Annotated in this window: 108 protein-coding genes, 1 tRNA gene and 4 pseudogenes (2 of these 113 cut by a window edge); 62 read left to right on the top strand and 51 right to left on the bottom strand. The window is 62.6% G+C overall.

Translation table 11 applies throughout. The features are described from left to right. A protein-coding gene (gene ctaD / locus G5V57_RS16440) for a cytochrome c oxidase subunit I (RefSeq protein WP_165168681.1) crosses the window boundary here: on the bottom strand, positions 1–1,255 show its 5' portion. Its footprint begins 395 nt before the window's first position; the window shows 1,255 of its 1,650 coding nt (coding positions 1–1,255); the start codon lies at positions 1,253–1,255; the stop codon falls past the left edge of the window. A gap of 41 nt (positions 1,256–1,296) precedes the next feature. Continuing rightward, positions 1,297–2,184, bottom strand: coding sequence for a cytochrome c oxidase subunit II (gene coxB, locus G5V57_RS16435; RefSeq protein ID WP_165168680.1), 888 nt, complete (start codon positions 2,182–2,184; stop codon positions 1,297–1,299). A gap of 276 nt (positions 2,185–2,460) precedes the next feature. On the opposite strand from coxB, the gene G5V57_RS16430 reads away from it, so the two are divergent. Both G5V57_RS16430 and tldD read left to right on the top strand, forming a co-directional pair. Then, positions 2,461–3,108, top strand: coding sequence for an invasion associated locus B family protein (locus tag G5V57_RS16430; RefSeq protein ID WP_165168679.1), 648 nt, complete (start codon positions 2,461–2,463; stop codon positions 3,106–3,108). Positions 3,109–3,125: 17 nt separating this feature from the next. Further along, positions 3,126–4,538 carry a metalloprotease TldD gene (gene tldD / locus G5V57_RS16425; protein WP_165168678.1) on the top strand — a complete coding sequence of 471 codons (1,413 nt, stop codon included), beginning with the start codon at positions 3,126–3,128 and terminating at the stop codon, positions 4,536–4,538. Positions 4,539–4,618: 80 nt separating this feature from the next. Here the strand turns inward: tldD and G5V57_RS16420 are convergent, their stop codons facing one another. From G5V57_RS16420 to G5V57_RS16410, 3 genes are read right to left on the bottom strand one after another with little or no spacing between them, the layout of a single operon-like run. Continuing rightward, the gene (locus tag G5V57_RS16420) at positions 4,619–4,873 is read right to left on the bottom strand and encodes a Txe/YoeB family addiction module toxin (protein WP_165168677.1); all 255 of its coding nucleotides are present in this window, start codon (positions 4,871–4,873) and stop codon (positions 4,619–4,621) included. Then, positions 4,870–5,124 (bottom strand): type II toxin-antitoxin system Phd/YefM family antitoxin, encoded by a 255-nt coding sequence (locus G5V57_RS16415; RefSeq protein ID WP_165168676.1) that lies wholly within the window; start codon positions 5,122–5,124, stop codon positions 4,870–4,872. The genes G5V57_RS16420 and G5V57_RS16415 overlap by 4 nt, the downstream gene beginning before the upstream one ends. A gap of 14 nt (positions 5,125–5,138) precedes the next feature. Continuing rightward, positions 5,139–6,329: an aminotransferase class V-fold PLP-dependent enzyme gene (locus G5V57_RS16410; protein ID WP_165168675.1), complete on the bottom strand. Its 1,191-nt coding sequence runs from the start codon at positions 6,327–6,329 to the stop codon at positions 5,139–5,141. A gap of 150 nt (positions 6,330–6,479) precedes the next feature. Between G5V57_RS16410 and G5V57_RS16405 the strand changes: the two genes are divergently transcribed. The 4 genes from G5V57_RS16405 to G5V57_RS16390 are packed head-to-tail and all read left to right on the top strand — an operon-like array spanning position 6,480 to position 10,035. After that, entirely contained in the window at positions 6,480–7,097 is a 618-nt protein-coding gene (locus G5V57_RS16405; RefSeq protein WP_165168674.1) for an HAD family phosphatase, read from the top strand. Continuing rightward, positions 7,094–8,440 carry an MATE family efflux transporter gene (locus tag G5V57_RS16400; RefSeq protein WP_165168673.1) on the top strand — a complete coding sequence of 449 codons (1,347 nt, stop codon included), beginning with the start codon at positions 7,094–7,096 and terminating at the stop codon, positions 8,438–8,440. Before G5V57_RS16405 ends, G5V57_RS16400 begins: the two co-directional genes overlap by 4 nt. A 21-nt stretch (positions 8,441–8,461) precedes the next feature. Beyond that, positions 8,462–9,115: a DUF937 domain-containing protein gene (locus tag G5V57_RS16395; protein ID WP_165168672.1), complete on the top strand. Its 654-nt coding sequence runs from the start codon at positions 8,462–8,464 to the stop codon at positions 9,113–9,115. 20 nt (positions 9,116–9,135) lie between these two features. Then, the gene (locus G5V57_RS16390; RefSeq protein ID WP_165168671.1) at positions 9,136–10,035 is read left to right on the top strand and encodes a DUF937 domain-containing protein; all 900 of its coding nucleotides are present in this window, start codon (positions 9,136–9,138) and stop codon (positions 10,033–10,035) included. 66 nt (positions 10,036–10,101) lie between these two features. On the opposite strand, the gene G5V57_RS16385 is transcribed toward G5V57_RS16390, so the two are convergent. Further along, entirely contained in the window at positions 10,102–10,380 is a 279-nt protein-coding gene (locus G5V57_RS16385; RefSeq protein ID WP_165168670.1) for a DUF1127 domain-containing protein, read from the bottom strand. 165 nt (positions 10,381–10,545) lie between these two features. Between G5V57_RS16385 and G5V57_RS16380 the strand changes: the two genes are divergently transcribed. The 3 genes and pseudogenes from G5V57_RS16380 (at position 10,546) to G5V57_RS16375 (ending at position 12,509) form a co-directional block, all read left to right on the top strand. After that, positions 10,546–11,427, top strand: coding sequence for a LysR substrate-binding domain-containing protein (locus G5V57_RS16380; RefSeq protein ID WP_165168669.1), 882 nt, complete (start codon positions 10,546–10,548; stop codon positions 11,425–11,427). A gap of 91 nt (positions 11,428–11,518) precedes the next feature. Next, a pseudogene (locus G5V57_RS35260) lies at positions 11,519–11,608 on the top strand (hypothetical protein); the annotation flags it as partial. 49 nt (positions 11,609–11,657) lie between these two features. After that, positions 11,658–12,509: an NAD(P)H-dependent flavin oxidoreductase gene (locus tag G5V57_RS16375; protein ID WP_371744802.1), complete on the top strand. Its 852-nt coding sequence runs from the start codon at positions 11,658–11,660 to the stop codon at positions 12,507–12,509. Here G5V57_RS16375 and G5V57_RS16370 read toward each other — a convergent pair whose 3' ends face one another. Both G5V57_RS16370 and G5V57_RS16365 read right to left on the bottom strand, forming a co-directional pair. After that, positions 12,510–13,895 carry a glutamate--cysteine ligase gene (locus G5V57_RS16370; RefSeq protein WP_371744826.1) on the bottom strand — a complete coding sequence of 462 codons (1,386 nt, stop codon included), beginning with the start codon at positions 13,893–13,895 and terminating at the stop codon, positions 12,510–12,512. An 87-nt stretch (positions 13,896–13,982) separates the two neighbouring features. After that, positions 13,983–14,711 (bottom strand): 16S rRNA (uracil(1498)-N(3))-methyltransferase, encoded by a 729-nt coding sequence (locus G5V57_RS16365; protein WP_165168667.1) that lies wholly within the window; start codon positions 14,709–14,711, stop codon positions 13,983–13,985. Positions 14,712–14,791: 80 nt separating this feature from the next. On the opposite strand from G5V57_RS16365, the gene ubiA reads away from it, so the two are divergent. Genes ubiA through G5V57_RS16340 form a run of 5 tightly spaced genes read left to right on the top strand, consistent with a single transcriptional unit; the run spans position 14,792 to position 18,869 of the window. Then, the gene (gene ubiA, locus G5V57_RS16360) at positions 14,792–15,712 is read left to right on the top strand and encodes a 4-hydroxybenzoate octaprenyltransferase (protein WP_165168666.1); all 921 of its coding nucleotides are present in this window, start codon (positions 14,792–14,794) and stop codon (positions 15,710–15,712) included. Continuing rightward, a complete protein-coding gene (locus G5V57_RS16355; protein ID WP_165168665.1) occupies positions 15,709–17,046 on the top strand; it encodes a TldD/PmbA family protein in 1,338 nt (445 codons plus the stop codon). The genes ubiA and G5V57_RS16355 overlap by 4 nt, the downstream gene beginning before the upstream one ends. Beyond that, complete coding sequence (locus tag G5V57_RS16350; protein WP_165168664.1) at positions 17,033–17,797, top strand: 3'(2'),5'-bisphosphate nucleotidase CysQ; 765 nt, start codon at positions 17,033–17,035, stop codon at positions 17,795–17,797. Before G5V57_RS16355 ends, G5V57_RS16350 begins: the two co-directional genes overlap by 14 nt. After that, entirely contained in the window at positions 17,794–18,057 is a 264-nt protein-coding gene (locus tag G5V57_RS16345; protein ID WP_165168663.1) for a DUF4170 domain-containing protein, read from the top strand. The genes G5V57_RS16350 and G5V57_RS16345 overlap by 4 nt, the downstream gene beginning before the upstream one ends. A 5-nt stretch (positions 18,058–18,062) precedes the next feature. Continuing rightward, positions 18,063–18,869 carry an alpha/beta fold hydrolase gene (locus G5V57_RS16340; protein ID WP_165168662.1) on the top strand — a complete coding sequence of 269 codons (807 nt, stop codon included), beginning with the start codon at positions 18,063–18,065 and terminating at the stop codon, positions 18,867–18,869. Here the strand turns inward: G5V57_RS16340 and G5V57_RS16335 are convergent. Further along, on the bottom strand, positions 18,830–20,050 hold the full coding sequence (locus tag G5V57_RS16335) for an MFS transporter (protein WP_165168661.1): 1,221 nt from the start codon (positions 20,048–20,050) through the stop codon (positions 18,830–18,832). The genes G5V57_RS16340 and G5V57_RS16335 overlap by 40 nt on opposite strands. Positions 20,051–20,157: 107 nt before the next feature. On the opposite strand from G5V57_RS16335, the gene G5V57_RS16330 reads away from it, so the two are divergent. Genes G5V57_RS16330 through G5V57_RS16320 form a run of 3 tightly spaced genes read left to right on the top strand, consistent with a single transcriptional unit; the run spans position 20,158 to position 21,905 of the window. After that, the gene (locus tag G5V57_RS16330; RefSeq protein WP_165168660.1) at positions 20,158–20,733 is read left to right on the top strand and encodes a pyridoxamine 5'-phosphate oxidase family protein; all 576 of its coding nucleotides are present in this window, start codon (positions 20,158–20,160) and stop codon (positions 20,731–20,733) included. Beyond that, positions 20,730–21,638 (top strand): LysR family transcriptional regulator, encoded by a 909-nt coding sequence (locus G5V57_RS16325; protein WP_165168659.1) that lies wholly within the window; start codon positions 20,730–20,732, stop codon positions 21,636–21,638. The genes G5V57_RS16330 and G5V57_RS16325 overlap by 4 nt, the downstream gene beginning before the upstream one ends. Positions 21,639–21,668: 30 nt before the next feature. After that, positions 21,669–21,905: a hypothetical protein gene (locus G5V57_RS16320; protein ID WP_165168658.1), complete on the top strand. Its 237-nt coding sequence runs from the start codon at positions 21,669–21,671 to the stop codon at positions 21,903–21,905. Positions 21,906–21,920: 15 nt separating this feature from the next. On the opposite strand, the gene G5V57_RS16315 is transcribed toward G5V57_RS16320, so the two are convergent. The 7 genes from G5V57_RS16315 to G5V57_RS16285 all read right to left on the bottom strand — a co-directional run bounded on the left by G5V57_RS16315 (position 21,921) and on the right by G5V57_RS16285 (position 27,980). Next, on the bottom strand, positions 21,921–22,283 hold the full coding sequence (locus G5V57_RS16315) for a hypothetical protein (protein ID WP_165168657.1): 363 nt from the start codon (positions 22,281–22,283) through the stop codon (positions 21,921–21,923). Positions 22,284–22,340: 57 nt separating this feature from the next. Next, the gene (locus tag G5V57_RS16310) at positions 22,341–23,348 is read right to left on the bottom strand and encodes a bifunctional riboflavin kinase/FAD synthetase (protein ID WP_165168656.1); all 1,008 of its coding nucleotides are present in this window, start codon (positions 23,346–23,348) and stop codon (positions 22,341–22,343) included. Positions 23,349–23,425: 77 nt separating this feature from the next. Next, positions 23,426–23,851, bottom strand: coding sequence for a MaoC family dehydratase (locus tag G5V57_RS16305; RefSeq protein WP_165168655.1), 426 nt, complete (start codon positions 23,849–23,851; stop codon positions 23,426–23,428). 111 nt (positions 23,852–23,962) lie between these two features. After that, entirely contained in the window at positions 23,963–24,787 is an 825-nt protein-coding gene (locus G5V57_RS16300) for a TIGR01459 family HAD-type hydrolase (protein ID WP_165168654.1), read from the bottom strand. Between the two features lie 41 nt (positions 24,788–24,828). After that, complete coding sequence (locus G5V57_RS16295) at positions 24,829–26,007, bottom strand: EAL domain-containing protein (RefSeq protein ID WP_165168653.1); 1,179 nt, start codon at positions 26,005–26,007, stop codon at positions 24,829–24,831. A gap of 75 nt (positions 26,008–26,082) precedes the next feature. Then, positions 26,083–27,429 (bottom strand): aspartate aminotransferase family protein, encoded by a 1,347-nt coding sequence (locus G5V57_RS16290; RefSeq protein ID WP_165168652.1) that lies wholly within the window; start codon positions 27,427–27,429, stop codon positions 26,083–26,085. Between the two features lie 296 nt (positions 27,430–27,725). After that, positions 27,726–27,980, bottom strand: a complete 255-nt coding sequence (locus tag G5V57_RS16285) for a DUF1127 domain-containing protein (RefSeq protein WP_165168651.1) — start codon at positions 27,978–27,980, stop codon at positions 27,726–27,728. Between the two features lie 205 nt (positions 27,981–28,185). Between G5V57_RS16285 and G5V57_RS16280 the strand changes: the two genes are divergently transcribed. Together G5V57_RS16280 and G5V57_RS16275 are read left to right on the top strand one after the other, a co-directional pair. Continuing rightward, entirely contained in the window at positions 28,186–29,577 is a 1,392-nt protein-coding gene (locus tag G5V57_RS16280; protein ID WP_165168650.1) for a PLP-dependent aminotransferase family protein, read from the top strand. 87 nt (positions 29,578–29,664) lie between these two features. Continuing rightward, positions 29,665–30,747 carry a hypothetical protein gene (locus G5V57_RS16275; protein ID WP_165168649.1) on the top strand — a complete coding sequence of 361 codons (1,083 nt, stop codon included), beginning with the start codon at positions 29,665–29,667 and terminating at the stop codon, positions 30,745–30,747. Between the two features lie 26 nt (positions 30,748–30,773). On the opposite strand, the gene G5V57_RS16270 is transcribed toward G5V57_RS16275, so the two are convergent. After that, positions 30,774–31,049, bottom strand: a complete 276-nt coding sequence (locus G5V57_RS16270; protein WP_165168648.1) for a metal-sensitive transcriptional regulator — start codon at positions 31,047–31,049, stop codon at positions 30,774–30,776. Positions 31,050–31,122: 73 nt separating this feature from the next. Here G5V57_RS16270 and G5V57_RS16265 point away from each other — a divergent pair, with 73 nt between their 5' ends. From G5V57_RS16265 to G5V57_RS16255, 3 genes are all read left to right on the top strand, one after another. Further along, complete coding sequence (locus G5V57_RS16265) at positions 31,123–33,504, top strand: heavy metal translocating P-type ATPase (RefSeq protein WP_165168647.1); 2,382 nt, start codon at positions 31,123–31,125, stop codon at positions 33,502–33,504. A 76-nt stretch (positions 33,505–33,580) separates the two neighbouring features. Then, on the top strand, positions 33,581–35,590 hold the full coding sequence (locus G5V57_RS16260; protein WP_165168646.1) for an AsmA family protein: 2,010 nt from the start codon (positions 33,581–33,583) through the stop codon (positions 35,588–35,590). A 153-nt stretch (positions 35,591–35,743) separates the two neighbouring features. Further along, positions 35,744–37,405 (top strand): MFS transporter, encoded by a 1,662-nt coding sequence (locus G5V57_RS16255; protein ID WP_206530275.1) that lies wholly within the window; start codon positions 35,744–35,746, stop codon positions 37,403–37,405. 53 nt (positions 37,406–37,458) lie between these two features. On the opposite strand, the gene G5V57_RS16250 is transcribed toward G5V57_RS16255, so the two are convergent. Beyond that, positions 37,459–37,641, bottom strand: coding sequence for a hypothetical protein (locus G5V57_RS16250; RefSeq protein ID WP_165168645.1), 183 nt, complete (start codon positions 37,639–37,641; stop codon positions 37,459–37,461). A 189-nt stretch (positions 37,642–37,830) separates the two neighbouring features. Between G5V57_RS16250 and G5V57_RS16245 the strand changes: the two genes are divergently transcribed. From G5V57_RS16245 to glsA, 5 genes and pseudogenes are all read left to right on the top strand, one after another. After that, positions 37,831–38,739: a MurR/RpiR family transcriptional regulator gene (locus G5V57_RS16245; RefSeq protein WP_165168644.1), complete on the top strand. Its 909-nt coding sequence runs from the start codon at positions 37,831–37,833 to the stop codon at positions 38,737–38,739. Between the two features lie 455 nt (positions 38,740–39,194). Further along, a tRNA-Phe gene (locus tag G5V57_RS16240) sits at positions 39,195–39,270 on the top strand. 259 nt (positions 39,271–39,529) lie between these two features. Then, positions 39,530–39,808, top strand: a complete 279-nt coding sequence (locus G5V57_RS16235; RefSeq protein ID WP_165168643.1) for a hypothetical protein — start codon at positions 39,530–39,532, stop codon at positions 39,806–39,808. Positions 39,809–40,067: 259 nt separating this feature from the next. Continuing rightward, positions 40,068–41,900 (top strand): SLC13 family permease, encoded by a 1,833-nt coding sequence (locus G5V57_RS16230; protein WP_165168642.1) that lies wholly within the window; start codon positions 40,068–40,070, stop codon positions 41,898–41,900. Positions 41,901–41,912: 12 nt separating this feature from the next. Beyond that, positions 41,913–42,904: pseudogene (gene glsA, locus G5V57_RS16225) on the top strand (glutaminase A). 62 nt (positions 42,905–42,966) lie between these two features. On the opposite strand, the gene G5V57_RS16220 reads toward glsA, so the two are convergent. Together G5V57_RS16220 and G5V57_RS16215 are read right to left on the bottom strand one after the other, a co-directional pair. After that, entirely contained in the window at positions 42,967–43,767 is an 801-nt protein-coding gene (locus tag G5V57_RS16220) for a GH25 family lysozyme (RefSeq protein WP_165168641.1), read from the bottom strand. Positions 43,768–43,889: 122 nt separating this feature from the next. Continuing rightward, entirely contained in the window at positions 43,890–44,903 is a 1,014-nt protein-coding gene (locus tag G5V57_RS16215; RefSeq protein WP_165168640.1) for an AraC family transcriptional regulator, read from the bottom strand. Between the two features lie 120 nt (positions 44,904–45,023). On the opposite strand from G5V57_RS16215, the gene G5V57_RS16210 reads away from it, so the two are divergent. Continuing rightward, on the top strand, positions 45,024–47,453 hold the full coding sequence (locus G5V57_RS16210; protein WP_165168639.1) for an arylsulfatase: 2,430 nt from the start codon (positions 45,024–45,026) through the stop codon (positions 47,451–47,453). A 259-nt stretch (positions 47,454–47,712) separates the two neighbouring features. Beyond that, a complete protein-coding gene (locus tag G5V57_RS16205; protein ID WP_165168638.1) occupies positions 47,713–49,386 on the top strand; it encodes a calcium-binding protein in 1,674 nt (557 codons plus the stop codon). Between the two features lie 137 nt (positions 49,387–49,523). Here the strand turns inward: G5V57_RS16205 and G5V57_RS16200 are convergent, their stop codons facing one another. From G5V57_RS16200 to G5V57_RS16185, 3 genes are all read right to left on the bottom strand, one after another. Beyond that, on the bottom strand, positions 49,524–49,907 hold the full coding sequence (locus G5V57_RS16200; RefSeq protein ID WP_165168637.1) for a hypothetical protein: 384 nt from the start codon (positions 49,905–49,907) through the stop codon (positions 49,524–49,526). Between the two features lie 573 nt (positions 49,908–50,480). After that, entirely contained in the window at positions 50,481–53,042 is a 2,562-nt protein-coding gene (locus G5V57_RS34395; RefSeq protein WP_246737649.1) for a tetratricopeptide repeat-containing protein, read from the bottom strand. Positions 53,043–53,710: 668 nt separating this feature from the next. Continuing rightward, on the bottom strand, positions 53,711–54,214 hold the full coding sequence (locus tag G5V57_RS16185; protein WP_165168636.1) for a ferritin-like domain-containing protein: 504 nt from the start codon (positions 54,212–54,214) through the stop codon (positions 53,711–53,713). A gap of 317 nt (positions 54,215–54,531) precedes the next feature. Here G5V57_RS16185 and G5V57_RS16180 point away from each other — a divergent pair, with 317 nt between their 5' ends. The 3 genes from G5V57_RS16180 (at position 54,532) to G5V57_RS16170 (ending at position 56,218) form a co-directional block, all read left to right on the top strand. Then, a complete protein-coding gene (locus G5V57_RS16180; protein ID WP_165168635.1) occupies positions 54,532–55,242 on the top strand; it encodes a Crp/Fnr family transcriptional regulator in 711 nt (236 codons plus the stop codon). A gap of 276 nt (positions 55,243–55,518) precedes the next feature. After that, complete coding sequence (locus G5V57_RS16175; protein ID WP_165168634.1) at positions 55,519–55,908, top strand: hypothetical protein; 390 nt, start codon at positions 55,519–55,521, stop codon at positions 55,906–55,908. 19 nt (positions 55,909–55,927) lie between these two features. Continuing rightward, positions 55,928–56,218: a DUF1488 domain-containing protein gene (locus tag G5V57_RS16170; RefSeq protein WP_371744801.1), complete on the top strand. Its 291-nt coding sequence runs from the start codon at positions 55,928–55,930 to the stop codon at positions 56,216–56,218. A 345-nt stretch (positions 56,219–56,563) separates the two neighbouring features. Here G5V57_RS16170 and G5V57_RS16165 read toward each other — a convergent pair whose 3' ends face one another. Then, on the bottom strand, positions 56,564–57,685 hold the full coding sequence (locus G5V57_RS16165) for a sensor histidine kinase (protein WP_165174149.1): 1,122 nt from the start codon (positions 57,683–57,685) through the stop codon (positions 56,564–56,566). Positions 57,686–57,973: 288 nt separating this feature from the next. Between G5V57_RS16165 and G5V57_RS16160 the strand changes: the two genes are divergently transcribed. The 3 genes and pseudogenes from G5V57_RS16160 to G5V57_RS16150 all read left to right on the top strand — a co-directional run. Further along, the gene (locus G5V57_RS16160) at positions 57,974–58,246 is read left to right on the top strand and encodes a hypothetical protein (protein ID WP_165168632.1); all 273 of its coding nucleotides are present in this window, start codon (positions 57,974–57,976) and stop codon (positions 58,244–58,246) included. A 73-nt stretch (positions 58,247–58,319) separates the two neighbouring features. Then, positions 58,320–58,949 (top strand): hypothetical protein, encoded by a 630-nt coding sequence (locus G5V57_RS16155; RefSeq protein ID WP_165168631.1) that lies wholly within the window; start codon positions 58,320–58,322, stop codon positions 58,947–58,949. 442 nt (positions 58,950–59,391) lie between these two features. Then, positions 59,392–59,526, top strand: a pseudogene (locus G5V57_RS16150) (formylglycine-generating enzyme family protein); the annotation flags it as partial. Between the two features lie 20 nt (positions 59,527–59,546). Here G5V57_RS16150 and G5V57_RS16145 read toward each other — a convergent pair. The 4 genes from G5V57_RS16145 to G5V57_RS16130 all read right to left on the bottom strand — a co-directional run bounded on the left by G5V57_RS16145 (position 59,547) and on the right by G5V57_RS16130 (position 62,227). Beyond that, positions 59,547–60,320, bottom strand: a complete 774-nt coding sequence (locus tag G5V57_RS16145) for a hypothetical protein (protein WP_165168630.1) — start codon at positions 60,318–60,320, stop codon at positions 59,547–59,549. 193 nt (positions 60,321–60,513) lie between these two features. After that, positions 60,514–60,798: a hypothetical protein gene (locus tag G5V57_RS16140; protein ID WP_165165506.1), complete on the bottom strand. Its 285-nt coding sequence runs from the start codon at positions 60,796–60,798 to the stop codon at positions 60,514–60,516. Beyond that, positions 60,795–61,610 carry a DUF2092 domain-containing protein gene (locus G5V57_RS16135; RefSeq protein WP_165168629.1) on the bottom strand — a complete coding sequence of 272 codons (816 nt, stop codon included), beginning with the start codon at positions 61,608–61,610 and terminating at the stop codon, positions 60,795–60,797. Before G5V57_RS16135 ends, G5V57_RS16140 begins: the two co-directional genes overlap by 4 nt. 185 nt (positions 61,611–61,795) lie before the next feature. Then, positions 61,796–62,227, bottom strand: a complete 432-nt coding sequence (locus G5V57_RS16130; protein ID WP_165168628.1) for a DUF2721 domain-containing protein — start codon at positions 62,225–62,227, stop codon at positions 61,796–61,798. Between the two features lie 317 nt (positions 62,228–62,544). On the opposite strand from G5V57_RS16130, the gene G5V57_RS16125 reads away from it, so the two are divergent. Next, a complete protein-coding gene (locus G5V57_RS16125; RefSeq protein WP_165168627.1) occupies positions 62,545–62,985 on the top strand; it encodes a helix-turn-helix transcriptional regulator in 441 nt (146 codons plus the stop codon). A 70-nt stretch (positions 62,986–63,055) separates the two neighbouring features. Here G5V57_RS16125 and G5V57_RS16120 read toward each other — a convergent pair whose 3' ends face one another. Both G5V57_RS16120 and G5V57_RS16115 read right to left on the bottom strand, forming a co-directional pair. Beyond that, positions 63,056–63,775, bottom strand: coding sequence for a hypothetical protein (locus G5V57_RS16120; protein WP_165168626.1), 720 nt, complete (start codon positions 63,773–63,775; stop codon positions 63,056–63,058). A gap of 452 nt (positions 63,776–64,227) precedes the next feature. Beyond that, a complete protein-coding gene (locus G5V57_RS16115) occupies positions 64,228–65,658 on the bottom strand; it encodes a DUF1254 domain-containing protein (RefSeq protein ID WP_165174147.1) in 1,431 nt (476 codons plus the stop codon). Positions 65,659–65,811: 153 nt separating this feature from the next. On the opposite strand from G5V57_RS16115, the gene G5V57_RS16110 reads away from it, so the two are divergent. The 3 genes from G5V57_RS16110 (at position 65,812) to G5V57_RS16100 (ending at position 68,085) form a co-directional block, all read left to right on the top strand. Further along, on the top strand, positions 65,812–66,864 hold the full coding sequence (locus G5V57_RS16110) for an AraC family transcriptional regulator (RefSeq protein ID WP_165168625.1): 1,053 nt from the start codon (positions 65,812–65,814) through the stop codon (positions 66,862–66,864). Between the two features lie 223 nt (positions 66,865–67,087). Beyond that, complete coding sequence (gene queF / locus G5V57_RS16105; RefSeq protein WP_165174146.1) at positions 67,088–67,501, top strand: preQ(1) synthase; 414 nt, start codon at positions 67,088–67,090, stop codon at positions 67,499–67,501. Positions 67,502–67,515: 14 nt separating this feature from the next. Then, positions 67,516–68,085, top strand: coding sequence for a VUT family protein (locus G5V57_RS16100; protein ID WP_246737648.1), 570 nt, complete (start codon positions 67,516–67,518; stop codon positions 68,083–68,085). A 5-nt stretch (positions 68,086–68,090) separates the two neighbouring features. Here the strand turns inward: G5V57_RS16100 and G5V57_RS16095 are convergent, their stop codons facing one another. Continuing rightward, a complete protein-coding gene (locus tag G5V57_RS16095) occupies positions 68,091–68,933 on the bottom strand; it encodes a c-type cytochrome (protein WP_165168624.1) in 843 nt (280 codons plus the stop codon). A gap of 334 nt (positions 68,934–69,267) precedes the next feature. Further along, complete coding sequence (locus tag G5V57_RS16090; RefSeq protein ID WP_165168623.1) at positions 69,268–70,515, bottom strand: Zn-dependent hydrolase; 1,248 nt, start codon at positions 70,513–70,515, stop codon at positions 69,268–69,270. Between the two features lie 109 nt (positions 70,516–70,624). On the opposite strand from G5V57_RS16090, the gene G5V57_RS16085 reads away from it, so the two are divergent. Then, positions 70,625–71,530 (top strand): LysR family transcriptional regulator, encoded by a 906-nt coding sequence (locus G5V57_RS16085; RefSeq protein ID WP_165168622.1) that lies wholly within the window; start codon positions 70,625–70,627, stop codon positions 71,528–71,530. 132 nt (positions 71,531–71,662) lie between these two features. Here G5V57_RS16085 and G5V57_RS16080 read toward each other — a convergent pair whose 3' ends face one another. From G5V57_RS16080 to G5V57_RS16040, 9 genes are read right to left on the bottom strand one after another with little or no spacing between them, the layout of a single operon-like run. Further along, entirely contained in the window at positions 71,663–71,977 is a 315-nt protein-coding gene (locus G5V57_RS16080; RefSeq protein WP_165168621.1) for a nitrile hydratase accessory protein, read from the bottom strand. 52 nt (positions 71,978–72,029) lie between these two features. Further along, positions 72,030–72,698 (bottom strand): nitrile hydratase subunit beta, encoded by a 669-nt coding sequence (gene nthB, locus G5V57_RS16075; RefSeq protein ID WP_165168620.1) that lies wholly within the window; start codon positions 72,696–72,698, stop codon positions 72,030–72,032. Between the two features lie 11 nt (positions 72,699–72,709). Next, the gene (gene nthA, locus G5V57_RS16070) at positions 72,710–73,324 is read right to left on the bottom strand and encodes a nitrile hydratase subunit alpha (RefSeq protein ID WP_165168619.1); all 615 of its coding nucleotides are present in this window, start codon (positions 73,322–73,324) and stop codon (positions 72,710–72,712) included. 11 nt (positions 73,325–73,335) lie between these two features. Next, on the bottom strand, positions 73,336–74,721 hold the full coding sequence (locus G5V57_RS16065; protein WP_165168618.1) for an amidase: 1,386 nt from the start codon (positions 74,719–74,721) through the stop codon (positions 73,336–73,338). A gap of 5 nt (positions 74,722–74,726) precedes the next feature. After that, on the bottom strand, positions 74,727–76,787 hold the full coding sequence (locus G5V57_RS16060; RefSeq protein ID WP_165168617.1) for a phenylacetaldoxime dehydratase family protein: 2,061 nt from the start codon (positions 76,785–76,787) through the stop codon (positions 74,727–74,729). Beyond that, positions 76,784–77,662 (bottom strand): branched-chain amino acid ABC transporter permease, encoded by an 879-nt coding sequence (locus G5V57_RS16055; RefSeq protein WP_165168616.1) that lies wholly within the window; start codon positions 77,660–77,662, stop codon positions 76,784–76,786. The genes G5V57_RS16060 and G5V57_RS16055 overlap by 4 nt, the downstream gene beginning before the upstream one ends. 1 nt (position 77,663) lies before the next feature. After that, complete coding sequence (locus G5V57_RS16050; RefSeq protein ID WP_165168615.1) at positions 77,664–78,377, bottom strand: ABC transporter ATP-binding protein; 714 nt, start codon at positions 78,375–78,377, stop codon at positions 77,664–77,666. Next, positions 78,374–79,141, bottom strand: a complete 768-nt coding sequence (locus G5V57_RS16045) for an ABC transporter ATP-binding protein (protein ID WP_165168614.1) — start codon at positions 79,139–79,141, stop codon at positions 78,374–78,376. The genes G5V57_RS16050 and G5V57_RS16045 overlap by 4 nt, the downstream gene beginning before the upstream one ends. Before the next feature lie 4 nt (positions 79,142–79,145). Continuing rightward, positions 79,146–80,465: an ABC transporter substrate-binding protein gene (locus G5V57_RS16040; RefSeq protein ID WP_165168613.1), complete on the bottom strand. Its 1,320-nt coding sequence runs from the start codon at positions 80,463–80,465 to the stop codon at positions 79,146–79,148. 194 nt (positions 80,466–80,659) lie between these two features. On the opposite strand from G5V57_RS16040, the gene G5V57_RS16035 reads away from it, so the two are divergent. The 3 genes from G5V57_RS16035 to G5V57_RS16025 all read left to right on the top strand — a co-directional run bounded on the left by G5V57_RS16035 (position 80,660) and on the right by G5V57_RS16025 (position 83,937). Then, positions 80,660–81,694, top strand: a complete 1,035-nt coding sequence (locus G5V57_RS16035) for a phosphatidylserine/phosphatidylglycerophosphate/cardiolipin synthase family protein (RefSeq protein ID WP_165168612.1) — start codon at positions 80,660–80,662, stop codon at positions 81,692–81,694. A 1-nt stretch (position 81,695) separates the two neighbouring features. Beyond that, the gene (locus G5V57_RS16030; RefSeq protein WP_165168611.1) at positions 81,696–82,973 is read left to right on the top strand and encodes a hypothetical protein; all 1,278 of its coding nucleotides are present in this window, start codon (positions 81,696–81,698) and stop codon (positions 82,971–82,973) included. Positions 82,974–83,118: 145 nt separating this feature from the next. Beyond that, positions 83,119–83,937: a class I SAM-dependent methyltransferase gene (locus G5V57_RS16025; RefSeq protein WP_206530274.1), complete on the top strand. Its 819-nt coding sequence runs from the start codon at positions 83,119–83,121 to the stop codon at positions 83,935–83,937. 38 nt (positions 83,938–83,975) lie between these two features. Here the strand turns inward: G5V57_RS16025 and G5V57_RS16020 are convergent, their stop codons facing one another. Both G5V57_RS16020 and G5V57_RS16015 read right to left on the bottom strand, forming a co-directional pair. Then, entirely contained in the window at positions 83,976–85,136 is a 1,161-nt protein-coding gene (locus G5V57_RS16020; RefSeq protein ID WP_165168610.1) for an ELM1/GtrOC1 family putative glycosyltransferase, read from the bottom strand. Next, the gene (locus G5V57_RS16015; protein ID WP_165168609.1) at positions 85,084–85,998 is read right to left on the bottom strand and encodes a hypothetical protein; all 915 of its coding nucleotides are present in this window, start codon (positions 85,996–85,998) and stop codon (positions 85,084–85,086) included. Before G5V57_RS16015 ends, G5V57_RS16020 begins: the two co-directional genes overlap by 53 nt. Positions 85,999–86,921: 923 nt before the next feature. On the opposite strand from G5V57_RS16015, the gene G5V57_RS16010 reads away from it, so the two are divergent. From G5V57_RS16010 to nadC, 4 genes are read left to right on the top strand one after another with little or no spacing between them, the layout of a single operon-like run. Next, on the top strand, positions 86,922–87,863 hold the full coding sequence (locus G5V57_RS16010; protein ID WP_165168608.1) for a hypothetical protein: 942 nt from the start codon (positions 86,922–86,924) through the stop codon (positions 87,861–87,863). A 58-nt stretch (positions 87,864–87,921) separates the two neighbouring features. Beyond that, on the top strand, positions 87,922–88,902 hold the full coding sequence (nadA, locus tag G5V57_RS16005) for a quinolinate synthase NadA (RefSeq protein ID WP_165168607.1): 981 nt from the start codon (positions 87,922–87,924) through the stop codon (positions 88,900–88,902). Continuing rightward, positions 88,899–90,395, top strand: a complete 1,497-nt coding sequence (locus tag G5V57_RS16000) for an L-aspartate oxidase (protein WP_165168606.1) — start codon at positions 88,899–88,901, stop codon at positions 90,393–90,395. Before nadA ends, G5V57_RS16000 begins: the two co-directional genes overlap by 4 nt. After that, positions 90,392–91,234 (top strand): carboxylating nicotinate-nucleotide diphosphorylase, encoded by an 843-nt coding sequence (nadC, locus tag G5V57_RS15995; RefSeq protein ID WP_165168605.1) that lies wholly within the window; start codon positions 90,392–90,394, stop codon positions 91,232–91,234. Before G5V57_RS16000 ends, nadC begins: the two co-directional genes overlap by 4 nt. Here the strand turns inward: nadC and G5V57_RS15990 are convergent. Both G5V57_RS15990 and G5V57_RS34855 read right to left on the bottom strand, forming a co-directional pair. Then, positions 91,231–92,055, bottom strand: coding sequence for a hypothetical protein (locus G5V57_RS15990; protein ID WP_165168604.1), 825 nt, complete (start codon positions 92,053–92,055; stop codon positions 91,231–91,233). The genes nadC and G5V57_RS15990 overlap by 4 nt on opposite strands. Positions 92,056–92,120: 65 nt before the next feature. Then, a complete protein-coding gene (locus G5V57_RS34855; RefSeq protein ID WP_256378673.1) occupies positions 92,121–92,252 on the bottom strand; it encodes a hypothetical protein in 132 nt (43 codons plus the stop codon). 169 nt (positions 92,253–92,421) lie between these two features. Between G5V57_RS34855 and G5V57_RS15985 the strand changes: the two are divergent. Continuing rightward, a pseudogene (locus tag G5V57_RS15985) lies at positions 92,422–92,562 on the top strand (nicotinate-nucleotide diphosphorylase (carboxylating)); the annotation flags it as partial. 8 nt (positions 92,563–92,570) lie between these two features. Here G5V57_RS15985 and G5V57_RS15980 read toward each other — a convergent pair. Beyond that, the gene (locus tag G5V57_RS15980; protein ID WP_165168603.1) at positions 92,571–93,035 is read right to left on the bottom strand and encodes an Lrp/AsnC family transcriptional regulator; all 465 of its coding nucleotides are present in this window, start codon (positions 93,033–93,035) and stop codon (positions 92,571–92,573) included. 113 nt (positions 93,036–93,148) lie between these two features. Between G5V57_RS15980 and G5V57_RS15975 the strand changes: the two genes are divergently transcribed. The 4 genes from G5V57_RS15975 to G5V57_RS15960 all read left to right on the top strand — a co-directional run bounded on the left by G5V57_RS15975 (position 93,149) and on the right by G5V57_RS15960 (position 96,947). Continuing rightward, on the top strand, positions 93,149–93,697 hold the full coding sequence (locus G5V57_RS15975; protein WP_165168602.1) for an alpha/beta hydrolase: 549 nt from the start codon (positions 93,149–93,151) through the stop codon (positions 93,695–93,697). Between the two features lie 18 nt (positions 93,698–93,715). Next, positions 93,716–94,873 carry a M20 aminoacylase family protein gene (locus G5V57_RS15970; RefSeq protein ID WP_165168601.1) on the top strand — a complete coding sequence of 386 codons (1,158 nt, stop codon included), beginning with the start codon at positions 93,716–93,718 and terminating at the stop codon, positions 94,871–94,873. A gap of 318 nt (positions 94,874–95,191) precedes the next feature. Further along, positions 95,192–95,998, top strand: a complete 807-nt coding sequence (locus G5V57_RS15965) for an SDR family oxidoreductase (RefSeq protein WP_206530311.1) — start codon at positions 95,192–95,194, stop codon at positions 95,996–95,998. Next, positions 95,982–96,947, top strand: coding sequence for a 3-hydroxyacyl-CoA dehydrogenase (locus G5V57_RS15960; protein ID WP_165168598.1), 966 nt, complete (start codon positions 95,982–95,984; stop codon positions 96,945–96,947). The genes G5V57_RS15965 and G5V57_RS15960 overlap by 17 nt, the downstream gene beginning before the upstream one ends. 133 nt (positions 96,948–97,080) lie before the next feature. Here the strand turns inward: G5V57_RS15960 and gcvA are convergent, their stop codons facing one another. Continuing rightward, positions 97,081–97,971: a transcriptional regulator GcvA gene (gene gcvA, locus G5V57_RS15955; protein ID WP_165168596.1), complete on the bottom strand. Its 891-nt coding sequence runs from the start codon at positions 97,969–97,971 to the stop codon at positions 97,081–97,083. 112 nt (positions 97,972–98,083) lie between these two features. Here gcvA and G5V57_RS15950 point away from each other — a divergent pair, with 112 nt between their 5' ends. Together G5V57_RS15950 and G5V57_RS15945 are read left to right on the top strand one after the other, a co-directional pair. After that, entirely contained in the window at positions 98,084–99,469 is a 1,386-nt protein-coding gene (locus tag G5V57_RS15950) for an amidase (RefSeq protein ID WP_165168594.1), read from the top strand. A 1-nt stretch (position 99,470) separates the two neighbouring features. Beyond that, a complete protein-coding gene (locus G5V57_RS15945) occupies positions 99,471–100,712 on the top strand; it encodes an MFS transporter (RefSeq protein WP_165168592.1) in 1,242 nt (413 codons plus the stop codon). On the opposite strand, the gene G5V57_RS15940 is transcribed toward G5V57_RS15945, so the two are convergent. From G5V57_RS15940 to G5V57_RS15930, 3 genes are all read right to left on the bottom strand, one after another. Further along, entirely contained in the window at positions 100,684–101,304 is a 621-nt protein-coding gene (locus tag G5V57_RS15940) for a TetR family transcriptional regulator C-terminal domain-containing protein (protein ID WP_165168590.1), read from the bottom strand. The two genes, G5V57_RS15945 and G5V57_RS15940, sit on opposite strands and share 29 nt — an antisense overlap. A 112-nt stretch (positions 101,305–101,416) precedes the next feature. Then, positions 101,417–102,811, bottom strand: a complete 1,395-nt coding sequence (locus tag G5V57_RS15935) for an aminotransferase (RefSeq protein ID WP_165168588.1) — start codon at positions 102,809–102,811, stop codon at positions 101,417–101,419. Positions 102,812–103,026: 215 nt separating this feature from the next. Beyond that, positions 103,027–103,947, bottom strand: a complete 921-nt coding sequence (locus G5V57_RS15930) for a LysR family transcriptional regulator (RefSeq protein ID WP_165168586.1) — start codon at positions 103,945–103,947, stop codon at positions 103,027–103,029. A gap of 132 nt (positions 103,948–104,079) precedes the next feature. Here G5V57_RS15930 and G5V57_RS15925 point away from each other — a divergent pair, with 132 nt between their 5' ends. The 6 genes from G5V57_RS15925 to speB all read left to right on the top strand — a co-directional run bounded on the left by G5V57_RS15925 (position 104,080) and on the right by speB (position 109,804). Beyond that, positions 104,080–105,093 carry an ABC transporter substrate-binding protein gene (locus G5V57_RS15925; protein WP_165168584.1) on the top strand — a complete coding sequence of 338 codons (1,014 nt, stop codon included), beginning with the start codon at positions 104,080–104,082 and terminating at the stop codon, positions 105,091–105,093. Between the two features lie 31 nt (positions 105,094–105,124). Beyond that, positions 105,125–105,979, top strand: coding sequence for an ABC transporter permease (locus G5V57_RS15920; protein WP_165168582.1), 855 nt, complete (start codon positions 105,125–105,127; stop codon positions 105,977–105,979). A gap of 247 nt (positions 105,980–106,226) precedes the next feature. Next, positions 106,227–107,018 carry an ABC transporter ATP-binding protein gene (locus G5V57_RS15915; protein WP_165168580.1) on the top strand — a complete coding sequence of 264 codons (792 nt, stop codon included), beginning with the start codon at positions 106,227–106,229 and terminating at the stop codon, positions 107,016–107,018. After that, positions 107,019–107,795: an SDR family NAD(P)-dependent oxidoreductase gene (locus G5V57_RS15910; protein WP_165168578.1), complete on the top strand. Its 777-nt coding sequence runs from the start codon at positions 107,019–107,021 to the stop codon at positions 107,793–107,795. Further along, positions 107,795–108,535: an SDR family NAD(P)-dependent oxidoreductase gene (locus G5V57_RS15905; RefSeq protein ID WP_165168577.1), complete on the top strand. Its 741-nt coding sequence runs from the start codon at positions 107,795–107,797 to the stop codon at positions 108,533–108,535. Before G5V57_RS15910 ends, G5V57_RS15905 begins: the two co-directional genes overlap by 1 nt. Positions 108,536–108,847: 312 nt before the next feature. Continuing rightward, on the top strand, positions 108,848–109,804 hold the full coding sequence (gene speB / locus G5V57_RS15900) for an agmatinase (RefSeq protein ID WP_165168575.1): 957 nt from the start codon (positions 108,848–108,850) through the stop codon (positions 109,802–109,804). 158 nt (positions 109,805–109,962) lie between these two features. On the opposite strand, the gene G5V57_RS15895 is transcribed toward speB, so the two are convergent. Further along, positions 109,963–110,874, bottom strand: coding sequence for a LysR family transcriptional regulator (locus G5V57_RS15895; protein ID WP_165168573.1), 912 nt, complete (start codon positions 110,872–110,874; stop codon positions 109,963–109,965). Positions 110,875–111,032: 158 nt separating this feature from the next. Between G5V57_RS15895 and G5V57_RS15890 the strand changes: the two genes are divergently transcribed. Together G5V57_RS15890 and G5V57_RS15885 are read left to right on the top strand one after the other, a co-directional pair. Continuing rightward, positions 111,033–111,986 (top strand): BMP family protein, encoded by a 954-nt coding sequence (locus G5V57_RS15890; protein ID WP_165168571.1) that lies wholly within the window; start codon positions 111,033–111,035, stop codon positions 111,984–111,986. A 74-nt stretch (positions 111,987–112,060) separates the two neighbouring features. Continuing rightward, a protein-coding gene (locus tag G5V57_RS15885; protein WP_165168569.1) for an ABC transporter ATP-binding protein crosses the window boundary here: on the top strand, positions 112,061–112,401 show its start. Its footprint extends 1,174 nt past the window's final position; only the first 341 of its 1,515 coding nucleotides appear in the window; it begins with the start codon at positions 112,061–112,063; its stop codon lies beyond the right edge, outside the window.

Genomic DNA, 112,401 nt, shown 5'->3' with positions numbered 1-112,401 from the left:
CGAGGGAGAGCACATAGTGGAAGTGCGCCACGACATAGTAAGTGTCGTGCAGCGAGCGGTCGGCACCGGCATTGGCGAGAACCACCCCGGTGACGCCGCCAACGGTAAACAGGAAGATGAAGCCGATCGCCCACAGCATGGGGGTGCGGAACTCGATCGAGCCGCCCCACATGGTGGCGATCCACGAGAAGATCTTAACGCCGGTCGGCACCGCGATGATCATCGTGGCGGCGACGAAATAGGCCTGCGTGTCGGCGTCCATGCCGACCGTGTACATATGGTGGGCCCACACGACGAAGCCGACGACGCCGATCGCGACCATGGCATAGGCCATGCCGAGATAGCCAAAGACAGGCTTGCGCGAGAAGGTCGAGACGATCTGACTGACGATGCCGAAGCCCGGAAGAATGAGGATGTACACTTCCGGATGGCCGAAGAACCAGAACAGATGCTGGAACAGCACCGGGTCGCCGCCCTTGGACGGCACGAAAAAGGAGGTGCCGAAATTACGGTCGGTGAGCAGCATGGTGATGGCGCCGGCCAGAACCGGCAGCGCCAGCAGAAGCAGGAACACCGTCACCAGGATCGACCAGACGAAGAGCGGCATCTTGTGCAGCGTCATGCCGGGCGCGCGCATGTTGAAGATCGTGGTGATGAAGTTGATGGCGCCAAGAATGGAGGACGCGCCGGCGATATGGAGCGCCAGAATGGCGAAATCCATCGCCGGTCCCGGCTGACCAGTCGTCGAGAGCGGCGGGTAGATCGTCCAGCCGCCGCCGACGCCATGGGCGCCCGCCGGGCCTTCGACGAACATCGAGATGAGCAGGAGCGCCAGTGCCGGCGGCAGGAGCCAGAAGGACACGTTGTTCATGCGCGGGAAGGCCATGTCCGGCGCGCCGATCATCAACGGCACGAACCAGTTGCCATAGCCACCGATCATCGCCGGCATGACCATGAAGAAGATCATGAGCAGGCCGTGCGCGGTGACGAACACATTGAACATGTGCTTGCCGGCGTCGATCGAGGCATCGGCCTCGCCGCCATAGACCATGGCCGCCAAGCCGTGGAAGATCTGGATCCCGGGCTGCTGGAGCTCGATGCGCATCAGGATCGAAAGGATACCGCCGATCACGCCGGCGAAGATCGCGAACCACAGATACATCGTGCCGATGTCCTTGTGGTTCGTCGAATAGACATAACGGCGCCATCCAGTGGGATGGCCGTGATCATCATGAGCGGTTGCGGCATGTGCCATGTTCGTAAACCTTCAATGTACTGGCCTCGGCGGCCGTCCCCTTATTTCTGAGCCAGCCGGCCCTTGGCCTTGAGCAGCGCGAACAGATAACTACGCGCCTCGTCAGCTCCGGCCGTCTTGATCTTCTCGGCCCAGGCGTCGAAATCGGCCTGCGACACGACATGGACCTCGATCGGCATGAAGGCATGATCCTTGCCGCACAGCTCCGAACACTGTCCGTAGTAGACGCCTTCCTTGGTCGCCTTGAACCAGTCCTCGTTGAGACGGCCCGGAATGGCGTCGATCTTCATACCGAAGGCAGGGATGGTCCAGGCATGGATGATGCCTTCCGGATCCGACGTCACATGCAGGCGGACAGTCTTGTTGACCGGCACGACGACCGGAACGTCGGTGGAGAGCAGCCAGGTATCGGTCGGCTCGAGCTTGTCCTTGGCCTTGAGATAGGCGGTGAAGGACACCTTCGCCGAGCCGTCCTCATTGGTGCCGAGGTCGGGATACTCATAGGTCCAGTTCCACGACGGGTTGCCGATGACCTTGATGGTCATGTCGCCCTGGGGCATGTCGCGCTGGAGATAAAGAAGGCGGAAGGACGGGATGGCGATGACCACGAGAATGACGATCGGAATGACCGTCCACAGGACCTCGATCGTCGTATTGTGTGTGGTCTTGGACGGGACCGGGTTGGCCTTGGCGTTGAACTTGACCATCACATAGATGAGCAGGCCAAGAACGAAGAGCGTGATGACCGTGATGATCGGCAGCAGCAGAAAATTGTGAAACCAATGAATGAATTCAGCCACCGGCGTCACGCCCGGCTGCAGGCCCATCTGCCAGGGCACGGCATGACCGCTGCCGCCCTCGGCCAGAGCTGTTCCGGCGCTCAGTGCCAACGCAACCGTCGAGCCGGCCCAAAGTCTTGATAATCTCATTCCCGCCTCTTTCCTCATACCCATGCTGCTCCGCACAACTTGGCGCGAAGCTATCCTTGCCCGTTTTCTGGAACCAATTGTGAACCACATTCGCCAAGTTGCCGCAACAATACCCGGCGCGGCAAAACGTCGTGGCAGGGGACCACTTTGCCGCATCCGGAATTCCGCCTCATTTTTTGCGAACAAACACGTCCCGGCGCCGCTTTGGCGATTGTGCAAGACCCATGAGAGCGCTAAGAGCCGCCCCGCGAATCGAGACAGAACAAGGATAGCCCCGTGCCCTTCTCAACAAAATTGCTGCGCTGGCCCGCCTTGACGGTGGCCGCCCTGCTCGCGATTGCCCCAGCGCTGGCCCAGGAAGAACAGGCCCCGCCGAAGAACAATTTCGGCCCGCGCAATCAGCAAGGGCAGCAGGCGCAAGGTCAAGGTCAAGGTCAAGGCGGCGCGCGCGCCCAGCAGGGCCCGGCGCCCCAGATCATCGCCACCCATGGCGACTGGAAGATCCAGTGCACCGACGAGCCCAAGCAGGGCGGCGCTCAGGGCGAGACGGAACGCCAGTGCGGCATGATTCAGCTGGCGCGCAGCGAGAAGAACAACAAGGTCGGCCTCACCACGGTGTTCGTCCGCGGCAAGCAGAACGGCAAGGACGTCACCATGATGCGCATCATGGCCCCGATCGGCGTCTATCTGCCGACCGGTGTGGCGATGGAGATCGATGGTGGCGCGGTCGGCCGCATCCCCTTCATGCGCTGCCTGCCGCAGATCTGCGTGGCCTTCGGCGAGGCGGGAACCCAGACGCTCGACAAGTTCCGCAAGGGCACGGCCGCCAATTTCATCATTTATGAGGCGCCCGGCATCAGTATGCCGATCAAGATCTCGCTCAACGGCTTCGCCGCCGCCTATACGGCGCTCGGCAAGCTCTAGTTGCAGCCGCCTCGGCCATGATCTCGCTTCTCGACAAGTCAGGCATCGGCCGGGGCGAGGCCACAGATATTCTCTCCACCGCCCTCAAGGGGGCCGATGACGGCGAGGTCTTCGTCGAGCAGCGCCTCTCCGAACAGGCGGTGTTCGACGACGGCAGGCTCAAATCGGCGAGCTTCAACGAGGCGCAGGGCTTCGGCCTGCGCGTGGTGAGCGGGGAAACCCAGGGCTATTCCCATTCGACCGAGCTTTCGGCCGCCGCGATGAAGCGGGCGGCGGAGATCTGCCGCACCATCGTCGGAGGCCCGTCCTCGGCCGTCGCGGCAGCGCCCTCGCGCACGAATCGTGAACTCTATCCAGCCACGAACCCTTCCGATCATTTCGCCTTTGCCGACAAGGTGGCGCTCCTGCAGCGGGTCGACGATTTCGCCCGCAAAGCCGACCCGCGCATCAGGCAGGTGAGCATCTCGCTGTCGGGCGATTGGCAGGAAATCGAGATACTGCGCGCCGAAGGCCAGGTCTATCGCGACAGCCGGCCCCTGGTACGCTTCCAGGTGAGCGTGATGGCAAGCGACGGTACCGAGCGCGCCAGCGGCTCCCATGGTTTCGGCGGGCGCGGCCTCTATGGCGACTATCTGAGCGAAGCGGCCTGGCAGGATGCGGTCAGGGAAGCGGTCCGACAGTCGCTCGTCGGGCTCGAGGCAAAACCGGCGCCGGCGGGTGAGATGGATGTCGTGCTGGGGCCGGGCTGGCCGGGCATCCTGCTGCATGAAGCCATCGGCCACGGGCTCGAAGGCGATTTCAACCGCAAGAAGACCAGCGCGTTCGCCGGCCTGATGGGCGAACGGATCGCCGCCAAGGGCATCACCGTCGTCGATGACGGCACGGTGGCGCGCGCCCGCGGCTCGATCGCCATCGACGATGAAGGGACCCCCTCCTCCTCGACCACGCTGATCGAGGACGGCATTCTGGTCGGCTTTATGCAGGACCGGCTCAATGCCAGGCTCATGGGCATGAAGCCCACCGGCAACGGGCGCCGGCAGTCCTTCGCCCACAGCCCGATGCCGCGCATGACCAACACCTACATGCTCAATGGCGACAAGCATCCCGACGAGATCCTCGCCTCAGTGAAAAACGGCCTGTTCGCCAAATCCTTCGGCGGCGGCCAGGTCGACATCACCTCGGGCAAATTCGTCTTCTCCTGCACCGAAGCCTATCTGATCGAGAATGGCCGCATAACCACGCCGGTCAAGGGCGCGACGATCATCGGCAACGGCGCCGATGCCCTGAAACGCATCTCGATGGTCGGCAACGACATGGCGCTCGATCCCGGCATCGGCACCTGCGGCAAGCAGGGCCAGGGCGTGCCGGTCTGCGTCGGCCAGCCGAGCCTCAGGCTCGATCAGATCACCGTCGGCGGCACCGCGGCCTAAATACTTTTAGAAATTCAGGCGTTCGTTGATTTTGCGCATCGGCTTTTCCGAGAACCGCAGGCACTTCTCGGGCCGATGCTCTAATAGTGATAGCGGCACTGCGCGATCAGCAATCCGTCTTCACTGGGCCGATATACAAGACGATGTTCTTGCGTGATACGGCGCGACCACCAGCCGGATAGAGAGCCTCGCAGAGGTTCAGGCTTGCCGGTTCCCTTGAAAGGAGTGCGCGAACACTCCTTGATCAGCGCGTTGATGCGTTCGAGCAGTTTGCGGTCCTGCGTTTGCCAATGAAGGTAATCCTCCCAGGCTTGTTCGCTGAAGATCAGCTTCACTCGGCAAGCTTTCGTTCGGTTCCTTTGCCCGCTTCGAGCTCAGCAACAGCCTTCAAAAGCCGATCCGCATTGCGCGGGCTTTGCAGGAGATAGCGGCTCTCTTCATAAGAAGCGAAGTCCTCAAGCGAGATCAGCACAGCCGCAGGCTTGCCCCGATCGCGCGTGATGATCACCGGCTCATGATCTTCCGTGACGCTATCGAGGGTAGCCGCAAGATTTTGGCGCAGCTCGCTATAGGACTTGGTCTTCATGCCTTTCATTGTACTCATTTGCGTACAAATTGCAAGGAGGCAATTTCCCGGCAGAGCTCGATCAGCCGATCGACCTCCTCCTCGGTATTGTAATAATGCGGCGAGGCGCGGACCGTGTCGGCGAGCTTACGGTTCTCCGAATCGATGCGGGTGCTCTCGGGTTCGGACGCGCCAATCGTGATGCCCGCATCGAGCGCCTTCTTCACCACCTCACGCGCATCCATGCCGTCGACATTGAAGCTCACGATGGCGGACGGATCGCGGCCGAGATCGAGCATCGTCACGCCATCCAGCGCGGCAAGGCCCCGGCGCAGCAGGCCCGACAGCATCCGGCAGCGGGCTTCGATCTCAGGCATGCCGATGTCCAGGGCGTAATCGACAGCGGCACCGAGCCCCAGGCGCGCGGCATAGTTGTTCTCCCAATTCTCGAAGCGGCGCGCATCGGGGCGCAGCTCGTAGCGGTCACGCTCGACCCAGGGCGCTGCATAGTGGTCGATCACCGGCGGCTCCATCCGCTCGAGAAAGCCCTGGCGCACATAGAGGAAACCGGTGCCGCGCGGACCACGCAGAAACTTGCGCCCGGTGGCGGAAAGCATGTCGCATTGGAGATCCGCAACATCGACCACCATCTGCCCCACCGCCTGGCAAGCGTCGAGGAGATAAGGAATGCCATGCGCCCTGGCGATACGGCCGACGGCGGCGGCGGGATTGGCGAGGCCGCCATTGGTCGGAACCCAGGTGATGGCGATGAGCTTCACCCTCTTATCGATCATGCGTTCCAGCGCCTCGACATCGAGCTCGCCGGTCTCGTCGCTCGGGACCACATCGATGACGGCGCCGGTGCGCTTCGCCATCTGCAGGAAGGCGACATAGTTGGCGGCGTATTCGGCCTCGGCGGTGAGGATGCGGTCGCCGGGCGCGAAACTCAGCGAGTAGAAGGCCATCTGCCAGGCCACCGTCGCATTCTCGACGAGCGCTATTTCCGGCACCTCGGCATTGAGAAGCCGCGCCACTGAGGCGTAGACCGCCTCGCAACGGTCGATTTCGCGCCGGAAGGCGGCGTAACCGCCGATCTCGGCTTCGAGGTCGATATGATCCTTCAGCGCGGAGACGACCTGGCGCGGCATCAGCGCCGCCCCGGCATTATGCAAATAAGCACGCCGCGCCGTCGCCGGCGTATCGGCCCTGATCTGGCTCACATCCATCGCGTCACATTACTTTCCGATTGTTCAGGAGACACAAGACGGTCGGCGGGGATAAAAGGCAAGGCAAGCGCCGCTGTCAATTTGCCTTCACCCCGGTGTAGCATCCGGGACTGTGTCAGAATCAGAAAAAGGCGCGAATTGGCCCCAGAAATGAGCGTTGACATTGTCATTTTCGATCTCGATGACGTGCTCTGCCGGTACGATCTGGGCGCGCGGCTCAGGGCGCTCGCACGCCTTTCCGGCAAGACGCCGCGCGACATACGCGCCGCGCTGTGGGATTCAGGCTTCGAGGATGCGGCCGACTCGGGCACGTACCAGACGCCGGAAGAGTATCTTGCCGAATTCGCCAGCCGCCTCGGCCATCCGATCAGCCGCGACGAATGGATCGCGGCGCGGCGAGCTTCCATCCAGCCGTGGCCCGACATGCTGGCGCTGGTGCGGGAGATCGCCCGGCACAAGCGCGTGGCGCTCTACACCAATAACGGGCCGTTGATGAAGGACGGCATCGGCCAGGTCTTTCCCGAGGCCGTCCAGATCTTCGGAACGGACTGTTATTTCTCCTTCGAGCTCCTGACCAAGAAGCCCGATCCCGAAAGCTATCGCCGGCTTATGCAGCGCATCGGCATAGACGCAGGCAACGCCTGGTTCACCGACGACAAGAAATCCAATGTCGAAGGGGCCCGGCTGGCCGGCCTCAGGGCGCATCATTTCATCTCCCGCCCGGCGCTCGAGCGGAAGGTCCGCGAACTCGGCCTCCTCACGGCATGAGCTCGGCTCTGACAAGCGAAGCCCGCTTCGTGACGGGCTCGACCATGCGGCATGTCGTGGTGATGACCTTCACCGGCGCGCTCGGCCTCATGTCGATGTTCCTGGTCGATCTCGCCGATCTTTTCTATCTCAGCCTTCTCGGCAAGACCGAAATCACGGCGGCGATCGGCTATGCCGGCACCGTCGTCTTCACCAATCTGTCGCTGTGCATCGGTACCGGAATCGCCGCCGCCGTGCTGGTGGCACGCAATCTCGGCGCCAAACGGCCCGAGCGGGCGCGGGAGTTCGCCACCAGCTGCTTCATGTATTCCTGCATCCTGTCGGCGGTCTTTTCCGGCGTGATCGCGCTGGCGGCCGACTGGCTGCTGCGCCTGCTCGGCGCCGAAGGCGAGGCCCTCCATCTCGCCAAGCAGTTCATCTGGATCGCCTCGCCCGGTTTCGTGGTGCTGGCCGGAGGCATCGCCTGCTCCTTCACGCTGAGGGGGCTCGGCGATGCTCGGCGCGCCATGTATGTGACGCTCGTCGTCGCCATCGTCATCGCCATCCTCGATCCGATCTTCATCTTCGGGCTAGGTTGGGGAATCCAGGGCGCCGCGCTCGCCGGCGTCATCGCCGATCTGTGCTCGCTCGCGGTGGGTTTCCACAGCGTCCACCGCGTCCATAATTTCTTCGCGCCGCCGAGCTGGGCAAGGCTTCGCGCCGATCTGCGCGAGATTTCAGAGATCGCTGTCCCCGCCATGCTGACGCAGCTCGCCACACCTTTCGCCAATGCCTATGCGACGCGCGCGGTGGCGCCCTTCGGCAATGAAGCGGTGGCGGCGGCGGCGATCATCGGGCGCATCATTCCGGTCGCCTTCGGCATCATCTTCTCACTCTCGGGCTCGGTCGGCCCGATCATCGGCCAGAATTACGGCGCGCGCGCCTATGACCGGGTGCGGCGCACGCTGACGGACGGGCTGATCTTCGCCACCATCTACACACTCGTCGCCGCGGCACTCCTCTACGTCTTCCGTCACGATGTCGCCGAGCTGTTCCGCGCCAGTGGCCGCACCATCGATCTGGTGGTGTTCTTCTGCAGTTTCATCGCCGCGAGCTGGGCCTTCACCGGTGCGCAGTTCGTCGCCAGCGCCGCCTTCAACAATCTCGGACATCCCAACACGTCGACCGTGTTCAACTGGGCCAAGGCAACGATCGGCACAATTCCCTTCGCGCTCTATGGCGCGCATGTCGCCGGGCCTGAGGGCGTGATGGTCGGCGTCGCTCTCGGCTCGATCATCTTCGGTGTTGCCTCCGTGGCCTGGGCCTATAGGATCGTGGCGAAGGTCGCACAGCAGAAGGCGTGACATAGGTTTGACATGAGTTTGATGGAGATTTTGCGCGCCGCCCAAGGCGGACGGTTCGTCGCCAATGCCGGCGTTGCGGCGGGCGTCGATGAGACTGCGGCGGCAGCGGTGCTCAGCCGGATGGGCCCCGCCATCGCCGCGCAATTGCGCAAGCGCGCCGAGGACCCGCAGGCGTTCGAGGCACTTCTCGACCTGCTTGAGGATGGCGACGGCGATGCGTTTCTCGATGATTCAAATTTTATGGATGATCCGGAACTGATCAAGGACGGCAAGGCTGTGCTCACCGATATCTTCGGATCGGCGAAGGCCGCGCGCAGCGCGCTCGCCATCGAGGCGCGCGACGACGCCATGATGAAGCTCGCGGCCATCGCAGCGAGCGCCGTTCTCGCTGTGCTGGCGCGCCAATATGCGCGCCCGCAGATGCAAGGGCTCATGGGCGCGCAGCGCGCGTCGAGCAATGGCAGTGAGCAAGGCGGAATTTTATCGACCATCGTCGAAGCGGTGATCAAAGGCGTGGTGCAGGAGACGACGCGTCAGCTCGCGCCGAAAAAGCGGCGGCGGCGCACGACGAGCGTCTTCGGCACCCGCACCAGACGCAGGACGCGCAAAAGGCGCAACACCACCCCCTCGCTCGATCAGATCTTCGGCGAGATTATCGGAGCAATCCGGCGTTAACCAGGAGAAGGAGGCAGATCATGGATATTGCAGACATCGGCAGGCAATTCGGCCTCAACGAAGCACAAACGCGCGCCGCCTTCGAGCAGCTGGCGCCCGTCGTCGCCGCCGGAATCCGGCGCAACAACCAGTCGGATGACGGGCTCGCCGGCCTGCTCAAGGCCCTGCAGGCAGGCAGCCACAGCCAATATGCCGACGACCCCTCGGCGCTCCAGCATGATCAGGTTGCCGATGACGGCAATGCCATATTGGGCCATGTCTTCGGTTCGAAGGATGTGAGCCGCGGCGTCGCCAACCAGGCGGCCGATCTCTCCGGCGTCAGTTCGGCCGTGCTCAAGAAGATGCTGCCGGTCATCGCCGCCATCGTCATGGGCCAGCTCGCCAAGGGCATGTTCGGCGGCCGGACCGCATCCGCCGATACACCGGCATCCGCCCCCGGCGGCCAAGGCGGCGGCCTCGGTGATATCCTGGGCAGCATATTGGGTGGCGCGGCCGGCCAGGGCCAGGCGGCCCCGAGTGGCGGCTCGGGCGGCGGCGGCCTGGGAGATATTCTGGGGAGCATCTTGGGCGGCGCAGCCGGCCAGAGCGGGACGGCACCCAGCGGCGGCTCGGGTGGCGGCGGCCTGGGCGATATTCTGGGCGACATACTGGGCGGTGCGGCCGGCCAAAGCGGGGCGGCTCCCGGAGGTGGTCCGGCAGCCGACAGATCGCCAACGCAAACGGGCGGACCAGGGGGCGTGAGCCTTGACGACCTGCTCCGCCAGATGATGGGCGGCGGCCAGGACGGCGGCGGCTACAATCAGGACATCACGCAGCGCAGCCGCAAGCGGCTCGACGATGTGCTGGGCGGCGGTACCTCGACCGGCAATGCCGCTGACGATTTACTCAATTCCGTGGAACGGATGACAAGAGGGCGATAGCCGGCATCCTAATCGGCAGGCGGTTCAGGAGTGGAAGCCGCCTGCCAGTCATTCAGGGGCGTGAGATCAGTAGGCGCCCCAGCCCGGGCGACGGCGGGCCTGATGGCGTTCGCGCAGCACCGAGCGGTCCTCCAGGGCTTTGCCGGGGTCGGTGGTGATGGGAAGCTTTGCCGCCCATTCTAGATCGTCACGCCTGACACCGATATCCGCCAGCATGAAGTCGTCGAACTCGGTGAGCTGGCTCACTTCCTTGCGCGCCTTCCAATTGTGGAAGAGCCTGGAGAATAGCGAACGGTTGCCGATCCGGTCCTCGAAAATCGCGCGGTTCAGGGCATAGTCTCTCATGACACGATCCTCCGTTGCGCCAGGAGATCATTTCCCTGGCGGGCCAGCCACCCGAAAGCGGCTCTAGCGGTTCATCTGAATGTCCTTAATGTGCGCTTCCGATATTGATAAATCCAACGAATATGTCTTATAGTATCCATCAACAGTTTTGATGGACATGCGACCATGATTCCCAATCTCGATGTCGATCTGTTGAAGACATTCCTGGCCATTGCCGACACCGGCAATTTCACCCGCGCCGCCGAGGAAGTGCACAAGACACAGTCAGCCGTTTCCATGCAGATGAAGCGGCTCGAGGAGCTGGTCGGCCGGCCGCTCTTCACCCGCGACGGACGGCAGAGCCGGTTCACCGCCGATGGCGAGCGCCTCATCGAATATGCCAGGCGCATCGTAAATCTGAACGACGAGGCGGTGGCCGCTTTCACCAAGCCCGAGATCACCGGCACGCTGCGCTTCGGCACGCCTGACGATTATGCCGACCGCTTTCTGCCTGAGATCCTCGCCCGCTTCTCGCGCACCCATCCCTTGGTGACCGTCAATGTCGACTGCGCCATGAGCCCCGTCCTGTTCGAGCGTGCCCGCCATGGCGAGCTCGATCTGTCGCTCGTCACCGCCTGCTCGGAAATCATCGCCGATGAGATCGTGCGCACCGAGAACCTGGTCTGGGTGACCTCGCAGCGTCACAGTGTGCATATGCTCGACACCTTGCCCGTAGCACTGTCGCATACGGGCTGCGAATGGCGGGCGCTGACCATCGGCGCGCTTGAGCGCCAGGGGCGCAAATACCGCATCGCCTATTCGAGCCCCAATTCCAATGCGGTGAATGCCGCCGTGCTGGCCGGGCTCGCGGTCGGCGCCATACCGGAAATCTGCCTGCGCCCCGGCATGCGGCTTCTCACCGAGAAGGATGGATTTCCGAAGCTCAACCAATTCCGCATCGGCATCGTGCACCGGCCGGGCCGCCGGAGCTCCGCCGCCGAAGCGCTTGGCCGCCATATCTCGGAAAGCATCTCCAACATGCCGCGCCAGCTGATGGCGGCGGAATAGCGATGCATGCGTGCTCCCGAAAAGTTGCATGACTTTCCGTAAAGACTCCAGCGCATACTGATCTTCCCCGTTGCAAGGAGATCACAAGATCATGGCCATCACCACGGCGCTGACCAGGTTGCTCGGCATCATTCATCCGATCATTCTGGCGCCGATGGGTGGCGTCGCTGGCGGCAGACTCGCCGCAGCGGTCAGCCAGGCCGGCGGCTTCGGCATGATCGGCGGCGGCTATGGCAATCCGAAAGCCGGCTATGGCGGCGCCGCGTGGATGGACGAGCAGTTCCGCGCCGCCGGCAATGCGCGGATCGGTGTCGGCTACATCACCTGGTCGCTGCAGCAATTTCCCGAGCTCTTCGACCAGGCATTGGAGCGCGATCCCAAGGTCTTCGGCCTCGCTTTCGGTGACGAGATGCACTTCGCGCCGCGCATCAAGGCGGCGGGCGTCAAGCTCCTTTGCCAGGTGCAGGATCTCGACGGCGCCAAGCGGGCGCTTCGATGCCGGCGCCGACATCATCGTGGCGCAAGGTACGGAAGCCGGCGGCCATGGCAAAGCCGGGCGCACGACGCTCACCCTCACCCCGGCGGTGGTGGATATCGCGGGCAGTGTGCCGGTGGTCGCGGCGGGCGGACTTTCGGACGGGCGCGGTCTCGCGGCGGCGCTGATGCTCGGCGCTTCCGGCATATTGGTCGGCACGCGCTTCTGGGCAACGCCGGAAGCGCTCGGCAGCGACAAGGTGAAACATCTCCTGACGCAAGCGCGCAGTGACGACACGCTACGCACCCGCGTCTTCGACATCGTGCGCGAACTGCCCTGGCCCGACGGCTATACGGGGCGCGCCCTCGTCAATGACTTTTCGCGCAAATGGCATGGGAATGAGAGCGAGCTCGAAAAGAGTCTGCCGCGCGAAACCGAGGCCTATTGGACGGCGGCGCGCGCCGGCGACACCAGCACCTCCGTCGTCTTCGCCGGCGAGGGCCTCGATCTCATCCGTGACATCAAGCCTGCCGGCAACATTGTGCGCGCGATTTCGGCTGAAGCCGAGGACCTGCTCAAAACAAGGCCGGGCGTCCAGATCACCTGATCAGTAGGCAAAATCCCTGAAGACCCGCTTCACATCGTGGTTCCAGCTCGTGTCATAGAGCTGCAGCAGATCCTCGGCGCGGGTGCGGCCTGAAGCGGCGATCTCATCGAGATCGTCGAGGAAGCGCGTTTCGGTTTTGCCTTTGCAGCCGACGATGCGGCGCTCACCCAGGCCCTGGCGCGACAGCGCCAGCATGTCCTTGGCGATGTCCTGCACCGTGCGGCCCCTGATGGTGGCCTGCAGCGCCTCGCGCGGCACGGCCTCGCGCAATTTCTGGCGGTCCTCGGCCGACCAGTCCTTCACCAGCTCCCAGGCACCGTCGAGCGCCGTCTGATCATAGAAGATGCCGACCCACAGCGCCGGCAAGGCGCAGAGCGTGCGCCAGGGACCGGTATCGGCGCCGCGCATCTCGAGGAATTTCTTGAGGCGCACTTCCGGGAAGATGGTGGTCAGATGATCCGACCAGTCCTGGAGCGTCGGACGCACGCCCGGCAATTGCGGCAACTTGCCTTCGATGAAGGCGCGGAAACTCTCACCCGCGGTGTTGTGATAGTGGCCGTCGCGATGGACGAAATACATCGGCACGTCGAGCGCATAATCGACATAGCGCTCATAGCCCATGCCGGCCTCGAAGGCGAAAGGAAGCATGCCGGAACGGTCGGGATCGGTATCGAGCCAGACGGCGGAACGGAAGCTCTTATAGCCGTTGGGCCTTCCCTCCGTGAACGGAGAATTGGCGAAGAGCGCGGTTGCCACCGGCTGCAGCGCCAGCGAGACGCGCAGCTTCTGCACCATATCGGCTTCGGATGAGAAATCGAGATTGACCTGCACCGTCGAGGTGCGGAACATCATGTCGCGGCCAAGCTTGCCCTTCTTGTCCATATAGGGCGCCATGATGTTGTAGCGGCCCTTGGGCATGACCGGCGTTTCGGCCCTTGTCCACAAGGGTGAGGCACCAAGGCCCAGAAAGCCAATGCCGAGGGCATCGCCCACCTCGCGCACCTGCGCCAGATGATTGTGGACCTCGTCGCAGGTCTCATGCACCGTGCTCAATGGCGCGCCGGACAATTCGAACTGGCCGCCGGGCTCGAGCGAGATCGACCCCAGGCCATGGGGATCGGCCAAAGCGATGATGTTGCCCGCCTCATAGACGCCGGTCCAGCCGAAGCGGGCTTTCAGTCCCTGCAGCAGCGCCTTGATCGAGCGCGGACCGTCATAGGGGACGGGCCCCAGCGTGTCGGTCAGGAAAGGAAATTTCTCGTGCTCCGTGCCGATACGCCATTGCGCCTCGGGCTTTTCGCCCTTGGCTATATAGTCGATCAGCTGGCGCTTGCCGGTGATGAGGGCGCGCGCCTCCGGTGTGTCAGGTGTGGGTCCGCTCACGATCTGGTCCTTTGCTGTCCTAAAGCGGGGTTTAGGCGGCAGGCCTCCTTCCGACAAGTCAAAGATTGTGATGGGCGCCCCCGCGAATAATCATGAATGCCAGTCGCCGAGGACGGCCTGGACAAGCGCCAGAGCGGCGGTGCCGGCGGTGTCCGCCCGCATGATCCGGGGACCCAGTGAAATGACGGTGACGAAAGGCAGGCGGTGGAGCCCCTCCCGTTCCTCGGCCGTGAAGCCGCCTTCCGGGCCGATGAGGAGTGCCGCCGGCAGCTTCAGCCCCTTGAGCAGCGCGATCGTATCGGCGCCGTCCGAGCGCTCGTCACAATAGATCAAGGCACGCTCCGCCGGCCAGGCGGCGAGCAGCTTGCCGAGCTTTTCCGGCTCCTCGACGTCCGGCACATAGACCAGATTGCATTGTTCGGCCGCCTCCACCGCATTGGCCCTCATGCGGTCGAGATTGACGCGGTCGACGATCGTGCGCGCGGTAAAGACCGGACGCAGGCGGCGGGCGCCGAGTTCGGTCGCCTTCTGCACCACATAGTCGAGGCGCGCATGCTTGAGCGGCGCGAAGATGAAATCGATATCGGGCGGCGGGACGGCGTCGGCGAGCTTCCTCTCGCAGATGACGCTCATGCCTTTGCGCGTGACGGCGCCGACATAGGCCAGAAACTCGCCATCCCCCGCATTGAACAGCCGCACCGGATCGCCGGGCTTGAGGCGCATGACGTCGCGCAGGTAATGCGACTGGTCCTGCGCCAGTTGATGTTCGGCGTTCTCGGCGAGTTTCAGGGCGACATGGAGGCGCGGCGTGTCTCTCATGCTTTCGTCCTAGCCTCCCGCCGCCGCTGCGCGCAATGGGCCTATTTGCGCTCCGTGGCCTCCCGGGCTAACACAGCCCCATGACCGATCACGTCGCCGACGCGCCGCCCGACAACTGGGTCGACCGCTACATGCCGCAGGCCTGGCGCCCCTATGCGCGGCTCATGCGGCTCGACCGGGCGATCGGCTCGTGGCTGCTGCTGCTCCCCTGCTGGTGGGGCCTGATCCTGGCGCAGATCGCACAGGGCGGCGGGGTGCCCAATATCTGGTATGCGCTGCTGTTCCTCATCGGCGCCCTGATCATGCGCGGCGCCGGCTGCACGCTCAACGATCTCGCCGACCGCGACTTCGACGCCAAGGTCGCGCGCACCCGCTCGCGGCCCATCCCCTCGGGTCAGGTGAGCGTCAAGGCGGCCGTCGTCTTCCTCATCCTGCAATGCCTGGCGGGCCTCGTCATCCTTCTGCAGTTCAACTGGCCGACAGTTCTGATCGGCGCAGCCTCGCTCGCGATCGTCGCCATCTATCCCTTCATGAAACGCTTCACCTATTGGCCGCAGGTGTTTCTGGGCCTCGCCTTCAACTGGGGCGCGCTCGTCGGCTGGAGCTCGATTCACGGGAATCTCTCCTGGCCCGCTTTGCTCCTCTATCTCGGCGGCATCGCCTGGACGCTCGCCTATGACACGATCTATGCGCATCAGGACAAGGAGGACGACGTCCTGATCGGGGTGAAGTCGACCGCGCTCAAATTCGGCGCGTCCTCGGTCTATTGGATAGCGGGATTCTTCATCCTGGCGCTCGTCCTGATCGATGCGGGCCTCTGGCTTGCGCGAGCCGGGCTTCTCGCCCATATGGGGGTGGTCGCAGCGGCGGTCCATGCCGCCTGGCAGATCGCCAAGCTCGATATCGACGATCCGCAGAACTGCCGGAAGCTGTTCTGGTCCAATCGTTATTTCGGGCTGCTGCTCCTTCTAGGCCTCCTTCTCGACACGCTCACCAGATGACCAAAGATCTCGCTACCCTTGCCCAGACCGCGCTTGCGCGCGCGAAGCACTTCGGCGCCAGCGCCGCCGATGCGATCGTCATCGACGGCCGCAGCCTCGATGTCGCGGTGCGCGAAGGCGCCATCGAAAATCTCGAACAATCGGAAGCGATCGAAGTGGGCCTCCGGGTCTTTGTCGGCCAGTCCTCGGCCGCCATCGCCACGAGCAAGATCGACTCAGGCGGCATCGAGCGCATCGCTGAGCAGGCGGTCGCCATGGCCAAGGCCGCTCCCGCCGATCCCTATTCCGGCATCGCCACGCCCGATCAGGTGGCGCGCGACTGGGCCGCGCTCGACATGGCGGGTGAGACGCTGCTCGACGCGCAAGCCCTGCGCGACATGGCGCTCAGCGCCGAGAGGCATGCGCTGGACGTCAGGGGTGTCAGCAAATCGGGCGGCGCCGGCGCGTCCTCATATGAGCGCCGCGTCATGCTCGCCGCCTCCAACGGCTTCGCCGGCGGCTATCGGCGCACCGGCCTTTCCCTCAGCGCGACCGCGATCGCCGGCGAGGCGACGGCGATGGAACGCGACTATGATTTCTCCTCGGTGATCCACCCTCAGGATCTGCGCAAGCCCGAGGATATCGGCCGCGAAGCCGGGCTTCGGGCGGTGCGCCGTCTCAATCCGCGCAAGGTCAAGTCACAGGCCGTGCCGGTCATCTATGACAGCCGCATCGCATCGAGCCTCGTCAGCCACTTCCTTTCCGCCATCATGGGCTCGGCAATCGCGCGCGGGACGAGCTTCCTGCGCGAGAAACTCGGCGAGCAGGTCTTTGGCAGCGACATCAGGATCGTCGACGATCCCTTGCGTCCGCGTGGCCTCGCCTCGCGCCCGTTCGACGCCGAAGGCATCGCGACCAGGCCCCTGCCGCTCATCGAGGCGGGCGTGCTGAAGAGCTGGATCCTCGATCTGGGCTCGGCGCGGCAGCTGGGGCTTGAGAGCACCGGCCACGCCGCACGCGGCCTCGCCGGCCCGCCGGGCCCGTCTTCATCCAATGTCACCTTGAGCCCCGGCGCCGCATCGCTCGACGAGATGATCAAGTCGATCGGCACCGGCTTCTACGTGACCGAGCTCATCGGCCATGGACCCAATATCGTCACCGGTGACTACAGCCGCGGCGCCTCCGGCTTGTGGATCGAGAACGGGGAGATCGCCTATCCGGTGAGCGAAGTGACGCTGGCCGGCAAGCTCGCCGACATATTCCGCAATCTGACGCCGGCGAGTGATCTTACCTATCGCGCGGCGATCAATGCCCCTTCCTGCCGCGTCGAAGGAATGACCCTTGGCGGACGCTGATCTTCTCCACGTCGCCGTGCGCGACGCTGGCCTGCTCGCCCGTTCCCTGTTCCGCAAAGTCAAAAGCTGGACGAAGAGCGATGGCTCGCCCGTAACCGAGGCCGATCTCGCCGTCGACAAGGCGCTGAAGGAACGGCTTCATGGGGAGCGGCCTGATTATGGCTGGCTTTCGGAAGAGACGCCCGACACGGCGGAACGTCTCGAGCGCCGGCAGGTATGGATCGCCGATCCGATCGACGGCACGCGCGCCTTTACCCATGGCGGCGATGAATGGTGTGTCGCCGTCGCACTCCTGACCGACGGGCGACCGACGCTGGCGGCCATCTACCGTCCGATGACCGACGACTTCTATGAAGCGGAGATCGGCAAGGGCGCGCGACTCAATGGCCATCCGCTCCATGTCGGCCAGACGGCAAGTCTCGCCGGAGCCCGCATCCTCGGCAATGCCTCGGCGCTCACACAGCTGCGGGCTCGCGCGCCGATCGAGGCAGTGGCAAGCGGCAACCTGCCGCTTGCCCTCAGGCTGGCTTTCGTTGCGCAAGGGAAGCTCGATGCGGCGCTGTCGACGACGGCCAAGCACGACTGGGACCTTGCGGCGGGCGACCTTCTGGTGCACGAAGCGGGAGGCATCGTCACCGGATTGAGCGGAAAGTCCTTTACCTATAACCGCACCGAGACGCGGCAAAACAGTTACGTGGCATCGTCGCCTCGCCTGCAGGCGGCCCTTCTGGAGCATCTTTCACCATCATGAGCAAGTCACCCAAGAAACAGCCGGAGCAACTTCTTCATCTGGTCTTCGGCGGCGAACTCACCGATCTCGACGGCATCACCTTCAAGGATGTGGCCGGCCTCGACATCGTCGGCATCTATCCCAATTTCGAGACGGCGCAGAAGGCCTGGCTCACCAAGGCCCGCGAGACGATCGACAATGCCCAGATGCGCTATTTCATCGTGCACCTGCACCGCCTGCTCGATCCCTCGACCGACACGACGGCAAAGAAGAAAAGCTGAATCGGTTGACGCATGACGACGACCTGACGCGCTTCGCGGAGGAGGGTGCCGATCCCCTGCCCGTTGCGGATGCGGAAGGCTTCGTCGATCATGAAGGCGCCCGGATCCGCTACGCATCCTACGGATCGGGTCCGACCGTTGTCCTTCTGCATGGCGGCCTCGGCCATAGCGGCAACTGGGGCCATCAGGTCCCCGCCCTTCTCGATGCGGGCTACCGTGTCCTCCTCATCGACAGCCGCGGCCATGGCCGGAGCACACGCGACGAGCGGCCCTATACTTACGAGCTCATGGCTTCTGACGTTGTCGCGGTCATGGACCGCCTAGCGATCGACAACGCGGCTTTCGTCGGCTGGAGCGATGGGGCCTGCATCGCGCTGGTCCTGGCCATGCGAGCGGCTTGGCGAGTCAGAGGCGTTTTGTTCTTCGGCTGCAACATGGATCCGAGCGGCACAAAGGAGATCGACGAAAACAATCCCCTCCTCCAGCGATGCTTCTCTCGCCACGCCAAGGACTATGCCCGCCTCTCGGGCACGCCCGACGCCTTCGGCGAATTCGTCGCCGCGGTCAGCCTGATGATGAAGACCGAACCCAATTACAGTCCCGACGATCTCGCGCGCATTGCGGTTCCGGTGACGATCGCGCACAGCGAGCATGACGAGTTCATCAAACGCGATCATGCCGACTATCTCGCGCGCAGCATACCCGGCGCCCAGTTTATCCTGCTTCCAGGCGTCAGTCATTTCGCGCCGCTGCAGCGACCTGCTCTGTTCAATCACGCGATACTCGATTTCCTCGCCCGCCTCACGGATTGATCCGCCGCCGGCGCCGGGCAAGCCGCGCGGCGCCCGCCGGCATCGAGCTTCAGTGCCAGAAGAGCGACGGCGAGACCCGACAGGGTGACGAAAGCGGCGGCCCAGGTGACGAAGTCGAGTCCCGGTCCGCGGTCGATGACGAGGCCACCCAGCCAGGCGCCGCCGGCATTGCCGAGATTGAAGGCGGCAATGTTGAAACTCGAGGCGAGGTTCTGGCCGGCGCCCTCGGCCTTCTCCAGCACCCACATCTGCAAGGGCGCAACGGTGGCAAAGGCCGCGGCGCCCAGAAGGAAGACAAAGAGGGCCGACGCGATGCGGTCATGGATGGCGAAGCTCATCAGCCCCAGCACGACCGTCAAGGTGACGAGACTGCCGATCAGCGCCGGGGTCAGCTTTCGGTCGGCGAGCTTGCCGCCGGCCAGATTGCCGATCAAAAGGCCGGCGCCGAAAGCCAGCATCAAAGGCGACACCGCGGCTTCGGAAAAGCCCGAGATGCGGGTGAGGATCGGCGCGATATAGGTGAAGACGGCGAAGACGCCGGCATAGCCGAGCACGGTCGTCAGGAGGCCGAGCAGCACTTGCGGGCGGCGGAGCACCACGAGATCGTCGCGGAGGCTCCCCTGTTGTGCCGGTGCCGCATCGCGCGGGACGAAGGCCCAGATCACCGCGAAAGCAGCGAAGCCGACTGCCGTCACCGCCCAGAAGGTCGAGCGCCACCCGAACATCTGGCCGAGCCAGGTGCCGAAGGGCACGCCCAGAATGGTGGCGACGGTCAGTCCGGTGAACATGATGGCGATAGCCGAGGCCTTCTTGTCCGGCGCGACGAGGCCCGTCGCCACGACCGAGCCGACGCCGAAGAAGGTGCCATGGGCGAACGCGGTGAGGACGCGCGCCGCCATCAAGGTCCCGTAGTCGGGCGCCAGAGCGGCGGCGGCATTCCCAAGGGTGAAGACGGCCATGAGCGCCAGGAGCACGCTCTTGCGCGGCCAGCGGCCGGTGGCCACGGTGAGGATGGGCGCGCCCAGCACCACACCCAGGGCATAGCCCGAAATGAGCAGGCCGGCGGCCGGGATGGAGACGCCGAGATCGCCCGCGACCTCGATCAGCAGACCCATGATGACGAATTCGGTGACGCCGATTCCGAACGCGCCGGCGGTGAGCGCATAAAGTGCAAGAGGCATGATCTGTCCCACAGTCCGGCCCAGATGCCGGATGTGGCCTAGATGGACGGCCTCGCATTCATGAACTAGGATGCATAAGGGAACAGGATTTGTGAGCTCAATTCATCATGGCGAAGCAGTTCGCGCGAATCGAAGACGCCCATCGGAATTTCATCTCCCGACAGCATATCTTCTTCACCGCCTCAGCGGCGGAAGGCACGCGCGTCAATGTCTCGCCGCGCTCGACCGAGGCGCTGCGGCTGCTCGACGACCACACGGCGATTTATCTCGACAGAACCGGCAGCGGCAACGAGACGGCGGCGCATCTCAAAGCCGATGGCCGGCTCACCATCATGTTCTGCGCCTTTGACGGCCCGCCGGTCATCCTGCGCTTCTATGGGCGCGGCCGCATGATCCGGCGCAACAGCGCCGAATATCTGAGTCTGCTCGCCGAACACTTTGGCGGCCAGGAGCCTTTGGGGGCGCGCCAGTTCATCCGTCTCGATATCGATCTCGTGCAGACCTCCTGCGGCTACGCGGTGCCACTCTATGACTACCGCGCCGAACGGCCCAATCTCGACCGCTGGGCGGAAGCGAAGGGCCAGGAGGGGCTCGAGGCCTATTGGCGCGAGAAGAACCTCACCAGCATGGACGGCCTTCCCACCGGGCTTCTAGATGAGACCGAGGACGAGATGGTGTCGTGAGCCGGCTCGACGTCAACCGCTCGGGCGAGATCGAGGTCTTCGTCCGCGTCGTCGACCTCGGCGACTTCTCCGCCGCCGCACGGGCCTTCAACATGACCCCGTCGGCGGTGAGCAAACTCGTGGCGCGTCTTGAAAGCCGGCTCGGCGTGCGCCTCATCAATCGCTCGACCCGCAAGCTCGAGCTCACCGCCGAAGGCGTGCTCTTCCATGAGCGGGGCTTACGCATCCTCGAGGACATCAACACTGCCGAACGTGAGGCGTCGGCCGGCGCCGAGCCGCAAGGGCGGCTGCGCGTCAACAGCAACGTGCCCTTCGGCCTGCATTACCTGCTGCCACTGCTGCCCCGTTTCCTCGCCGACCATCCCAAGATCAAGGTCGATGTGGCGCTCACCGACCGGGTGGTCGATCTCATCGAGGAGCGCGCCGATATCGCCATCCGCACCGGGCCCTTGCGCGAATCGAGCCTTATCGCGCGCAAGCTCGGCGACAGCCGGATGATGATCGTCGCTGCACCCGACTATCTGCGCCGACATGGAGAGCCTGAGACTCCGGCCGATCTTGAACAACACAATCAGCTTGGCTTCTGCTTCACCCGCCATGTCGAAGGCTGGCCTTTTGCCGATGGCGCGCGCGGGAAGACGACAATGGCGTTGACAGGCAATGCGCTGGTGAGCGACGGCGAGGCATTGCGGCAGCTGGCGTTGGAGGGATTGAGGCTCGCGCGCCTGTCGAGCTTTCACATCATGCCTGACATCGAGTCCGGCCGGCTCGTGCCGGTGCTGGAAACATACAATCCCGGCGACATCGAGACGATGTATGCGGTCTATGTCGGACAGGGTGGGCATCTGCCGGCGCGGGTGCGCGCGCTGCTCGACTATCTGGCGCAGACGGTGCGCTTTCCGTGAAGGCTCCTCATCAACGTAGTAACCCCTGATATGCTCGCCGATTTCATCCAGAGAATTGAATGCGCCTTCCGCGACGAGGCAACCCTTCCTTTCATCATGATGGGTCTTCTGGTTTTCGGAGCAATTGGCGTGGCGTTTGGGCATGGCCGGGCCTGGCAGCCCTTCAGCCGCAGAATTTTCGCCTTGCTCGGCATGGCGATCGGCGTCGTGTTGGGAGCGCTGTTCGCCTCACTTGTCTACGATGTCTGCGGGCCGTGGAGGCAATAGAGAACAGCCAGGACCTCAGCTGCGCCTCAGCCAGAGGCGCGGCTTGCCACGGTTGATATAGCCGTAAATGACGCTATTGCCGCTGCGAAACAGTTCTCCGCATTTCGTAGCGCTGATGATCGACGAGAATGTCAGGCAGATCCGGTCGTCGCCATCGCGCACGCGCTTGATTGTCCAGTGGCCGGTGGCGGATATGCCGGAGTAACGGCCTTTGACGGTTCCGTCGGCGGCGATCGAAAGCACAATCGGCGCGTCCTTATATGTGCCGGACCAATCGCCCGGCACGACCTGGCGAATTTCCCGCGCATCAAGCCTGTCCGCGAATGCCTGCGGAACCGCGAGAGCCGAGAACAGGAGAACGGCAAGAGCTCGCATCATCGTGGCAAAATGACAGCAGCCCCGATTGGTCGTCAAGCCGTTTGGCGCACACCCGCGTTAAAGCGTGCCGGCCTTCTGCGCCCGCGCCAGGGGAAAGGCAGAGAGCATGGCATTCGCTTCCGCGGCCTCGAGCCGGCGCTCGGCTTCGGCGCAGTCGAGCTTCATCTGCGCCACCAGATCGTCGATCGTGTCGAAGCGCCGGTCGGGACGGATGAGATCGATGAGCTCGACCATCATCGTGCGGCCATAGAGATCGCCGCTGAAGCCGAACAGGAAAACTTCAAGGAACGTCTTCTCGCTGGCGAAAGTGGGCCGGCGGCCGAAATAGCCCGCGCCCTTCCAGCGCGGAGCGCCATTGAGCGTGACGTCACGCACACGCATCGCATAGATTCCCTGGAACGGTTCCGATCCATCGGGCAGCACGATATTGATCGTCGGGAATCCGATGGTGCGGCCGCGTTGATCGCCATGCACCACCTCGCCCATCACCGTCCACCAATAGCCGAGCTGGCGGGCGGCCTCGCTCACATGGCCATGGCGCAGCGAGTCGCGGATGGCGCTCGAGGAGAAAGGCGCGAAACCATCGTCATCGGTCACCTGGTCGATCACCGTCACGCCGAAACCCAGTTGCCGACCGAGCTCGCGCATCGTCCCAGGCGTGCCCTTGCGGCCATGGCCGAAATGGAAATCATAGCCGGTGACGACATGGGCGACGCCGAGGCGCTCGCTCAATTCCTTGCGTACAAAATCCTCAGGGCTCATCGCCGCCAGCGCCGCATCGAAGGCTAGGACCGCGGTGAAGCTCGCGCCGAGCGCCGATACGAGGCGCGCCTTCAAGGGCATGGGGGTGAGACGGAATGCCGGCTCGGCGGGGCGGAAGAAGGTGCGCGGATGCGGCTCGAAAGTGAGCAGGCCCCAATGGGTGTTGCGACGACGGGCCTCGGCTTCGGCGGCGGCCAGCAACTGCTGGTGGCCGCGATGCACGCCGTCGAAATTGCCGATGGCGACGACGGCGCCGCGCAGGTCCTGGGGAAGCGACGCCCCGGCTTCAATGATCATGGTCATCAGTCGAGTTTAAAGAATGATTCCTGTTTGCGCATGGGCTTGTCCGAAAACCGCTTCGCACTTTTCGGACCGATGCGCTAGCCGCGGGAAGGCACCAGGACGAGGGCTTCGCCCTCCAGCACGACCTTGTCGCCGACCGAGACGGAGCAGTCGAGCTCAGCGCGGCGTTTGGCGCGGTCGAGCGAGGAGATGCGGGCGAGAGCACGCACCGTGTCACCGATCCGGACCGGCGCCTTGAAGCGCAGGGTCTGCGAGAGATAGATGCAGCCATGACCCGGCAGCTTGGTGCCGAGAATGGTCGAGATGAAGCTTGCGGTGAGCATGCCATGGGCGATGCGGGCCTTGAACGGCGACTTGGCAGCGAATTCGGCGTCGAGATGGACGGGATTGTTGTCGCCCGACAATTCGGCGAAGGTCTCGATGTCGCTGCCGGTCACCCCCCGTTCATGGGCGGCTTCCATGCCGACTTCCAGATCCTCGATACAATAATGCGCGCCGGACATCACCACGATCCTCGGATTTTGTTTTTTGCGACCGCTAAACAACCATATTGCGCCGCACAAGGAAAGTTCCCCTAAGGTCGCAAGGGTTAACTTATTGAATCCAGAGAAAAATCAGGGCCAGGAGAGGAAGGGCAAAGTACGGACGATATGGGCATCCGGCACGATGGCGCGGATTTCGGCCTCGAGTTTCTGGGGATCGATCCCCTCCTCCGAAATGCCGCCGGCAATCAGCACCATGTCGAGGCCAAAATCGGCGGCCCCTTTGATATCGGTTTCCGGCCCGTCGCCGATGGCGAGGAAGCTCCTTTTGTCGTTCACGCCGCGCTCGGAAGCGACGCGGGCCAGCGCCAGATCGTAGATCGGCCGGTAAGGCTTGCCGGCCATGACGACCTTGCCCCCCAGGGCGGCATAGCGCTCGGCGAGCGCGCCGGCACAATAGATCAGCCGGCTGCCGCGGCGCACCACCTTGTCGGGATTGGCGCAGACCATCGGCAGGTTGCGCCGGGCCATCCGTTCGAGCAGTGCTGAATAGTCGTCAGGCGTTTCGCGGTCGTCATGAACGAGGCCGACACAGAGGACCACCTCGGCCTCCTCGGGCGAAGAGCGTTCGAGGCGCAGATCGTCGAGCACGCCGAGATCGCGATCGGGGCCCAGATAATAAATGCGGTGCCCGTCATAGGGCTTCATCAATTCATGGGTGACGTCGCCCGAGGTCACAATGAGATCATAGTGCTCGCGGGTGACGCCGAGCTGCGCCAAATGGCCTGCGACCTTGGCAGCACTTCTCGGCGCATTGGTGAGCAGCGTGACGAAGCCGCCCTGCCCGCGATGCGCTTTCAACGCTTCGACGGCGGGTGGAAAATGCGCCACGCCATTATGAACGACACCCCAGATATCGCACAGCCAAATGGGGTAACGCGCCGACAGGTCTTTCATGATGATCCGGGTAACTGTTTCACTCGCTTCGGCGGGGAGGTTTAGGCAGCCGTGCGAATCTGGTCAATGGAAACAGCCTCGCCCTTGACACGCCGCGGCGGCGCGAAAGCTGGACCGCTGCCGAGTTCGGCCCAGCGGCCCGCGACATCGATCTGCCCTTCGTAGAAGAGCCCCTGGACGCCGACCTTGAAGCCATACTGGCCGGCGAGCCGCGCGGTCGATGCCCAGGCGGGCACCCCGTGACGCTCGGCCGGCAGAGCAGCGGCACTGAAGGTGATGAAACGGAATTGCAGCGCGCGCAAAGCGGCGAGATCGATTCCCATGCCATGGGCGCGGGAGAGCGCCATGCCGGCGCCGTTGCGGGCGAGTCGAGCCAGGCCTTCGATGCCGCGCGGGCTCAGCGCCGCCATGGCGGCATGGTCGATCTCGAACACGATCGTGGCGGCGGCCTTGCCGGCCCTCTCCATCTGCCATTCTATCGCCGCGAGCGCTTCCTGGGAGGCCAGCGTCTCGGCGCCGACCGGCACGAAGACGCAGGTGCCCGGGCGCTTGGCGGCAAGCTTCTGGCTGACCGTCAGAACCCGGCTCACTGCATGGCCGTCGAGGTCGGGCCGGAGCCCGTTGGCGGCAGCCTGGCGTGCCAGCTCCTCGAAGGCGACGCGCTGGCCCGGCCCTTCGAGCACCAGCGAGGCGCGGTAATGCTGGGTGACGTCGTCGGCAAGCGACACGATCGGCTCGAGGAAGAATTCCAGGCGGTGGTCGGCCGGATTCGGCTGGCTCTCGGCGCGCCGGTTCGCGGCCGGCGCGGCGCGCTCGTCGCGATCGGCGACAGCGCGGTCATATTCCTCGGCAAGCTTCTTGACCGAAAGCCGCAGCTCCTCGAACTCGCGATTGAGATCGTCGGCAGCGGGTGGCGAGGGCGGCGCGGCCGGCTCGTTGGAGCGGCCTTCGATGGCATCTATGCGCTCGGTCAGAGCGGCTAGCTCCTCGGCGAGCTTGCGGCTGCGCAGATGAAGATCGCTCAGCCCGGCAAAACGCCGCCGGTGCTGCCAGTCACGGTATAGGAAGATCGCCAGATGCGCGGTGGCCAGCACGATGGCCGCCAATGCGAGGGCAAATTCAATGCGCTGCCCGGAGAGGATGACACCGGCGCCTGCTGCGGCACTCATCGCAACCGCCAGGATGGCCACGACGCCCAAAGGCAGCGCTGGCTGTTTCATGAACCCCGTCTCGCGAATCACTTCGGCCCGAGAGTAACACACTCGGGCCGAAGTCCATTGGTGGAATAGCTAATTTCAGATTGCAGCGAGGACTTTCGGCAGCTTGTCCTCGAAAATCTCGCCGATCTGCTCTTCCTTCATGATCAGAGGCGGCGACAAAGCGATTGTGTCGGCGGTGATACGCAACATGATGCCATAGTCGTGGAAACCCTTCTCCATGGCGTCATAGGCGCGCTTGCCGGGCGCTCCGTCGATCGGATTGAGGTCGATCGCGGCGACAAGACCTATGGTGCGGATATCCGCCACATGCGGCTTGCCCTTGAGCGACATGGCGGCATCCGCCCACTTGTCTTCGAGCTTCAAGGCGCGCTCGAAGAGGTCTTCTTCCTTGTAGACCTCGAGCGTCGCGACGCCGGCGGCGGCGGCGATCGGATGGCCGGAGTAGGTGTAGCCGTGGAACAACTCGATCGCGTGATCGGGGCCGTTCATGAACGCATCATAGATATGCTGACGCACCATCACGCCGCCCATCGGGACGGCGCCCGAGGTGACGCCCTTGGCGAAAGTGATCATGTCCGGGATGACGCCGAAGCGCTCGGCGGCGAAGGGGTAGCCCAGACGGCCGAAGCCGGTGATCACTTCGTCGAAGATGAGCAGGATGCCGTATTTGTCGCAGATCTGGCGCAGCTTCTTGAGATAGCCGACGGGCGGCGGCAGGACGCCGGTCGAGCCCGCCATCGGCTCGACGATGACGGCGGCGATGGTGGAGGCGTCATGCAGCGCCACCAGACGCTCGAGTTCGTCGGCGAGGTGGCCGCCCCATTTCGGCTCCCCCTTGGTGAAGGCCTGCTCGGCGCGGTTGTAGGTGTGCGGCAGGTGATCGACGCCGGCGAGCATCGTGCCGAAGAACTTGCGGTTGGCGACCATGCCGCCGACGCTGATGCCACCGAAATTGACACCGTGATAGCCGCGCTCGCGGCCGATCAGACGGGTGCGCGAGGCCTCGCCCTTGGCGCGGTGATAGGCGAGCGCGATCTTCAACGCCGTATCGGCGGCTTCCGATCCCGAATTGCAGAAGAAGGCGTAGTTCAGGTCGCCCGGCGCCAGAGTGGCGAGGCGCGAGGAAAGCTCGAACACTTTGGGATGGCCGAACTGGAAGGTCGGCGCGAAGTCGAGCTCGGCCGCCTGCTTCTGGATCGCCTCGACAATGCGGTCGCGGCAATGGCCGGCATTGGAGCACCACAGGCCCGCCGTGGCATCGAGAATCGGGCGGCCGGTCATGTCGTAATAATGCATGTCCTTGGCGCGGGCGATGAGGCGCGGTTTCTTCTTGAAAGCGCGATTGGGGGTGAAGCCCATCCAGAACGGCTCAAGATTGTTGGGTGACGGATCCCACTGGGCTGCGCCCGCGTGCTTATTCATGAGAGGCTCCTCGGTTACGGTCGGCGATACCTAGCAGAACTGCCCCGGCGATGGAAATGCGCCAGGGCCCGGAATTGGCACATACCAGATGCGTTTCCCAAACAGGCTCAACGAGTTACAGGTGGACAGCTTCCTTTCGTCTCAGCCGGCGGCTAGCTTTTGTACCCGCAGGCTGCCCGCGAGCCGCAACGCGATTTTCGCGCCCGCGGGGCACAAAAAAACCTGGCGTCCGCGAAGGGAGGCCAGGTACCAGATGCGCGGCGGGGTAGACCGCGCGGGGGGAGGTATCAAGATCTCTATTTGTGGCGCAGGCCGCGCTTCACCGGCCTGACATTCAGCAGCTCACTCACCGGATCGAGCGCCAGCGGCACGCGCTGCACGCGGATCAGCTCATCGCGGGTGAGACCGATATCCATCAGGACATGGTCGTCGAGCTGCTCGAGCTGGCGCAGTTGCCGGCGCTTGCGCCAGTTGGCGATGACCCGGTTCAGGGTGGGAAACGTGAATGTCTTCCCAGCAGCTTCGGCCTGGTTCAGGATATAATCGCGCATGGCACACCTCATCGGACGGGTTTCGGACAGGAAAAAGAATACGATGGCAGTCGACCTGATTGTGTCAGCAGTGCCCCGGTGGCTGACGTGCATTCACAAGAAATTGTATCGATTGTCTCAATATGATGACAAATAAACTTGCTAATTGCACTGCGACATGTCATACAATGTCATCATTGCTACCGTCAAATGGAATATTGTCACCATGACAAGTTGGACTCCCGCCCTTGCTCCTGACAAACCACGGTATATCGCCATCGCCGATGCTATCGCCGCGGATCTGACGTTCGGAAAACTCAAGGCGGGAGACCGGCTGCCACCGCAGCGCGAGCTCGCCTGGCGGCTCGGCGTCACCATCGGGACCATCACCCGCGCCTATCAGGAAGCCGCCAAGCGCGGGCTTCTGTCAGGAGAAGTCGGGCGCGGCAGCTATCTGCGCGACCCGCGCCCGAACTATGCCGCGGCGCAAAGCATCGCGAACGGTGCCGAGACCGGCATTCTCGACATGCAGATGTCCGCCCCGCCGCGGGCAATCGGCGCGCCCGACCTGGAAGCGGGCCTGTCCGCCATCACCCGCAATCCGGGCTGGCCGGAGTTGCTCGATTACCCGCCGGCGCAGGGCCTTGCCCGCCATCGCGAGGCGGGCGCGCAATGGCTGGCGCGCTGCGGCATCGACATGGCCCCTGACCAGGTGGTGCTGAGCGCCGGCGCCCAGGCCGCGCTGGTCACCTGCCTCTCCGCCACGACGACGCCCGGTGAGCGCATTCTCATCGAGCCCCTGACCTATCCCACCATGCAGCCGCTCTGCCGGCAATTCGGCCTTCAGACCCGCCCCTTGCAGAACGACGCCGAAGGCATCACGCCGGAGTCGCTCGAACACTTTGCCAAACGCGGCGAGGCGCGCATCGTCTATCTGGTGCCGACGCTGCAGAATCCGACGACCGCCACGCTGTCGCTCGAACGGCGCCAGGCGATCGCCGATATCATCCGGCGCTACGACCTCACGCTCATCGAGGACGACGTGTTCCGCCTGCTCTCCGACGATCCGCCGCCGCCGATCCAGACCTTCGCGCCGGAGCGCACCTATTTCATCACCAGCCTGTCGAAGACGACGGCGCCGGGCCTGCGCATGGCCTTCATGGCGCCGCCGCCGGGCGCCACCGAAGCGCTCAACCGCCAGCAGATGATCATCGGTGGAAGGCCCAACGGGCTTTCCGCCGAGCTCGCCAGCCGCTGGATCGAGAACGGCGTCGCCGAGCGCGCTCTGGCCGGCATCCGCGAAGAACTCCAGATACGCCGCGATATTGCCCTCGAGCATCTGCGCGGCCTCAAGGTCGAGTGCCGGCCGGGCGCGATGTTCGCCTGGATTACGTTGCCCAATTACTGGCGGCCGGGCGATTTCGTCGCCGCTGCTCTCGCCAGTGGCATCAAGGTGACGCCCGGCACGGTCTTCGTCACCGATCCGTCCGTTCAGCAGAATGCGATACGCGCCTGCTTCGGGCCTGCGCCGGCGCGCGAGATGGTGCGCGATGCCTTCGAGAAGCTGCGCGGCCTCATCGACAAATGCCCGGTGGACGACTGCCACACGATGGCGTGATGCGGCTCTCAACCGCAACAGGTCTTGGTGAAATTTTCCAAATCGTTTATTTATCTGGCAATCTGAGTACGATCAGGAGCCGGCTTCATGCGCCTTATGCGGACCAGCAAGCGCGTTGCACTGATCGCTTTCGCTCTGACTTCGGCCCATTCGCTGCCGATCTCTTTGGCCATGGCAGAAGATGAGCCAATAGCTGTTCCCCTCATCAAACTCGAATACCCCGGAAATCCGCCAAATATCAGAATGCTCTATGTTCGCCTTCTGAAGCTTGGCGCCAGGAAAGTGAACCAGCCGCTACTATTTGACACTGGCTCGTCGGGCGTGACGATCGACTGCAAGATCGTCCTGCCGCGAAAGCTGTGTTCAGATAACGGCATTCAAATTGAGAAGGATATTGAAGTAGACGGCATCGTCGTCACCACGGAGAAGGTGACGGCAGTCTATGGCGGCTACACTGAATTTGGTCAACTCGCCAAAGCACGACTGACTTTTGGCGACGCCAAGCGGCCAGCAGAGACCTTCGAAGCGATAGACGTGCTTATCCGTTACAAGAAAACACGAAACTCAGACGGAATGATCGTCGGAGGGCCGCTCTGGCCGCAGGGCACATTTGGAGTATCTCCGTTGGGAGGTATCGGCGCGGATCAATCGATCAAATCCCCGATGGCTGCGGTGACCCTCAGCGACAGGTTGCGTCGTGGGTATCGCCTTGAACCAATCGGCGAGCGCTGGAAGGTATGCACGAACGAGCGCGGCGATTGTCCGGCAACTCGCTCCCTCTATGTCGGCTTGCGGGAACAAGACAAACACGGCTTCCGTCTCCACCCGTTGGTCCGCGCCAATCCGGCTCACAATTTTCCGACACTGGAAACCTGCATCACTTGGCAAACGTCGCGAGCTTGCGCTCCGACATTATTCGACACCGGCAACTCCACGATCATGATCGCCGACAAAGCATCAACTGACGCCGCCAGTTCGCTGCCGAAGGGCTCGAAAGTATCGGTCGATGTGCCGGGCGTCGATCAATGGACCTTCAAGACGGAGTATCGACCGGAGGTCGAGCTCAAATCGCATCTCGATCATCACATCGTCGGCATACGCTACTTCGAGAAGAATGGCCTGCTGATCGATCTCGACGCCGATGAGATCGGCTTACGGCTGGGCAACTGAGGAACTCCCTTCGACTCAAGCAAAGATCAATTTTGCAGCCTTCCGAGTACGTCCAGGAGCTCGGCGAGCTTGCGGCGCTGCTCGTCCTTGTTGCCCGAGATCATCGCGTCCTCGACGCAATGGGCGACATGGTCCTTCAGAACTTCCTCCTCGACGCGCTTCAAGGCCGCGCGGATGGCGGAGATCTGCGTCATCACATCGATGCAATAGCGGCTTTCCTCGACCATGCGTGCCACACCGCGCACCTGGCCCTCGATCCGCCCCAGCCGCTTCAGACACGATTGTTTGGTTTCGGCCTTCATACTTGCCATATACCCCATGGGGGTATATAGAGCAAGAAGCAAATACCCTCCCCGGGTATCGAATTCGGAGCAGATGATGCAAAAGACAAAAGGCCATGGCCATACCCCTCACGACCACGCTCACCATGGTCATAGCCATCATCAGCATGGCGCGGCACCGCAGAACGGCAAGGTGAAGGACCCGGTCTGCGGCATGGACGTCGATCCGGCCACCGCCAAGCATATGCTCACGCATCAGGGCGGGCACTTCTATTTCTGCTCGGCCGGCTGCAAGGCGAAATTCGAGGCGGAGCCGCAGCGCTATGTCGAGCCCAGGGCCGAAACCAAGCCGGTCGACCCCACCGCCATCTATACCTGCCCGATGCATCCCGAGATCCGGCAGGTCGGTCCCGGTTCCTGCCCGATCTGCGGCATGGCGCTGGAGCCGGAAATGGCGACCGCCGAAAGCGGCCCTAACCCTGAGCTCGCCGACATGACGCGGCGCTTCTGGATCGGCCTCGTTCTCACCGTGCCGGTCTTCGTGCTTGAAATGGGCGCGCATCTCTTTCCGGCGCTCATGCATTCGATCCCGGCCGGCATCTCGAACTGGGTACAGCTCGTGCTCGCGACCCCGGTCGTGCTGTGGGCGGGATTTCCCTTCTTCGAACGCGGCTGGCGCTCGCTGGTCACCCGCAACCTCAATATGTTCACGCTCATCGCCATGGGCACCGGCGTCGCCTGGACCTTCAGCGTGATCGCGACACTGCTGCCCTCCCTGTTCCCCGAGGCGCTGCGCAATCATGACGGCAGCGTCCCGGTCTATTTCGAGGCCGCCGCGGTGATCACCGTGCTGGTGCTGCTCGGCCAGGTGTTGGAATTGCGCGCCCGCGACCAGACATCGGGCGCCATCAAGGCGCTCCTCGGGCTTGCCCCCAAGACGGCGCGACGCATCGCCGCCGATGGCTCGGAAGCCGAAGTGGCGCTCGATCTCGTCGAGGCCGGCGATATTTTGCGAGTGCGCCCGGGCGAGAAGGTGCCGGTCGATGGCGAGGTCGTCGACGGGCGTTCCTCGGTCGATGAATCGATGATCACCGGCGAGTCCATGCCGGTCACCAAGACGCCCGGCGCCAAGGTGACGGGAGGCACCATCAACCAGACCGGCGCCCTCACCATGCGGGCGCTCAAGGTCGGCCGCGAGACCATGCTGGCGCGCATCGTGCAGATGGTGTCCGAAGCGCAACGTTCGCGAGCCCCCATCCAGCGCCTCGCCGATCAGGTGTCGGGCTGGTTCGTGCCACTGGTCATTGTCATCGCGGTGCTTGCCTTCGCCGCCTGGATGCTGATGGGGCCGGAGCCGCGCCTCTCCTATGCGCTGCTCGCCGCCGTCTCCGTGCTGATCATCGCCTGCCCCTGCGCGCTCGGCCTCGCAACACCCATGTCGATCATGGTGGGCGTCGGCAAGGGCGCCGAGAATGGCATCCTCATCAAGAATGCCGAGGCGCTGGAGCGCCTGGAGAAAGCCGACGCGCTGGTCGTCGACAAGACCGGCACGCTCACCGAGGGCAAGCCGAAAGTGACGCGCATCGTCGCCGCGCCCGGCCTCGACGAGACCGAGCTCCTGCGGCTCGCCGCCGGCGTCGAGCGCGCCTCCGAGCACCCGCTCGCTCTGGCGATCGTCACAGCAGCCGAAGAGAAGAAGCTCGTCCTGCCCGAGGTCAAGGATTTCGACTCGCCGACCGGCAAGGGTGCCCTGGGCAAGGTCGAGGGCAAGAAGATCACACTCGGCAATGCCACCTTCCTCAAATCGGAAGGCGTCGACACCTCAGGCCTCGCCGGCGAGGCGGAGAAGCTGCGCCAGGACGGCGCCACCGCGATCTTCATCGGCGTTGACGGCAAGGCGGCAGGCGTCATCGCCATCGCCGATCCGATCAAGGCAAGCACACCTGCGGCGCTCAAAGCACTGCGCGAGGCGAAGATCCGCATCGTGATGCTAACTGGCGACAACCGCACGACGGCGGAAGCCGTCGCCCGCCAGCTTGGCATCACCGAGGTGGAGGCCGATGTGCTGCCCGACCAGAAGGCCCAAATCGTCAAGCGCCTTCAGAGCGAAGGCCGCGTCGTCGCCATGGCGGGCGACGGCGTGAATGACGCGCCGGCGCTGGCCGCCGCCGATATCGGCATCGCCATGGGCAAGGGCACCGACGTCGCCATCGAAAGTGCAGGCGTCACCTTGTTGCACGGCGATCTCATGGGCATCGCCGAGGCGCGCCGCCTCTCCCAGGCGACCATGCGCAATATCCGCGAGAACCTGCTGTTCGCCTTCATCTACAATGCGGCAGGCGTTCCAGTGGCGGCGGGCGTGCTCTACCCGACCTTCGGCCTGCTGCTGTCGCCGATGATCGCGGCGGCGGCCATGGCGCTCTCCTCGGTGAGCGTGATCGGCAATGCGCTGCGGCTCAGGATGATGAAGCTTTAAGACGAAACGGCGCCCCGACGCGTCCGCTGAGTCAGCGAATCAGCTATTATGGCGATTCCCTTTTTGGAGGAACGCCATGAAACGGATTCTGGTCCTCGGCGGCACGCTTCTGGCGCTGCTCGTGGCCGCCGTCCTGGCCCTGCCCTTCATCATCCCGCATGACTTCATCGCCGGCCAGCTCAAGCAGGCGGTCAAGGCGGAGACCGGCCGAACGCTGACGATCGGCGAGGCGCCGAAGCTCGTCTTCTGGCCGGATTTCGCCGTGACCCTCAAGGATGTGCGGCTGTCGACACCGCCAGGCATGTATGAAGGCCAGGTGGCGCAGATGGACGAGATGCGCATCCGTGTCGAAGTGGCGTCCCTCTTCAACCGCCGGCTCGATATCAAGGAGCTGCATCTCATCCGCCCGAAGCTGTCGCTCGTCATCGATGGCGAGGGACGACCGAACTGGGTTCTGGAAAAGACCCGCGGCGAGCAAGGCGGCGGCAGTAGCCCCGGCATCGAGACCGGCTCCATCGCGCCGATCACCATAGAAGACGGCGATGTGCGCTTCCTCGACGAGCGCTCCGGCAAGGTTTTCATGGCCGAGAAAGTCGATCTGACGATCACACTCGATTCGCTCACCGGCCCGGTCGCGGTCAAGGGCACGCTGACGGCGCTCGGCGACGACATCGCGCTGTCTTTCTCCGCCAAGACGCCAGGCGAGCTTGCCGCCGCGGGCTCGCCCCTGTCTCTGGCCGTCAAAAGCAAACGGCTCGACTTCTCCTTTTCGGGGCTCGCCGCCATGCAGGACGGCCTGACGCTCGACGGCACCATCACGGCGGCGGCTGACTCGCTGCGCGAGCTCGGCCGCTGGGCCAGGATTCCGGTGCCGGACGGAGCGGGCTTCGGCCCGGCCAGGATCAAGGGCCAGATCGCGCTCTCCGGCACCAATATGAAGCTCAGCAAGGCCAAGATCACGCTCGACGGCTTGAGTGCTGGGGGCGATGTGGCGCTCGAGCTCTCCGGACGGCCCAAGGTCACCGCCAATCTCGGCTTCGACACGATCGACGTGAACCGCTATCTGCCGCCTCAAGAGGCGGCGCCGGAAGCCGCAGCCGGCCAGACGGGCTGGAGCGCGGCGCCGATCGCTCTCGCCGGGTTGGGTGTGGTCGACGCGCAGCTCAAGCTCAGCGCCAACAAGCTTCTCTACCGCAGCCTAGCCACCGGCAAGATCGCCATCGACGCCACGCTCAAGAACGGCAAGTTCGATGCCAGGCTGGGCCAGATCGCGCTCTATGGCGGCAAGGCGCAAGGCCGGCTGGTGCTCGACGGCGCCGCCAAAGTGCCGGCGGTGCAGGTGACGCTCGACGCCCAAGGCTTCGACGGCCTCAGACTCCTCAGGGATTATGCCGGCCTCGACCGGTTCGAAGGCGTCGCCGGGGCCAAGCTCAACCTGGCCGCAAACGGCCGCTCCCAGCAGGAGCTCGTCTCTTCGCTCAACGGCACCGCCGCCTTCAGCTTCGCAAATGGCGCGGTGCGCGGCATCGATATCGAGGCGATGATCGAGGACGTGGCCACCAATGTCCTGAACGGCTGGCGCCAGGGTCCCGACGCCAAGACGCCCTTCGACAGCTTGCGCGCGAGCTTCACGCTGGTGAACGGGATCGCCACGACCAATGATCTCAATTTCACCAGCCCGGTTCTGACGGTGGGCGGCGGCGGCCTCGTCGACCTGCCGCGCCAGGCGCTCAATCTCAAGGTCAGCCCGACGCTGACGCTCGCGGCGGCGCAGGGCCTCGATCTTGCCGGCCTCGCCGTGCCTATCATCGTGAAGGGGCCATGGGCGAACCCCAAGATCTATCCCGACATCGCCGGCATTCTGGACAATCCGCAAGCCGCCTATGACACGCTGCGCAAGATCGTCGATGAAGGCACGACGGCGAGCCTCAAGGAGAAGGGCGCGGAAATCAAGAACCAGATCAAGGACAAGGTTGCCGACGAGATCGGCAAGGCGCTGGGCGACGACCAAGCGGGCGAGGACGCCGGCAACATGATCGAAGAGCAGAGTCAGAAGCTCCTGGAGGGGCTGTTCGGAAACAACTGAAGGCCAGTTTCTACGACTAAAGACTCACGACGAAGGTTGATCTAGCGGCACGGGCCCCCTGACCCTACGACTCGATGCAGTTCCGCCCGAACCACGAGGATTCCATCGGGGGATGGAGAGCGGCGGAGACTATATCCATGGGAGAGGAAACCAATGTCCCACGCCGAAGCCACACTGTCCCCGCGCGGACGCGGCATGACGCAGGACGAGAGATTCGTCGTCACTGCATCATCCGCCGGTACCGTTTTCGAATGGTACGATTTCTACCTCTATGCCACGCTGGCGCCGTTCTTCGCCTCGCTGTTCTTCCCGCCCGGCAATGACACGGCAGCCCTTCTGTCCGCCTTCGCGACCTATGCGGCGGGCTTCCTGGTGCGCCCCTTCGGCGCCATCTTCTTCGGCCGCATCGGCGATCTCGTCGGGCGCAAATACACCTTCCTCGTCACCATCCTGGTGATGGGTATCTCGACCTTCGCCGTCGGCCTCCTGCCGACCTTCGCAAGCGTCGGCTGGCTGGCGCCCTTGCTTCTGGTACTGTTGCGCCTCCTGCAAGGCCTGGCGCTCGGCGGCGAATATGGCGGGGCCGCCACCTATGTGGCCGAGCACGCACAGCATGGCCGGCGCGGCTATGCAACGAGCTGGATCCAGACCACCGCCACCTTGGGCTTTTTCCTGTCGCTCGTCGTCATCGGCCTGTGCCGGTGGGGCATGGACGCCACGGTATTCAAGGAATGGGGCTGGCGCATTCCGTTCCTCGTCTCGGTGGTGCTGCTCGCCTTCTCGGTCTACATCCGGCTGAAGCTCAATGAATCACCGGTCTTCACCAAGATGAAGGAAGAGGGCAAAGGCTCGTCCTCGCCGCTCACCGACTCCTTCCTTCGCTATCCCAACAACAAATATGTGCTGCTGGCGCTGCTCGGCGCCACGGCTGGACAAGGCGTCGTCTGGTATACGGGCCAGTTCTACGCGCTGTTCTTCCTGATCGGGCCGCTCAAGCTCGACTTCCTCGCGGCCTACGGGCTGATCGCGGTGTCGCTGCTCATCGGCACGCCGTTCTTCATCTTCTTCGGCAAGCTCAGCGACCGCATCGGCCGGCTCAAGATCATCCTGGCCGGCTGCGTGATCGCCGCACTCACCTACTTCCCGCTGTTCCAGGCTCTGACGCATTATGTCAACCCGGCGCTGGAAGAATTCAACGCGAAGAATCCGATCACGGTATCGGCCGATGAATCGACCTGCAACTTCCACATATTCGTGGGACCGTGGTCGAAATTCAGCGACTGCGACAGCGTCAAGGACTATCTGACCAAGCAGGGCCTGTCCTTCACCTCCGTCAACACGCCGGGGCAGCCGGTCAAGGTGATGGTAGGCGCCACCGAGATGCCGGGCTGGGCGACGATTACCTCGACGGATCCCGCCAAGAAGGATCTCGCGCTGCGCCAGGAGACCTGGAGCGCCAAGCTCAAGGAGCTCGGCTACCAGGCATCGGCCGACCTCTCCAAGGTCAACTGGTTCATGGCGGAGCTGATCCTCGTCATCATGGTCATCTATGTGACGATGGTCTATGGGCCGATCGCGGCCTTCCTGGTCGAGCTGTTCCCGACCAAGATCCGCTACACCTCGATGTCGCTGCCCTACCACATCGGCAATGGCTGGTTCGGCGGCATGCTGCCGCTGCTCGCCACCGCCATCGTGGCGGCCGCCGGCAATATCTATGCGGGCCTGTGGTATCCGATCGTGGTGGCGTTGATGACGGCGGTCATAGGCTTCATTTTCCTGCGCGAAACCAAGGACGTCGATATCGCCAAGACCTGAGCAGGTCTCACATGAACAATCGGCCCGGGCGGCATCTGCCGCCCGGTTCCGTTTCAGGAGGGATGCAGCCGCTCGACCAGTGCCGGAACCTGGTCGAAACAATCGACAAGACCGTCGGGAGCGAGCTCGACCAAGCCCTCTGTCTCGAAGACCCTGATTTTGCAGACTGCGCCGAAAATTTTCTCCAGAAGCTCGCGTGAAGGCGGGCTTCTCTTGACCGCCTCGTCCGTCGTCACGCTCTTGCGCTACAATCTGCGCATTCGTCCGGCGCCCGCAATATTCTTTCAATACATTGATTTTTTACGGTTTTCTATCCGAGCCGGCCCTCGCCACAAAATATGCGGGGTTCCAGGGAGGAAAATTGCTTTCTTACAACCATGGAGCTAAGTTGCGGCCTGACAAACGCGCGGACCTCTTCCAGCGGCATGACCGACCCAAACTTGACGCTAGCGACACCCAATGGCGACCTGCTTCACCGCATCCAGGAGCGCTATGGAAATCTGAGAAAATCGGAGCGCGTGGTCGCTGACTATCTGCGCGAACATTCCGGTAGCCGGCTCAATGCATCGATCACCGAACTCGGCCAATTGCTCGGCGTCAGTGAAGCGACGATCAGCCGGGTCAGCCGGGCGCTCGGCTATCAGGGCTACCCCGACCTCAAGCTGTCGCTCGCCGAAGGCACGCGCCAGCGCAACGCGTTCGCCAATGTCCCGGTCGAGATCGACGAAAACGACTCGCTGGTCACGACCAGCGGCAATCTCGCCTCGCTCCTGGCCGCGAGCCTGCAGGGCACGCAGCGCATGCTGGACGGCGCCAGGCTCGAGCGGGCGGTCGAGGCGCTGTGCGCGGCACGCAAGATCCTGTTCGTCGGTGTCGGGGGTGCCGCCTGCATTTGCGACGAGGCGGCGCATCTCTTCATCAAGGCCGGGCTCGACGCTACCGCCTATCGCGACGGCTACACCCAGACCATCGGGGCCGCCAATATGATGCCCTCCGACGTCATGGTCGGCGTCTCGCATACCGGCACGACGGACACCGTCGCCGTGGCGCTCGAAATCGCACGCGACAACGGCGCTACGACCATCGCCATCACCAGCGATGCCGGTTCACCGGTCGCCAAGGCGGCGCAGGTCACCTTGACGACGTGGAATTCATCGACCCCCTCGATTCCGCTCTATGGCGACTTCCTCGAGGGCCGCATCAGCCAGCTGTTCCTGATCGACCTTCTCTATCTGGGGCTGCTGTTCCGCCTCGGCGCCAAGACATCGAAGCATCTCAAGGCCACCGGCCTCGCGCTCGAGAAGCACTACCGCCTGCGCGGCGGCGAGCGCTGATCAGCCTCCCTTTCCCTCATCACGCGCTGCGCTCCACCAGCGCCCGGGATTGGGCCGGACCGATTATTTTCTGTTTCTTCCGATTTTTCCCAGAATCTCTCGGGATTAAATTGTATCAATTTGAAATTCAAAGATTTTTTTGCTGAAAACTTGCAAGAAGCTCGCGCGCCGGGCGATTCTGCGACCTCCCCAATAGTTGAAGCATACCTTACGCAAATTCGCGTGGGTCGGTCTTATTTACCCGCTTCGAATCGAAAGGGCGGGAACAAGGCACGAAATCACCCTTCCCGACATGCGACAGGGGAGCGGTTCGCGGTTGAGTTGTGCGTTGCCAAGCAGGTTTTTCGGGCTGATCTGCGCCTTGAGCAAAACGAGATTTTGAAACTGGACAAGGCAAAAACCCTCGCCTATAAACCGGCCGCTTCCATTTGCCTCCCATTGCGGCGAGGCTCGGCGCCCAGGTAGCTCAGTTGGTAGAGCAGCGGACTGAAAATCCGCGTGTCGGTGGTTCGATTCCGCCCCTGGGCACCATTCACCCCTGATATCATTGAGCGATTTCCATTGCCCTTTTGCGTCAAGCATAAGGTTTGACACTTTCTAATCAGGTTTGACAGTTTTCGAGCGCCGTTTGTTCACTTCGACGTCGAAGTTGGTGACGATTGCAGTGACCTTGTTGGTGCGATCCGCGCGACGGCTGTAATGACGTGCCATTTCCGGGGTCTTCTGGCCTGGATAGCCTGCGCTAGAGCTCACGACGACCGATGACCCGAGCAAGGTCATATTACGCCAGATGATGGCGCCATTTTCGCAGTTCGAGAATATGCGTCTGGTGGCGAAGTTGGCCGCGGCCCGGAAGCGTCAGCGCGAAGCCAAGGGCAAATGCGAGGGACGCGAGAGCCTTGCCGAGCTGCGGCTCGATGTAGTCGAGGTGGTGAAGCGGATGCGGCGCAAGAGCAAGGCGGGGCGGATGAGCCTTCGGGCGATCTCGACCGAACTCGCTGCTCAGGGACATGTGAACGAGCGCGGCAAGGCCTTTAATCCGAAATCGGTGGCGGCCATGCTGACTTGAGCGTCGGCCTACCACGCCGAAGGTTCCGCCGAGGCGCGATGCGTCGGATGTGCGGCGTTCATTCCCTCGATGATGCGCTGGCGCAGCGTCGCATCTGGAGTCCGCTGTTCTCAAGAAATGCAATGCTACTACCGAGAAAACGGCCAAGTCAGTTAAGCTTATTCCGACCATTCCTACTATGCTCGGCGCAAAGGAGGGTGTGGCCGGCGCCGATTTGGTGGAATAAGCTGACCCCGCACCATCCACGCAGGAAACCGCGATGAGCCTCGACCTCGCCCTTGTGCTGCTGATGCTTGCGGCAGCGGTCGCCATGTTCGTGGCCAACCGGCCACGCATGGACGCAGTCGCGCTGCTGGTGCTCGTGGCGATGCCCTTCACTGGCGTGATCACCATGAACGAGGCGCTGGCAGGGTTCAGTGACGCGTCCATCATCCTGATCGCCGCTCTGTTCGTGATAGGGGAGGGGTTGGTGCGCACCGGTGTGGCGCGCCGACTTGGCGACTGGCTCGACGCCAAAGCTGGCACCAGCGAGAGCCGCCTCCTCGTCCTGCTGATGACGGCTGTGGGTGGTCTTGGGTCGGTAATGAGCTCGACCGCCGTGGTGGCTATCTTCATTCCGGTGGTGCTCCGCATCGCGCAGAACCGCCGCATGTCGCCGGGCCGGCTGATGATGCCGCTGAGCTTCGCCGCCCTCATCAGCGGCATGATGACTCTAGTCGCCACGGCGCCAAACCTCGTGGTGAACGCCGAACTGGTGCGCCAGGGGGCCGAGGGCTTCAGCTTCTTCAGCTTCACGCCGTTTGGCGCGCCCATACTCGTCCTCGGCATCCTCTACATGCTGTTTGCGCGCCGACTGCTGGCCGCAAAGCCGGCCGCGGCGGGCGCACCGGGCCGTCCCACGTTGCGCGAATGGACCGAGCGCTACCGTCTAGCCGAGCGCGAGCAGCGGGTTTTCGTGACGGCGCGCTCCACCTTGGTGGGCAAGCGGTTCGGGGAGATTTCGAAGCGCTCCGCCGGAGTGAACCTGCTGGCCATAGAGCGCGGCAGCGGCCTTTCCACGAGTATGCTGCGACCCACGGCTCAGACGCGGATCGAGGCCGGCGACATTTTGCTGGTCGACGCGAACGCGCCGATGACCGAGATCAAGGCGCTGCGCGAGGCCTATGCGCTCGAGCCACGCCCGCTCGGCGAGGGCAAGGACTATTTCAGCGACCGGTCTCAGGAGATCGGCATGGTAGAGGTCATCCTGCCGGCCGAGTCCCAGCTCATCGATCAGACCATCCAGAAGGCGCGGGTACGCTCGGAATACGGGCTCACCGTAGTTGGCCTGCGCCACGGCGGCAAGGTGGTAACGGAGGGCCTTCAGACCGAGCGGCTCAAGCTCGGCGACACGCTGCTCCTCGTCGGGTTCTGGTCCGACATACGCAAATTGCAGGACGACATCGCCGACATGGTGGTGCTGAACATGCCGGCCGAACTCGAGGAAGTGCTGCCCGCCGCGAGCCGTGCACCCTATGCGCTCGCCGTACTCGGCCTCGTCGTGGTGCTGATGGTGAGCGGCGTGGTACCGAACGTTCAGGCAGCCCTGATCGGCTGCCTGCTGATGGGGCTCTTTGGCTGCGTAGACTTCAACAGCGCCTATGGTTCGATTAGCTGGAAGACGCTGATTCTGATCATCGGCATGCTGCCCTTCTCGCTCGCCCTCCAGCGCACCGGCGGCGTCGATCTCGCGGCCGACGCGGTGATCCACCTCGTCGGTGGCGCGTCCCCTCGGCTGGTGTTGGCGACCCTCTTCATCATCACCGCCGTGCTCGGGCTGTTCATCTCGAACACCGCGACCGCCGTGCTGATGGCGCCGGTTGCGCTGGCGATCGCCAAGGATCTCGGCGCCTCGCCCTACCCGTTTGCGATGATCATCGCGCTCGCCGCATCCACCGCCTTCATGACCCCGATCTCCTCACCGGTGAACACGCTCGTGGTCGGCCCCGGGCAATACAGCTTCGGCGACTTCATGAAGGTCGGCGTGGCGTTCTCGATTGTGGTAATGATCGTCAGTGTGGTGCTTGTCCCGCTCATCCTTCCGTTCTACTGACGGATCACTCGCATGCCAAGCATTGATGAATTCGCCTTCTCTTACGTGTCGACCGGCCGCCTGCCGGACGCGGAGGTGGTTGAACGGCTGGTTTACGAGGCCTACGAACGGTTCAAGAACAATGACGAGGGCGAAAATTCACAGGTTTATCCCGCTCTAGCACGCGTGCCGCGCGATCTCTTCGGCATTTGCGTGGTCAGCACCTCCGGCCGTGTCTATGCTGCAGGCGAGGTCGAGCACGAATTCTCTATCATGAGCGTATCGAAGCCGTTCATCTTCGCACTCATTTGCCAACTCATCGGCCCGGGTGAAGTCCGTGCCAAGCTCGGCGTCAACGCCACCGGTCGTTCTTTCAATTCGCTCGGCGCCATAGAGGACATGCCGGGTGGACTTACCAATCCCATGGTGAATTCCGGCGCAATCGCTACCACCAGCCTCGTGCCGGGGCGAGCGGCGAAGACAAATGGAAGTTCATTCGTGACGGCCTGTCCAGATTCGCCGGCCGGACGCTGCTCCTGAACGAGGAGGTCTACACCTCCGCCTCTAAGACCAACTTCCGCAATCGCGCCATCGCGCAGACGCTTCAGAGTCTCGACCGGATCTACTGCGATCCGAAGGTGGTCACCGACCTCTATACGCGGCAATGCTCGCTCAACGTGAGTGCACGCGACCTCGCGGTGATGGGGGCGACGCTGGCGGATGGGGGCGTCAATCCGATCAATGGCGAGCGGGTGGTGGATGCGCATGTGTGCCACTATGCACTAGCGGTGATGACCACGGCTGGGCTCTACGAGACTTCGGGCGATTGGCTCTACGAGATCGGACTGCCAGGCAAGAGCGGCATCGGCGGCGGCATCGTCACCGTCTCGCCGGGGAAGGGTGGAGTCGGTACTTTCGCGCCACCCTTGGACAATGCGGGCAATAGCGTGAAGGGCCAGCTCGCCACGCGCTATCTCTCTCAGCGGCTCGGTATGGACCTCTTCGTATCCGCGCCGGAGGTGTGACGCTCATAGCGGATCCCTTTTCATTGGTGGCTTTGATAGCTGCAGCAGGTCCGGCCCGGGAATTACTCGTTCGACGACATCGATGCCGCGGTCCCGCAAATGCATCGCTTTTCCAACACGACCTTCCAATCGGCGGGCGTGCCGTTGAAGCTGTTGCGGTCGACCGGGCCGGCGACGCCCTGCACGCGCCCCGTGGTGGTAAACTGCCAGAACGCCCAGTTGCGCCCCGGATACTTCGTTTCCGGCTTCGCCGCCACCGAGCGCAGCCAGAAATGATAATCGGTGAACTCGCCTTCGAGCACCTCGCGATGAAATTTCGGGTCAGTGTAGATGATCGGCCGCTTGCCGGTATGCGCCTCCATCGCCGCGAGCATGACCTTGATCTTGGCGATGGCGTCGGCGCGCGCGATGCGGCGCGGGCAGGTCTTGGAGTGGCTGTTCCACTCGACGTCGAGCACCGGCGGCAGCGCGTCGTCGTCTTCCGGCACATGCGACTTGAACCACGACGCCTGCTGACTCGCCTTGCTGCACCAATACATGAAATGATAGGCGCCGCGGGCGACGCCCGCCTTCTTCGCGGCGCGCCAATTGGCGAGAAATTTCGGGTCGAAGCGGTCGGCCCCCTCGGTCGCCTTGATGTAGGCGAAATGCACCCCTGCATCGCTGACTTTCTGCCAGTTGATGTCGCCCTGGTAATAGGAGACGTCGATGCCCTGGACCGGCATCGTGTGGGCCACGGCGACGCCCTTATTCGGCTTCTTGTCCGAGAGCGGGCCGGAAAACGCGGCCCCGGCGCCCAAGCCTGCGGCGAACATCCCCAAAGCAACGACAAAAACCGCCATGCGGCGTCGATCAAGCGGCATCGGATAAGCCCCGACCTTTCCGAACGTCAATCCTAACCCGACGAAGTTTAAGACTTTCTTGCCTTAGCGCAACCACAAGTTTTATTTCGCAGGATCTGCACCGGGGCTCCTTCAGCTCCCCCTTACGGGCTTCTCTGGACCCGGAAATGTCTTGGCGCGCTGCCGGTCCACCGCCGGAACGCCCGGGTCAAGGAAGCCTGATCGGCATAGCCCAGTTCCGCCGCTATGGAGGCAATGGTGACATCCGTTTCGTGAAGCCGCTTCTGTGTTTCGCTGCGGCGCGTCTCGGCGAGAAGCTTCGAGAAGCTCCTGCCTTCCTCTTTCAGCTGACGCTGGAACGAGCGCGCGCTCAAGCCCGCCGCCGAGACGACAGGTTCGATCGTGATGGCCTGACCGTCCTCGATCATCGAGACGAGCAGCAATCGCACTGAAGCCGCGAGCGTCCCATCACCCCGCAAGGGGTTGTGATCCGGCAATTGCCGGCCGTTGAGGCGATCGCGCGCGCAGCTTCCAAATGGGCGATCCATGATCTGATTGTCAATCAGGATGGAAAGCCCACGGGATCTGCTCGCGACGATATCCGGGCCAAAGCATCCTGTCAGATGGGTCAACCCAAACTCCGGATGGGCCGGCAATTCGATTTTCAAGAACCGCGATCGGGCTGCGCCGGTCATACCGCATATCCGGTCAATCATCGTCGCGGCGTATTGCAGAAGGAGATGCGTGGTCTCCGGATCGAAGCGGTGGGAGAAGAACTCACTGACGATCGTGGAGCTCGTCGTCTTCCGCATCGAAACATGCTCGTGCGAGCAGTAGAACGGCAGAGCCGCAATGATCCGGGCCAGCGCCTCGCGCGGCGTCCCCGTTCCCAGCCCCACGCGGCCGAGCATGGCGATTTCAAGATCGTCCGCCTCCGAGACAATGCGATATGGCAAGTCCGGGCCGATCTGGCGCGCGCAGGTTTGCAGGAGAGCGGCCGCCTGAACCAGCGGGACCGGGCGACATGGAAAAGCGACCATATCCCGGGGCAGGGAAACGGCGTGAAGGGCCTCCTCCACCGGAATTCCCCGCCGCGCAAACCAGCTCAGCGTCGGAAACAGCGCAAATCCGCGAATGAAGGGAATGGTGATCGACATTCTGTCTCAGGCCATTTTTTGGCGTGAAATGTCAAATGTGAGTCCGGCATTTTAACTAGCATAGTTCGAGGTGACATACGACCGCAGGCTGACCATGGCGTTTGAGGGAGTTTCGATCCCATGAACCTAATCAAGCACTTCGCGGCAATTGCCGTTCTGAGCGTGTATTGGCTGCCGGTGTCCCAAGGGGTGGGCGCGCAGGAAATCAACGGCGTCCTGGGCTCGCCGGAAGCGACGACGACCATCGACGGCAAGCAGCTTCCGCCGCCCGATCCGGCCTTCAGGGGTGTGGTCAAGGAAAAGGCTTCCGAGTCGACCCCCTGGTGGCCGCCGCGGGTCGTGCCGCCTAAAGGCGCTCCCAATATTCTGCTCATCATGACGGATGACGCCGGCTTCGGCGCGCCGGGCACGTTCGGCGGCGTGATCCCCACTCCGGCCATGGATCGTATCGCACAGAGTGGCCTGCGCTATACGAATTTCCACTCGACGTCGCTCTGCTCGCCGACACGCGCGGCGCTGATCACCGGACGCAACCATCACGTCGCCGGCTTCGGCGTCGTGGCCGAAATCGCCACCGGTTTTCCCGGGTACGATTCGATCATCCGGAAGGAGAACGGCACCGTCGGCGCCATCCTCAAGAACAACGGCTACGCCACCTCCTGGTTCGGCAAGGACCACAACACGCCCTTCTACCAGGCGAGCATCGCCGGGCCGTTCGATCAATGGCCGATCGGCATGGGCTTCGATTATTTCTACGGTTTTGTCGGCGGCGATGCCAGCCAGTGGCAGCCGAATCTCTTCCGCAATACGACGGCGATCTATCCCTTCCAAGGGAAACCGGGCTGGAACCTGACGACCGCCATGGCGGACGAGGCCATCCAGTACATGAAGGGGCTCAAGGAAATCGCGCCTGGCAAACCCTGGCTGGTCTATTACGTGCCCGGAGGCACCCACGCGCCGCATCACCCGACAAAGGAATGGGTCGACAAGATCAGTGCGATGCATCTCTTCGACGGCGGCTGGAACAAGCTGCGCGAAACCATATTCGCCAACCAGAAACGCTTGGGCATCATGCCCGCCAATGCGCAACTGACGCCCTGGCCGAAAGGGCTGCCGGAATGGGACACACTCAGCTGGGATCAGAAGAAGCTCTTCATCAAGCAGGCGGATGTCTATGGCGCCTATCTCGCTTATACCGACCATGAGATCGGCCGGGTGATCCAGGCGGTCGACGATCTGGGCGAACTCGACAATACGCTCATCATCTATATCGGCGGCGACAATGGCGCCAGCCCGGAAGGCATGATCAACGGCACGCCCAATGAATTCACCACGTTCAATGGCGTTCCCGTGCCGGTCAAGGACCAGTTCCTCTGGTATCCCTTCTGGGGATCGGAACGAACCTTCCCGCATTTCTCGGCGGGCTGGGCCTGGGCGATGGACACGCCCTTCAAATGGGTCAAGCAGGTGGCCTCGCATTTCGGCGGAACGGCGCAAGGCGTCGCCATGTCGTGGCCAGGTCACATCACTGATGCGGGCGGCATCCGCCGCCAGTTCCATCACATCATCGACATCGTGCCGACTATCCTGGAAGCGGCCCACATTCCGGTGCCGGAGACGCTCAACGGTATCAAGCAGCGTCCCATGGACGGCGTGAGCATGGCCTACACATGGAGCAAGGAGAATGCCAACGCGCCGTCGCACCGCACGACGCAGTATTTCGAGATGCTCGGCAACCGGGCCATCTATCATGACGGCTGGGTCGCAGCGACCACTCCGGCGACGCTGCCCTGGGAATTGAGCACCGCGACACCGCCCGATGTGATCACCGGCTACAATTGGGAGCTCTACAATGTCGCGGAAGACCCTACCGAGTTCAACGACCTGGCGCCCAAGATGCCGGACAAGCTCAAGGAGATGCAGGACCTCTTCTACGCCGAGGCGAAGAAGCACGACGTTCTGCCCATGGACAATTCCACGCTCACGCGCTGGAACGCGCCGCGCCCGAGTCTCACGGCGGGACGCAAGGTCTTCACCTATTCGGGAGGACTGATCGGTGTTCCCCCGAGCGACGCGCCGAGCATTCTCGACAAGTCCTATACGATCACCGCCGAGGTCGAGATCCCCGACGGCGGTGCGGAAGGCATGATCGTGACCGAGGGCGGACGCTTCGGCGGCTATGGACTCTTCCTGAGCAAGGGCGAATTCGGCTTCGACCGGGGCAAGGTCGTGTTCCTGTACAACCTGCTCGATCTCAAGCGCACGATGTGGGAAGGCCCCTATCTCGAGCCCGGCAAACACACGATCGTCTTCGACTTCAAGGCCAGTGGCGAGGGCTTGGGCAAGGGCGGTACCGGCGTGCTTTCCGTGGATGGCCAGGAGGTGGCCACGAATACCATGGATCACACGACCCCGGTCACCTTCCCGGAGGACGAAACCTTCGATATCGGCGAGGACACCCGCACCGGCGTCGCGATGGTGGAGTATCGCTATGATGTTCCGTTCAACTTCACCGGAAAGATCGACAAACTGACGTTCACGCTGGAGTAGATATGTCGGCGGTCTACTTCGGGTGTTCGCAAGCCGATTGAGATCCTCCGCTCCCGGCGTCATTTCCCGGCCGGCAAGCTACAGCGCATGGTGGGCCGACAGGATGAAAACGTCCTGATGCCGGTCACCTATGCTGATTGCTCATACCTCCAGGCCTCCCGCCACGCTTTCGCCATGTTTTCGCCCTTCTGACGACACTTCGAATAACGTAACGTTAAGCGCGGGGTTCCTACCATTCAATCCTTCATGGAGCTGACAAATGCCCAATGGTGGTATTCCGCCCTCTCCCGGTGCGAACAATACGATAAAGGGCACACCGTTCTCCGATACCCTAATCGGGGACGCCGACCAGATGGCGGGATATTCGCAAGGCGGCGACGACATCATCGACGCCCGCGAGGGTGACGATTATGCCTATGGCGACGCCCGCTACCTCCTCGAACACAGCCATGGCGGCAACGACGTAATCTATGGCGGCGGAGGCCGCGACTATGTCGCCGGCGATTCATTCTATCTCCTCGACTTCGCGGTGGGCGGCAACGACCGGATCTTCGGTGGCGACGGCGACGACTTCTCGCTCGTCGGCGATGCCCGCGGCCTGTTCAACGACGCGCAGGGCGGCGATGACCGGGTCGACGGCGGAGCGGGCAACGACTATCTGGCCGGCGACGCGGACACGATGCGGGACAATGCGCGCGGCGGCGATGACTTCCTCGTCGGAGGGGCCGGCAATGATGAGCTCTATGGCGACGCCGAGACCTACACCAATTTCACCGGCGTCGGCGGCGCCGACCGCTTCTACTTCGATATCGGGAGCGGCCAGGATCGTATAGGCGATTATGAAGTCGGCAAGGATCTGATCCAGATCGCTCACGCTTACGGATTCAAGTCATTCGCCGAGCTTCAGTCACATATCAGTGACGACCCGTCCGGCAATGCCGTCGTCCATTTCAGCGCCACGGATCAGGTCACCTTGCTGGGCGTGTCGAGCGTCGAGTTGAGCGCGGCCGACTTCCTGTTTTCGGACGAGGTCATCCGCGGCTCGTCGGGCAACAACAACATGAACCCGACCAGTGACGTTCTGGCATACCGCACATCCGCTCTGAACGACACGGTTCTCGGGCTTGGCGGGAATGACGTGATCGATGGCGGCGGCGGCGCCGACACGATGAAGGGAGGCATCGGCAACGATACTTATTTCGTCGATACCTATTCCGAAGACGGGATCGCTGGAAATGACGATCGCGTTGTCGAGCTGGCCGGCGAGGGCCGCGATCTCGTCAATGCATCGGTAAGCTATCGCCTGGCGGACGAGGTGGAGAATCTCACTCTGACCGGGACGGCCGCGATCGACGGCACCGGCAATGCGCTTGCCAATGTGATCACCGGAAATGCCGGCGCCAACACTCTGTCCGGCGGCCTCGGCGGCGACACGCTCAGGGGAAAGGCCGGCGACGACCATCTGATCGGCGAGGAAGGCAGCGATACGCTCGAAGGCGGCGACGGCAATGACATTCTGGACGGCGGCACCGCAAGCGACACGCTGTTCGGCGGTAAGGGCCAGGACACGCTCAGTGGCGGCGCCGACGCCGATCGCTTCGTCTTCAACCTCGGTGATACGTCGAAAAACGCCGCGAGCCTGGACACGATCGTCGACTTCACGACCGGCCAGGACGTCATCGATCTTGACATCGTTCATGGTGGGCTTCCGCAAACCGCCTACGCGGAAGCTTCGATCGCCACCAACAACTATGCGGACGCGCTGGCGCTCGCGCATTCGATGATCGGCAGCGGCCAGACCGCCGCATTCGTGGCGGGCGCGACCGACGGATGGCTTTTCTGGGACACCGGCGGCGATGGGATCATCGACCAGGCGATCATGCTGAAGGGCGTCCACACGCTCGGCGGCTTTGCCGGAAGCGATATAGTGTAGAGCACCGGACGCTCACTAGAATCAGTCCGGCGCTCTAACTCTTTGATTTGCGCATCGGATTATCCGAAAACCGCTTCGCGTGGTCGGATCGCGTCCGACCACAAGCTTTTCGGTCCGATGCTGTAGCGCGCATCCGCTCACGGCTCGTCGCCAATCCTGATCACGCCGGCTTCGATATCACCGCCCGCAGCGACGCCACCGACTGAGGTCACACTGCCCGAGCCTTCGTTGTCGCTTGTAGCCGGCATTCCGTCAGACGCCGCCGTCCGGCCGGTGATCGTGATGTCCTGCACATGAATGTCGTCACGCGCCGCGACACCGTCTACCGCAATGACTCCTCCCTCGTGTGAGGTGAAGATCCACGATCCCGAAGCGATTGCCAGAACCATGGCCACAACCGCGGCCCATTTCCAAGGCCAAGCCAATACCGAAAACCACCAGGGAGTGCCGGTGCCGGCCCGCTCGACGGCCGAGGCGACAATCTGGCCACGCGCCAGGAAGGGAAGCCAGAATTTTCGCACAAAGGCTCGATCGAAATAGCCGCCATGAGGCATCGCGTGAATGCGGTCTCTGACCTCGACTGAACCAAAACCATGGGTGCCGGATGTGCCGTACCCCCCAGCTCAGTGAAGCAGCCAGAACCGGCCAGACGTCCTTCGTTCCGCATTCGTTGAGAACGGCGTTTCGCATCGGCTGATCGCTTATCTGGATTGCGATCCGCGACCAGGCAAACGTATTGGGGATGATCGACCCGCACAGGATGATCCGGCGGAGGGCGATGTCGCTATGCTCCATCAGAATGCGAGAGAGAGCATAGGTTCCGTAACTATGAGCAATCACGGATATGTCGTGGCCGGCAAATTCACGGATGGCATCGCGAAGCTCCCTGTGCAGCCGCGCGATCGGCCCCTGACGGCAAATACCGAGAGGGCACCAGAATCGGAAGACGTCAAAATAACCGTATTTGAGGGGAATGACGGTGGCGCCGGTATCCGCTTCGATCAGAGCTTTTACTTCGCCTTGCCACCAGGCGCGCGTCCGGATGCCGTGGATGAGCAGAACAATCTGCTTCCTCCTCTCGTCGATGGGCGTTTTCATTGCGTGTCTCCCGGACTTGCCGTCGCCCCCAGTTTGTCGAATTCGTCCTCGATCTGCTTGATCCTCTCGGCGAAGTAGGCGTCATAATCCTCGCCTTCGGACCGATAAGACGCCCACGCCGATCGCACCGCGAGATTTGCCGCTTTGATCAGTTCCCTCGAATGCGTGCGAACGCCAAGAAGGAGCTGCGTCGTGCCGAGATTGTTCTGGGTTATGGCCCAGTCGAGCGGCGCCCGCTCGCGCGTCGTCTCTCCCAATGCCGCGCGATAGGCGGCCGCCGCCTCCTCGAGCCGCGCCGTGCCGCTCTCACGCCCGCCGAGCGTCGATAGCGCGTTGCCGAGATTGTTCTGCATCATGGCCCAGTCGAGCGGCGCCCGCTCGCGCGTCGTCTCCTCCAGCGCCGCGCGATAGGCGGCAACCGCTTCCTCAAGCCGCGCCGTGCCACTCTCGCGCTCGCCCAGCCGCGAAAGCGCATTGCCGAGGTTGCTCTGGACTGTGGCCCATTCGAGCGGCGCCCGCTGACGGGTCGTCTCCTCGAGGGCCGCGCGATGGGCGGCAACCGCCTCTTCGAGCCGCTCAGTGCCGCTGTCGCTCATACCGAGCGCCGACAGCGCATTGCCAAGATTGTTCTGCGTCATGGCCCAGTCGAACGGCGCCCGCTCGCGCGTCCACTCCTCCAGGGCCGCGCGATAGGCGGCAACCGCTTCCTCGAACCGCGTCGTGCTGCCCTCGCGCCCACCGAGCATCTGAAGCACATTACCGAGATTGTGCTCGGTCTCCGCCCAGTCTAGGGGCACCCGCTCACGGGTCCTCTCCTGCAGCGCGGCGCGATAGGCGGCAACCGCTTCCTCGAACCGCTGCGTGCCATTCTCGCGCCCGCCGAGCGTTGTAAGCGCATTGCCAAGATTGTTCTCGGTCATGGCCCAGTCGAGCGGCGCCCGCTCGCGGGTCGTCTCTTCCAATGCCCCGCGATAGGCGGCCACCGCCTCCTCGAGCCGCGCCGTGCTGCTCTCGCGCCCACCAAGCGTCGACAGCGCATTGCCGAGATTGTTCTGGATCCCTGCCCATCGCAGCGGCACGCGCTCGCGTGTCGCCTCCTCGAGCGCCGCGCGATAGGCGGCGACCGCCGCCTCGAGCCGCGCCGTGCCACTCTCGCGCCCGCCAAGGGTCCAAAGCACATTGCCGAGGTTGTTCTGGGTCGTGGCCCAGTCGAGGGGGACCCGCTCACGGGTCCTTTCCTCCAACGCCCCGCGATAGGCGGCGACCGCCTCCTCGAGCCGCTGCGTGCCGCTCTCGCGCTCGCCGAGCGTTGACAGCGCATTGCCGAGATTGTTCTGGGTCATGGCCCAGTCGAGCGGTGCGCGTTCGCGCGTCCATTCCTCCAGCGCCGCGCGATAGGCGGCAACCGCCTCCTCGATCCGCGCTGTGCCGCTCCCGCGCTCGCCGAGCCTTAGAAGCGCAGCGCCCAGATTGTTCTGGGTCATGGCCCAGTCGAGCGGCGCCCGCTCGCGCGTCCATTCCTCCAGCGCCGCGCGATAGGCGGCAACCGCCTCCTCGAGCCGCGCCGTGCCGCTCTCGCGCTCGCCGAGCCGCAAAAGCGCAGCACCCAGATTGTTCTGGATCATCGCCCATTTGAGCGACATGCGCTGCCGTGTCCATTCCTGCAGCGTCGCGCGATAGGCGGCAACCGCTTCCTCGAGCCGCGCCGTGCCGCTCTCGCGCTCGCCGAGAATCGAAAGCACAGCGCCCAGATTGTTCTGGATCATCGCCCATTGGAGCGACATGCGCTCGCGTGTCCATTCCCCGAGCGCCGCGCGATAGGCCGCAACCGCTTCCTCGAGCCGCGCCGTGTCACCCTCGCGCTCGCCAAGCCGCGAAAGCGCATTGCCGAGATTATTCTGGGTCTGGGCCCAGTCGAGAGGCGAGCGTTCGCGTGTCCGCTCGACCAATGTGCGCTGGTAGGTGGCGATCGATTGCCTGAGAGCCGCGTTGTCGCCCTTCTGATCGCCATAAGTCTGCAGGGCTTTCGCTGCTTCGAGGAGATAGCCGCCACGCTCCCTCCAATTCGCCGCCGGCACTTTACCCGCCGCCTGCTCGAACAACTGGGCCGCAGTCCGGTAATCAAGCTGCGTCAGGCTGAGCCGGGCCGAACGCTCGTCAACGGCCGCGTCGTCGAGGTCCGCTCTGTCCAGTGCCTCGCGCAGCTCATCGCGCTTCTTGCGTTGCTCGTCGCGAAGCGCCACCACCTTTGCCAGCAGGCTCTTGGCCGCGGCGGTCCGGCCCGCATCGATGGCGGCATCGGCCTGGTCGAGAAGCTCCTGAGCCATCGGGCCGCCCGTCGTGATGGCCTGCCTTTCGTTGAGGAGCGAGAGGTAGTCTTTTGCGATCGTGGCGAAGGTCTCGACGAGCTTCTCTTCAGGAACCTGCTCGCGCTTGATCGTCTCCAGGAATCCCTTGATCGCCTGTTCGTTGACACCAAGCTTCTTCGAGACATTGATCAGGGCGTTTACGGCGGCGCTATCCGACTGAAACAGCTCCTTGATCTGCTCCAATGTCAACCCACACCTGATCTGGATTTCGCCCGCCGAAATGCTCTCGCCGGCAGCTATACCGCATGTAGACCGCACTTCCGCCAGAGCGGCTCCCCCAACAATGCAAACAAGAGCGAGGGTGAGCCATACGAATCCGGTCTGTCGGCATCTACTCCGGAGCATCGACATTCTCCGTTTCCGTTGCCTGGCGATATGTCTCGGCGATCACGCAGCTACATATCTGAATATTTATTTTTGCATGCAAAGCTTCTGCAAAGTGTGGGAAAACGCACACCGTCCAGATCTGGATTTCGCTAGCGCGCGGCTCGTTGGGTCGCTATTCCGAGAGCCGAAGGACGAGCACCATCAGGAGCGAGTGGTGGTTGTCGCCTCATGAAAAGGCCGCCTTCGGGGAAAGGCGGCCTTTATTACTCAGGAGCTACTGGACTTGTGCCGCGGGGGGCGATAGTCCGCCGAACGCAGGGGAATCGTTCGTCTCCATCCGAAGACCTTGCGCCGTTTTTATTATGTGCGATGGTCAATTATGCTCATCTTCCCTAATAAAACTCATCTCGATCACGCGGACGAAGGCATCGAATTCGAACTCATCGAAGCTTGCGGAGATTGAGGCCAAGTGCAGAGCACTGACCTTTCATCCGGCAGAGATAGAATGCGACATCCCACTAATCGCGACGCTATTCGGCAGCTTCAGCGTGCTGCGCAGCAGGGTTGGCCGTGGCGGCGATATCACTGAGCAGTTTATCGGCCGCCTTCTCTTCCGCGAGCGTTTCCTGCAGGAGGGAAGAGGCCTTAGGAAGATCAAGCTGATCGGCCCAGGCGATCAGCGTGCCATAGCGCGCCATCTCGTAGTGCTCGACCGCCTGAGCAGAGGCGATAAGGCCCGCATCCATGACGCCGTCATTGTCGGCTTCATCCATAATGTTCGAACCCTCTGCAACGAGACCGTCCATCGCATCACAGGTCTTGCCGCGCGCAGGCTTTCCGATGATTTCAAAGATCTTTTCCAGCCTTGCCACCTGGCCTTCCGTTTCCATCTTGTGGTTCGTGAAGGCTTGCGCAAGCTCCTTGTCGCTGGCTTTCTTTGCCATTTTGGGAAGCGTCTTCACGAGCTTCTTTTCAGCATAGTAGATGTCGCGCAACGTATCTTCGAACAGATCGTCGAGTGTCTTGAGGGTCATATGAATTTCCTTTGTGTGTGCGGGAGCAACCCTCTCCTCAACCCTAAGTTCCATTTCCAGGAGCTTAGTGGCTTATGCATGCAGCGGTTTCCGGCTGACCGCGGATCTCGCCGTCTCGATATTTCGCCGTGTGGTTACAGGACACCGTCTTGCTATGGAGAGTGAGTGTACCTTTGCACATTGGGAAATCGATCTCTGAGCACTCCTGCTCACTTCACGGTCACGTTATCGCAACGCCTGTCCGGCGACTTTGACCGCGTATAATCTTGTGATAATAACGGGTTCGCTCGTCAGCGAGCTGGGGCAAGAAAAACGCCATGACGATCAAGCGACAGCCTTTGTTCGATCCCCAGTCCTTTCTCGCCAAGGTCGGCGAAGGCCGGAGCATTGCCAGCTACCGCAAGGACCAGATCATCTTCTCACAGGGCGACCCTGCCGACGCGGTCTTCTACATTCAGAAAGGCAAGGTCAAAATCACTGTCATTTCCGAGCAAGGCAAGGAGGCGGTCATCGCCATCCTTGATCCGAACGAATTCTTCGGAGAGGCCTGTCTTGCCGGTCAGGCGCAACGCATAACGACCGTCACTTCCATGGTCGAGTCCGCCATCATGCGCCTGGACAAAGCGGCCGTTGTGCGCGTCATCCATCATGAGCCGGCATTCTCCGAGATGTTCATCGCTCATCTTCTGGGTCGAACCATCCGCGTCGAAGCTGACCTGGTCGATCAGCTCTTCAATTCGAGCGAGAAACGCCTCGCCCGCCTTCTTTTGTTATTGGCCAACTTTGGCAAGGACGGAAAACCGGAGCCCATCGTCGCCAAGATCAGCCAGGAAATGCTGGCGGAGATGATCGGCACAACCAGATCCCGAGTTAGCTTTTTCATGAACAAATTCAGGAAACTAGGACTAATAGAGTATGACGGCAGCATCGAAGGCGGCATCCAAGTCCACAGCTCGCTACTGAACCTCGTCCTGCATGAGCAACCCGAAATCCGGACTGGTCTCCCGCCACCTGAAGGCCGAAGCTGACACCAGACTTTCAGGCAGGGCCGAAATGGACGACGCGCAGAGCGAACGCGCATCCTTATCCGGACTTTGCATTGTATGTGACAGGCGGAATCACCATATTCGTTGAGGAAGGATCACCTCAAATGAAAAAGGTGTTCGCTTGGCTCAATATTCAGCCCAATGACATTACGATTTTCTCCGTGATAGCGATGTTCATAGCTCTCGCCGCCATTTTCTTTGGCAGCTGGTAGAATGCCCCGCCAACCCGCGAGACGCAGCGACAGCTCCCCTCGGGAAATGATGTTCTCCGGCTATGAGCTTCGCGAAAACACGTCAAAGGCAGAATTTACGCTTCACCCGTCGGCAGGGCAGGCGACGCAAAGCCCGGCGCTGGCGCGCAGGCGCCTGACGAAGCACTCATTGGCAACCCTGTCAGGTGCCGGTGTTCTCCATTCCAGCACCGGCCAGGTGGGCGCGGTGCGTTACCATCTTCCCGTCCGGCAAGCCCACGGAACTCAAGTGGGCGACGGGCTCATCCTGAGAGAGGGCGATCTTCTCCATGAGACTTTCATGGACAGCGAGCATACGCTGCAGATCAGCGACGGACGCCGCATCCCGATACTTTTGACACGGTTGGGTTCAGATAGGGCCGAGTTCAGAACAACAGGGCCGATACCGGGCTTTTGAAAGCCTTCGCTTCAAAGGCATGCGAAAAACAGTATGGTGGAAAATGGCAATAGAATTTCCAAATCTCAGCCGCCGATATGATGCGACGCGCCGTTGCGTGCGGTTTTCCGGCTATGACGGCGCGCTGGAAAGGCCGTTTTTCGTCGAGGAGGAAGCGCTTTGGGCCCTCGACGCTATCGCCAGGAAAGGCGGAGCAGCCCTTCTCACGACATTCGACCGTCATCGCGATCGGATCTACGCGGTCGCGGTTCGTCTTTACGGACGACGCCGGGAAGGTTCTTACACACTGACACCGGCGGATTTTTCCTGATCAAGCATAGTTCATCACACCGATGGCCTGCTTCGGACGAGGTTACTTGTCGGCGAAGTGACGTAACTCCACTACGCCCGGAAGCGCACCCGGCGACGCATTCATGCGGTCACGCTTGATGTGCGATACGTTGTCACTTACGGAAGCTTGCTTAATACCAGCGTCCACGGCCATACCAGCCGCCGCCGCCGAGCAAGATGAGGATAAGGACTATGATGAGCAGAGAATTGGTGGTCATGTTCGCCTCCTGGAAGTGCGCGCCAGGCGGTGATAACGCAAGGCGAATTGTCAGACTCCATGAGGCCACATTGCGCCGTTTCCATCGAACGCGATGTTCAATTTCGCTCATACCCCTGGTAAATCGCGGGCGCCGCAGGAGCCTGGGTCGGGCCGAACGGGCGTCGACGCAGCCAGGCGCGACACGAATATTCCCTTGGTGACCGACACCGTCGTGCCGAGCGGAGTCATCAAGGCCTCGACATGGGCATCCAGCTGTCTGGCCAGCGCTTCGACGATGGTCGTGCCCAGTCCAGGGACCAGCTTGTCCAGAGTACCCTCCGGCCTGCCAATGCCGTTGTCGGAAACCGAAAGCCGCCAATTGGGCTCCGCCAGCTGATAGGTGACGGTGACCGTGCCGCCTGTACAGTCATCCGGAAATGCATGCTTCAAGGCATTTATGACGAGTTCCGTGACGATCAACCCGATGCTGACGGCCTGACTGGAAGAGGCGGTGGCGTCTTCGACGTGCACCGTCAATGATACCGGCCTGCGATTTCCGATCATCGAGTTCGCCAGCGTCTCGCACAGCCGGGTCAGATACGGGCCGAGCTCGATCATAGCCCCAGGTTCGGCGGCATGCAGATGCGTCTGCATCGCCGCAACCGACATGACCCTTTTATGCGCATCCTGAAGATGCAGCCGGGTCTCTTCCGAGCGCACCGCGCGCGCCTTGATGAGGAGAATACTGGCGATGATCTGCAAGCTGTTGGCAACACGGTGGCGCATCTCCCGCAGCAGGATATCCTTCTGATGCAGGAAGTCGTTCACTTCACGCTCTATGGCGCGCCGTCCGGTGATATCCTCGATGGCCAGGAGAATTGTGTCGTGAGCACTTTCCAGATAGAATATTTTGCGGGCATTGAGCAGCATGACGCGCCGCCCCAATCCGGCAAACTCGCGCTCGACTTCGTACGCTTCGATGACCGCCTGCCGCGGCGCGATATTCTTCAACAGCAGCCGAAGCTCGGGGATATTCCACTCGCCCTCGCCCAACAGATAGAGCGGACGATTCTGAACGTCCTGATGGCTCATTTTGAAGGTCAGGTAGAATGAGCGGTTTGCTGAAACGACACGCAGGTCCTTGTCGAGTACCAGTAGGGGGTCGCGGACTGTATCTACGATCGCCTGGGCGAGGCCGCGCCCGTCGACGCTGTTCTCTAACAGCTTGCTGCGGGCCAAGACCGGCATGTCGGCTGGAAATACCAGCCGTTTGGAATTTTGCACATCAATCCTTTCAGAAGTTTCGGGGGGCGCGGAAATAATCCGCTGCCCGATGGTCCCGTCGACTTCGCAACCGCCAATCTAGGCCCATTTCCGGGAGTGGGCTGTGCACAATTGCTCACCTCGCGGTAGGTCAGCGCAGTGAATATATACTTGCCTGGCTTGGGAACCTTCTACCCCGTGGGCAATTTACATAACAGGGTCTCTCCCACATCGGCGCATCTGACCCCTCGGCGCCATAACCCAACAGGACACATGAAAACGTTTCTCGTAGCGAGCATGCTCGTTGCCAGCATCTCCTTTGCACCTTTGGCCATGGCGACGATGTCGCAGGCTGATTGCCAAGCGACCTGGAAGAAGGCCGATGTCAATAGCGACGGCAAAATGGATGGCAAGGAAGCCAAGCCCTTTATCGACGCAATGAACGTTGCGAAGGAAAAGCCCATGGACAGCCAGGGCAAGTCCCTCCAGTCCGGCGAATTTCTGAAGAGCTGCCAAGCCGGCACGTTCGACAGCGTGAAGCTGTAATAGCCTCGCGTCCCCACAATGGTTGTAGGCCGGCCGCGCCGGTCTACATTCCGAGTCTTGAAAAGGAAATAACATGTCTACGATGTTTCGAAATGCCGCCATGGCATCGTCATTCGCCATCATGGCGTTCGGCGCGGCCGGCATAGCCACCGCGCAGAGCAACGACAATTACAAAACCCTCAATGACTGCGTCAATCAGCAGAACTGCGGCGATCAGAGACCGGGCAACTCCGGCAAACAGCGGTCGCAGAACAACCAGGGTTACGATCAGAATAAAGATCAGCCCGCCGACATGCAGATACGCAAGAAGCCGCGGCAGAACAGCCAGAGTTACAATGGCGGCGATCAGCCCGGCACCATGCAGATGGGCAAGAAGCGGACGGCGCAAAACAACAACGGCAACTGGAAATACGATCCCAACCGGCATGAACGCCGGCGCAGCCAGAATTCGCAGTTCCGCTTTTATTTCGGCGGCTATTACTATCCGCAGCCCTATTGGATGGGTGAGTATTACGGTGCTCAATCGTATCGGGTCAGCTGCGGTGAAGGCCGCAACATCGTCGACGACAATGGCTATAGCCGCGTCCGAACCATCGAATGCGGCGGCGGGACATTCACGTATCTGGGTCGCCGCAACGGCGATACATTCAAGGTATTTCTGAATTCGCGCACCGGACGGATCGTCGGTCGCCGGCCCGTATGATCATCAGCAAGGGAAGTGGCCCGAACAAATCGGGCCATTTTCACACTTGACGTGCCGCTCAATGCAGATGCGTGCCAGTGCGGGCTGCTGCGCTCGCGATCTCCTCACAACAACAACAGATATTTCATTAATGACCTAGACGGATGAAGTTATAGCAACGCTTCAGCCGCCTGAGGGGTTGCTTTTCGGCGCGCCAAATCCTCGCCTGTTATCCCGAAGCGACAAACTCGAGAAAAACCCTCATTTTCTGCGTCGATGACGCGTATCGGGGCGCATCTTGACGGAGCGTGGCATCAAAAGACAAGAAATGCGCGGACCGTCATTGTAGGCGTATCGCCGGAGACAGACAAAATAACCTCGCTGATCCGGGCAGAAGGGGAAGCTGTTCGTGCATATCGACGTGGCTCAGGCCGCTTGCCCGGGGAGGCCCGCGCGAGACGGGATGTTCTTCGTGCCGGCCGGGGTTTTCCGCATGGGCTCCGATCGGCACTATCCCGAAGAAGGGCCGGCTCACCGCGTGAGCGTCGAAGAGTTTTTCATTGACGAGACGCCGGTCACCAATGCCCAGTTCGCGGCTGATTGAAGCAGCGCCACCTCTCAAAAATTGAATACGAAGCCGAGAAGCGGGCCGTGCTGGACGATGTCATAGACGAAGCCGTCCTTGCGGTAGTCGACGCCAACGCCGCGATAGCCGGCAATAATGGAGAAACTGTCGCTGGGCGCGTAGCCCAGGCCGCTCATGACGTCCCACATGAATTGCGAGGAGACGTCGAAGCCGCCGACCAATCCCCAGCCCGTAATGTAGAAATCAGGCGTGAAATTCGCCCGCCCCTTCAGGCCGACGAGCGGATCGACCCAGGTCTCATCGTCAGTGGCGGAGCGTCCGTCGAGATTGCCCCCATTGAGGCTGAATTCGGTATCGACCGACCAGAGCCGTCCGCCGGCGACGATGTCGAGGCTTGCGGTCTCATCAAGCAAGAGACTGTAGGATCCTACCGCGGTGAACATCAGGGTCTCGACATCGGCTTCGACACTGTCGGCGAGAACCCCGAACCGCGTATCCTGATCGGCCGTGAGCTTCACCCAGAGCAGATCGGTCGCGACGCCGAAACGGCCGTATCGCGCTTCGCCGACGCCCATGAGTCCGATATCGAAATTCTTCAGCACGTCGCTGAAGCTCGCATCGATGTCGACTTCCGGCAGGCCGAACTGCGCCACCTTGCCGTCCATGCCGGCGGCCCAGACATAAGGCGCAAAGGTGAAACTCCACCCGCTGTCGGGTTCCGGGGGCGGGACGGCGACATCCGCCGCATGCGCCATATGCGCGGTGGCGGCAAGTGCGATGGCCGCCAAGGTCAGTTTCTTAGACATTGCAATACTCCCCCCGGCAACCGCGCCCCTGTTGCATCTACGCTCTGAATTTATGTGGTGACATGCCACTGCGCGACTTGGACGTCAATCCGCCGCGGAAGGCCGGTTGCGATGGGCGCTGAGCACCACCGGACCGACTGTTCCTTCCCTCTAGATCGCGCGCCCATTCGCGCGACCTGCAGACGGGCATCCGCTACGGGCAGCGCCAGTATATGTGGCCATAGGCGTCGACGGCCTGCACGCAAGCGGGCCTGTAGACGGTCGCCGTGGCTGCTCCCACCGCCACCGCGCGCCTGGTCGTGCGCCTTGCCACGCCCGCATAGCTCAAGGGCGTCAAGGGACGCCCGACGATGGCCTGGGCTTGCGAGATCAGCGAGCCTGGACCGTCCCATGACGGCTTGTCGCTGAGCAGCAGGGCCCCGGCCCCGGCCCCGGCGGCCAGTGTCATGCGTAGAAGCGTTTTCATAGCGCTATTCATTTGGTTTCTCCCGTCATAACGCCTGCCGGCACTTCGTCGATGTCGGACAAATCGGTGATTTCGACTTTCTTGGCTTCAGCTGGCGGCTTGAACTCGAAGGCGCCGGCATCGACCTGCGCATCCGATTTCCATTCCGTGATGCGAAGCGTGTATTGTGGCGCGCCGGCCACTGCCTTGCTGGTGATGACATATTTCCGGGGTATGGGCCGCTCGCCCCTCTCTATCCAGATCTGCCAATCCGTATCCTGGTTGCGGAAAGCGAGATGATCGCTTTCGACGCCGTCGATCACGCCGTGTCCGATATATTTGGCGTCGAGGATACCCTCGCTCAGAACCAGATAGGCATTCGACAGCAGCAGGTCGGCGCCGGGCATGTCGAGCGCATATTTATCCCTCAAGAGCTCCACGAGCTGGTCGATCGTACCCGGAGCATCCGCCTGCGCATAGGCATTCGAATGCCTGCCCAGCACCGAAACAGTCTTGCCGTCGAAAACGAGCTCGACATCGGCATAGCCGCCCTTTCGCGTGATCCGCAGCTTGCCGGGACGGTCCACGAGCACCTCGCCGGAGCTGGTGAATTGTATCTTCTGGATCGCCGGCGTGATCACCTCGATATCGGCATCGAATTTGGCCGAGAACGACTTCTGGCCTATCACATAGTCCGACATGGCCTTCAGGATCTTCGTCGCGTCGTTGTCCTGGGCCCAGACAGCCGGCGCCAGAAAGACCACCATAGACAGTAGCACCGCCAGTTTCGCGATTCCCCTGCCGATGACCGGCAGACTTGGTCTCCATAACGCATTTCGGCTCATCCTGATTCTCCCTGAGATGATATCGGTCAAGTCGACGAGGTTATCCCATGGCGCAGCGCGGCTGTTTCGTCCGCGCATGCCATCACTGCCCGCCCTGGCCTTGGACGATACCTTTCGGCCCCCTTTCACGTCTTGTCAGTTCGCGCCAATTACGCAGTTTTCCGACGGCTCCGTTTCGCGCCCGCTCAATGATGATCATAGTCGGCGAGGGCGATGCGAACCTCGATAGCGAACACCACCAGGGCGGCACCGAGCAGAAGGAGGGAGACCATGAACAGGATGGCGGCTCCCCAGATGTGCTGGATGCCCACATAGGCGCTCGCGAAGGCAAGAACGATCAGCAGCGTCGCGACGATGCCGCTGCAGACGGATAGAAATATCGCCTTGTTCATCAGCCTGGCGCGCCGTCCGAGGCGAGGAATGTCGGCCTTCAGAGGGGAACGCGTGTCACCCTGGTCGGGTATGGCATTGAGATTGCGAAGACGATCGAGGATGTGAGTCATCCGCGTGAACATTATGGAAACGAAGCCCGCCACCGCACCGAGAAGAAAGGACGGCGCGATGACATGCGAAAGAACCTGAGCCAGATGATCGGCCGTTCCGGGTTCGACGGGCATCGGGGGTCAGGCCTCGCTTATGCGGATGCCGGCGTCCCCGATGTGCGGCGACCCGATCAATCCGCAGGCGTTCTGACAGCACAAATTCCGTATCACGCCGCTCTCCCGTTTCCACCCTCGATATCGAGTAATGCTATCGGCGCAACCGCATCTCTTCTTGTCATCTCACGCCATCCGGGCCGGTTTCAGAGCAGAGCTTGCAGGGCTTGGTGGCGCGGAACGTCAAGACGGAGCGAACGGATTGCACTAGATCAAATTGAGTTTGGATTGATCTAATCCAAACTCATCGTGATCTAGAGGCTGGATGCGACCCCGCGATGAGCAGAAAATCGAGAGTCCCAGTGGCGGCAGGCGAGGCAGATTGGATCACCACCGACCCTGTCAACGCCATGAGGACAGTCATCCAACGACTTATTCCCGCCGGCAAATCGCGGATCGAGAGCGCGGCTATGAGCGTCGGCATGAGCGTGCGCACATTGCAGCGCCGACTTGCGGAAATGGGGGTGAGCTATTCGGATCTCGTCGATGAAGTGCGCCTGGCTCATGCGCTCACCTTGATCGATGATCACTCGATCAAGCTCTGGGAGATATCCCGCAGGCTCGGTTATGCCGATGCGGCGAATTTCGATCGCGCCTTCAGGAGATGGACGGGACACTCTCCTTCTCAGGTCAGGGCATTCGACCGCAAGTCGCGCATCGATCTCATCAAGAGGAGAGCATCGGTTTCAGCCCCGGCGTCACGATCCGATCGGAAGTGATCTCGAAGTTCGCCTCTTTTCAGGAACCGACGCCGGCGGATGTCCACCGGCGCGGTTGCTGTCTGACGGATCAGTAGCAGGGTGGATAAGGATAGTAGCCGCATGGCGGCCGGTAGTAAGGGTAGTAGGAATCAGCTGCCGCTGCTGCGCCCACGGCCGCACCTGCAACCGCGGCGCCCGCGACGACGCCCGGATGTACGCCATACCAGGCGCCATGGTACACCGGCGCATGCCAATAGCCGTGGTAGCCGCCCCCCACGGCGACGCCGCCCCTGAACCCGCGCGCGGCGAACCAATCGATGAACAGGGCCGCAGGTCCGTTGGCACCTTCGAGACTGCCTTCGAGAATCTTTGCTTCGAAGGTTAGGTTCGCGCCGTCGAGCTTGGGTTTTGTCAGGATGACGACAGCGTCGCTGACGTCCGAACCATCGCCTCCAAGCACTGACACCGTAGCGTTGGGCGGATCGACGGCGAAGCTGTCCTTGCCTTCATCCCACTGCATGATGAACTGTGCCGTCGTCTGGTGACCGGCCGAGCGCACAGGGCGATCCGCGAAGACGATGGTGTTCGTCGACACGCCTGTCAGCGTGAGCTTGCCATCGGCCAGCGTGGCGCCGTCGGAATTGAGGACGGCCAAAGACGGAACCGGCGCTGTCGCCGTCACGGTTCCGATGGTCTTTTCCAATGGGACATGTGGCTTCTTTGCGGTTTCGGCAGCGCTCGCCAGTGTCGCACCGAGCGAAAAGCCCGCCGTGATGAGCAGCAACCTCGTGATGGTCCTGATTTTCATAACGTCTCTCCTTATGGTCCTAGACAACATGGGCATGTTTGGGACTGCGAGCATGAGAACCGGACGATGCTCGCGCCGCTGGATCAATACAGGACTGCTCTCCGCCAGGTTCGCCGCGCCACGCCGGCATAGGAGAGCCCAGCCTTGCTGCATCAACGCGGCTTGGGTCTCAGCGTCCAATGTGATCGTGTCCGCCTCGCCCGCTGGGAATTCGAGAATTGATTCATCGGCCGGCAAGCTGCTGCCGGCCCCACGTCCTTGAGGTAGAAGCTGGTACTATGTGGGAGATCGCTGGTGGCGTCAATGCTGAGCGCGAGCGCAATCTCGTCTCACGCCGTCGCCTCGATGCGACAGCAGGCAGGCGGCAAGCCACCACCGATCTTGATTCTCCGACCGCGCTCCTCGCAGGAGGAGCGATGCGTCGATCTCGCGAGATCGACGCATCGGCGCAATCAGCTCGACAGAACCTTGACCGGCGGAATGGTCCACGTGTCGTCAAGGATGGATGGAGAGCTCTCGCTCGGCCAATACATGCGCAGCATCAGGATGAACTTGCCGGCAGGCGCCGGAAGCCAGTTCGATTCCTTGTCGGGACCAGGGGATTCGTGCTGGATGTAGAGGTCGACCGAGCCATCGGCATTGCGCTTGAGATCCTGCCGCGCGCTGATCGAGTAGCGGTTGATCGGGTTCTCAACGAAGAAATACCCGCCGTCATACATGGTGAGGGACCAGAAGCCGTCCGCAGGCGGCAGCTCGCCCTTGGGGAAATGCATGACATACTTGTTTGCCCCGTCATAGGCGCTGCCCACCGCATCCTTGAGCGAGGTCGGGTAGACCGCGTCCTGCGGGCGGTTTGCGCCAAGACCGATGGCGGTTATAAGGCCGCGCATGAGATAGTCGGTGCCATAGAGGCCTGTCTTGGTCGTGAATCCCCAGCCGTTGATGTGCTTGACCTCGTTGTTGATCTTGAACTGGACCATGATCCGGTCGAATCCGACTTCGGGAATACGCTTGACGAAGCTGGCATTCAGCTTGCTGGCATCAAAGTCCTGTCCAGGGACCAGTCCGATCCTGGCAAAGCGAGCCACCTCCGGCGCATCCTTGGCGGCGGGGGGATTCGTCTTCATCAGCTGCGCCAGCAAGGTAAAATACTCGACCGCGCTCAGCCGGTTCACCTGATCACGGACCGGCGTCTTCACGTCGATATCGGGATTGACCTTGCCTTCCGGCGGCGTATAGGCCTTGCCATAGGAGCTGAGCGGCACCAGGCCGACCTGATCCTGTATCTCATGGACTGCCTTATAGTCCTCCGGTGTGCCGGTGCAGTAGATGCGGCCGAGCAGCCAGACAATACTGGTGGGGGACTTGAATTCCTTTACGCCTTCGGGGAGCGTTCCGTTCCAGTTCGGCCCGGTGATGGCATAGGTCTGCGCATCGGTGCCTGTGGTGCGCTTGCCCGGCACCTGAAACACGTTTGTCCATCCGTCGAGCATCGGGAAGAGCGCATAACGGCCCTTGAGATCCGGCAGGCTCAACACCCATGGCTCATCGCCGACATCCAGGAACGCTGTCGTATAAAGTGTGTCGGCATTGGGCGCGGTCACATCGCGGAACGACGCGTTGGGATATTCACGCATCTTGATGAGCTGTCCGACCGGCGCATGCGTACCTTTCGGCTTCGCTACATTTGTCATGACCCTGCGGGTCATTTCCATGGTCACGAGCGGATAGCCGTAAATATAGGCATCGGTTGCCAGCCAGAAATCTTCGAGGCCATCGCCGATACCGAAACCGTCCCAATCCGCCTTCGCCAGCGTGGCCAGTTGGGTGCTTCCAAGCAGGCTTGCCGCACCAAGGGCAAGGGTACGCCGTGTCATTCTCATCATAGCCTCCTCCGCGTTTTCAACCTGAGCCGTCAACCAATCGCACCTGCGTAGTCTAACGAACCGCGCATCTCCTCTCTTGGCATTTGGCGCCAATTCAGTTTAACCTGTGGTCCTCTCGGGGCGAGCGTCGACTGTGGCGACAGGAATACAATGGGATCGACAGAGGACGGTACTGGCGCCGACAGACCCGAGGATTCCATACCTTTGGTGCGAACGAGCGCACTCCTTTCCTTCGTCGGGTTTCTCGAGCGCATCGGCGCACCGGTCGAGAAGCGGCTGGCCGACGTCAAGCTGCCCTATCATGCCTTGAGCGAGCCCGAGAGCCTCATTCCGCTCAATCAAGCGCTCTTGTTTCTTGACAGAATCGCCCGCAGCGAAGGGCTCAAGGACCTCGGTGTCCTGGTCGGACGCGCGACGCATGTTCCGGAGCTCGGCGCCTTCGGCCGCCTGGTGCTTCAGTCATTAACCTTGTTTGACGCGCTCACGCGGATCTCGCAGATCATTCATCTCTACAATTCGGCGCAGTTCATCTGGGTGGATAGCTGGAACGGCAAAGCGCGGGTTTGTGCCGCTTATGGCCCGAATGTGGGGCCGGGGCGGGAATATGGCGAGCAATATACGCTGATGCTCCTGATCGACTGCATCCGCTTCGCGGCCGGACCCGCCTGGACGCCGTCGGAAATTCACCTGGCCGGGACACTCTGGGATTCACTTGCCGGCCATGGTCACGCATTTGACGGAATACCCGTCCGCCGGCAGCAGGTGTCGGCCATCGTCTTCGAGCGCGCCCTCCTGAGCGCCCCGATCGAACGCGCCCGACTTGCGCGGATGGAGGCGGGGCAGCGAGAGTATGATGCGCTCGTGTCGACGGCTCCGTCGCTCGATTTTCCCGACTCCGTCGGCCAGCTCGTACGCATGTTCCTGAAAGACGGCCACTATCACATAAACTGGATCGCTGCGGCCGCGGGCATCAGCGTGCGCACCTTGCAGCGCCGGCTCGCCGAGCGCGGCGTCGACTACTCGGCGCTGGTCGAAGGCGCGCGTTTCGATATCGCGGTTCATCTGCTCAAGGATCACGGCCGGAAGCTCATCGATATAGCCTTCGACCTCGGCTATGCCGATGCGGCGAGCTTCACGCGTGCCTTCAGGCGCTGGACAGGGGTCACACCCTCCGAGTTCCGTCACTTGCACGCGGCCGCCTAGCTCGCGCATCGCCTCACTTCGCGAACCGATTCCGCGCGCCGGCCGCCGCATCCCGAATTCTGAAATGGGTTATCGGGCAAGGGCGTTGATCAGGGGCCATCATTCAGCGTGTATACTTCTCGGCCGACGCGTGAGAAAAAGGGCCGACACAGTGCACCCTATGGAGCATGGATCATGACGAGCGAAATGCCCCCCCGCGCCGCAGCTCGGACGCAGCGCCGCCATACCTGCCTCACCCGAGGAAGCGGCGCTCGACGTCGTGCCCAATCCACAGGCTGGCACGCTCTATCTCACCCGCTTCACCTGCCCCGAATTCACCTCGCTCTGCCCGGTGACAGGACAGCCCGATTTCGGCCATCTGGTCATCGACTATGCGCCCGACCAGCTTCTGGTCGAGTCGAAGTCGCTGAAGCTCTTCCTGCACAGCTTCCGCAATCACGGCGCTTTCCATGAGCATTGCACCGTCTATGTGGCGAAGCGCTTCTGCGACGCGGCCAAGCCGATCTGGCTCAGGATCGGCGGCTATTGGTATCCGCGCGGCGGCATCCCTATCGACGTCTTCTGGCAGACCGGCGACCCGCCGAAGGGCCTGTGGATTCCGGATCAGGGTGTGGCCGCCTATCGCGGTCGCGGTTGAAAGGGGCAGATAACGTGCGGGACCATCTCCAGGCACTGCGGCGGCGCGAGGGGCTCATCTTCCTCACCGCCTTCGCCTTGTGCATTCCGGCCGCCAACTGGCTCATCCTGCATGTAGGGACGACCTGCGCGCCCAACGGCCCCTGCCTTTTGCCGGTGGCCCCCGGCGTGCTTGCCCCATCCGGAGTCCTGATGGTCGGCCTCGCTCTGGTGCTGCGCGACCTCGTTCAACGCCGTCTCGGCGTCAAGGTGGCCGCGGTCGGCATCATTGCCGGCGCGGTGCTCTCGGCCGTCTTTGCGCCGCCGCATCTCGTCATCGCCTCGGCGGCGGCGTTTCTCCTGTCGGAGACCGCCGATCTTCTCGTCTATACGCCCCTGCAGAGGAAGGGGCTGGTGCTCGCGGTGGCGGCGAGCAGCGCGATCGGCCTCGTCATCGACAGCCTGGTCTTTCTATATCTCGCATTCGGCAGCCTCGCCTTCCTCGAAGGTCAGGTCATCGGCAAGGCCTGGATGGTGCTGCTGTCGCTGCCGGTGATCGCCTGGCTCAGACGGCGGGACGAGAGGCTCGGCCTGACGGCGGCGTGACGGACCTACATGGGCTTCTGTTTGCGCTCTGCCATCGCCTTCAGATAAGCGAGCACTTCATCGGCCAGAAGGTCCGGCTTCGGATGCGAGGCGAAGGCCGGCATGGTCGCGTTGTAGCGGACCGAGCGCGGATCCATCATCCATTTGCGGATCCACGCATCGGACAGATACTCGGTCACATTCATCGGGTAATTGAGCTCAGGCGCCTTGTCGCCGCCCTCCCCGTTGATCGTGTGGCAGGCCATGCAGTTCTCCCGAAAGGCAATGAAGCCTTTCTTCGCCTGTTCCGAGGCGTTTTCTGGCGGACTCAATTTCGGAAAGCGGTCGGCGAAGGTGACGAGATCCATGCCGACAACCTGATACGGCCAGCCTGAGGCGCCCTCGGCACGCAGCTCGTCGGAACGAAGATTGTCCCAGACAAGATAGAAGGGCCCGAGCGGCACGTCGCTTTCGTTCTGGAAGCGATTCTGCACCTTGAACGCCTCCTGATCCAGACGGCGATAGACGAGATAGCCGGCATGCTTGCTGAAGCGATCCACCGGCAGGACCGGCTGATAACCATCTACGCAGGTGAACAAGATCTCGTCGATCTGCTTCCAGCGATGCCCGTAGACGGCGGCAAGGAGCTTGTCGATGTCGAAGCCCTCATAGGTCACGTTCTTGTCTTCATGCGGTTCCCAGACGGTGATCCGGGAGGCGGGAACCTTTTCTCTAATCTCGGCCAGGCTCAACTTGGCGACGGGTTCGCCGCGCACCGAGAAGCTTAACTGCCCGGTTTCCGCCGCGACCGCGAGTGATGTGAACATGCCGATGAGCGCCAGCGCGGACCAAATCATTCGTGCGAGCATCGCACACCTCCTCATGCGGTTATTCGACAAGGCGACCCGCGTCGCCTTTCAGAAGATTACCAGCATGAATGGAGATTGAAAGATGCGAGGACGAAGATTGTCCCGGCCGGATGCATCAACTCTTGAACCCGTTAACGCTGTCCGAGTTCAGAGCCGCCCGATGCTCAGTGAAGATAACCCATAAAATACAGGACGAGGATCACCGGCAGCGGGATTCCGATCAACCACAGCAAGCCACCTTTAAACATGGAGCCATTCCTTGATAGTTCAGTTGGGGGAACAACTCCTCATGGAGCATCTTGGTTCCCGATCATTGCTTTGCCCCGCGCACTCTTCATGCATTGGCGCGGCGCAATACGGCGTTGAGCAGGACATTGACACCCGGCGCGGTGTAGGAGGGCTCGATATGCTCCTTCTCGTTGTGGCTTATGCCCTCCCGGCACGGTGTGAAGATCATGACAGTCGGAATCACCTTCGCGACATTGTAGGCGTCATGGCTGGCAGCGCTCAGCAGATGGCGATGCGAGACGCCGAGATCGGCCGCCACGCTGCGCACAAGATTGATCAGCCTGCTGTCGAAAACGACGTCCCCGAAGCTCCACTCTTTCGCGATCTCTATGCCGACATTCGCCTTCCTGGCCGCAAGCGGCACGAAGTCGAGAAACTCCTGGTACATCTCCCTGGCCTTCTCATCATCCGGATGGCGCATATCCACCGTCAGCTTGGCTGAATGCGGGATGATGCCGTATCGGTTCGGCTCGATCAGCAGCCGCGAGCAGGTCGTGCGTCCTTCCGGCTCGAATGTCCAGCCGATATCGTTCAGCCTGGCGATCAGCAACGAGGCGCCCACCAGGGCATTGCTGCGCCTGCGCATGGGGGTCGGCCCCGAATGCGCATTCTCGCCTGTCACACGCAGCTCCGTTCCGAAGGTTCTAAAGCCACCAGTCACGATCCCGACATGCAGGCCCTCGGCATCGAGTGTCTCGCCTTGCTCAATATGAAGCTCGAAATAGGAGTCATAGTGCTCAGGCAGCGGCTGTGCCGATCGCAGATAACCGATCCGGGAGAGCTCTTCCGCGAAAATCTTGCGATCGTCATCCAGCTGGGCATGAACCCAGGCCACGTCATGCGCGCCCGTGAAGGCTCCCGATCCCATCATCGGGGGCTGGAAGCGGACCCCCTCTTCATTCGTCCAGGTCACGAGCTCGATCGGCCGCCTGGTGACGACACCGTGATCGTTCAATGTCCGGATGATTTCGAGCCCGGCGAGCACACCCAATATGCCGTCATAACGCCCACCGGCGATCTGGGTGTCGAGATGGCTCCCGATCAGAATCGCGGGCAAGGTATCGTCGAGACCTCCCCGGCGCGCGAAGATATTGCCCACGGCATCCACACGCACTTGGCAGCCGGCGCTTTCGCACCATGCCACGAAGACGTCGCGCATGGCTTTGTCCTCATCGGTCAAGGCCAGGCGCCTGAGACCGCCGGCCCTGCCTGGTCCGATCAGCGCCGATGCGTCGAGATCGCGCCAAAGACGCTCGATATCGATCTCGATGCTGTTTGCCCTGCCGGTGTCCATCCGTTGCCCCAATAAGTCACACCGCCGAGCTTCTTGCAGAACCCGCTATGTTGACCTATTCAAAAGCAACAATATTCGCTTTGAGCTTTATCTAAGTGACTGTCCGGCGATGACCATCCCAAACATCAGCAATGTCGACCTCAAGCTCCTGCACGTGTTCATGACGGTGGCACGCAGCGGAGGCTTCGCTCTGGCTCAGACCGAATTGAATGTCAGCCAGGCGACGATCAGCATTCACATCAAGAACCTCGAGACCCGGCTCGGCCTGTCGCTCTGCCAGCGCGGACGCGGCGGTTTCGCGCTCACCGAGGACGGCCAGCGCGTCTATGACGCCACCAATGCCCTCTTCAATCATATCGAGGATTTTCGCAGCGTGGCGCTGGGCCACGACAAGCTTGTCGGCGAACTGCAGATTGCCATCATCGACAATGCCGTCTTCCATCGCAAATTCCAGCTCGGCGAGGCGATCGAGCGTTTCGGCAAGCTCAATCACTCCGTCGACTTCACCGTGCATGTGGCGCCGCCGAACAAGCTCGAGGAGATGGTCCTCGGCGCCCAGGCCCATATGGGCATCGGCTTCTTTCCACGCCGGCTGTCGCAGCTCAGCTATGCGCCGATATTCACCTCGCGGATGGAACTCTTCTGCGGCAAGAAGCATCCGCTCTACAGACTGGCGCCCGACAAGATCGACCTCGCGGGCATCGAGGCCGCCGAGCATGCCCAGCGCGGCTATGTCTCGGCCGATCAATTGCCCGAAAATGAGCGCAATCTCAAATTCACGGCCCGCGCCCACAGCATCGAGGGCCTCGCCCATCTCATCCTGTCCGGACAGTATCTGGCCTTTCTCCCGATCCACTATGCCGAGCAATGGACCGCGAAGAAGCAGATGCGCTCATTGCTGCCGGAGCTCTATGCCTATGAGTCGACCTATGAGGTGATCAGGCGGAAATCCGCCGCGCGCACGCCCGCTGAAATGAAATTTTACGACCTGCTCATGGCTATGGCCAGCGCGTGATCTGGAAAAGTGGCCTCCGGTTTTCCGTCCGATCACGCGCCAATTATAAGAGTTCGATCACGTTAATCATTTCAGGTCGACCGACCTGAAATGATCGTGATCTGTGAACAATTGAAAGAGGACTGACCTTCATCATTTGTGGATGAAGGCCAGAGGCTGCTGAGCGCTGCGGATATTGTCGACCACGGCACGCACATTTTCGATCTGCAGGTCGACTTCTCCGGCCGTGATCAGGCCAAGTGACAGAAGCGTTTCTTCCGCCGCTTCCAGCCAGGCATCGAAGTAGTATCTTTCGATGAGCTCATCGCTCGCGCTTTGACCCGAGTCATCATTGCGCGCGAGTGCCGCGACCAGCCGGGACTGGAAATCGGTCCACGGAAAATGACCGGCCTTCACCGACTCGACGATGAGCGCGAAGATCCGCGCCTGCCAAGGGGCCTGGAACAAGGGGGAATTCCCGTGACGTGGCAAACGGTCTTCGAATGCCGGGCGACAGTCTTCAAGCTGGCTCAAGATAGCTCTCCCACATATCTGCGTGAATCATGTCCTGGGCCTCTTCGGCGCTCCGTCCCCAGACTTCCCGCGCCGTGAAAGCGACGGTGTAGCAATGCTGCGGCTCCGCCCCCCTGCCCGCGGCCATTGCATCGGCGAACTGGAATACGCCATGACCGGCGACGATCTCACCCGTTCTGCCGCGCAAGTATCGCGGCGACCGCGTGTGGCCGGCGGGCGAATCCGTCAACATACGAACCCGGTCGCCCAACGCGAAGTGCGGCTTGCGCGTGTCGTCGGGAAAGCTCAGCTCCGCACCGGATTTGACGGCGGAGATGAGATTTTCCGGACCGATCTTCCTGTGGCGAGAGAGATCGACATCGAACAGCTTGCGTCCGGTGCGCAGCTCCTCCGCATTCACGAGGCCGGCCTCGATCAGCAAGGCTTCGGTGGCGACCATCCATTTCTCGAAATAATCGAGCCGCAGATAATCGACTGCCGGCATTCGCTCGATCGCCTGCCGGTGCTGGTCGGCGCCATAATGCGCGGGTCCGGCCAGAATCTCCGCGAGCGCGAAAGCGCGACGCTGCCAATCCGCCTTGAACACATAGTCGCCTTTTTTGATCGGGACCGGGCCGAAACCATGCATTCCGCCCAGATCATGTATTCCGTCCATGGATAGACCTCCTACAGAAGTGCGGTTCCGATCATGCCGTCGCGGGTGACGAGGGTAGCGAGCTGATCGGAGGTGAATGTTTCCGTATTGGCCGGGCGCTGAGGGAGCACCATGTAGCGAATCTCGGCGGTCGAATCCCAGACCTTGATCTCGACATCCGTGCCGAACTCGAGACCAAACTCTTTCAGGACGGCGCGCGGCTCGCGCACGACGCGCGAGCGATAGGCGGCGCCCTTGTACCAGGCGGGCGGCAGGCCAAGCACCGGCCAGGGATAGCAGGAGCACAGAGTGCAGACGATGACATTGTGCACGCGCGCTGAGTTCTCCACCACGCGCATATGCTCGCCCTGATAGCCCGTGAAGCCCATGGAATGGATGGCGGCGGTGCCGTCACGGAGCAGCCAGTCGTGGAAATCCGGCTCGAGCCAGGCCCGCGCGACGACCTTGGCGCCGTTGCGCGGGCCTGTCTCGCGCTCATAGTATTCGACTATACGATCGAGAGCTGCCGGATCGACCAGCCCCTTGGCGATCATCAATTCCTCGAGCGCCCTGACTCTGAGGCTCGCGCCCTGCTCCAGGGGATCATGGTCGTGATCATGATCGGCGTCATCGTGATCGTGCGGCATGCGTAGCCTCCTCAAGTATAACGGCGGCGCAGGCGCCGGACATTCATCTGCGCCGCTCTTGCCAGCGACCCATAATCGACGGTCACCGCCAATATATCCTCCAACTGCCGCGCAATAGCGAGCAACCTCTGATCGTTGTGGCGCGCGCCGACGATCTGGACACTCAGCGCGCGGCCATCCGGCAGTCGGGATGCCGGGATCGACACCACCGGATGGCCGGTATGGTTGAACATCGCCGTATAGCGGATCGTGGCCTCGAGGACAGATATCTCACATCCATCCAGGCGGACGGTTTCGACATCGCGATCCGGGGCATCGACCGGCAGGGTCGGCAGGATCAGTATATCGAGACCCGAAAACAGCCCTTCGACGGCATCTGCAACCTGCCGGCGCCGCGCCTGTGCCACGGCATAGTCTGCATCGCTCACAGTGCGGCCAAACTCTATCGCATCGCGGGCAATGTCTGGATGCGCCTGCCACAGGCCGGGAAACTGCTCCGTGTGATACTTGGCCGCTTCCCGCGTGACGGTGACCATATGCGAACCCATGATGGCGTCCGGAAGCGGCATCCGCACCTCGCGGACCGAGTGACGCGCTCTGGTGAGCGCAGACACGACAAGAGCCATGGCCTCTGCCACGAGCGGATCGGCGTCGCCGAAATAATCGGGTGAAACGCCGATCCGCAGACGCGTCGGCGTCTCAAACACCTCCCTGGGCAGCGGATCGAGCACGGCCTGAATCGCCTGCAGATCCGCGACAGTGCGTGCCAGAGGCCCGACATGGTCGCAGGATTGGGCCAGCGGGCGGACCCCATGCGCGCTCACCCTTCCCCATGTCGGCTTGAATCCCAACACCGAGCAACACGCGGCCGGAATGCGGATGCTGCCGCCGGTATCAGTGCCGATCGCACCATAAGCGAGCCCGGCGCAGACCGCCGCCCCCGCGCCGCCGCTCGATCCGCCGGCAATAAGGCCGGGCGCGATCGGGTTGATCACTTGGGGCGTGCGCGTACCGAAGGCGCCAGCGTCGGTCTCGAGGACGCCGACGACCACCGCGCCCGCTTGGCGCAACAGCGTCACGGCATCGGCATCGCGCTGGGGCCGGTAGTGAACGAGATGCGGGAGGCCGGCGCGGCATCTGGCCGGCGTCGTGTCGATCAGATCCTTCACGGCGACGGGAATGCCGTCGAGCGGCCCCCGGGCTTCGTTGCGCGCATGGCGGAGATCGGATTCCGCTGCCTCTCGCTCGGCGGTTTCGCGGGTCAGATCACTATAGGCACGAATGAAACGGTCGTCGCTGTCGATCCGGTCGAGAATCTCACCGAGTAGCTCCCGCGCCGAAACGTTCTTCGCGCGCAGGGCCCCGGCCGCGGAGACAAGGGTCAGGAAATGCGGCATAGGACCTACGCCCTGTTCAGGGCATTCAACATGCCGGTGCGGTCATGGCAGTTGAAATATTCGAAGGACTGGTCGGCGGCGCGGATCACACTCATCTCGTGATAGAGGCGCAGTTCAGCGTCTTTGAAGGTACGGTATTGCCGCGTGCCCGCCGCGAAGATTGCCAGATGACTGTCGGTCTTCACCCAGGCCTCGAGCTCAGTCAGGCTACGCCAGGCGCTGAGACTGTAGGTCTTGCCGCCCGCTCCCTCGAGGTTGAGGAGCGTCATATAGCGGTTAAAATAGCAGCCGACCTTCTCGCCCTGGTCGCGGATGAAGGCCATGCCCTCGTCGAGCTTCGGCTTGACCTGCTCGAGATAGAAGCTTCGCTCTTCGGCACTCGTATCGCTCCAGTCCTGGCCTGAGCGCAACAGGCACAGATTGTCGTGCGGCGTGACGACGACATGGCGCCGCAAGGTGTCGTTGCCGCCGGCGAGCTCGGCGCCCGGCTCGCCCCGTGCCGTCAGATCGTCGGTCTGGGCGCGCGGAATCCGGTCGCGCGCACTTCCCCAATAGCCATGCGTGTCGGTCATCCCGCTCATGACGTGCGCGATCTTCGCATAGCCTTCCGGATCAGGATGGGAGAAGGTCGTCTCGGTGTCTGAAATGGAGGGCGTGTAGCATTCGCGGAAGAAGCCGAGCTCGCCATCGAGGCTGGCGCCGGCGCGCCACCAGTCCGGAGCCAGGTTCGCGCGCCAGCGGTCATAGGTTTCGCGGCTGTCCCAATAACCGACGATAACGCTGTTGGTGCAGCCGCATTCGTCGACATATTCGGCGCGGTCCCAGAAGGCCGGACCGAAGGCCCCTTCAAATCCCTTCTGTTGCAACGCGATCGCCTGGGCGCTCTCAGGGGAGGCCTTGCTGAATTGCACGCCGAAGAAGGCCATCGGCAGTGCGGTCACAGCGCGGCTGAAGCGGGCGGAATAGGACGGCGTCGGCGGCACGAATCCTTCGGGTGCCGCGAGCGGGCGCGTGCGCGGTACCTGGAGATGCGACGGGATGGCCGGTTCGAGCCGGTTGGACGGTTCAGCTGACTTCGGTCGGCGGAATCTGTCAAGAAGCATGGCCCAGGCGCCGGCCAGACCCTTGGGCAGGAGCAGCACGAAGATCACCAGCACAAGCCCGATCAAGGTATTACGCACATCGCCCATGCTCTTGCCGACTTCCACCAGGATCATCATCAACGCGGCTCCGAAGATCGGTCCCCAGGTGGATTTGAGGCCGCCGACGATCACCATCGACAGGACGAACATCAGCGTCGAGAGCTCGAACAGGCTGGGACCGGCGAAGCGGAAATGCGCCGCATAGCCAGCGCCCGCGAGCCCGGTGAAGAAGGCAGTGACGACGAAGGCGATGATCTGGAATTTCGTCCGGTTGATGCCGCGCGCTGCGGCATAGGTGGCGCTGTCGCTGGTGGCGCGGAAAGCGAGGCCGAGCCTTCCATGGATCACAACAATCGAGGCGATGAAGGAAAGCGCAAAGATGGCGAGCACTGAGTAGTAGTTACCGATGATCCAGCTGCCCTTGAGCAGCTTGCGGAATCCCAGATCGGCGAACTGGGAGAAGCCGTTGGTGCCGCCGAAGAAGGGCGTGCAGGTGCCGCCGGTGGTGATGTAGCAGGCGGAATCGGTGATGATCAGCGTGTAGATCATATAGGCGATGGCGAAGGTCAAGAGCGCCACATAAGCGGCTGCAAGGCGCAGGCAAGCGAGCCCGATGAGCAGTGCCGCGACCGCCGCCGCGAGGCCCGCCACCGGCATCGACGCCCAAGGCGACAGGCCGAAATAGACCGCGAGCATGGCGACGGCATAGGAACCGATCGCGAAGAACAGCATCTGGCCCAGCGAGAAGACGCCGGCATGGCCGGTGAGCACGTTCCATTGCACTGCGACGGCCGCCCAGATGAGGAAGGTGATGATCTCGCCCAGCGCATAACGCTCAGTGATGACGAAGGGCAACACCGACAGGGCGGCAAGAAGAAGCACGGCGCCCATAAGATGGCGGACCATTTCACGGGAAGAGATCATGAGCGCACGACCTCCTGCTGCCCGAACAGGCCGGCCGGCTTCCAGATGAGGACGATGATGACGAGGAGCAGCATGACAGGAAAGCCGTAGCGGACGCCGAGATAATACTGGATCGCCGCCTCGAAGAGGCCGAGCGCCAGCGCCGCGATGCCGGCGCCGGTCACGCTGCCGAGGCCCGCCACGACGCAGATGACGAAGGCGCGCAGCAGCGGATTGGCGCCCATATCAGGCGAAAGGGTCGCCAGCGACGAGATGAGGACGCCGGCCGCTGCCGCCAGCACACCGGCGATGATGAGGACCTGAAGATAGGTGCGGCCCGCCTCGACGCCCATGAGCAGCGCCGCCTCACGGTTCATCGCGGTGGCGCGGATGGCGAGCCCGAAGCGGGTATGGGTAAGAAGCCAGGCGATGCCGCTGATCAAGGCGGCGGCGGTGACCAGGATGGCGACCGATTGATAGGTAACGGCGACCTCGCCGATGCGGAATACGCCCTCGATCTGGGCCGGCTGGCGAAACGGATAGGCGCCGTAATATTTGAGCAGGAGATCCTGCAGCAGGATGCTCACGCCGGCCGTGGCCACGATGATATTGACCTCGAAGCCTTCGGTTTCGAGCATGAAGCGCACGACGAGGAGATGCACGATGGCGCCAATGAGGCCGCCTGCGGCGAGACCTGCAAGAAAAGCCAGCGGCAGCGGCCATCCCCAGACGGAGGCGGCCGAATAGGTGGCATAGGCCCCGATCGCCATGAAGATTCCATGCGCCATGTTGAACATGCGCATGGTGCCGTAGGTCAAAGCGAGACCGACGGAGGCGAGCGCATACATGGCGCCGAGCGTCAGGCCGGTGATGAGGATCTGCAGTACGGCCTGCATGTCAGTTCCCGCCCAGATAGGTTTTGATCATGTGGCCCGAACGCAAGAGATCCGCGGCCGAGCCACTCCAGGTGAAGCGGCCGCCATCCATCAAATGGAAGGATGATGCCACCTTCGCAACACGGCCGGGATTCTCCTCGACGACCAGGATCGACTGGCCGCGCGCGGCGAGAGCCGACAGCGCGGCATAGATCTGCTCGATGATGAGAGGCGCCAGGCCCAGCGAAGGCTCGTCGATCATGATCAATTTCGCCTTGGCCATCAGTCCGCGGCCGATGCCCACCATGCGGCGTTCACCGCCCGACAGGCTGCTGGCGTGCTGGGCTCGACGCTCGTGGAGACGCGGAAACAGCTCGAACACCTCGGCCAGAGTGTGCCGGACCTCCGCCATCTCCTTGCGCACATAGCCGCCCATCATCAGATTCTCCTCCACCGTCATGCCGGCAAAGAGCTGGTCGCCTTGCGGGACGAGCACGAGGCCCGCTTGCGCGCGGCGAGGCGCACCATTTGCAACCGTGGCGCCGTCGAACTCGATCGCGCCCGACCAAGCCGGCAGCAGACCGGAAATCGTGCGCAGCAACGTCGACTTGCCATGGCCATTGGGCCCGATGATCGCGGTGATGCCGCCGCGCTCGATCTCGAAGCTCACATCATGCAGGACGCGGATCTGGCGATAGCCGGTCGTCAGGCCCTTGACCGCAAGAAGCCGGCTCATGCCGATGCCTCCATCGCGTCCGCTTCCGAGCCTAGATAGACCGATCGCACCAACGCATCCTTGGCGATACCGCGCGGCTCACCGTCATAGATGAGCTTGCCCTGATGCATGATGAGCGCTCGATTGGCGACCGCGGTGAGGAAGCGCATGACATGCTCGATGAAGACGATGGAGATGCCGCGGGCGCGCAAGCCTCCCATCAGCGCGATGAACTCGTCGACCTCCTTCGGCAGCAGGCCGCCTACTGGCTCGTCGAGGAGCAATATCTTGGGTTCATGCACAACCGCCGTCGCCACCATCAACTTCTTGCGTGCGAGCACAGGGATGTCGGACACCCGCCTCTCGGCGAGGTCCGCCAGTCCGAAAGCATCGAGCGAGGCCATCGCCCGGTCTCTGTCGGCGCGCCCGATCAGCAGTCCGGGCTTCGTCCGCCCGCTGCCATAGATGACCGCGGCCAGAATGTTCTGGAGCACGGTAAGGCCGCCGAAGCCGCTGGTCACCTGGAAGGTGCGCGCCATGCCGTCGTGGAACAGCCGGTAGGGCGCCCTGCCGGTGATGTCCTCACCGCGATAAAGGACCTGGCCCGAGCTGACCGTGATGAGCCCTGATATCAGGTCGAAGAAGGTCGTCTTGCCGGCGCCATTGGGACCGCCGATGCCGACGGTCTCGCCGGGAGCAATCACGAGATCGACGCCATCGACGGCGGCCAGCGCACCATAATGCTTGGCTACGTTGCGGCATTCGAGAAGCGGCGGACCAGACATGCCGTCACTTCATCCAGGCCGGCTTCTCGAATTTGGCAATGTCATAGGGCGACGGCGAGATGATATGCCCGTTCTCCGCCTTGTTCTTGATCTGGCTGAAGATGTGGGACATGCCGAGCGACGGGTCCTTGGTCTGCACCGGATAGGACAATGCCGCCTGGGTCGTCTGATCGAAGCGGATGACACCCATCGGGCAGCGGAAGATCATCGATTTGAGGCGCGCCGCGATCTTGCGGTTCTGCTCTTCCTCGTAAGGCACGCCCGGCCCTCCGGCGAGAGCGGCGGCGACCGCATAGAGATGCAACGCCGAATAGGTCTGGCCGCCGCCATTGGGCGAAGCCTTCTGGTCGTTGCGCGCCAGATAGGCATTGGTGAAGTTGCTGCCGATCTCATCCTGGAGCACACCGATATTGGTCGCATAGAGTACTCCGACCGAGGCGTCGCCGGCGATGTCGCGGAAGGCGGCGAGCGAGGCGCCATATTGCAGATAGACCAGGCTGTCGGTCGGATTGGTCAGGAACTGGATCATGAATTGCGCCTGATCCTGCGGGAAGAAATGCGTCACGACGATGAGCCCCGGCGGATTCTCCCTGAGCTTGGCGAGGGTCGGGCCCCATTCGGAAATCGGCGCCTGCACGGTCTCATAGAGAGAGAGCTCATAGCCATATTCGGCGGCCTTGCCCTCGATCGATTTGGCGATATTGATCGAATAGGTGATTGGACCGGTGATCAGCGCCAGCTTCCGGTTCGGCAGCTTGAGCTGGCCCGAGGTCTCGAGATGCTTGACGAAATCGAGATAAGCGAAACCATAATAGAGCTCCGAGGGACAATACATGAAGCAGCTCCAGTATTTGTCCGGCTCCTTGCTCACGAGATCGGTATGGGCGCGCGCCGTGTCGGCATGCAAATAGATGAGCGAGGCGCCCGAGGCCACGCCCTGAAGTGCTGTCTGCGAGCCCAGATTGTAGCCTGAGATCAGGACATTGGCATTGTGCTTGTCGACAAGTCTCTGGCCGGCGCTGATGATGACGTCGTCGCCCTTGGACTCGGTGTCCTCGAAGGCGAGCTGGATCGGACGGCCCAATACGCCACCTAGCGCATTGATCTCTTCCGCCGCCATTTCGAGGCCGCGCTTGAACTCGACGCCGTCGGCGGCGATGGGGCCGGTCAGCGGCAGAGGTCCGCCGACAATGACGGGTGAATTGTCTTGCGCGCCGGCCTGCAGGTTGAGGCCGGCGAGCAAAGCCAGCGAGCCGGCACCGGCTCCCGCCTTGGAGAGAAATGAACGACGCGACGTGACAGGCCCGTGTGATGCTTCAGTCATGTGTTCCTCCCGACTGCATCTGCTTTATTTGTTGCGACGGAGCCTAGCGGACGGCTTGTCTTTGAAAAATCCGAATGTAACAATATTCACTTAGAACTCACTCTAAGTAAGCAGCCAGAGGCGATTTGCCCGGCCTTATCCCGTCAATTATATAGGCCCCGGAGCGGCCCGAGGGGGCCCGGACAAAAGAGTGTATGACGCAAGTTTACTTTGGCGGCCCGGATCAACCGTCCGGCCATTTACGCGATCTGCTGGCCCGCCATGTGGACGCCGTACCCCAGGGCGGCGAAATCCTCTGGTCGACCTATTATTTCCGCGATCTCGCCTTGGCCGAAGCCCTCGTCCGCGCCAGACAGAGAGGCGTCACCGTCAAGCTCTGTCTGGAGGCGTCGCCGAAACTCGCCTCCGCCAACCAGCCCGTGCGCGAACGGCTCGCCTCCGCTGCAGGCTTGGGAGATAACTTCAAGGCCATCAAGCACCTCCTGCCGGCGCATCTTCATGAGAAAATCTACTACTTCAGCCACCCTTCCCCGGTCGCCCTGGTGGGCTCGTTCAACCCCTCCGGAAACACGCCGGAAGACGCGGACGTCATTCGCGAGATCGGCGATCAGGATCGTGGACATAATTGCCTCATTGCGCTCGAACATCCGGCGGCAGTAGCGAACCTCAGACGGCATGTCCTTTCGCTCCATGCCGGAGGCGGTGGTGTATCCGCCTATTTCGACCGACCTGCACGGTCGGACTACAAAAGCGAGCGGCTCAACATCTTTTATTATCCGCGCTGGGATTCCGCCATCGTCGCGCGGCTGATCGGCGGGCGGAAGTATCACCGGATCCGCATCGCCGCGTCGCATTTCCGCGACATGTCGCTCGCTCGTCTTCTCGCCCGCCAGGCGCAAGCGGGAACGTCCGTCACGGTGATCGCGCATGACACGCTGCGGCGCGTGCCGCGCCGGATCGAGGCCTTCGCCAAGTCCAATGGCCTGAGCTTCATCCGCTATGCGCATCCGGAAAATCTTCCGATGCATGCCAAGTTCATCCTGCTCGAGGCGGCAGGCTTCCGGCGCGTCCTGTTCGGCAGCATGAATCTCACTTTGACCTCGCGCTTCCTCAATAACGAGGTGCTGGTCGCGCTCGACGATGAGCCGGATATTTTTGCTGCATTCGAGGCCCGCTTCGCGCATATGCTGGCGGAAACCGCAAAATTCCAGAAGCTCTCCGAAGGATAAGATGGCCCTGCGTCACAAGCCGCGATCGGCGCTGCAAAGAAGCGGCTGGGTGCCCATTCCCTTCAACCGCACCATCCTGGTCTCGCTCGCGGGCCCAGCGGATCTCGACAGGGTCGAGCCGCTGCTCGCGGCGCTGCACCGCGAGCGCCTGTCCTTCCTGTTCATCCCAGGGGCCGAGGACGTGAAGCAGGCGCTCATCGCGCGTTTCGGCGACGACGCGGTCATCGCCCCGCCCTGGAACAATCGTCTGAGCAGCCAGGCCTTCCTGCTCACCTCGCGGGCACGCCTGCTCGTCACATTGGGCGCCATCGACGCCTTGCCGAAGAGCCTGCTGCGCGAGGCCTATCTGATGGGGATCGGCGTGGCCGCCGTCGCCGCCGACGAATCCGAGATCGACACTCCCGCGGCCGAGCTTCTCGGCTTCGTCGATCTGTGGCTGCCGCAAGCGCCTCCGCTCGAGGGGGTCTTGACGGCGAAAGGCGTGGCACCGGACCGGATCGCCGTCCTCGCAGATGCCTCATCCCTCGCTCCGCAATCCCCGGCGCTGAACCGTATCAATTTCCTGATGGCGCGGCGCCCGCCTGCCCGCAATCCGCTGCAGACGCTGATCGCCGGCTGGCTCGACAACTCGACCGGGCGACGCATTCTGGGCCTCAGGGCCGAGCGCATCGAGACTCTCACCGATCTCAAGGCCACGCTCAATCAGCCGCAGACGATCCTCTGCCTCGGCAACGGCCCCTCCTCCGAAGATCCGGCACTCGCCCAGCATCCCTATGACTGCCTGTTCCGCGTCAATCACCGCTGGGCCACGCGCGGCCTCTATGCCGATCCACAGGTCGTGTTCACCGGGCAGAAACGCACGCTCTTCGCCCTGCGCAGCAAGCCGATCTTCGCGTTCCAGACACGGCGGGCCGAGGCGCTGCTCGTTACGCATCAGATCTTCAATCCCTTCTGCCGGCACATGCGCTTCGTGACGCTCGAGCGCCTGGATATTCTGGGCGGGCTCGACTGGGACGGGGTGCGGCCCACCAATGGCGCGACCATGCTCGCCGCCGCCGTAGCGCTTGCACCGAAGCGGCTCGTCATTTCCGGCATCGATCTCTTCGAAGATCCCGCCGGCGCCTATCCGGGCGACACGGCGACGCCCAATGACTATGTCGTCGTCCATGAGCGCACGAGCGAGCTCGATTTCATTCTGGAGACGCTCGAGAAGTACGAAGGCGAGCTCGTCATCCTGAGCAAGCCGCTGGCGGAGAAATGGGAGGCTAGATCACGATGAGTTTGGATCGACACAATCCAGGCTCATCATAGTGACCCTAAGCGGACGCCGAGTTCGGTAGACTCGCCGCTCGCCCACGGCTAAAGTCACAATCTGTGCTTTTCGAATGAACCGCATGCGGTCATCACTCGCACATCGGATAACCATGACCACCCCACGTTACGTCCTCGGCCATTCCGATTTCGAACTTCAACGCTTGGCTCGCCAGGCGCAATTCCTCGAACCGACAACACGTGAGTATTTTCGAATCGCAGGCATGGCGCCGGGCATGCGCGTGCTCGATGTCGGCAGCGGGACAGGCGCCGTCGCCTTCCTGGCAGCCGAGTTGGTGGGTCCGTCGGGCGAAGTGGTGGGGACCGATGTTGCGCCAGCCGCGATTTCGATGGCGCGAAAAGCTGCCATGGCGGGTGGAAAAGCTCAAGTCTCGTTTCGCGAGGGCGATCCAGGCGAAATGGTGTTCGAGAGGGCGTTCGATTTTGTTGTTGGTCGCTATGTGCTGTGGGCACAAGCCGATCCGAGTGAAATGCTGCGCAAAGTCGCGAAGCACCTTCGGCCTGGCGGCGTAATCCTCTTTCATGAATTAGATTGGAGTTTCGTGCGCTCCGAACCGGCAGTGCCAACCTATGACCGTTGCTGCCGCTGGATCATCGAAACCTTTGACCACTCCAATGCCAGTCTGACCAACATGGTTACACGCCTGCACCGGGCGTTTCTGGTCGCCGACTTGCCTCCACCGACGATGCACATGCGGACAGTCGTCGGTGATGCGGTCAGTGCTGAGGCATGGCTTCGTGCCGTCGCCGAGATTGTTATAACTTTGCAGTCGGCAATGGAGCAGTACGGTGTCGCGACATCTGCCGATGTCGGTCCGGACACCATCGCGGATCGTTTGGTTCAAGAGGTCGCCTTCAGCAGGGGCATTGTCATAGGCCGCGCGGAAATCGGTGCATGGTCGCGGGTGTGAGGATTCGAGTATTGCTCGCCGGCACTCCTTAGCGGACATCAGACGGGGCTGTTCCGACCGCCTCGATTTATGAATACACGACCTAAAACAGGAGAGCCTTGATCCGGGGCAGCACGGTCTCGAGCTCCGCCTCGCGGGCAACATAGCGCGTTTCCGTCCGCGCCTCGCCGAACCAGCCGAGACGGCCCTCGGTAACAAGGCGCGCGAACAATCGCGGCCGGTCGGCGCGGACTTCGATCAGTCCGACATCGAACAGCCCTTTCGCCGGCCTCAGCCAGAGGGGGACAGGGGGCCTCGCTCCATACGCGCGGGAAGAGCCATTCGACGACGCGATCCTTGAGCGTCAACTTGCGCGGGAGGCGATAGACCGACACATTCTTCTGCGTCGCCAGCGCATCCGCGACCATGGAGACGCTGTCGCTGGTCACGACGATCTCATCGGCGAGCGCCAGAAAGCGGCGATAGGGATTGTCCTCACCCTTGCGCCAGAGATGAACGATGTGCGGTGCCGGAATGGCGCGGGCCAGCGCCGATCCGGCCGCCTCGCCGGTGCGCGGGCTCGTCACCACGAGCAAGGTCCCGCCCGTTCTTTGCGCATGCGCCAGGAGATCGCGCGCCAATGCCGCAGCCGCTTCGCCATCGAGACGCTCAGGTGCTGCCGTTCCACCGACCAGGACCGTGGTGACCGGCCGCGCGGGCGCTTCCAAGGCGTGCGCTTCCGCTTGCTCCGGTGGAGGTGAAGCATCGGCCACCAGCGGGAGAGAAAGCTCGACGACATCCGGCGCCCGCGGCAGCCGGTATTGCGCGGTGGTCAATACGAGATCGAACCTCGCCGGATTGCCCGCCGGCCGCCCCAGGCAGATCACCTTGCAGCGGCCGCCGGATCGGCGTTTGAGGTCGAGTGCCAAGACACTGGTGCGCGCCTCGGCGCAGAGAACGAGATCGGGCCAGGGCGGCCCGATCGTATCGGAGTGGCTGCGGTCCAACAGCCAGGGCGCCAGATAAGGCACGTTGGGCGGACGGAAGACCAGGCGCTTGACGATGCTCGGCCAGCCGAGGGCATCCGCCAGCTTTTCCATCTGCTGGCGGTCGCCCATCCGGCTGTGCGTCAGGATCCAGACCGTCGGCGCGCTCACCGCCTTGCGGTCAGGCTGCGAAGAGCGGCTGCTCGGCCAGCGTGCGGGTGCGCGCCAGGACATCGCGCGCGTCATGGCGCACATGGTTGAGCTTCATCTGCTCGTCCAGCATGGCCTGGGTCACGATGCCCTTGTCGATGCATTCCTTGAGCAGCGCGAAGAACAGCCGCTCCTGGTTGCTGTCCGGGTGGCTGCGGTAGCTGCCGAGCAGCCCGTATTCGCCGAACAATGTGCGGCGCGTCCGGTGGATGATGTTCGACAGCTTGAAGGAGCCCGCCCGCTCGGCGGGACGGAAGTCGACCTTGAGTCCCGTCTTCCATGGCTGGGTGCGGCGATGCGTATTGTGAATCATGCGCGTCTCGCGCGTCAGCGTGTCGAAGTCGTTCCAGACGGGCTCGAGAACGCCGATCGACTCTTTGGGCTCGAGATGGAGATTGATCCAGTCGGAATAGTCGCGCTTGAAGGCGAACATTTCCTCGAAGCTCTTCTCGACCTGCCAGTGCGTGAGCTTGGCATTGTCGAGCAGCATGACGCTCGAGGCGAATTCCTTGGCGGTGCTGGCGCCGCGCTTGCGCGCCATGATCGAAGCACCCTTCATGTCCCGGTTGAGAAGCGGTGCTACGTCCGAAACGCAAAACACGTCCGGATCGACGACGACGGAGCGGCCCTGATAGCCCATCAGCTCGGGCGGCATGAAGCGCAGCACAGTAAAGGACTGCAGGTCGTCATTCACCCATTCGCGGGTGAGGCCGCCGCGCAGGTATTTGCGCCCTTCATGAGCATCCAGGAAGGGAAAATCCTTGGTGTGGATGAGCTTGACGTCGAACGCGTTCTTGTCGGCGGCGAAGCGCTCGAAGGAGTATTTGGAAACGAGCGCGCCGATGATCTGCTTCTCGTTCGTGTGAATGTAAATACAAGGTTTCATGTTCATTCCTATGGGATGCCGGATTTTAATGGCATAGCCCGGTGTCCGCAACCCTCCGCCAGCCCCTATACACCAGAGTACCTGCCGTCCGGACAAAGGGGCCAGCGGGCGCATTTCCCGCCCATTTCCACCGTCCCTCCTGCCACCCGACATGCCGGCCGACGCCCTCGACGCCTCCTCCCGCCGGGAGATCCCGGACAGAAATCGAGCAGCGCTTGCGCGGGGTACTGGAGCAATCAGCGCTTCGGCGAGCTTCTGATCGACGACATCAAGATCGGAACACGATCGCAAATTCTTCGAACTTCCTCCGATCATCCACCCCACGGTGACATTCGAGTCCATTTTCGCAACGTAAGTTTCTTGCACGCAACTTGTCGCACTGGAACCATTCTTTTGCCATTTCGTTGCCACCTGTATCGGGAACGCTGGGATTCCACATCTGGTGCCTCCGTCGAACTGAAGGGTGGTAGTGAATGGACAGGAGACTCGTTCTCAAAGGTATATTCGGCATCGCCGGCGCAGCCGCTGCTGCTGCATTCTTACCACAAGCCCAAGCGCAGGCGGGCATTCCACCCGTGGGCCCCGCCCCCGAGCCGAGCGTTCTGCCCGACCTCGAAGAACTGCAGGCCGCTCCCGAAGCCGCCCTCGAAGAGGGCGTCGAGCTCGCTTCGCACAGGAGCTATTACTATCGGCATGATTATTGGCGACGCCGCAGGCGGTACAGGCGCAGATGGCGCCGCCGCAGATGGCGCTATCATTGCCGGCGCTTTTGGCGGCATGGCCGCTGGCGCCGCCGGTGCCGCAGGCGGCCCTATTGGGACTGGTAGGCGCATAACATCGAGCGAGCCAGATAATCCCGGCTCGCTCTTATGTTTCGTTTTCCGGCGCCGTGCTATAGCCATTGATCATATGACACTGTTGAAATGACGATGGAAACCAAAGCACCGGCGCCGGCTTCGGCCTCACATGCGATCGCCGCCGATCTGATCGCGGTCCTGGTCGCGGTCATCGGCGAAGAGCCGAATATCATGACCATTCGCGAGGCGCGAGCCTTGCCGTCCGGCCCGTTCGAATCGAGCCACCGGTCGCTGCAGTCGGGCTTGCGGGAATGGGTCGAGCGGCAGACCGGCCATCCGATCGGCTATATGGAGCAGCTCTACACCTTCGCCGATCGCGACCGCGGCCTTGAAGACAGGCGCGCAATATCCATCAGCTATCTAGGACTCACACGCGAGGAAGGCCAAGGTGGTGCGCGCGATTCCCAATGGCGGAACTGGTATGACTATTTCCCCTGGGAGGATCATCGCAAAGGCACGCCTGAGCTCTTCGAGGCCGTGGTGGCGCCGCGCCTCTGCCGATGGTCCAAGGAAGCCCCGGACAAGGCGGCGCGCGCCGCCCGCTGGCAGCGCGCCGCCATAACTTTCGGCCTTGATGAGCACGCCTGGAACGAAGAGCTGGTGCTGCAGCGCTACGAGCTTCTCTATGAGGCCGGCCTCGTGAGCGAAGCGGGGCAAGGAGAGAAAGCCGTGCTGCCGGGCCGCGCCATGCACGCCGACCATCGCCGCATCCTCGCCACCGGCATTGCGCGCCTGCGCGCCAAGATCAAATACCGCCCGGTCGTCTTCGAGTTGATGCCGCCCGCTTTCTCGCTTCTGCAGCTGCAACGCAGCGTCGAGGCCCTGGCCGGCCGGCTTCTGCACAAGCAGAATTTCCGCCGCCTGATCGAGCAGCAGGAACTGGTCGAAGAGACCGGCCAGTCGAGCTTCGAAACCGGCGGCCGGCCGGCCAAATTGTTCCGTTTCCGCCAGGCGGTGCTGGCGGAGCGCGCCGCGGCCGGCACCAAATTGCCGCTGCTCAGGCCTTGACATTTCTTATACTCAGGATAAGTATAAGCCATAAATGCTCAGAGTGAGTATTATGGCAATGACCACAGTCCAGGCCTTGGAACGCACCGCGCATCTTCATGAGCGCGTCCGTCACTTCATCCCGGCGGTCGAATGGCCGGTCTTCGCGGAGGATATCGACGCCATCCTGGCGCTCAAGCGCCAGCGCCGGGCGGTGATCCTCGCGCATAATTACCAGACGCCGGAGATCTATCACTGCGTGGCCGACCTCGTCGGCGACAGCCTGGCACTCGCCCGCCTCGCCGTGGAGACGGAAGCCGAGGTGATCGTGCTCGCCGGCGTCCATTTCATGGCCGAGACGGCGAAGCTCCTCAATCCGCAGAAGACCGTGCTCATTCCCGATCTCAAGGCGGGATGCTCGCTCGCCGAATCGATCACAGCCGACGACGTGCGGGGCTTGCGCCGGCGCCACCCGGGCGTTCCCATCGTCACCTATGTGAACACGTCGGCCGCCGTCAAAGCCGAGTCCGATATCTGCTGCACCTCGGGCAATGCCCGCAAGGTGGTGGAAGCGCTCGGCGTGCCGCGCGTGATCATGCTTCCCGACGAATATCTGGCGCGCAATATCGCAGCGGAGACCGATGTCGAGATCATCACCTGGAACGGGCGCTGCGAGGTGCATGAGCGCTTCACCGCCGGCGATGTGCGGGAGTTGCGCGCGGCCCATCCAGGCGTCGTCGTGCTGGCGCATCCCGAATGCCCGCCCGACGTCGTGACGGAAGCGGATTTCTCGGGCTCCACCGCGGCGATGTCGGACTATGTCGGCACGCGCAAGCCCAAAAGCGTGGCGCTGCTGACCGAATGCTCGATGAGCGACAATATCGCCGTCAGCAATCCGGAGGTAGATTTCGTGCGCCCCTGCAATCTCTGTCCGCATATGAAGCGGATCACGCTCAAGAACATCCGTCAGGCGCTCGAAGAGAACCGGCATGAGGTGACGATCGATCCCCTGATCGCCGGGAGAGCGCGGCTGGCGGTCGAAAGGATGCTCGCCATATGAGCGCGGACCTCATCCATCTCTCAGGGCACCCGGTGATCATCGGCGGCGGCATCGCCGGGCTGATGACGGCGCTGACGCTGGCGCCAGAGCCTGTCCTGCTGCTTTCGAAAGCTCCGATCGGCTACGAGGCCGCGAGCGCCTGGGCGCAAGGCGGTCTCGCCGCGAGCCTCGGCGCGGATGACGACGTCGCGCTCCATGTCGCCGACACGCTCGCCGCCGGCGACGGCCTGTGCGATGCCGGCGTCGTCCAGGACCTGCTGTCGGCGGCGCCGCAGGCCATCGATACCCTCATCCGCTACGGCGCGCGCTTCGATCAGCATCTCGGCCTCGAGGCAGCCCATAGCCGCCGCCGTATCGTCCACTCCCAGGGCGACGGCAGCGGACGGGAAGTAATGCGGGCGCTTGCGCAGGCGGTGAAGCAGACACCCTCGATCACGCTCGCCGAAGGCATGGAGGCCCGCCGCCTCCTGACCGAGGACGGCATCATAAATGGAATCCTCGCGCAGTCCGAGACGGGCGTTGTGACGATCGCCACCGATCGGGTCGTCCTGGCGACCGGCGGTGTCGGTGGACTGTTCCTCGACAGCACCAATCCTGCCGGCAGCTGTGGCCAAGGCCTGGCGCTTGCGGCGCGCGCCGGGGCGAGGCTCGCCGATCTTGAATTCATTCAATTCCACCCGACGGCGCTCGACGTGCCGCTGCGGCCCATGCCGCTCATCAGCGAGGCGGTGCGCGGCGAAGGCGCGATCCTGATCGATGAGACGGGCGCACGGCTCGGCGGCGAACTCGAGCCGCGCGATGTCGTGGCGCGCGCCATCTGGAAACATCTCCAACAGGGCAGACGCGTCTTCCTCGATGCGCGCCAGTGCCTCGGCGCACGCTTCGCCGAACATTTCCCGGTGATCGCTGCCGCCTGCCGCGCCAATGGCATCGATCCCGCGACCGATCCGCTCCCGGTGCGGCCAGCCGCGCATTATCACATGGGCGGGATCGCGGTGGACCGCAGCGGCCGCAGTTCCGTCGCCGGGTTGTGGGCAGCGGGCGAAGTGGCCAGCACCGGCCTTCATGGCGCCAACCGCCTTGCGAGCAATTCACTCACTGAAGCGCTGATCACCGGCCTCAGAGTCGGTGAAGATCTTTCGGGCACTTCGCCTCGGCGCTTGCGCAAGCCCAGGATACAAGAGCTGCCGTGTTCCTCCGATCCGGCGGCGGTGCGTCCCATTCTGTCCCGATATCTTGGCGTCACGCGCGACGAGGCCGGATTGCACACCGCCATCGCGGCCCTGCGACCGCTCGCCGAAAGCCATAGGGAGGCGGCAGATCCAGCACTTGTCGGATTGATGATCGCCGAGGCGGCGCTCGCCCGTCAGGAAAGCCGCGGCGCCCATTACCGCACCGACTTCCCGCAAAAATCCACCATCGCCGCGCGGTCGTTCCTCACAAGCGAAGATGTTCTCGTGTCCTCGTCCTTTCCCCGCCAGGTAAAGTCATGACCATTCCCCTGCTCTTCGATGATCTCATCCGCGCCACTTTGCGCGAAGATCTGGGACTTGCCGGCGACATCACCACCGATGCCATCGTGCCGGAGACTCTCGCGGCAAGCGCCGCTCTCGTCGCGCGCAGGCCCGGCGTGGTGGCGGGGCTCGACGTGGCGGTCCAAACTTTCCGCCTGCTCGATCCGAACATGTCGGTGAAGATCGGGCATCGGGACGGCGCGAAAGTCGCGACCGGCGAGACCATCGCAACCTTCACCGGCAATGCCCGCGCTCTGCTCACCGCTGAACGCACCGCGCTCAATTTTCTCTGCCATCTGAGCGGCATCGCGACCGCGACGGCACATCTCTGCACCGCGATCGAAGGCCACAAAGCGCGTATCGTCTGCACCCGCAAGACGACACCGGGCCTGCGGGCGCTCGAAAAACATGCAGTGCGTTTGGGCGGCGGCGGCAATCACCGTTTCGGCCTCGATGACGCGGTGTTGATCAAGGACAATCACATCGCCATTGCCGGCGGGATCCGCCCGGCGGTGGATCGTGCGCGCAGGCACGCCGGCCATCTCACCAAGATCGAAGTCGAGGTCGACACGCTCGCGCAATTGGAAGAAGTCCTCGCCCTCGAGGTCGATGCAGTGCTGCTCGATAATATGACTCCCGCGACGCTCAGCGAGGCGGTGCGGATGATCGACGGCCGCTGCCTCGCCGAAGCCTCAGGGAACGTCACCCGCGAGACGGTCGCGGCCATCGCCGCATCCGGCGTCGATCTCATCTCGGTCGGCTGGCTGACCCACAGCGCCCCGGCGCTCGATATCGGACTCGATTTCCTCTCCGATTAGCGAAGTGGATTCCTGCCGAATGATTGTTCCATGAACTTTGCCAACTCTATGGCAGCCGCCTTTTCGGTTTTTGTTACTTTGCCGTCAACCGTCAAGACGATCTCAATCATTTCCCACAATCCATTCGGATCGGCCTCAGGCCTTTCGGAGAGGCGGTCAATGGCAGCTTCGGCATCTTCGCTCTCCGGACTTTGCGACTTGCACCATCGCCGCATCTCAGCAATCTCCTCCTGATCAAGCGGCATATCTAAGTCTTGCGCACGTAGCTCCGCATATTTCCCTAGAACGTCATGTTCAAAACGTCCCATCCGACCGTCAGCTCTTGAAGCGTAGACAAGTATGAGAAGCTCATCCGATATGGACTCGATCAATCGTCGCGATCTCGCACTGACTGCCGACAACGCAGGCGGGGCCGCAAGAAAGAAGCAAATGTCGATGTATCCCAGGCGCCCTTCGTAGAGGCTGTAGAACTCGACAGCTAAGGGAATATCGGGGAACTTCTCGGCAAGCCGACCAGAGGTATCCGCATCCAAATAGCCGAGATGTAGATTGACCGGCACCTTGCGACCAAGAAAGGTACTCTTCGCGATACCCCAACCAATGATCTTTACAGCATTCCGGTCATGTGGGTTATCTGGTTCTCGTTCTGCCAGAAGACCGTAGGGATTACCCTTTCTCGCGGCAGCAAATACTAGCTTGGCAAACTCGACAGCATTTCTTTTTCGATATTGCACGCCTACCACACGTTGCAGCTGCGTGACGCGGGACCATTTACCATCTGGCATGGTCGCGCCACCTTTGACCTTTCGGTAATTGCCCATTGCCGCTCGGATGCTTATCGCTCTAAGCCCGATAGTGCGGCATTACAACAACAACGTCAAACAGATCATTCCTGCCGAATATTGAAAACACGTGGCGGACTAACCGGATCGAGCAGGACTTTGTAGGCATCGTCGATATCGGCACGCACCACGTCTCCGGCACGCTGCTCATCACGGGCTTTCAGCGCGTCGATCATGGCGGTCGGACTGCGCATCGCCATCAGGCTGCGTCCGCTCTCCGAAAGCGAGACGGAAGCGATCGATCCCGCTCTTGTCGGCTGGTGATCGCGCAATCGTCGCTGGCACGTGAGGAGCGTCGCGGCGCTCACTATTGGACGACGCTCACCCTGGATGATATCTTCGCCGCGCCGCCAGACGGAAGCCTCGGGCGGTGTAACGCGCGAGACGGTCGCGGCCATCGCCGCATCCGGCGTCGATCTCATCTCGGTCGGCTGGCTGACCCACAGCGCCCCGGCGCTCGATATCGGACTCGATTGGCTGGCCTGACCGCCATCTCATCGGCCGTTCCGCGCCGCCTCCCGTAAAGCGCGTGTGATCGGCTTTGCTTTCTCGCTCCGCAACACGACACTGGTCGTCACCACGCCATAGCGCCCGAAAGCATCGACGATGCGCTCGAGATCACTCGGCGCCGGGACCAGCACACGCAGGAAAAAGCAGTTCTCGCCAGTCACGCGATGAACCTCCATCACTTCCGGCATGGCGGCGAATTTGTCGAGGCAGGCTTTGATATGCTCATGCGAGGTGCGCAGTCCGATGATGGCGGAGGTCGACAGCCCGAGGGCGCGCGGATTGATGCGTGCGCCATAGCCCTCGATGATGCCGCGCTCCTCCAGCCGCTTCACGCGCTCGGACACCGCCGGCTGCGACAGGCCGATGCGCCGCCCGAGCTCGGACAGAGGCAGACGGCCGTCTTCCTGCAAGGCGGCGAGAATGGCGTCGTCGGTCGCGTCGATATCCATTTGGTCTCTCACCTTGAAATCATCGGCAACTTCCCGCTTTAGCCGATGGCTTGCCATGTACATCCCGGCGAGCCCTGGTCAATCTGCCGCAAACAGCAAATGAAAGGAAGGACATGTTTCCCCTCATCACACTTCCCGGCATTAGCGGCTCCGGCCGGTCGCATTGGCAGACACTTTGGGAAGCGGCCGATCCGGCCATGATCCGCTTCCAGCCCTCGAGCTGGGATCGCCCTGATCTCGATGACTGGATATCTGCCCTCGACCGCGCGATCGGCGAAGCCGGCGCGCCGCCGGTACTGGTCGCGCACAGCCTCGCCTGCCTTCTGGTGATTCACTGGGCCGCGAGACGCGAGCCCTCGCGCATCAAGGGCGCCTTCCTTGTCTCCGTCCCCGATCCTGAAAGCCCCGTCTTTCCCAAGGTCGAGGCGCCTTCCTTTTATACCGCCGCTCCGGCAAAACGACTGCCTTTCGCCACGCTCATGATCGCCAGCAGCAACGATCCCTATGGCGGTGTCGACTATGCGCGCCGGAAGGCCGATAATTGGGGAGCGGGCTTCCTCATAGCCGGCGCTTTCGGTCACATGAATGGCGCCAGCGGGCTTGCGGACTGGCCGCAAGGACGGATGCTGCTCGAAGCGTTCAGCGCGGGCTTGCGGAACTGACGAAGAAGAGGACGATCAATGGCCGATAAGATTGACGATGTCGCTGACTGGCGCCGCGCGCTCCATCAAATGCCGGAGCCCGGCTTCGAGGAGATCAAGACGTCGCGTTTCGTCGCCACGAAGCTGCGCGATTTCGGCCTCGAGGTCCATGACGGCATCGGCGGCACGGGTGTCATCGGCGTGTTGCGGCAGGGCACGGGAAACCGCTGCATCGCGCTGCGCGCCGACATGGATGCGCTCAAGATCACCGAACGGACGGGATTGCCGCATGCCTCCCGCCATGACGGCGTGATGCATGCCTGCGGCCATGACGGCCACACTGCGATGCTGCTCGGCGCGGCGCGCGAACTGGCGCAGCGCAAGGATTTTTCGGGCAGCATCGTCTTCCTGTTCCAGCCCGCGGAGGAGCATGGCAAGGGCGCCCAGGCGATGATCGATGACGGCCTGCTCGAGCGGTTTCCGTTCGATGAGATCTATGGGCTGCATAATCTGCCCGGCACGCCGGTCGGGCGCTTCGCGACACGCGCCGGCCCTCTGATGGCCTGCGAGGACAATTTTGAGATCCGCCTCACCGGCAAGGGCGGTCATGCGGCGCGGCCCCATACCAGCAACGATCCCATCGTCATCGCCGCCCATCTGGTGCTGGCGCTGCAGGCGATCGTGTCGCGCCGGGCCGATCCCCTCGACAATGCGGTGGTGTCGGTCACCGAGATCCTGACCGACGGCATCCGCAATGTGCTGCCCGAGCGCGTGACGCTGCGCGGCGACACCAGGAGCTATCTGCCCGCGGTGCAGGCGATGATCGAGCGTGAAATGCGCAAGATCGCCGGCGGCATCGCCGACGCCTTCGGCGCCGAGGTCGACGTGGATTACAGCCACGAATTCTCCTCGACCGTCAATCATGCGGCGGAAACGGACCATGCGCTCGCCGCCGCCCAGGCGGCGCTCGGCGCCCAGAGCATCGAGCCCGAGCCCATGCCGATGATGGGATCGGAGGATTTCGGCCTCTTCCTCAAGCACCGGCCCGGCAATTTCGCCTTTCTCGGCAACGGCACGGAAGGCGCCCATGGCCTGCCGTTGCATAATGCGCGCTATGATTTCAACGACGCCGCGCTCGGGCCCGGCATCGCCTTCTGGACGACGCTGGCGCGGCAGCGGCTGCCTCTCACCGACTAGATCACGATGAGTTTGGATTGAGTCAATCCAAACTCATAAACGTGATCGATTCCCATATAATAGCGCGGGATTCTTGCGAAAAACCGGTGCCCACTTTTTCGCATCCCGCGCTAGGGGCTCACCAACCCCAGCAGCACCTGATAGGCATCATCGATATCGGCGCGCACCGCGTCGGCGACGCGATTTTCGTCGCGGGCTTTCAGCGCGTCGACCATAGCGGTCTTCGCAATCGGCGATATTGCGGGCGGCCCAGATGGCGGCCATTATTCCCCGCATTCTGGGCGGCGCGCCGCTGCTCACTACCTTGTGGGAGAAATGATGAGCAACAAAGCGCCCGACTCACCCGCCGGCTTCCTTTCCGGGCTGGCCGGCCAGCGCGTTCTGATCACGGCGGGCGCGTCGGGAATCGGCTTCGCCATCGCCGACATGCTTATCGCCCTCGGCGCCCGCGTCGCAATCTGTGACATAGCGGATGCCGCCATCGCCGAAGCGAAGAAGACTTTGCCGAAGCTCCTCGCCACCAAGGCTGACGTCGCCAGGGATGAAGATGTCGATCGGATGTTCGCCCTCCTGGCCAAGGAATGGGGCGGCCTTGACGCCCTCATCAACAATGCTGGAATAGCCGGGCCGACCGGCGGCGTCGATGAAATCTCGATCGCCGAGTGGCGGCGCTGCATCGATGTCTGTCTCACTGGACAATTCCTGTGCGCGCGGCTCGCCGTCCCGATGCTGAAGGCTTCGGGCGGCGGCTCGATCGTCAACATGTCGTCCGCCGCGGGCCGGCATGGCTATGCGTTCCGCACGCCTTACTCCTCGGCCAAATTCGCCGTTGTCGGCTTCACCCAAAGTCTCGCCAAGGAGCTCGGACCGCATGGCATCCGCGTCAATGCCATATTGCCCGGCATCGTCGAAGGCCCGCGCATCGACAAGGTGATCGGCGACCGCGCCCGTCAGCTCGGCATCAGCCACGCCGAGATGGAGAAGAACTATCTCGAGAAAGTATCGCTCCGGCGCATGGTGAGCCCCTATGACGTCGCCAGCATGGTGGCGTACCTGCTCTCCGATGCCGGCATCAATGTTTCAGGACAATCACTGGGAGTGGACGGTAATGTCGAAACCCTCTGAGCGGCCTCCGACCGCGGTCATCGGTTCGGGCTTCATCGGCAGGGCCTGGGCGATCAGCTTCGCGCGCGCCGGCTCGCAGGTGAGCCTGTGGGATCAGGCCGACGGCGCCGCCGGGAAGGCGCTCGATTACATCGCGGGCGTGCTCGAGGACCTGGCCCGGAATGATCTTCTCAATGGCGCTACGCCGACCGCCGTTCTCGCCCGCATCACGTCCGCGGCGACGCTCGAGGAGGCAGTGGCCGAAGCCCTTCATGTGCAGGAGAATACGCCGGAAGTGCTCGCCACCAAGATCAAGGTTTTCGAAGCGCTCGACCGGGCCGCCAGGCCCGATGCCGTGCTCGCGAGCTCGACCTCGGCGATCCTGCCGTCGCGCTTTACGGAAGGACTCAAAGGCCGGGCGCGCTGCCTCGTCGTCCATCCGATCAACCCGCCCTATCTCATTCCCGCCGCCGAAGTGGTGCCGGCGCCGTGGACATCGCCCGAGACGGTCGAGCGTACGCGGCAGTTCCTGCTGTCGGCCGGCCATGCGCCGCTCGTCATGAAGAAAGAGCTCGACGGCTTCATCATGAACCGCATGCAGGGCGCCCTTCTCGAAGAGGCCTTCCGCCTGGTGGCCGACGGCTATGCCAGTGTCGAGGATATCGATATTGGCATACGCGACGGTCTGGCGCTGCGCTGGTCGTTCATGGGCCCGTTCGAGACCATCGATCTCAACGCGCCGGGCGGGGTGCGCGATTATGCCGAACGCTATCAGGGTATCTACGAAAACCTGTTCCCGCAGATGCAGCGGCGTATCGACTGGACAGGCGCCGTGATGGATGTGATCGAGCCGGAACGCCGCAAGCTCACGCCCAGGCAAGAACTGCAAGAGCGCCAGGTCTGGCGCGATCGTCGGCTGATGGCCTTGGCCGCGCATAAGAAACGCGCCGCGAAGGATATCGGAAATTGACGAAAGAGACCCTGCTCCACCCATTCTCCGTCACCCCGACGAACGTCGGGGTCCATTGAATAGGCGCAATCTGGGCAAAGCCGCAGAAGCGGAATGAATTCAATGGATCCCGGCTTTGCGCCGGGATGACGGATTACTCGTGGAAGCTTCTGGCCGCATCGAGGAGCCAGGCACGGAACGCCTGGATCTTCGCCCGCTCATGCGCGAGCTCTGGGTACACGAGATAATAGGCGAAGGCCTCGATCTCTTTCGGCTCGGCCAGTCGCACGAGCCGGCCTTCCTTGACTTCCGTCTCGACCATGGCGTCCGGCAGCAGGCCCGCGCCTTGCCCGGCAATGATCGCGCGCAGCAGCAGGCCTGAATCATCGAAGGAGGGTCCGCGCGTCGGCGCCGGCTCGGCAAGGCCTTGCGCCTCGAACCACAATGCCCATCCTTTGCGATCGGCATCCTGCACCAGCGGCCAGCTGAGAAGGTCGGCAGCTTTTGTCGGTCGACCGAGGCGCGCGACGAGCGAAGGTGCCACCACCGGGATCATCGCGACCGCGAGAACATGGTCGCTCCTCAGTCCCGGATAGCGGCCGAGGCCATGGCGGATGGCGACATCGACGCCGTCGCGGGTGAAATCGGCGAGGCCGCTGCTGGTGACGATGCGGAGATCGATATCGCGATGCGCCGCCTGAAACGAGGCGAGCCGCGGCACGAGCCAGGCGGAGGCGAAGAACGGCGTGACACTCACCGTCAGCAATCCGCCGTCTTCTTCCAGGGCGACGCGGCGGGACGCTTCGGCGATCTGGCGGAAGGCGTTGCGGACCGGCGGCAGGTAGTTGCGCCCGGCCTCGGTCAGGACGATGCCGCGATTGACCCGGTCGAAGAGCTTGCGGCCGAGATTGAGCTCGAGCGTCTTCAGCATCTGGCTGACCGCACCCGGCGTGACCGACAATTCCTCGGCCGCCGCCTTGACGGAGAGATGCCGGGCGGCCGCTTCGAAGGCCTTGAGCGCGTTCAGGGGAGGTAATTTGTTCATTTAGAATTTCTAATCTAAACCTGAGAGAAATCCTGGTTTGAAAATCTCTATAGCGGAGGAATATATGAGTATCACGTATCGATCATAATTCAAATATTCTGAGGGAAACGACGTGCATTATTGGGACGCGACCGAACTTGCCGGACGCCTCGCAAGGCGAGAGATCTCGGCGGAGGAGACGACGCAGGCCCTCCTCGCCCGAATCGCCAGGCTGGAGCCGACACTTCATTCATATGCACTGGTGACGGCGGATATGGCGCTCGATCAGGCGCGGGCGGCGGATGCCGAGATCGCGCGCGGCATCCATCGCGGCCCGCTGCATGGCATTCCGATCGCAGTGAAGGATCTCTGCGCGATCGCAGGCCATCCGACCGGCGCCGGCATGGCGCCAGGCATGAGGCAAACGGCGACGGAGGATGCGACCTTGGTGCGGCGGCTCAAGGACGCCGGAGTCGTGCTGATCGGCAAGACCGAACTCAGCGAGGGCGCTTATTCCGATCACCACGCCGCGATCACGCCTCCGACCAACCCTTGGAATGCTGACTACTGGACCGGCATCTCGTCCAGCGGCTCGGGCGTCGCGACCGCCGCGGGCCTCTGCTATGGCGCCATCGCCTCCGACACTGGCGGCTCGATCCGCTGGCCCGCCGCCGCCAATGGCGTGACCGGCCTCAAGCCGAGCTGGGGTCGCGTCAGCCGACACGGCGTCGTCGAGCTTGCCGCGTCGCTCGACCATGTCGGCACCATGGCGCGCAGCGCGAAAGATGCCGGCGCCCTTCTCGGCGTGATCGCCGGCAGCGATCCACACGACCCCACATCGTTGCCGGATCCCGTGCCCGATTACCTGAAGTCCGCCGATGACGGCGTGAAAGCCCTGCGCATCGGCATCGATGCCGCGTGGAACACTGATGATGCGGATGACGAGACGATCACCGTTCTCGCCGAAGCGATGAAAGCCTTCGCCTCGCTCGGCGCCGAATTCATGCCCATCCGCATGCCCGATATCACCCAGACGATCGCCGACTGGACGCCCAATTGCGCCATCGAGGCCGCCGTCGCGCATGAGGCGACCTATGCGAAACACAAGGATCAGTATGGCGCGATCCTCAGCGCCGTGATCGAGACGGGACGCGCCCTCTCTGCTACGGACTATCAGAAGATCCTGCTCCGGCGCATGGAATTCCGTGGCCGCGTCAACGCCCTCTTCGCCACCATGGACCTGCTGCTCACACCCGTTCAGCCCTTCGCGCCCCTGACGATCGCCCGCATCAAAACGCTCGGCGCGCAGCCGGAGCTCCTCGCGAAACTGCAGCGCTACACCTGTCCCTTCGACATGAGCGGGCATCCGACCATCACCTTGCCCGGCGGTTTCAGCCGGCAAGAGATGCCGATCGGTTTCCAGCTCGTCGCGCCGCATCTCGGCGAAGCCCAGCTGGTCCGCGCCGGCGCCGCCTTCCAGTCGATCACCTCCTGGCATCAGCGCCATCCCCTCGCCTGACATGACCTCGACCTCCGCCCCCTCACGTTTCTTCTATGGCTGGGCCATCGTCGCCGCGGCCTTCGCCGTGACGCTTCTCGGCTTCGGCAGCGCCTATACGTTCAGCGCCTTCCTCAAGCCGCTCGAGCAGGAATTCGGCGCCTCGCGCGGCGAAGTCTCGCTCGTCTTCTCGCTGGCGGGTTTTCTCTATTTCGCCCTCGGCATCGTCAGCGGACCGCTTGCCGACCGTTTCGGCGCGCGCCTCATGGCCTCGCTCGGCATGCTGCTGGTCGGCACAGGCCTTGTCCTCGCCGGCCTCGCGCGCAACATCACCGAGGTCTATGTGGCCTATGGACTGGGCGTCGGCATCGGCGTCGGCTGCGCCTATGTGCCGGCAGTGGGCGTGGTGCAGCGCTGGTTCGTGCGCCGGCGCGGCTTCGCCTCCGGCCTCGCGGTGAGCGGCATCGGGCTCGGCACGCTGGTGATGCCGCCTCTCGCCGCCTGGCTCATCGACATGGCCGGATGGCGCCAGGCCTATATCCTGCTCGGGCTGTTCGCCGCTCTTCTCGGCATCGTCATGTCATGGCTCCTGGTGAATGATCCACGCCAGCGCGGCGTCGGCCCCGACGGCGATCCGCTCGATGCGGCGGCGGGAAAGAACGCGGCCCAAGGCATCACGGTCGGCGAAGCCGTCAGGACCCGGCAGTTCATCGGCCTCTATGCCGCGAGCCTCGCCTGCGCCTTCGGCGTCTTCGTACCCTTCGTCCATCTCGTGCCCTATGCGCTTGATCTCGGAATCAGCCCAGCCTCTGCCGTGCTGCTGCTCGGCGTGATCGGAGTCGGCAGCACCGCCGGACGATTTTTTCTGGGCGGCCTCGCCGACCGGATGGGGCGGCATGCCTCACTCGTCTTGATGCATGCAGGCATCGCCGCGGCGTTGGTGATCTGGGCAGTTGCCGGAGATTTCTGGACGCTGGCGCTCTTCGCCTTCCTGTTCGGCATGTTCTATGGCGGCTGGGTGGCGATCATCCCCTCTGTCGCCGCCGACTATTTCGGCGGCCGTCATATCGGCAGCATTCTCGGCGTGCTCTATACCAGCGTCGCTTTCGGCACGCTGATTGGCCCCAGCGCGGCCGGCTTCGCCTTCGACATCAACCACAGCTACCGGCTGCCGATCCTGGCCAGCATCGCGGTGAGCCTCATCGCCGCCGCCATCGCGCTGTGGGTGACGCGCCCTAGAAATCGTCCGGAAAGATCGACCTGAGATAGAGGAAGCAGGCATGGCGCGCCTGTTTCTGGCCCAGAATGCCGCTGGCATGCACCTGATTGGCGATCCAGAAGCCGTCGACAATGGCGTTGAGCGTGCTGGCGATGACGCCTGCGTCGGCCTTGAGCTTGCGTTCCTTGGCCAGCGCCACCACCTCGGCCCTCACGAAGGCATGGTACCGCGCCTTGAGCTCGACGAGGCGCCGGCGATATTCGGGATTGCGGACCGTTTCCGCCCAGAAGGCGCTCCACACCGCGACATGCTCGGCATTGGATATCTTGGGATCGAAGTCGAGCAGCACCATCGCTTTCAACCGGTCGGCGGGCGCCTCCTCGTCGGTGCCGGGACGGTTAAGGGCCGCATCATACTCGGCGACGAGGTGGTCGAGCGCCGCCAGAATGAGCCCTTCCTTCGATTTGAAATGGAAGGAGGCGACGCCATAGCTGCAGCCCGCTTCCTGCGCGATGTCGTTCATGGTGATGCCGGTGAGGCCCTTGCGCGCGATCACCTTCGCGGCGGCGTCGAGGAGCGAACGCCGGCGTTCCTGAACCTGATCCTCGCGCGAGGCGATGCGGGCTTTGATCCCCACGTCCGTTCCACTCATTGCCGTAGCTTATATCCGGCGCGTGATCGGACGGAAAACCGGTGTCCACTTTTCCTGATCACGCGCAAAACCCGGATATGCGGGCCCGGTCCTGTCGTCAAGCGGCAACCGGTTCCTTGACCTCGGCGGCCGCCTTCCGGATGCCTTCCCACAATATTCCGATCATCTCGTCGATCTCGGCCTTGGTGATGATGAGCGGCGGCGATAGGACGCAGATATTGCCGAGCGGGCGCACCAGGAGACCCAGATCGAAGCAAAACGCGTCGATGCGGCCGCCCAGCTTCTTGTCGCGGTCGGTCACTTCCGGCGATGACGGATCGACCAGAACCTCGACGCAGCCGACGAGACCCGACACCCTGACATCGGCGACATGGGGAAGCCCCTTGAGACTGCGCAGACCTTCGGCGAAATGCCCCGCCACCTCGCGCACATGCTCCAATATGCCGTCCTTCTCGATCACATCCATATTGGCGAGTGCCGCGGCGCAGCTCACCGGATGCGAGGAATACGTATAGCCGTTGCTGTAATAGCCGCCCTTGGCATTCTCGCCCGCGATCCTGGCGAGGAGACGGTCCGATATCGCGAAGCCGCCCAGCGGCACATAGCCCGAGGTGACGCCCTTGGCGAAAGTGATAATGTCGGGCACGACGCCGAAGACCTTCTCGGAAGCGAACCATTCGCCGCAGCGCCCGAATGCCGTCACCACCTCGTCCGAGATGTAGATGATGTCATGCTTCTCGCAGATGGCCTTGATGCGGGCATGATAGCCTTTGGGCGGAATGATGACACCGCCCGAAGCGAGCAGCGGCTCGGCCAGGAAGGCCGCGACCTTGTCGGGCCCGATCTTCGCGACCGTATCCTCGAATTCGCGCACCAGCCGGTCGAGGAACTGGGCTTCCCTCAGCCCTGATGCCAGGCGGATATTGGGGCTCGAAATGAAGGTGATGCGCGGCGCGGCGATGTCGAAGTTCTGCCAGTTGAAGGCGCGGCCGGAACAGGCGGCGGTCAGACTGGTGCTGCCGTGATAGCCCTCGCGGCGCACGATGATGTGCTTCTTCTCGGGCCTGCCCAGCATGTTGTTGTAGTATTCGGCGAAGCGCAGCGCCGAATCCACCGCGGTCGACCCGCCGGTGGTGAAGAAGACGCGGTTGAGATCGCCGGGTGTCACCTCGGCGATGCGTCTTGCCAGTTCCACCGAAGGCGAGTTGGTCGTGTACCAGGGCGAGTTATAGGAGAGCTTGAGCGCCTGGGCGGCGAGCGCGTCGGCGATCTCCTTGCGGCCATAACCGATCTGCGTGCACCACATGCCGGCCGGCCCGTCGATGATGCGGCGGCCATTAGCATCGACGACATGGATTCCCTCGCCATAGGCGATCAAGGGCCGCATGCCCTGGCCGAGCTTCGCCATCTCCTCGGAAGGCGACAGAAGATGCAGCTTCGCATCAGCCTCCGTCTCGCCGGCATTCCACTGCGCACCCTGTATGTCGGACATGATGTTTCCCTAAATTGACTACCATCCCCCTCACCCTGAGGTGCGAGCAAAGCGAGCCTCGAAGGGTATGCTTCAGCTCGTTCGCTCTATCCTGATGGATGCTTCGAGGGCCGCTTCGCGGCCACCTCAGCATGAGGGGTGTTGCAAGAGCTTTCCAAAGTCAGTCCAAGGATAAGGCGTTCGGCGGCAACGAGTCAATATTTTTGATTGTCCAGTCAATCAACCTCCTCCAATACGCCGCGCTGGCGTTTCGTTTCCACGAAACTGGCGAGGAAGCGTCGCAGCAGCGGGTTCTCGGTGGCGCTTCTCTGGCTCACCGCATAAAATGTCGAGTCATAGCCGAATTTATCGTCGCAGAGGCAACGCAGCTCGCCGCGCTCGACCCAGAGCGTCGCATAGTGGGCTGGTAGATAGCCGATGAAGCCGCCGCTCAAAATAAGGATGAGCTGCGCTTCCATCATTTCCACCGTCGCATCGGCCTGGCGGTAGCCGAGCCGCTTCAGATCCTGGCTGTGCAGATAGCCGCGCGCGACGATGGCATGGCCCGCCAGATTGCGCTCCACAACCTTTTCCTCCTCGCCGAAGAGCGGATGACCCCTGGCGCAATAGAGCGACTGCTTCTCCGCGCAGATCGGCAGATAGGCGAGATCGGAGCGCTTAGTGATGCTGGGCACGATGATGATGTCGCGCGCCCCGGCAATGAGCTGCGCTTCCAGTTCCTCGGGGCCGGTGATCATGAAATCGATCTGCACCGAGGGGGCGGCCTCGCGGAAATGTCCGACCGCCCGGGCGAGCGACATCTCCGCATTGGTGGCCAGCGCATCGACGGCGCCGAGCTTCACCACCCGACGCAGATTGAGCGATACCGTGCCGGCCTCGTTGCAGAAGCGGTCGACCGCCGCGAAGAGATCATGCGAGGCGTCATAGACGGCGCGCCCGGCCTCCGTCAGCGCGAAGCCCGAGCGGCCACGCCGGCAAAGACGGGCGCCGAGCCGCGCCTCGAGCTCGGCGAGGCTGGTCGATATGCGCGACTGGCTGAGATTGAGGACGAGCTGGGCGCCAGCCAATCCCTTGGCTTCGACAATGACACGGAAGATGCGGATGAGCCTGAGATCGATGTCGAGCAGCTGGCGCATTGGATACTTCCGCTTTCTGAATGTAACGATCTGATCTTGCCTCTTTTCCGATGGTTTCGGAAGCCCATAAGATTAAGTTGCAGCAATCGAGCGCGGCAGTCTGCAGAGACCGCGCGGATAGGGAGAACGACCATGCTGAAGTCTTTCAGAACACTCGTACTTTGCCTCGGCACGGCTCTGGCCGTGGCGGGATTTGCCGGCGGGTCGGCCGATGCGGCCGTCGGCAATCCGCAGAAAGTAACCTGCATGTATCCGGTCTGGGTCGGCTTCGGGCCGGTCCATCTCGCCAATGAGCTCGGCTACTTCAAGGAAGAAGGCATCGAGGTCGAGGAAATCCTCGATGACGATATGCCCAATGCGATCGCTGCCATGGAGCGCGGCGACATTGACTGCTATCTGCGCACCGTCGGCGAATATCAGGGCCTCGGCCGGCGCAAGGAAACGCAGGGAATCATCATCGGCACGATCGATTTGTCGACCGGCGGCGATGGCTGGGCGGCAGATCAGTCGATCAAGTCGGTCTGCGATCTCAAGGGCAAGGCCATCGCGGTCGAACCGAACCTGCCGGCGCGCCTCATCATGCAGATGGCGCTGAAGAAGGAATGCAACCTCTCGATCAAGGATACGGTACTGACCGATATCGCGGCGGCCGATGCGATCGGCGTGTTCGCCGATCCCAAGGTCGTGGCGATCGGCACCTATGAGCCGGTGCTGAGCCAGGTCGTCGCCGCGCACAAAGACCGCGGCGCCCATATACTGACCTCGTCAAAGGACCAGAAGGACCTGATCCTCGATATCATCATGGCGCATACCGGAGAGCTCAAGGCCAATCCTGACAAATATGTGAAATTCCTGCGGGCCATTTATCGCGCCATCGACTATTTCAACGCCAATCAGGAAGCGGCGATCCCGATCATCGCCAAGCAATTCTCGATCACCGCCGACGACTTCAAGGCGACCTTGCCGAATTTCCGCTACACGCCGCTCGCCGAAGCGAAGGAGTTCATCGGGACCGTCGACAAGGAAGGCCGCGTCTACGAGATCTTCAAGGAGACCATGGATCTCAATCTCGAATTCGGCTCGTCCGACGTGAAGCTCTTGCCGGAAGACCATATCGACCGGACGATCATCAACAAGCTTCAGTAGGCCGAATACCGGTCGGGCGGAATTGAAAAGCATGACCGTGACGAGCGGTGAAAGCGAGAAGCCGGCGGCGGAACGCGTTCCCACCAGGCCGGCGCGCCCGACGGCGTGGAAGGATCTCTTCACCTTCCGCGCCCAGGCCCAGCCGCGTCTCGAACTCTGGCTCAGCATCGCCGCCTTCCTGGCGGTGCTGGGCGGCTGGGCGTTCGTCGCCGAGAGCGGACTGGTCCAGCCGCAGATCCTCCCCTCGCCCCTGGCGGTGATCTCGGCCTGGGTGCGCCTCTTTTCCGACGGCTATATCGGCGATATCGCCATCAGCGTCGCGCGCGTCTGGGCGGCGTTTCTCGCTTCCGCCGTCATCGCCATCCCGCTCGGCATATTGATGAGCGGCTATCGCGCCGTCACGGCTCTTCTCGAGCCGATCATCGATTTCGTGCGCTACCTGCCGGTGCCGGCGCTGGTGCCGCTGACCTTGATCTGGCTCGGCATCGGCGAGGGCTCCAAGGTGACGCTGTTGTGGATCGGCACCTTCTTCCAGCTCATCTTGCTCATCGCCGACGACGCCAGGCGGGTCCCTAAGGAATATATCGAGACCGGCCGCACGCTCGGCGCATCCGACTCGGCCCTGATGAAGGATGTGCTGCTGCGCGCCATGCTGCCCAACATGGTCGACAGCCTGCGCATCACACTCGGCTGGTGCTGGACCTATCTCATCGTCGCCGAGATCGTCGCCTCGAGCTCGGGCATCGGCTACGAGCTGTGGACGGCGCGCCGCTACGGCAAATCGCCGGACGTCTTCGCCGGCATCCTGACCATCGGCATCATCGGCCTTGTTTCCGACCAGGCGATCCGCTTCCTGCACCGGCGCTGGTTCCGGTATTTGAATTAGGGGGCGGGCATGGCGATAGACAAGATTGCGGTGAACTTACCCTCGCCCCGCTTCAGCGGGGAGAGGGAGGGACCCAATGCGAAGCATTGGGAGGGTGAGGGGCCTCGTCGTGATTGCCCCCCGACCGTCCATGAGAGTTCAATCGTCGCAGAGGTTGCCCCTCACCCTTCCCGTCGCTTCGCGACGGGCCCTTCCCTCTCCCCGCCGCGCTGCGCTTGCAGGGCGAGGGTGAAAGAGGAAGCCGCGAATGAGCTTCATCCGCATCAGCGACGTGGCCAAGGAATTCTCCACCCCCGATGGCGGCACGATCCCCGTGGTCACACCGCTCTCGCTCGACATCCGGGAAGGCGAGTTCGTCGTCTTCGTCGGCCCCTCCGGTTGCGGCAAGACCACCGTCATGCGCATGGTGGGCGGGCTCGAGACGCCGAGCGCGGGCGAGATCTATCTCAAGGACAAGCGCGTCGACGGGCCGAGCCGCGACAAGGGAATGGTGTTCCAGTCCTATTCGTCCTTCCCCTGGCTCACCGTGTTCGGCAATATCCGCTTCGGGCTCAAATACCGCGACGATGTCTCGGCGGTCGAGAAGGAGAAGATCGCCCGCCACTATCTCGATCTCGTCGGATTGACGCCCTTCGCCGACTACACGATCAACCGCATCTCGGGCGGCATGCGCCAGCGCGTCGCCATCGCCCGCACGCTCGCCGCCAATCCGCTGGTGCTGCTGATGGACGAGCCTTTCGGCGCCCTCGACGCCCTGAGCCGCGAGCGCCTGCAGCTCCAGCTCATGGATCTGCGCCGGGCCGAGCGCAAGACGGTCATCTTCGTCACTCACGACGTCGACGAAGCGGTGCTGCTCGCCGACCGGGTTGTCGTCTTCTCGAAGCGGCCGGCCCGCGTCCTCGCCGACATTCCGGTCAGCGCCACTCTGCCTGAGAAGCGTGGCCTCGACATTCTCGATCATTCCGATTTCCGCAAGATCCGCCGCGATGTGCTGGCGCTGATCCGCAATGAAGAACGCAACATGGAGACAGCAGAATAAATGGGGGCTTTTGATTTCAACGGCAAGAAGGTGCTCGTCACCGGGGCAAGCCATGGCATCGGCTATGCCGTTGCCGAAGGTTTCGTGCGCCAGGGCGCCGACGTGACGATCCTCTCCAGCACGGCCGACATTCAGGACGCCGCAAGGCAGATGGCGCAGGCCACCGGCAAGACGGTCAGGTCAGAAATCTGCGACATCACCGATCGCGAACAGGTGCGCAAGTCGGTCGGCGGCATCGGCCCTCTCGATGTGCTCATCAATAATGCCGGGCTTGAGCGGCTCACCCCCATGTATGAGGAAGGCGATGAAGTCGAAAAACTCTTCGCCCGCATCATCGAGATCAATCTCGTCGGCACATATTATGTCACGCGCGAAGCGCTGATCCGCATGCCGGAAGGCTCGAACATCATCATCACCGCCTCGGTCTGGTCGAAGAGTGCCGCCGCCGAATTCGCCGCCTATGTGACGTCCAAGCACGGCAATCTCGGCTTCATGCGTGTGCTCGCCAAGGAGCTCGGACCACGCAAAATCCGGGTGAACGCCGTCTGTCCCGGCTGGGTGAAGACGCGTGCCGCGCTTCGCTCGCTGACCGAGGTCTCCGAGCGCGCCGGCATCGGCGAAGACGAGATGCTGGGCCAGATCCTGGCCAATCAGGCGTTGCCCGGCCTCATGGAGCCCGATGACGTGGCCAATCTTTATCTCTTCCTGGCCTCAGACCTGGCGCGCGACATCACCGGGCAGGCCGTCAATGTCGATCGCGGCGAGGTGATGGCGTGATGGGTGTGCTCAGCGGAAAACATGCGGTCGTCACCGGCGGCGCCAGCGGCATCGGCCGCGCCATCGCTATCGCCTTCGCCAAGGAAGGCTGCCATGTCACCATTGCCGACTATGCGAGCGATGCGAATATCGCGGTAGCGGTCAAGGCGGCGGGCGGCACGACGACAGGCCGGCGCGTCAATGTGGCGGACGAACCGGACGTCACTCAGCTTTTCGACGCCGTGCGCGAGAGCGGCGGTGTGGATATTGTCGTAAATAGCGCCGGCATACTTGTCGAGAAGCCATTGCTCGAGACAAGCGTCGCCGATTTCGACCGGCAGATCGGCGTCAATCTGAAAGGCGTGTTCCTGGTCGGGCGCGAGGCGCTCAGGCTGATGGTGGCGCAGGATCGCGGCGGACGGGTGATCAATATCGCCTCCGAGCTTGCCTATCTGGGGCGCGAGAACTGCTCGCTCTACTGCGCCTCGAAAGGCGGCGTTCTTTCGATGACGCGATCCTGGGCGCGTGAATTCGCGCCGAGGATCCTGGTCAACACGATCGCCCCCGGACCGACGGATACGCCGATGCTCGGTATCGAGCAAACCTCGGCCGAAACGCTGGCCAAGGAAGCGATGAATCCGCTCGGCCGCCTCGGCCGGCCGGAAGAGATCGCCGCCGCGGCCCTCTTCCTCGCCGGACCCGGCAGCACTTTCATGACCGGCCAATGCGTCAGCCCGAATGGCGGCGCGGCGATGTTCTGATGACTGTGACAACTGACAGCAGCCCCCTAACCCTGAGGTGAAATTGGCAATGCTCGCTGACTGGGACGCCATCCTCCGTCTTTCCCCTTCTCCCGCTTGCGGGAGAAGGTGCCCGACAGGGCGGATGAGGGTGCTGGCTCAACGAGCGCCAGTCTCTCATAAGAACACAAGACCGGACGTCATTCGCGCATCGAATTCGAGATCGGAATGGGCGGAAAGAACACCCTCATCCGGCCTTCGGCCACCTTCTCCCGCAAGCGGGAGAAGGGAAAGTGTTGAAGCGCTGGTAGGCAAAGGAAACGGAGGCACCTTATGAACAAACGAACAAGCAATGCGGATTTCCAGCCGCTCGATTCGGGACTCGTGCCGCGTTTCGCGGGTCTCCCGACCTTCATGCGCCTGCCGATCGCTCGGCCCGACCAAGTCGATATCGCGCTGGTCGGCATTCCCTTCGATGGCGGCACCACCAACCGCACCGGCGCCCGCCACGGCCCACGCGAGATCCGCAACCAGTCGAGCCTGGTGCGCCGCGTCCATCATGTCACCGGCCAGTCGCCCTTCGACAAAATGAAGGTCGGCGATTGCGGCGACGCGCCGATCAACCCGCTCGATCTCATGGCGACGCTTGAAAGTATCACGGCCTTCTACACCGAGATCCACAAGGCACGCGCGCGGCCGTTGACGGCGGGCGGCGACCACCTGATCAGCCTGCCGATCCTGCGTGCCATCGCCGCCAAGGGGCCGGTCGGCATGATCCATTTCGACGCCCATTCCGACACCTATGACAGCTTCTTCGGCAGCCGCTACAATCACGGCACGCCGTTCCGCCGCGCCATCGAGGAGGGCCTGCTCGATCCCAAGCGCGTGATCCAGATCGGCATACGCGGCGCCATCTCGGACGCCTCCAATTACGATTTCGCCCGCGAGGCGGGAGTACGCATCGTCTTCATCGAGGAATTCGCCGAGCGGGGACCGAAATCGGTAATGGAAGAAGCGCGCAAGCTCGTCGGGAATGCGCCGACCTACGTGTCCTTCGACATCGACGCGCTCGATCCCTCGATTGCGCCCGGTACCGGAACGCCTGAGATCGGCGGCATCACCACGCGCGAGGCGCAGGCCATGGTGCGCCTGCTCGACGGCGTCGACATCATCGGCGCCGACCTCGTCGAGGTCTCGCCGCCGCTCGATCCGACCGGCTCGACCGCGCTCGCCGGCGCCACCATGATGTTCGAGCTTCTCTGCGTGATGGCGAACAGCCCACGGCGTTGAGCGCCACATCGCGCGCGGCGCTCTCCCCTCGTCATGGCCGGGCTTGACCCGGCCATCCAGGCTCGACGCCGTGCAACTGTTGATCGGATAGGCTGGATGGCCGCCTCCATGGCCGGGTTAAACCCGGCCATCCGGGCGGCCATGACGGTTTGGAGGTGCTAATTCGCCCGGATCTCCTGCAGGAAGGCGAGTGTCAGGCGATCGTGTTTCTGCTCGAGATTGGTCGCGACCTCGAAAGTCGATGTATGGGTGAAACGCCCAGGCAGGATCGGGCGCATGCGATCGGTCTGCGTCCATATCGAGGCATAATGGACCGGCATGAAGCCGATGAACTGGCCCGACAGAACCAGATGCGCCATGGCCTCCATGTCGGAGACCGTGGCCGCCCCCGTCACGCTGTCGGGGGCGAGCTCGACATTGGACGGCAAATGGCTGCGGATGACATATCGGCAGCCGCGCAGCTCCACCATCTCGATATGGTCGGGCGCCCGGTCGAAAAGCGCATGACCGCGCCCGCAATAGAGCTCATGCAGCTCCTTGATGAAGGGCCGATAGCTCAGCCCCGGCACGTGGTGATAGAAGGCCGAGATGCCGATATTGATGCTGCCCTCGAGGAGTGAGCGCTCGATCTGCGACGGCTCCCTGATCTGCAGCGAGAGATGCACATTTGGATATTTGACGCTGAAGCGGCGCACCAGATCCGGCAGGCGCATGTCCGGATTGGTCACGGTCGAATCGACGACACCAATATCGAGGCGGCCGGCGAGTTCCTCGCGCAACTGGCTCACTTCGCGCACGAAGGAGACATGCGATTTGAAGATCGCCGTCGCCGCTTCATAGACCTTGCGGCCTTCGCTGGTCAGATCGAAACCGGCGCGCCCACGCTGGCACAGGCGCAGTCCCAACCTCTCCTCAAGAGCCGCCATCTTGCTGCTGATCGAGGCGGCGCTGACATTCATGCGCGCCTGCGCGGCCGAAAACCCGTTGCTCTCGACGATGACACAGAAAATCCGGAGCAGATTGACATCCACGCCATCCAGGGTGATCTGCGCCTTCGCCTCGCGGTGCATACTTTATCCTAGATGAAAATAAAGTTCATTTATTTAATATCGATCATAAGTGAATTCTGATCAAGACTGTAGTGAGCACCACATCCATTCTCCCGCGGCGACATTGCGGGCGCATGGACAATCATCAAAACCAACTGGTGCGGTGAGGAAAAACAGTCATGATCATCAGCAGAAGATCGTTCATTGCCCTGTGTGGAACGGCGGCGAGCATTGCCGTCCTCAGGCCGGCCTCGGCGGACACCATGAAAGTGGCCATCGTGATGCCGGGCAACATCACGGACAAATCCTGGAGCCAGTCCGGCTATGAAGGCATTCTCCAGGCCAAGGAGAAGCTCGGCATCGAGGTCGCCTATAGCGAAAAGGTCGCGCAGGCCGATCAGGCCGAGGCGATGGCCGACTATGCCAGGCGCGGCTACAAGGTGGTGATCGGCCATGGCGGCGAATTCCAGGATGCCGCCAAGCGCGTGGCCTCCAAATATCCCGACACGATCTTCGTCGTGAATAACGGCCAGCAGGGCGAAGGCAATATCGCCTCGGCCGACTTCAACTTTTCGCAATTCGGCTATCTCATGGGCTATATTGCCGGCAAGATGTCCAAGACCGGCAAGGCCGGCTGGATCGGCGGACAGAAGATCAAATTCTCCCTCGATCTCAATGCGAGCTACGAAAAGGGCTTCAAGGATGCCGGCGGCACGGAGGTCTTCACCGCCTACACGAATGACTGGGACGACATCGCCAAGGGCAAGGAAGCCGCCCTCAACCAGATCTCCCAGGGCGCCGACGTGATCTTCCCGACCATGGACAATGCGGTGATCGGCAGCCTGCAGGCCGCCAAGGAAAAGGGCGTGTGGGCTTTCGGGCTCTATTACGATGCGATCAGCGACTGGCCGGACACCGTACTCCAGTCGGCCATCTTCGACATCAAGGGCGCCATGCTCGACTATCTCAAGCTCGCTCAGGAGGGCAAGCTCGAGGGCAAGAACTACAATTTCGACCTGTCGACGCCCGAAGCGGCCCGTATCGGCACCTTCCACTCCGCCGTTCCGGAAGAAGTCAAGGCCGAGGTGCTGGCGCTCGCCGAGAAGATGAAATCCGGCGAACTCAAGCCGTAACGATGTGACCGGGGGCGCCTCGTGAGAGGCGTCCCCTTATCATTTGCATTGCGGATCAGGTGAGTGGGCGGGTGATGGATCACATTGTCATCGATGGGATCAGCAAGTCGTTTGGCGAGTTCAAGGCGCTCGACAACATCGATATCAAGATCGCCAAGGGCGCGATCCACGCCATTCTCGGCGAGAACGGCGCCGGCAAGACCACATTGATGAACATCCTCTACGGGCTCTACCAGCCCGATGAGGGCCGCATCCTGCTCGACGGTAAGGAACTCAGGCTGGCGTCGCCCGCCGACGCCATCGCCGACGGCATCGGCATGATCCATCAGCATTTCATGCTGGTGAATTCGCTGACCGTCACCGAGAACATCGTGCTGGGTCTGAGCGGCGGCCTCAGCACCGTCAATTTCACGAC

Origin of the sequence: Nordella sp. HKS 07 (genome assembly GCF_011046735.1) — a bacterium.
Classification (GTDB): Bacteria; Pseudomonadota; Alphaproteobacteria; order Rhizobiales; family Aestuariivirgaceae; genus Taklimakanibacter.
Note: the sequence above shows the minus strand (reverse complement) of the source record. Positions and strands in the feature narration are given on the sequence as shown.

What these genes read in the sequence shown, in the direction of transcription:
- coxB (WP_165168680.1), bottom strand. Translation starts at nt 2,184, where the DNA reads ATGAGATTATCAAGACTTTGGGCCGGCTCGACGGTTGCGTTGGCACTG.
- tldD (WP_165168678.1), top strand. Translation starts at nt 3,126, where the DNA reads ATGATCTCGCTTCTCGACAAGTCAGGCATCGGCCGGGGCGAGGCCACA.
- G5V57_RS16415 (WP_165168676.1), bottom strand. Translation starts at nt 5,124, where the DNA reads ATGAAGACCAAGTCCTATAGCGAGCTGCGCCAAAATCTTGCGGCTACC.
- G5V57_RS16410 (WP_165168675.1), bottom strand. Translation starts at nt 6,329, where the DNA reads ATGGATGTGAGCCAGATCAGGGCCGATACGCCGGCGACGGCGCGGCGT.
- G5V57_RS16405 (WP_165168674.1), top strand. Translation starts at nt 6,480, where the DNA reads ATGAGCGTTGACATTGTCATTTTCGATCTCGATGACGTGCTCTGCCGG.
- G5V57_RS16400 (WP_165168673.1), top strand. Translation starts at nt 7,094, where the DNA reads ATGAGCTCGGCTCTGACAAGCGAAGCCCGCTTCGTGACGGGCTCGACC.
- G5V57_RS16395 (WP_165168672.1), top strand. Translation starts at nt 8,462, where the DNA reads ATGGAGATTTTGCGCGCCGCCCAAGGCGGACGGTTCGTCGCCAATGCC.
- G5V57_RS16390 (WP_165168671.1), top strand. Translation starts at nt 9,136, where the DNA reads ATGGATATTGCAGACATCGGCAGGCAATTCGGCCTCAACGAAGCACAA.
- G5V57_RS16385 (WP_165168670.1), bottom strand. Translation starts at nt 10,380, where the DNA reads ATGAGAGACTATGCCCTGAACCGCGCGATTTTCGAGGACCGGATCGGC.
- G5V57_RS16380 (WP_165168669.1), top strand. Translation starts at nt 10,546, where the DNA reads ATGATTCCCAATCTCGATGTCGATCTGTTGAAGACATTCCTGGCCATT.
- G5V57_RS16375 (WP_371744802.1), top strand. Translation starts at nt 11,658, where the DNA reads ATGGCAATCCGAAAGCCGGCTATGGCGGCGCCGCGTGGATGGACGAGC.
- G5V57_RS16365 (WP_165168667.1), bottom strand. Translation starts at nt 14,711, where the DNA reads ATGAGAGACACGCCGCGCCTCCATGTCGCCCTGAAACTCGCCGAGAAC.
- ubiA (WP_165168666.1), top strand. Translation starts at nt 14,792, where the DNA reads ATGACCGATCACGTCGCCGACGCGCCGCCCGACAACTGGGTCGACCGC.
- G5V57_RS16355 (WP_165168665.1), top strand. Translation starts at nt 15,709, where the DNA reads ATGACCAAAGATCTCGCTACCCTTGCCCAGACCGCGCTTGCGCGCGCG.
- G5V57_RS16345 (WP_165168663.1), top strand. Translation starts at nt 17,794, where the DNA reads ATGAGCAAGTCACCCAAGAAACAGCCGGAGCAACTTCTTCATCTGGTC.
- G5V57_RS16335 (WP_165168661.1), bottom strand. Translation starts at nt 20,050, where the DNA reads ATGCCTCTTGCACTTTATGCGCTCACCGCCGGCGCGTTCGGAATCGGC.
- G5V57_RS16330 (WP_165168660.1), top strand. Translation starts at nt 20,158, where the DNA reads ATGGCGAAGCAGTTCGCGCGAATCGAAGACGCCCATCGGAATTTCATC.
- G5V57_RS16320 (WP_165168658.1), top strand. Translation starts at nt 21,669, where the DNA reads ATGCTCGCCGATTTCATCCAGAGAATTGAATGCGCCTTCCGCGACGAG.
- G5V57_RS16315 (WP_165168657.1), bottom strand. Translation starts at nt 22,283, where the DNA reads ATGATGCGAGCTCTTGCCGTTCTCCTGTTCTCGGCTCTCGCGGTTCCG.
- G5V57_RS16310 (WP_165168656.1), bottom strand. Translation starts at nt 23,348, where the DNA reads ATGACCATGATCATTGAAGCCGGGGCGTCGCTTCCCCAGGACCTGCGC.
- G5V57_RS16305 (WP_165168655.1), bottom strand. Translation starts at nt 23,851, where the DNA reads ATGTCCGGCGCGCATTATTGTATCGAGGATCTGGAAGTCGGCATGGAA.
- G5V57_RS16300 (WP_165168654.1), bottom strand. Translation starts at nt 24,787, where the DNA reads ATGAAAGACCTGTCGGCGCGTTACCCCATTTGGCTGTGCGATATCTGG.
- G5V57_RS16295 (WP_165168653.1), bottom strand. Translation starts at nt 26,007, where the DNA reads ATGAAACAGCCAGCGCTGCCTTTGGGCGTCGTGGCCATCCTGGCGGTT.
- G5V57_RS16290 (WP_165168652.1), bottom strand. Translation starts at nt 27,429, where the DNA reads ATGAATAAGCACGCGGGCGCAGCCCAGTGGGATCCGTCACCCAACAAT.
- G5V57_RS16285 (WP_165168651.1), bottom strand. Translation starts at nt 27,980, where the DNA reads ATGCGCGATTATATCCTGAACCAGGCCGAAGCTGCTGGGAAGACATTC.
- G5V57_RS16280 (WP_165168650.1), top strand. Translation starts at nt 28,186, where the DNA reads ATGACAAGTTGGACTCCCGCCCTTGCTCCTGACAAACCACGGTATATC.
- G5V57_RS16275 (WP_165168649.1), top strand. Translation starts at nt 29,665, where the DNA reads ATGCGCCTTATGCGGACCAGCAAGCGCGTTGCACTGATCGCTTTCGCT.
- G5V57_RS16270 (WP_165168648.1), bottom strand. Translation starts at nt 31,049, where the DNA reads ATGAAGGCCGAAACCAAACAATCGTGTCTGAAGCGGCTGGGGCGGATC.
- G5V57_RS16265 (WP_165168647.1), top strand. Translation starts at nt 31,123, where the DNA reads ATGATGCAAAAGACAAAAGGCCATGGCCATACCCCTCACGACCACGCT.
- G5V57_RS16260 (WP_165168646.1), top strand. Translation starts at nt 33,581, where the DNA reads ATGAAACGGATTCTGGTCCTCGGCGGCACGCTTCTGGCGCTGCTCGTG.
- G5V57_RS16255 (WP_206530275.1), top strand. Translation starts at nt 35,744, where the DNA reads ATGTCCCACGCCGAAGCCACACTGTCCCCGCGCGGACGCGGCATGACG.
- G5V57_RS16245 (WP_165168644.1), top strand. Translation starts at nt 37,831, where the DNA reads ATGACCGACCCAAACTTGACGCTAGCGACACCCAATGGCGACCTGCTT.
- G5V57_RS16235 (WP_165168643.1), top strand. Translation starts at nt 39,530, where the DNA reads ATGATGGCGCCATTTTCGCAGTTCGAGAATATGCGTCTGGTGGCGAAG.
- G5V57_RS16230 (WP_165168642.1), top strand. Translation starts at nt 40,068, where the DNA reads ATGAGCCTCGACCTCGCCCTTGTGCTGCTGATGCTTGCGGCAGCGGTC.
- G5V57_RS16220 (WP_165168641.1), bottom strand. Translation starts at nt 43,767, where the DNA reads ATGCCGCTTGATCGACGCCGCATGGCGGTTTTTGTCGTTGCTTTGGGG.
- G5V57_RS16215 (WP_165168640.1), bottom strand. Translation starts at nt 44,903, where the DNA reads ATGTCGATCACCATTCCCTTCATTCGCGGATTTGCGCTGTTTCCGACG.
- G5V57_RS16210 (WP_165168639.1), top strand. Translation starts at nt 45,024, where the DNA reads ATGAACCTAATCAAGCACTTCGCGGCAATTGCCGTTCTGAGCGTGTAT.
- G5V57_RS16205 (WP_165168638.1), top strand. Translation starts at nt 47,713, where the DNA reads ATGCCCAATGGTGGTATTCCGCCCTCTCCCGGTGCGAACAATACGATA.
- G5V57_RS16185 (WP_165168636.1), bottom strand. Translation starts at nt 54,214, where the DNA reads ATGACCCTCAAGACACTCGACGATCTGTTCGAAGATACGTTGCGCGAC.
- G5V57_RS16180 (WP_165168635.1), top strand. Translation starts at nt 54,532, where the DNA reads ATGACGATCAAGCGACAGCCTTTGTTCGATCCCCAGTCCTTTCTCGCC.
- G5V57_RS16175 (WP_165168634.1), top strand. Translation starts at nt 55,519, where the DNA reads ATGATGTTCTCCGGCTATGAGCTTCGCGAAAACACGTCAAAGGCAGAA.
- G5V57_RS16170 (WP_371744801.1), top strand. Translation starts at nt 55,928, where the DNA reads ATGCGAAAAACAGTATGGTGGAAAATGGCAATAGAATTTCCAAATCTC.
- G5V57_RS16165 (WP_165174149.1), bottom strand. Translation starts at nt 57,685, where the DNA reads ATGCCGGTCTTGGCCCGCAGCAAGCTGTTAGAGAACAGCGTCGACGGG.
- G5V57_RS16160 (WP_165168632.1), top strand. Translation starts at nt 57,974, where the DNA reads ATGAAAACGTTTCTCGTAGCGAGCATGCTCGTTGCCAGCATCTCCTTT.
- G5V57_RS16155 (WP_165168631.1), top strand. Translation starts at nt 58,320, where the DNA reads ATGTCTACGATGTTTCGAAATGCCGCCATGGCATCGTCATTCGCCATC.
- G5V57_RS16145 (WP_165168630.1), bottom strand. Translation starts at nt 60,320, where the DNA reads ATGTCTAAGAAACTGACCTTGGCGGCCATCGCACTTGCCGCCACCGCG.
- G5V57_RS16140 (WP_165165506.1), bottom strand. Translation starts at nt 60,798, where the DNA reads ATGAATAGCGCTATGAAAACGCTTCTACGCATGACACTGGCCGCCGGG.
- G5V57_RS16135 (WP_165168629.1), bottom strand. Translation starts at nt 61,610, where the DNA reads ATGAGCCGAAATGCGTTATGGAGACCAAGTCTGCCGGTCATCGGCAGG.
- G5V57_RS16130 (WP_165168628.1), bottom strand. Translation starts at nt 62,227, where the DNA reads ATGCCCGTCGAACCCGGAACGGCCGATCATCTGGCTCAGGTTCTTTCG.
- G5V57_RS16125 (WP_165168627.1), top strand. Translation starts at nt 62,545, where the DNA reads ATGAGCAGAAAATCGAGAGTCCCAGTGGCGGCAGGCGAGGCAGATTGG.
- G5V57_RS16120 (WP_165168626.1), bottom strand. Translation starts at nt 63,775, where the DNA reads ATGAAAATCAGGACCATCACGAGGTTGCTGCTCATCACGGCGGGCTTT.
- G5V57_RS16115 (WP_165174147.1), bottom strand. Translation starts at nt 65,658, where the DNA reads ATGAGAATGACACGGCGTACCCTTGCCCTTGGTGCGGCAAGCCTGCTT.
- G5V57_RS16110 (WP_165168625.1), top strand. Translation starts at nt 65,812, where the DNA reads ATGGGATCGACAGAGGACGGTACTGGCGCCGACAGACCCGAGGATTCC.
- G5V57_RS16095 (WP_165168624.1), bottom strand. Translation starts at nt 68,933, where the DNA reads ATGCTCGCACGAATGATTTGGTCCGCGCTGGCGCTCATCGGCATGTTC.
- G5V57_RS16090 (WP_165168623.1), bottom strand. Translation starts at nt 70,515, where the DNA reads ATGGACACCGGCAGGGCAAACAGCATCGAGATCGATATCGAGCGTCTT.
- G5V57_RS16085 (WP_165168622.1), top strand. Translation starts at nt 70,625, where the DNA reads ATGACCATCCCAAACATCAGCAATGTCGACCTCAAGCTCCTGCACGTG.
- nthB (WP_165168620.1), bottom strand. Translation starts at nt 72,698, where the DNA reads ATGGACGGAATACATGATCTGGGCGGAATGCATGGTTTCGGCCCGGTC.
- nthA (WP_165168619.1), bottom strand. Translation starts at nt 73,324, where the DNA reads ATGCCGCACGATCACGATGACGCCGATCATGATCACGACCATGATCCC.
- G5V57_RS16065 (WP_165168618.1), bottom strand. Translation starts at nt 74,721, where the DNA reads ATGCCGCATTTCCTGACCCTTGTCTCCGCGGCCGGGGCCCTGCGCGCG.
- G5V57_RS16060 (WP_165168617.1), bottom strand. Translation starts at nt 76,787, where the DNA reads ATGATCTCTTCCCGTGAAATGGTCCGCCATCTTATGGGCGCCGTGCTT.
- G5V57_RS16055 (WP_165168616.1), bottom strand. Translation starts at nt 77,662, where the DNA reads ATGCAGGCCGTACTGCAGATCCTCATCACCGGCCTGACGCTCGGCGCC.
- G5V57_RS16050 (WP_165168615.1), bottom strand. Translation starts at nt 78,377, where the DNA reads ATGAGCCGGCTTCTTGCGGTCAAGGGCCTGACGACCGGCTATCGCCAG.
- G5V57_RS16045 (WP_165168614.1), bottom strand. Translation starts at nt 79,141, where the DNA reads ATGTCTGGTCCGCCGCTTCTCGAATGCCGCAACGTAGCCAAGCATTAT.
- G5V57_RS16040 (WP_165168613.1), bottom strand. Translation starts at nt 80,465, where the DNA reads ATGACTGAAGCATCACACGGGCCTGTCACGTCGCGTCGTTCATTTCTC.
- G5V57_RS16035 (WP_165168612.1), top strand. Translation starts at nt 80,660, where the DNA reads ATGACGCAAGTTTACTTTGGCGGCCCGGATCAACCGTCCGGCCATTTA.
- G5V57_RS16030 (WP_165168611.1), top strand. Translation starts at nt 81,696, where the DNA reads ATGGCCCTGCGTCACAAGCCGCGATCGGCGCTGCAAAGAAGCGGCTGG.
- G5V57_RS16025 (WP_206530274.1), top strand. Translation starts at nt 83,119, where the DNA reads ATGACCACCCCACGTTACGTCCTCGGCCATTCCGATTTCGAACTTCAA.
- G5V57_RS16020 (WP_165168610.1), bottom strand. Translation starts at nt 85,136, where the DNA reads ATGTCCTGGCGCGCACCCGCACGCTGGCCGAGCAGCCGCTCTTCGCAG.
- G5V57_RS16015 (WP_165168609.1), bottom strand. Translation starts at nt 85,998, where the DNA reads ATGAAACCTTGTATTTACATTCACACGAACGAGAAGCAGATCATCGGC.
- G5V57_RS16010 (WP_165168608.1), top strand. Translation starts at nt 86,922, where the DNA reads ATGACGATGGAAACCAAAGCACCGGCGCCGGCTTCGGCCTCACATGCG.
- nadA (WP_165168607.1), top strand. Translation starts at nt 87,922, where the DNA reads ATGACCACAGTCCAGGCCTTGGAACGCACCGCGCATCTTCATGAGCGC.
- G5V57_RS16000 (WP_165168606.1), top strand. Translation starts at nt 88,899, where the DNA reads ATGAGCGCGGACCTCATCCATCTCTCAGGGCACCCGGTGATCATCGGC.
- nadC (WP_165168605.1), top strand. Translation starts at nt 90,392, where the DNA reads ATGACCATTCCCCTGCTCTTCGATGATCTCATCCGCGCCACTTTGCGC.
- G5V57_RS15990 (WP_165168604.1), bottom strand. Translation starts at nt 92,055, where the DNA reads ATGGGCAATTACCGAAAGGTCAAAGGTGGCGCGACCATGCCAGATGGT.
- G5V57_RS34855 (WP_256378673.1), bottom strand. Translation starts at nt 92,252, where the DNA reads ATGATCGACGCGCTGAAAGCCCGTGATGAGCAGCGTGCCGGAGACGTG.
- G5V57_RS15980 (WP_165168603.1), bottom strand. Translation starts at nt 93,035, where the DNA reads ATGGATATCGACGCGACCGACGACGCCATTCTCGCCGCCTTGCAGGAA.
- G5V57_RS15975 (WP_165168602.1), top strand. Translation starts at nt 93,149, where the DNA reads ATGTTTCCCCTCATCACACTTCCCGGCATTAGCGGCTCCGGCCGGTCG.
- G5V57_RS15970 (WP_165168601.1), top strand. Translation starts at nt 93,716, where the DNA reads ATGGCCGATAAGATTGACGATGTCGCTGACTGGCGCCGCGCGCTCCAT.
- G5V57_RS15965 (WP_206530311.1), top strand. Translation starts at nt 95,192, where the DNA reads ATGAGCAACAAAGCGCCCGACTCACCCGCCGGCTTCCTTTCCGGGCTG.
- G5V57_RS15960 (WP_165168598.1), top strand. Translation starts at nt 95,982, where the DNA reads ATGTCGAAACCCTCTGAGCGGCCTCCGACCGCGGTCATCGGTTCGGGC.
- gcvA (WP_165168596.1), bottom strand. Translation starts at nt 97,971, where the DNA reads ATGAACAAATTACCTCCCCTGAACGCGCTCAAGGCCTTCGAAGCGGCC.
- G5V57_RS15945 (WP_165168592.1), top strand. Translation starts at nt 99,471, where the DNA reads ATGACCTCGACCTCCGCCCCCTCACGTTTCTTCTATGGCTGGGCCATC.
- G5V57_RS15935 (WP_165168588.1), bottom strand. Translation starts at nt 102,811, where the DNA reads ATGTCCGACATACAGGGTGCGCAGTGGAATGCCGGCGAGACGGAGGCT.
- G5V57_RS15930 (WP_165168586.1), bottom strand. Translation starts at nt 103,947, where the DNA reads ATGCGCCAGCTGCTCGACATCGATCTCAGGCTCATCCGCATCTTCCGT.
- G5V57_RS15925 (WP_165168584.1), top strand. Translation starts at nt 104,080, where the DNA reads ATGCTGAAGTCTTTCAGAACACTCGTACTTTGCCTCGGCACGGCTCTG.
- G5V57_RS15920 (WP_165168582.1), top strand. Translation starts at nt 105,125, where the DNA reads ATGACCGTGACGAGCGGTGAAAGCGAGAAGCCGGCGGCGGAACGCGTT.
- G5V57_RS15915 (WP_165168580.1), top strand. Translation starts at nt 106,227, where the DNA reads ATGAGCTTCATCCGCATCAGCGACGTGGCCAAGGAATTCTCCACCCCC.
- G5V57_RS15910 (WP_165168578.1), top strand. Translation starts at nt 107,019, where the DNA reads ATGGGGGCTTTTGATTTCAACGGCAAGAAGGTGCTCGTCACCGGGGCA.
- G5V57_RS15905 (WP_165168577.1), top strand. Translation starts at nt 107,795, where the DNA reads ATGGGTGTGCTCAGCGGAAAACATGCGGTCGTCACCGGCGGCGCCAGC.
- speB (WP_165168575.1), top strand. Translation starts at nt 108,848, where the DNA reads ATGAACAAACGAACAAGCAATGCGGATTTCCAGCCGCTCGATTCGGGA.
- G5V57_RS15895 (WP_165168573.1), bottom strand. Translation starts at nt 110,874, where the DNA reads ATGCACCGCGAGGCGAAGGCGCAGATCACCCTGGATGGCGTGGATGTC.
- G5V57_RS15890 (WP_165168571.1), top strand. Translation starts at nt 111,033, where the DNA reads ATGATCATCAGCAGAAGATCGTTCATTGCCCTGTGTGGAACGGCGGCG.